The sequence below is a fragment of the Paenibacillus sp. NEAU-GSW1 genome (assembly GCF_009737085.1).
In the GTDB taxonomy this organism is placed as follows: domain Bacteria; phylum Bacillota; class Bacilli; order Paenibacillales; family Paenibacillaceae; genus Pristimantibacillus.
The window spans coordinates 1-115,343 of the sequence record NZ_WOVL01000010.1; the positions used below are offsets into that span (position 1 = coordinate 1).

Genomic DNA, 115,343 nt, shown 5'->3' on the forward strand with positions numbered 1-115,343 from the left:
GAACGCCGCTTTGTCGCCTTGGAAAGGCGCTTTTTGCGGGCCGCTCAGCACTTTGCTGGCTGCTACGCGCTCTTCCTTCATTGCGGAAAGGAAACGCGTGAATACCGATTCCGTAATGATGGAAAGCGGAACGCCCAGGTCGAGCGAGCTTTGGCTTGTCCATTTGCCAGTTCCTTTTTGGCCTGCGGAGTCAAGGATCACGTCTACCATAGCTTTGCCTGTTTCTTCGTCGTATTTCGAGAAGATGTCAGCAGTGATCTCGATCAGATAGCTGTCGAGCTCGCCTTTGTTCCACTCTGTGAAGATGCTGTGAAGCTCTTCCGTGCTAACGCCAAGCACGTTTTTCAGCAGGTCGTACGCTTCGCAGATAAGCTGCATGTCGCCGTACTCGATGCCGTTGTGGACCATTTTAACGTAGTGGCCTGCGCCGTCCGGTCCGATATATGTGCAGCAAGCGTCGTCGCCGACTTTTGCCGAAATTGCTGTCAGAATTGGCTCAACAAGCTTATAAGCGGATTCTTGGCCGCCAGGCATGATGGACGGTCCTTTCAACGCGCCTTCTTCGCCGCCGGATACGCCAGTGCCGATGAAGCGGATGCCTTGCTCTTCGAGCGCTTTGCTGCGGCGTTGCGTGTCAGGGAAATAAGCGTTGCCGCCGTCAATGATGATGTCGCCTTTGTCCAGGAATGGAACAAGGGAATCGATCGTTGCGTCCGTACCTGCGCCCGCTTGAACCATGATCAGAATTTTGCGAGGCGATTCGAGCGATTGCACGAACTCTTCAACTGTATAAGTTGGAACGAGATTTTTGCCTGCCGATTCCTTAATCAAGTCGTCCGTTTTTTCGCGCGAACGGTTGTAGACCGAAACGGTAAAACCTCTGCTTTCAATGTTAAGGGCCAAGTTTTTGCCCATTACTGCCAATCCAATAACGCCGATTTGCTGTTTAGACATCTGGTTTCTTCCATCCTTCTCTATAAAATTTGGTGATCGAAAGGCGACCAATAGCTATATATTACTCTTTTTGCTGCAAGATGAAAACTATTTACACGATTTTGTCGTACAAGTTTTGCTCAATTATGGAATTATCGGCTCCTAATTTCGATAATTATTCGCTTTTAGACCGAAATTCCGCCTCTTTGCATGCAAAAAAGGACGAAGGAGCGACCCCCCGTCCTCTAAATCCGTATAAGACAAGCTATGCTGATTAAAGCTCAAGCTGCAGCATTTCCGATCGCAACAACGCCAGCTTTTCCTTCGATTCGGCAATGACTTGCTCGTTGCCCTCCTGCAGCGCGTCGAACAGAACGGTCAGCTCGTAATCGAGCTCGAAACGAAGCACCGCTGCGCGTTCCTCCGCCCGTTTCGATTGAAAAGCTTTGATCATTTCCTCTATCGTGACAAAAGGCTTCTTCTGATAAACAATTCGATGTTCCATACCAGACACCTCCACAAGTCGTATAATCTCGCCGAACATAATGTTCTCAATGACGATTTGACGATCCTTGATCCGCTTGACTACCGCATGTCCCCGTGAGTCGTTAATCAGCTTTTCCAGCAGCTCCGACAGCTTTTCATCTTTAATAATGTAGTCCCCGACAATTTTGTATCGGCTCTTCATCCTTTGGAACCTTAACTTGACGAGCTTGCGACCGGTACGAATGGAAATGAGAAACTGCCCCTCCGTCTCGCTCCAATATAAGGAGTACCCTTCCTGTATGAGATCCCGGATGAGGTTTTGGATTTGCCGGCGGTCAAATCGCAGCTCCAAATTGCAATATTCGACTTCGTAGCTCTTATTCACGGCAATCCCTCCCTTGCTCAGTTGACGAAATAATCTGACAATTTGTTCTTATCCCTATCTTATACTCCATCTTATGTTATGGCAACTTGGATTATTGACTAATTTTCCGCTTTAAGCCGTCCGATATTGAAAAATGGGAAGGAGCCCGGTTTTGTGACTGGGCTCCTTCCCATTTGCGCAAACATTAACGCAGCATTCGTCTACTGCCTTTCTCCGATCGCCGCCGCCAGCGCTTCCTGAACAGTCGCGGTCCCCGTTTCGCCGGTCAACCTGCGCTTCCATTCCACGATGCCTTCCGAAGCGCCTTTTCCGATAACGATCCGTAGCGGAATTCCGATCAAGTCGGAATCTTTGAACTTAACGCCCGGTCTTTCATCCCGATCATCCATCAAGACGTCGATGCCAGCCTTAGTCAATTGTTCGTACAGCTTCTCCGCCAGCTCCATCTGCTGCGAATCTTTCACAGAGACCGGAATTATATGGACGCCAAACGGCGCAATCTCTAGCGGCCAGCAAATGCCGTTCTCGTCATTGTGCTGCTCCAGCACGGCCGACAGCAATCGCGATACGCCTATGCCATAGCAGCCCATAATAAAAGGCTTCTCTTTGCCGGACGCATCAATGAATGTGGCGGACAGCTTCTCGCTGTATTTGGTGCCCAGCTTGAATACATGGCCTACTTCGATGCCTCGATGGAACTGCAGCTTGCCCGCTTCGCAGCGCGGACAATCATCACCTTGCACGGCATTCCGGTAATCGCCTGACGCCGCAGCTATGAAGTGGATGCCTGGACGCACTTCGGCGAGATGAAAATCAGTTTCGTTTGCGCCGACGATGCCCTCCGTCATCGCCATGACCGCATGATCAGCCATTATGGAAACCGCACCCAGTTCGACAGGCCCTGCAAAGCCTGTCTCTGCTTTTGTCAGCCCTTCGACCGTTTCTTTGTCAGCCAGCGCAAGCGATGCAGCGCCAAGAGCGTTTTGCAGCTTGATCTCATTCACTTCATGGTCGCCTCTGACGAGCACGGCTATCGGTTTTCCGTCAGCTATATACAACAATGTTTTAATGAAACGGCTTGCATCAAGCCCAAGCGATTGAACAAGCTCGTCTATCGTCCGGGCGCCCGGCGTATGCAGCTTAATCGGCTCTTTTGCCGTTTGCGCAGCCTCCAGCCGTTGCTCATCTGCCACTGCCGCACCATATTCCGCCTTCTCCAAATTAGCGGCATAACCGCATTGGTCACAGGCGGCAATCGTATCCTCGCCTATATCGGCCAGCGCCATAAACTCATGGGTGCCGCCTTCCCCGCCGATTGACCCCGCATCTGCTTCTACTGCCCGGAAGTTCAAGCCAATCCGACTGAAAATCCGGTTATAAGCATCGAACATCCGCTTATAGCTGCGGTCCAATCCGTCCCAGTCGGCATCAAAGGAATACGCATCCTTCATTAAAAATTCGCGTCCGCGCAGCAAGCCGTAGCGCGGCCGTTTCTCATCCCGGAATTTCGTCTGGATTTGATACAGCGTTGCCGGAAGCTGGCGGTATGATCCAAGCTCGCTTCTGGCGATGCCGGTAATGACTTCTTCATGCGTAGGTCCAAGCGCAAACTCACGGTCATGCCGGTCTTTCAAACGAATGAGCTCAGGCCCGTATACCTTATAACGGCCCGACTCCTTCCAAAGCTCCGCCGGCTGCATGGCCGGCATAAGCAGCTCTTGCGCGCCCGCCGCATCCATTTCCTCGCGCACAATTTTTTCAACCTTTCGGAGCACCCGCCTGCCCGCAGGCAAATACGTATAGACGCCGGCTGCAAGCTGCCTTGCCAACCCGGCGCGCAGCAGCAATTTATGGCTTGCCGCTTCGGCATCTGAAGGCGCCTCGCGAAGCGTAGGCACTAAAAATTGCGATTGTCTCATTGACGATCATTCCTCCTGATCTCTTCTAAAAACAAAAAGAGCGCATTCGTAAGGGACGAATGCGCTCGTGGTACCACCCTCATTTTGCATCTGCAAACAGAAAATGCAACTCATTGGATAACGGAGCTGTTCGCTCCGGCAGCGAAGGTCGATTGGATCGGCCCAACGCGCGGCTCGCAAGGCAGGGAAACGTTCAACGCACATAGAAGCTTTCCAGCCTTGAGCTTCCTCTCTGTGACGGACGCGGATTGATCGTTATAACCTTGGTCAATGCTATTATGGTTATCAATGTTTGCGTTAAATGTACATCAACGGAATGGAAGCAGTCAAGCTGTACTCCGAATACGTTCGAAGAGCCGGCTTATTGAGCCGTCCGCATAGGCCTCAGCACCGCCGCGCCGAACGCGGTAAGCACTGCTGCAAGGAGCAGCAAGACGCCAAGCTGCATCGTAATATCGGCGATATGCTCGCCTGCGCTTAGACGGTCAATCGCTTGGATTGCCCATTTTTGCGGCGTAAAATTAGAAAGCTTCTGCATAAAATCGGGCATGATGGAAAACGGCCAGAAACATCCGCTGATCATACATGTAGGAATGATAAACAGAAAGTTGAGCGTGCCGAGCTGTTCGCTTCGTTTTACTAGACCGGCTACCAGCATCATCATGCCGACTGCAGCGAGCAAGAAGCATTCCATAACGAGCAGCAACGATCCGAAAGGGACGGACTCCATGAAGCCAAAGCCGAAATGGGTCACACTCAGAACAATTACGAGCTGCAGCGTACCGATAAGAATGCTGCCTGTAAAGTTGCCCCAAGCAATATCCGCAGCTCGCACCGGCGCGACGTACATCCTCGCCAGCGTCCGCTTTTCCCGATCTTCCAATATATAACCGATCGACTGGCTGGACAGCATCATAACGAACATCAGCATGATGCCGATGACCTCCGGACGGGAGATCACACTGCCAAGCTTCAGCTCCGTCTCACGAACCGAGGCGATTCCTTCATGCTGCTTGTCGAGCAGCGCGGCAAGCACGGCTTGATCGTCTGTTTTCCCGTCTATGAGACCGACAGCCGAAGCCAGTTTATCCGTCTCTCCGGCAAGCTCTGTCCCGAGCGAAGCGCTCCACAGATTCTCGCCTATTCGGTACATCGAAACTTGCTGCTGCCGGCCGGACATCAGCGATTCCGAGAAATCGGCAGGAATGTAGACCGAAGCATTCGCCTCATTATTTTCGACGCTGTCCTTCAATTGCGTTTCCGCAGCCGCCGTCTCCAGCTTAATTTCATAGTGATCGTTATTGCGAAGATAATCGACGATGTAGCTCCCCAGTATTCCATTGTCTTGATTGCTCACCGCGATAATCGGTTTATTATCGGTTTTGCCGGACAATACGCCGGCTATAGCAGACAGAACTAGTGACGGCAGCAGTAAATTCATAACTAAACCGCGCCGCGAACCGACAGTCCGTTTGAGAAGATGCATTGCGATAGCTGCTATTTTAGACACGGCTGTTCACCACCTTTGGAAGTCTTATCGCCCCAATAACGATCAAAGCGAAAGCGATTATAGACAAAATGCCGATAGAAGACCACACCTCGGACAATTGCTCCCCGTACATAATCGTGCGTATGGCTTCGTTCGCCCAATAATTAATAGTATAGGTGCCTGCATTCCCGACAAACTCCTCCACGCCGGCCATCATTCCGCCGCTTAAGAAGGTCATTCCGAACACGAACATCCCATAAACGGTTTGCATCGTCTTCTCAGACTTGCTGATTGAAGCGAGCGTAACCGCCAATCCAACGCTGGCAATCGAAGTCAGCAAGCAGGCGAGCGCCAGAATTCCGAAGTGACTGCCCCAATCCACGCCGTATACGAACGTCGTAAAACCGACAATTACGATTGACTGCAGGCTGGCTAAAGCGATGGCTCCCGACAAAATGCCGAGTACAGCGGGCCGAAAAGAGCCCGGGATGGCGTATATGCGAGACAACGTGCCCTGCTTTTTTTGTTTCAAAAGCGATAAAGTCGCCGACATGCCGCTGTACAATAGAAACATGATCAAATAGGCGGCAGCGTAATATTGGATGGCCGACACTGATTTGAACACATCGGCCTCTCCGCCGGATAAATTGCCAATTCGCAGCAATGATCCCGGTTCGTGCGCTTGATTGCCGGCGGCAGCCGTATCCGCGGAAGCTTGATCTTGTGCTTGATCTTGTGCTTGATCTCCGCCGAATGCTGCAACAGCAGCAGCCTGCAGGTTAGCTTCGCCCATATAACCGTTCAATACGGCGCGAACAGCAATATTGCGATCTTCATAACGTCCAGGATACGCGTTCCACTCCGCCGGCTGGCCAGACATGATTTTGGCAGAATAATCGGATGGCACCGCGACCCCGTAATCGGCCGTACCTTCGCGGACCATCTCCTTCACGTCCGATTCGGACGAAGCCTGAATGATCCGGATATACGGCTTCAGCGAATCCTCTTTCCAGAACGATTCGATCCCCTCGCTCAGTTCGCCTGCGTCTGCATTATACAACGCTACCTTAGCCGGTTTAATCGTCTGGTCAAACACGCTTCCGAGCAAGAAAATAAGCACGATTGGCATAACTAGAAGTATGATTAGAACGGGACGCATCCTGCTGAACTTTATAAACTCGTAGCAAACAGTCGTAAACCAAGTGCGCATGTTGTGCTCCTCCTATTCGTCACGCAACGAGCGTCCGGTCATTTGCAGAAACAGCGATTCGAGATTCGGCTCGATCCGCGTCAGCTTCTGCAATCCGATTCCGTGCTTTTGTAAAATAAACAGCAAATCCTGCAGCACATGGGTCGTATCCTTCACAGTAACTTCGACCGTCCGTCCGGCTTCTTTCAGCTCTGCTTGCTTCACGCCCGGATGCTCGGAAATTTCCGCAAAAGCATCAAGTCCGGACCGATCGATATCAAATACAAGGCTCTCTTCTTGCTCGGATTGCATTTTCAGCTGTTCCTTTGTGCCAAGCGCGATCAGCTTGCCTTGATCAACGATAGCAATTCTCGAGCAAAGCGCTTCAATTTCTTCCATATAATGACTTGTATAGATGACTGTAGAGCCTAACCGATTCAGTTCCCGCACCGATTCTAAAATATGATTGCGCGATTGCGGATCGATTCCGACGGTCGGCTCATCCATTATGATCAGCTTTGGACGGTGCATAATCGCGCACGCAATATTAAGCCTGCGCTTCATGCCGCCGGAGAAGGTGGAAGGCAAATCCTTCGCCCGCTCCAGCAATCCGACGAATCGAAGCGCTTCGTCAACTCTTTCTTTCAGCAGCTTGCCGGATAAGCCGTACAAACGTGCAAAAAAGGTAACATTCTCCCGTGCTGTCAAATTGTCGTAGATCGCAAGCTCTTGCGGCACGACGCCGATGCGTTTCTTAACTTCAAGCGGCTGCTTGCGCACCGAGTAACCGTCAACCGTAATGTCGCCCCCGCTCATTGCCAGCAGACCGGACAGCATGGAGATCGTCGTACTCTTGCCTGCTCCATTCGGTCCGAGCAGACCGAAAATTTCCCCTTTTTCAATATCGAAGTTCAAATGATTGACTGTTATCGTCGCATCATATTTTTTGACGACATCGCGCAATTGTACAAAACTCATGTTCTACTCATCCTCTCGTTTCGTTCGTTGTCTTTATTTTACATGCACGAGACCGGATCGACAGGTTTCGAAAGTCATCACATTCGAATGACAAAAGTCACCTCTCTTACTCTTTTAAGGCAGTAATGCTATAATGCTGTTCATAAAGCTAGGCAAAGGAGACCGCATGCGATGATCAAATGGCTCAATCAAATTCGGACGCTGCTCGTAGCGATTCCTTCGATCGCCACTTTGATGACCATTAATCTGGAAAATGATCTGGTATATTCGGCCACCATTATGCTTGCTCTGCTGTTCATTCGATTGCCTCTTTATATTCCGCGCTTCTCCATTGTCTTGCTGATAGCGGAGCTTATCGGGTTTGGGTGGCTGGCATATACGTACAAAGGGATTCTGTTCTTGCTTCCTTTCGCTACCCTCATTGGCGTATTTGCCTGGAGACCGACTCCGCAAATAAGCTTCGCATGGACGGGCGGCGGGGCAATTGTGCTGCTAACTGCGTTAGACGGACGAGAACCGGAAATTATTACTGCCGTTCTGTTGCTTTGGTGCATGACAGCAGGCATTATGCATGCGTTGAATCGGTTTGAGGCAAGACAGCAGCAAACGGAAAATTTGTACGACAAGCTGGCACGCAGCCACGAGGAACTTGAAGCAGCCCGAAGAAGAGTAATCGAGTATGCTTCCCAGATTGAGCGTTATGCCCAAACGGAGGAACGAAATCGGATCGCCAAAGATATACATGACGACTTAGGCCATCGGCTCATTCGAGTTAAAATGATGTCCGAAGCCGCGATCCAGCTCTTTGATTCCAATCCGTCCCGCTCTTTCGGTCTTCTCACCCAAATTCGAGATCAACTGCAAGAAAGTATGGAAAATATGCGCAGAACGGTACGCAGGCTTGCCGTTCCCGAACCTGACGAATCCAGGCGTTATGCGCTCGACCGGCTGGTCAACGAATCTGCCGCGGCAATCGGCATCGACGTTAGCTTCATTGTCAGCGGCAACGTTCAGCCGCTCTATCCGAGTGTTGAAATGATTCTATATATGAACGCTCAAGAAGCGATAACGAACGCAGTGCGGCATGGCGGCGCCACAGCCATCGACATCGTTCTCGATTTTAAGGTGGACATCGTATCGCTCGCTGTCTCGAACAACGGTTCGCTGCCGAAGGAGCCCGTTGCGCCTGGACTTGGCATGCGCGGCATGAAGGAAAGAATGGCGTTGGTAAAAGGAGAGCTGAGTTGGTCGGTCGCTGACCGCTTTGTTGTGACAACCGCAATTCCGCTCAAGAACGAGCGGGTGAAGGAACAAAAATTGGCCCCGACAGCCGTGCCGCAATCGACGGCCGATTCGGCGCCGGGAAGGAGATTGCCGCTATGATAAAAGTATTGGTCGTCGACGACGATCCTTTCATTCGCGAAAGCATGATGCTTATCCTCGATTTAGATCCCGAGCTGACCGTTGCGGGCTCCTGCGGCAACGGCCGGGAGGCCGCCCGTTTCGTCAGCGAGACAGACGTCGACGTCGTTCTTATGGATATCCGAATGCCTGAATGCGACGGCGTTGAGGGCACGAAGCTCATTCGCGCGCTGGAATCGCCGCCAGCAGTGCTCATTCTGACAACGTTTGACGACGATGAATATATTGTGCAAGCTATACAGAACGGCGCGGGCGGCTATTTGCTCAAAAACGTGCCGCCGAGCCGCATTATTGCCGGCATCAAAACCGTTCACGAGGGCTCCTTGCTCATTCATCCCGATATTGCGCGCAAGCTGGCCGGCATGCTGGAGCGGCCGTCTTCATCTCCAACCGGCACATCGTCAGCATCGTCCGTTCAACCGCCCTTATCCAAACGTCTAGAACCATTCAGATTGACGCCTATGGAGCAGCAGGTGGTCCGTCATATTGCCGACGGTTTATCGAACAAAGAAATTGCCGCCGCTTTATTTCTTAGCGAAGGTACGATTAAAAACTATATAACGGAAATACTGGATAAATTAGAGCTGCGCGACAGAACGCAGATTGCTATTTTTTATTTAAAGCTGCCAAATTAATTTACAGTGCTATAGATAAGGGGAATTTGTGATGACAACAACAGCAACAACTGCGACGAGCAACGCCGCCGGGGCGGCAGACACCGCTATTATCGGCTTTGAGCAAGCCGACTTTGACGTGTTTAAACTCGATGGGCTGGACGAAAGGATGGCTGCCATTCAAGAAAGAATCCAGCCGAAGTTTCGAGCAATCGGCGGGCATCTGGCGGGAGAGCTTGCTGTGCTTTCCGGCAATGAAATGCATTTGCATATCGCCAGACATGCGCGCCGCAAAGTCAATCCGCCGAAGGATACTTGGCTAGCCGTTTGCGATAACAAGCGCGGTTACAAGGCGCATCCGCATTTCCAGCTTGGCTTGTTCGACGATCACCTGTTTCTTTGGCTGGCGTTGATCTACGAGGTGCCTAACAAAAAGAACATCGCTTCCGCCTATTTGAAACGGATGGACGAAGTGATCGCGGCTGTCCCTGCGGGCTATGAAATGTCGCTCGATCATACGAAAAAGGAATCCATTGCAGTCAGCGGCATGTCAAAAAAGGACTGGAAAGAAGCGCTCGTCCGCTTCCGCGACGTGCAGAAGGCCGAATTGCTAATCGGTCGCCACGTGCCAGTCGGCGATCCGCTTCTGCGCGACGGAGAGGCGCTGTTGCGATTCGCCGCAGAAACGTACGAAACACTAATGCCGCTGTATCGCATGGCGCAAGTGTAACGAATGCGAAACTTCCGCTATCGCGGCTTGGCTCATGTTCATATGGACATAGCCGGCGCATAACGGAAGTTGCTTCCGTTATTTCTGTTCTTTGCGCGCCCTGCGGGTAGCTTCTACGCCTGAATAGCGGAACTTTCTTAACTTTCTTCCGCTATTCCGTCCAATCCGGCGCGATTTCCCAAATAACGGAAGTTTCTTCCGTTATTTGTTCCACTCACGTACAAATTAACGGTGCAATTCGAATCCGAAGGTTGCGTTAACCCAAATAAAAAGGGGCAGACCCAGCGTCATATTAATGACACATGGGGCTGCCCCTTATTACAATATCTTATTGCGCCGACTGCGCGATGAGCGCTTTCTCAGCGGCACGGCGTTGTTTCCGCGAAGCCCGGAAGAACAGCAGCTCGTAGATGCACGGCACGATGATGATCGTCAGCAAAGTAGCTGCCGTCAAGCCGCCGATTACAACAATTGCCAAGCTTTGCGAAACGATGCTGCCCGATTCATGGGAGCCAAACAACAGCGGAAGCATTGCGCAAATCGTTGCGACTGCGGTCATCACGATCGGCCGCATACGGGTAGCCGCAGCTTCGACCAGCGCTTCCCGGATCGACATCGAGGTTTCGTTCTGCTTCACGCGGTCAATAAGCACGATCGCATTCGTTACGACGATGCCAATGAGCATAAGTGCGCCGAACATGGCCGTAAAGTCAGGCGTAATGCCCGAAATAAGCAAGCCGATAACCGCGCCGATCGCAGCCAGCGGAAGCGAGAACATAATGGCAAGCGGTGCGCGAAGCGTCTTGAACGCAAGCACCATGATCAAATAAACAATTGCGATCGAGATTAGCGCCGTTAAGCCCAAATCGGCAAAATCGCTCGCTTGCTCCGACGATGCGCCGCCAACGGCAAGCTTCACGCCATCCGGCACTTTAAGCTCAGCCACTGCTTTGTTGATGTCGGCGCCAACAACGGAAAGCTTGCTTGGCTCCGCATCTGCGGATACTCGGATATACGTTTTTCCTTCTTTATGGTAATACAAGCTAGGCTCCTCTGTGCGCACAAGCTCGGCTACGGAGGATACCGGCTGAGGTCCGCTTTCAGTCATTACTGTAAGCTGCTTCAATGCCGACTCGGTGTTTGGATTGACTACCGGTTGCAGCATAACAGGAGTGTCAACGCCTTCGATAGCAATCGAACCAACCGGCAGCGGATTCAGCATGCTTTGCAGCTGCATTGCAACCTCTTGACCTTTTGCTTTAACCGGATCGACTTTGAAAGAATAAACCGGTTTTTTCTCTTCTTGATTGCTTTGCACTTTCGTAACGTCATCGATCTTCTTAATTGCAGCTATCAGCTGCGACGCTGCCTCCTCCAGCTTCGCTGGATCATCGCCTGTCACATCAACGGTAATGGTGGACGAGCCTCCGCCCATCATCAAATTGACTGCATTAACTGTTAAAGAAGCGTCTTTGAACTGTTCTTTCTGCGAATTCACATCTTCAATGAACTTTTCAGCGTCCACGCCTTCTTTCAAGTCGATCGTAAAAGCGACTTGCGTCGGCGACGATACCGCCCCGTACTGAGCCATATCCGCGCTGTTGCCCGATTGGAGTAACACCCACTCCACGGACTTATGGGACGAAATATAACTTTCGAGCTTCTTGCCCTGCTCTATTACCTCGCTGTGAGGCGTATCGCTTGGGAACACCAGTGTAGCCGATACATTCTCAGCGCTGGAAGAATCAAGAGCGCCTTTCGGCATAGCGACATAAGCGCCGATCGAGCCTGCGAACAACACGATTGCTATCGTAATCGGCACCGCTTTATGTTTTAAATTCCAACGAATAAACGAACTGATTCGAGCCGATGCCGCATGCGGCTTTTCTTTCGTATTTTTAAGCAGCACTGCGCTAAGCAAAGGCACAACCGTCAAAGCGACGAGCAATGACGCAAGCAGCGAATAGGCAACGGTCAATGCAAATGGCAGCAAGAACGCTTGCAGCGAGCCTCTAAGCAGACCCATCGGCAAAAATACAGCTACCGTAACGAGCGTTGAGGACGTAATTGCACCCGCTACTTCCTTTGTCGCATCCTTAATGACAGTTAGCGAAAAAGGTTCTTTCTGCAGGCGGCGGTAAATGTTCTCGATCACGACGATACTGTCGTCGACGAGCCGCCCGACCGCAACCGCCACGCCGCCCAGCGTAATAATGTTGAGCGAGACTCCCGAAATTTGCAGCAAATAGAGTGTAATGCCAAGCGACAGCGGAATCGATACGATCGTAACGATCGTCGCTTTAAAATTACGCATGAACAGCAAAATAACAATTGTCGCGAACAATGCGCCCAGCAACACTTCACGCAGCATGCTGTTTACCGATTTCACGACAGATTCGGACGTGCTCAATATAATCGAGGCATCAATTCCGTCCACGTCGGCATTCAAACGCTCGATCGTCTTTTCTACATTTTTGCCTGTGGAAACGGCATTGGCGTCCGCTGCTTTCGAAACGGTGAACATAATCGCATCTTTGCCGTTCATCCGGCTGACGCTTTCCAGTTCCTTCGCATAATCGACCGTCGCTACATCGCTCAGCCTCACGCCAGGGGCAACAGGCAATGAACGAAGCGTTTCCAGATCCGTTACTTCATCATAAACGTTCATATTGCCTGCGGCTCCGTCGATGATACGCTCGCCAATCGAGGCCGATACGCCGCGTCCTTGCAGTACGCCCATCAACGTCTGCAGCGGAATGCCCTTTGCGGCCAGCTGTTCGGTCAGCGGTGTCAAATGAATCGAAGGCGTCGATTTGCCCGCTACGTTAATGACCCCCGCTCCCTCTACTTTCTGAAGCTCCGTTTGGAACAGTTTAAGCTTCTCGTCCTTCTGCTGTTCGCTAAGAGCTTCATCGAATGTCAACGTAATCCAAGAAATCGGAATCATGGAGGTGTTGAACTGTACGACAAACGGAGGCATAACGCCCTCAGGCAGCGCCACCTGATCGACGATCCGCTCAACTTCAAGCTTTGCTTCCTTCATATCTGTCTTCGAATCGAAATTCAAATTTACTTGCGCATAACCGTTGCCCGAGGAAGAGAAAATATCCGTTTTCCCTTTCGTAAACATAAGCGCGTCTTCCAGCTTATTCGTAACTTGCTGCTCCATCGATTTGGCCTCATAGCCCGGGCCGATTGCAGTCACCATAATTTGCGGATTGTCAGCGGTCGGCAAAAACTCCATCGGCAGCTTCAAATAACTAACTACACCCATGGCTAGCGCCAAGACAACAATCAAGATGACCGCTGCCTTATTACGGAATGACCATTCCGTTAACTTATTCATTCTCCCCTACTCCTTCTCCGATACCGGATCTATGTTTTTGTCATTACTAAGCATAGTCGGAACAAAAGAATCGGAGAAACGTCTGAAGACGGTTTTTCACTCAAGTCTAAAGTCTGAGTCGCCCCCCGACTTAAGTCTGGGAAAAAGTGGTCTTCTTTCTTTTCACTGCATTTTGTATATTAAAGATAAGCACATTTTCGCGTTTATAAAAATGCAGGAGCGTGATTCGCATGCTTGAAAGCATTTCACATCCGATTGCCGTTGAGGCTGCGGGCATTGTCCGCAAATTCGGCAGCCAAACGATTCTCAATGACATCGCCTTAACGATTCCTCGCGGCGAGCTGTTTGGCCTGCTTGGCCCTTCGGGCTCAGGCAAAACGACGTTCATCAAGCTCATTACCGGTATCGATCAAGCGGATCGCGGCCGCATTACGGTGCTTGGCGAGGAAATGCCGCAGCTCCGGCTGCTGGCGAAAATCGGTTATATGGCACAGTCCGATGCGCTCTATAACGAGCTGACCGGCAAACAAAATCTGGAGTTTTTCGGGGCGCTTTACGGGCTCAAAGGACAGAAGCTAAAAACCCGAATACAAGCTGCGGCAGAGCTTGTCGATTTGCATCCTGACTTGAGCAAACAAACAGGAGCTTACTCCGGAGGAATGAAGAGAAGGCTTTCGCTAGCCATCGCGCTGCTTCATGAGCCTGAGCTTCTCGTGCTTGACGAACCGACCGTCGGGATCGATCCCGCTCTGCGCCAAACGATTTGGAGCGAGCTATCCCAATTAACAAGGAGCGGCGTTACCATTCTATTAACGACACACGTCATGGATGAAGCGAATAAATGCGACCGGCTCGGTTTGATACGCGGCGGCAAGCTAATCGCCGTCGGCGCTCCCCAATCTATAATCGATCAAACGGGCTGCAGCACGATTGAGGAAGCATTCATTGCGCTCGGCAAAGAAGGAGGCGATCCGCAATGAGAATACGCGCGTTAGCACTGCGCATCATTCGGCAATTCATTCGCGACAAAAGAACGCTTGCATTGCTTTTTGTAGCCCCGCTTCTCGTCCTTAGCTTAATGAAGCTCGTCTTCGACGGCCAAACTGTACAGCCGGATATCGGAATAATCGGCGCTCCTTCGGTTATTGCCGACCAACTGTCCAAGCAAGTCTCAAACGTATTCGAATACGAAGAAACCGCCGCCGCAGAGAAGGATTTGCAGGAAGGGAAACTGGACGCGCTCTTGTTCTGGAAAGACGGCATTCCGGCGCTAAAACTTGAAGGCAGCGATCCGGCCGCAAGCCGGGCAGTCATGCTGCTTATCCAAAACACATTGCAATCCGCCGGTTCTTCAGGACAATTATCGGATTCGCTTACCGTCGATTATTTGTACGGCGGACCCGAGATGGCGTCTTTCGATTCCACCGGCCCGGTGCTTATCGGCTTTTTTTCCTTCTTCTTTGTCTTCTTGCTGGCCGGCGTATCTTTCCTGCGGGAGAGGACGAGCGGAACATTAGAGCGGCTGCTGGCAACACCGATCCGGCGTTCAGAAATCGTCATCGGCTATTTGGCCGGTTTCGGCCTGTTTACGCTCGTGCAAGCCACACTCATCGCATGGTTTTCGGTCGAGGTTCTGGGACTATATATGGCCGGCAATCTCGTCTATATGCTGATCATTAATCTATTGCTGTCTTTGACGGCATTAACGCTCGGCACGCTTCTCTCCTCGTTCGCCGGCACTGAGTTTCAAATCATTCAATTCATTCCGATCGTAATCGTGCCTCAGGCGTTTTTCTCCGGCTTGTTCAATCTGGACGCGATGAACCCGATCTTGCAAAAGCTCAGCTACGCTATGCCGCTCTACTACGGAGCGGATGCGATGCGCGGCATTATGATCCGCGGGGAAAGCTTGGCTGATTTCCAACTCGATGTTTACGTGCTCGCCGGGTTCTCACTGCTGTTTGCCTTGTTAAACGTATTTGCGTTAAAGAAACAAAGAAAGCTTTAATTCATGCAAAAAAGGCTGTTCGACAACGGTTGCAGAATCTCCCAACCCAACCTGTCGAACAGCCTTTTCTTCCATGTCTCTTCAAATTACTCCGCTATCGTTGCGGTACTGCCGGTTCCAACGAGCTGACGGAAACGGACAAGCAGCAGCAAAGCAAGAATACATAATATGCCGCCCGAAACATAAGGCATGCCTTGCCCGAACGTAAACAAAAAAGTGCCGAACATCGGTCCGGCGATGCGGCCAAGACTGTCCATGGAGGAGCTGAGTCCGGACGCGACGCCTTGCCCGACCGTCGTTTTTTGCGTAATTAATGAAGTGACGCAAGGACGGATTAAAGCGTTGCCGATACCGAAGACGGCAAGCGATGTCGTCGCCCACCACAGCGAGTGCGCACCGAGCAGCATAAAAAAGCCTGCCGCCGAAATGATTAATCCGATCGCAATATACTTCGGCTCATCGCCCTTCTTAATGCGGCGGCGGACAAATCCGCCTTGTACGAGCGCCCCGACGAGTCCGCACACGAAAAACAGAATGCCTACCTCGAGCGGTGTAACGTCGAATCTCTCCATGCCGAAAATTTGCAGCGTCGCTTCGAGACCCGCCAGCGTGAACGTAACGAAAAACGCCAGCACGTACAAATATTTCAGCGGTCCGGTAAACGCGGTCCAGCGCGAAACGCGCGGTTCCGCAGCAGAGCGGCGCTGTTCCGGCGCAAGCGATTCCTTTAACTTGGCGAAAGCCAGCACGAACGTGATCGCCGCCAAGCCCGCCGCCACATAAAATGGCGTCTCAAGCGACGCAACGCTGAGCAAGCCTCCAAGCGCAGGTCCTAGCGTAAAGCCCATCCCGATCGACATGCCGACCGCCGCCATTCCTTTCGTCCTGTGCTCGTTAGGCGTAATGTCCGCCACATAGGCTACAATAACCGAAGTGACCGCTCCGGAGAACAAACCGCCGAGCACCCGCGATAAATACATAAGCGGCAAGCTGCCCGAGGATAGTCCAAACAACAGAAAACTGATTGAAAAGCCAACTACGCCTGTCAAAATGATCGGGCGTCTGCCGATACGGTCAGACAAGCCGCCCCAGATCGGGGATAATAGGAACGATACAAGTGAATATACCGTAAGCATGGCGCCGGTATGAAATTCAAAACCTTCTTCTCCCGTCGCTTTAATAATCTCGGGCATAACAGGAATGATGACTCCAAACCCGAGGAACGTTGTCATTAGTATAGCCATTACAATTAATAGTCGTTTATCTCGCATTTGCCGATTCGCCTCCATCCGTTATCGTACCATAACCGGCTGCGGCTTTGTTATGAACAAATGAAGAACAAATAGCAGAAACATGACGCCTCCGCTGAGCAAAAACGGCATATGCGGCCCAAAGCTATCCCACATCCGGCCAGACAATATCGATCCGAGCACGGAGCCGCATCCCTCAATCGTCAGAAAAAATCCCCATACCGCCCCTCTTTCCTTCTTCGGTATGGCTTCGGCAATAAATGCGTTCCAAGCCGGTATAATGCACGCATAGCCTATACCAACGAAAGCAACAATGGTCATCACAGCAGGCAGCCATCGGCTCATGCCAAGCAAAGGCAGCGATATGCCCGCCAGAACAAACCCGATATGAAGCGGCCATTTTGTACCGTAACGATCCACGAGCTTCCCCACCGGTATGAGGCCAAGAGCCGTTATCGCCCCTCCCGCGATCAGAAACAGGCTAAATTGCTTGGGCGATAAATCGAGCACGGTCCGCGCATACAGTGTCAGGATAGGCGTCAGCAGTCCAAGCGCGAGATTTTGAGCGAACATGGCTGGAAAAAGAAGCTTGCTCACATGCAGCGAATTTCTGAGCATGCCGATATAATCCGCGGCGCGGGCAAGCAGAGACCGTTTCTCGGATTGTCCCGATCCTTTCATGTCACTAGCGTCATGTCCGTCCTCGACCGGCTCCAGCGCCTTCGAGCCTGCTCTGCCCGGGAGCAGAAGCGTAATTGCGGCGGCAATCGTCATAGCGCCGATCAGAATATGAAACGCCGTTGTATAGCTGGATGAAATGAAAAAATTAATGACAATCGGTCCGCCTCCAATGCCTGTCAGCCACGCCATATAAACGACGCTCATAACCGTTCCGCCGGAGTCTTCGCCTGCCGCCCCTGTCGCGCCGGTAATTACGCAAGGCCAAAGGGGCGACGTGCCGATACCAAGCAGCAAGCAGGAAAAAACCAGCCATAGAGTCTGCTGCATAAATGCGGCGATCAACACCGATATGAATGTCAGAATGACGCCAAACAGCATCGTATATCGATAGCCGATGCGATCGACAACCCATCCGAGCGGACTGCGAAACGCATTGTCGCCGATATAGAGCAGCGCAAGCGACCAGCCAATTGCATAGGCGGAAAGACCAAGCACCGTCCCCATATATACGGGCAGAATGGATACGACAAGCGCTCCTTTCACAAACTCTACAATAAACATGATGGCAAGCAATTGAATAATAAACGGCGAACGCCAAATTTGACGGCTGCGTTGTGCCGACGCTGTAACCTGATTCATAGCTGAAGATCTCCCATCCCTTAAAAAAGTAGCTTGCATTCCGACTTGTTTTTGCTATACTCAACTTTGTTTGCAATATTTGACGAAATCTGAAATCCGAAAGGCAGGGATGAAAGCGATGGATCATAACCAAACCCCGCTCTTCAGCGCTCTCCGCCGCCATGCGGAGCAGCAACCGGTTCAATTTCATATTCCCGGACATAAGAAAGGCCTAGGCAGTGATGCGGAATTCCGCGAGTTTATCGGCGACAACGCTTTGTCGATCGATTTGATCAATATAGCTCCGCTTGATGATTTGCATCAACCGACCGGCGTTATTGAAGAAGCCCAGAAACTCGCCGCCGACGCTTTTGGCGCCGACTACACCTATTTTTCCGTGCAAGGCACGAGCGGCGCAATTATTACGATGATTATGACTGTCTGCGAGCCGGGCGACAAAATCATTGTGCCGCGCAACGTGCACAAATCGATTATGGCCGCAATTATTTTTGCTGGCGCCAGACCTGTATTCATTAGCCCTGCACGAGACGCGAATCTCGGTATTGATCACGGCATAACGACACGCTCGGTTAAACGTGCGCTTGATCGTCACCCTGACGCGAAAGCAGTGCTGGTCATTAACCCAACCTATTTTGGCATTTGCGCCAATCTAAAGGAAATCGTCGATCTGGTTCACAGCTATGACATTCCTGTTCTTGTTGATGAAGCACACGGCGTGCTGATTCATTTCCATGAGAAGCTTCCGATGTCTGCCATGCAGGCAGGCGCGGATATGGCCGCGACGAGCGTCCATAAGCTTGGCGGTTCAATGACGCAAAGCTCGGTGCTGAATGTCCGCAAAGGACGCGTCAATCCGCATCGAATTCAAACGATCATCAGCATGCTGACGACAACTTCAACCTCGTACATTTTACTCGCGTCGCTGGATACATCCCGCCGAAATTTGGCGATTAATGGCCATCAGTTGGCGGAACAGGCGATTGCGCTTGCTCAATATGCTCGTACAGAAATCAATCAAATTCCGGGTCTGGAATGTTTCGGCGAAGAAATTTTAGGCGGCGAGGCTACCTACGATTATGATCCAACGAAAGTATCGATCCACGTGCGCCATCTTGGCATTACCGGATACGAAACGGAAAATTGGCTTCGCGACCATTATAAGGTCGAAATCGAAATGAGCGACATGTATAACATTCTTTGCCTAGTTACGCCGGGAGATACGTCCGATTCGGTCAATAAATTGCTTGAAGCGCTGCGCGGCTTGTCCAATGCGTTCCATGAAGGCGCCGAAGCGCGGGAGCTTATCGTTAAAATTCCGGACATTCCGCAGCTGTCGCTGACTCCGCGCGATGCTTTTTATGGCGAGACGGAAGTTATTCCTTTCAAGGAATCGGCCGGTCGGATTATTGCCGAATTTATTTACGTCTATCCTCCGGGCATTCCGATTTTGCTGCCTGGCGAAGTCATTTCGCAAAACAATATCGATTATATTGTCGATCATGTTGAAGTTGGATTGCCGGTCAAAGGGCCGGAAGATCGCAGCATTCAATTCGTTAAAGTAATCGTGGAGGAAAACGCGATTTTCTAACAAACAAACGCCGGTTCATGCAGCCCGCTCAAGGCGCATTAACCGGCGTTTCTTTTTGGGCTGACGATGATGGCTACTCGTATTGATCGGTGATTTGAAGCGAGGGAATGCGTGCGGCGAGACAAAGAGAAAGCTCGGCGGCAGATTCGGGGTTGGCAATGCCGAATTTTAATTGCAAATAATCCGTGTTTGTTAAATCATGCGCATCCAGAAGCGCTGACCTGCCGGTCTGCATGCAAATGACAAGCGTTTTGCCGAAAAAATGATCGGTATAGACGATTGAAAAATCGTATCTTGCCTGATCGGTCGCATAGCCAATAAAATGAACGTGGGTCAGTTCTGACACATCATACAACGGTTCAAACATGCTCTCACCTCCGTTTGTTGTCAGAATATTAAAACTATTTTATCACGAGGACATGATGGCTCACAACGAGAAATTGCCTAAGCTCGTTCGTACCGCATATTGTTAATCAGAAGAGCCGCATGCTATGATTAAGGTGCGTACGCTTTCGAAGTAAGTTTTGCTCCGCAACACTTAAGCGAATGCTTCCGAGGCAAGTTTTGCTCCGCAAAACTTAAGCAAATGCTTCCGAGGCAAGTTTTGCTTCGCAACACTTAAGCGAATGCTTCCGAGGCAAGTTTTGCTCCGCAAAACTTTTAAGGAGTTGAAGACATGAGTCAAGTTCAAAGCGCCTACATAAAGCTAGTGCAAGGCTCTGCGGCAAGCAGCATTTCACTTGAAGAGCTGAAGGAAAAACTGCTTCAATATCGCAACAAGACCGCTTTAACCGGACAGCAGCTTGACTGGGACTATGCCGGCGCCGCCTTTCCTTATACAATCGAGACGAAACAAGACGACCGCTGGTTTTATTTAAAAGGCACTCATCCTTCTTATCGTTACATTATATTTGGAGTGAACGACTCTGGAGAGACCATTCAGGCAGTCCTCCCTGATCTTTCCACGCATGGGGATAAAGCAAAAGCAAACGAGCTTTGCAAATATTTAGCCAATCAATTGCAAGCCGAGCTGCTGTTATTTAACGGCAGAACGATTTATTACAACCCTCGCAAATGAACAAACGGGTCACCAAATAGCAAAAAAAGCACTTGCCTCCAGGCAGGTGCTTTTTTAAGCAGTACGGCTAATTATTCTTGGCCGTTCTCTACTTTTGCGATCTCTTCGTAAATAGCTGTTACGCGATCCCATTCCGCATCGTCTTCAATACCAACGAGGAATGTCTCTTCATTCTCTTCTTCAAAACGGAAAATGACGCCGTCCGCTTCCGGATCGTTGCGATCAAGCAGTACTGCGTACGCTTTGTCTTCCGATTCAAACGTATAGACCATAACCATTTCGCGTTCTTGGCCTTCGTCGTCCGTTACTATAAACACATGCTCTTCGTGATCATGATCGTGATCATGTCCACAGCCGCAGTTGTCTCCATGCTGATGTTCGCTCATTGCAGTTACCCCATTTCATTATATATGCATACTCTCGTATCGTACCATGAGACCGAATCGCGGTCAAACGCTTCAACTAAAAAACGCCCGCCCGCGTCAATGTGAACGAGGACGGACGTTTTCTATGCTACTGTGAAGAAATGAGTTTCTCGGATACGACAGTCCATTCATCTGAAGCGCTAGTCTTCATGTAGAAGCGGACGGCATACTTGCCGGAGAACTCAAAGTTATACTTAATATCCTCGGTCCGATACCAGAAGCTGTCTTTCGTAATGTTGACCGATTGCGATTGTATCACTTTTTCCGTTCCATACGGATCCGTAATCGATACTTTGACGGCGGAAACGTCCGTAGTCAAGTTATCAATTTGCGAAAGAACGTTAAACGTATAGCGGTTACCTTTGTCGACATTGCCGAAAACAACTTTGTCTTGGAACAAAATCATGTGCACGTTCGGCTTATATAAAGTCGCTTTTTTGCTCTGATTGTCCCAATTTACAATCGCATGCAGACTGCCTGCCAATTGTCGAAGCGGCAAATAGGCTTTACCGTCAATAATAACTCCGCTCTCGTCCTGCTCGCTGCCGTTCAGTATGACACGCACCTTTTGCGACGCCGCGTCCGCAAACAGAAATGTTCCTCCGCATAACGACAACACAATGAGAAGGATCGCTATTTTACTCCACTTCATTGATGTAAACCTCCATCCGGTTTGTCTGGATGAAAGGTTATACTCAGCAATGCTGTTAAAGTTGCGGAGCAGCATTAATAAATTTTAATCAAACAAAGATTCACGATATCTATCGAAAAAACACCGTTCATGCTGTCAAACGATGTAAAAAACCGCGCTTGCCTGGGAAATAAATAAGCTGCTTTCGAGCCATTATTACCCGTACGTCCGGGTTAAAACGCACGGCACTCCTTTGCCCAAAGCGCCCGGCTGCTGCATTTTTGCCCAATACTTCATTCCGCGCGCGCAAGGGGTCTTGCATACCGCACACGTACTGGATAACACCAGCTTATAATGAAACTGCTTTCTCTCGGAAGTTGCTTTTTTCTTGGCGACCTTGCCCTTTCCTTTTGACGCGCTCATTCCATTTCGCCTCCCGCCTATTTCACTCCTGCATTATATGTAGCAAAGGGCAAATGTGTATCTTTCGTTTGTCAGTTTCTTCAACTTTTGATACAGTGGTAAAAATAACGTGGACGTATCGTTTAGGAGGATCCGCAACATGAACATACAAATGCTTGGAACCGGAAGCGCATTCGCGAAAAAATACGACAACAACAATGCAATGCTTGAGTTTGACGGGTATCATTTGCTGATTGATTGCGGTATCACCTTGCCAATGGCGCTTCATAAAGCGGGATACAGCTTTAATCAATTGAATGCCGTTTTAATCAGCCACATGCATGCCGATCATGTCGGAGGTCTAGAGGAATATGCGTTTCAAATGATGTTTCTTTATGGCAGCAAACCGGTACTTTACATAGCCGAAGGGCTTGTGGAACCGTTATGGGAACAAACGCTTCGAGGCGGTCTAACTCAGGAGCCATTAAATTCACTTAACGATTTTTTTGACGTTCGGCCGTTAAAGGAAAATCTCGATTATGAGCTTTATCCGGGTCTAAAAGTAAAGCTGATTCGCACTGAGCATATTGAAGGGAAACTAAGCTATTCCTTTATCTTCAACGACAGTTTCTTTTACTCTGCAGATATGAAATTTGACGGCGAGCTGCTGGCGCGGCTTATAGATGAAGGCATACAAACGATTTACCATGACTGCCAGCTGCAAGCGCCTGGAGTCGTACACGCTTGTCTGGATGAACTGCTCACGCTTCCTGATGCAGTACAGGCTAAAGTGAAGCTGATGCATTACGGGGACAACATGGAGGATTATATCGGGCGTACGGGCCAGATGTCGTTTGTCCAGCAGCGGCAAATCGTTGCATTATAATCTGAATCGCTTTAACGAATAAAAAGGTGCCCTCGACCATTCCGTAAGGAGTGTTCGAGGGCACCTTTTGTCATCCGCTTAGCAGAAGCTTAGGGTAGACCAAATTTTCAAAAATAGGCCTATTAAAACTATCAAACTATTATCGATTTGCATTTAATATTACGACTCTATTTGAAAGAAGGCGATTACTATGACTCGTGTTTCGATTCCCGCGCAGCCAGATCTAGTGTTATTAACTTGGCAAAGAAATCCGCTTGACCCAGGCTCTGCTCGCAAAATTATTGAGTCCCGTATTATCGGGAGCGCAAGTCCGTGCGAAAAGAAACTAGCCCCTAATTCTCTACTTTTCGCAGCGCTTAAATGCCTTAAAAAGAATGGTTTTGTTGTTGTCGTGAGTAAGAAAACAACATCTGTTTCCGGCTATGTTCTGTTACAGCGCGGATAATGGATGCAAAGAGGCTTGATTGATTCCGCTCAAACATAGCCCCAATGAACAAAACAAAAAAGAGCCCTTATATCAAGGGCTCTTAGCATTTACATTATGGTGATCTGAACAGGGTTCGAACCTGTGACCCCCACCCTGTCAAGATGGTGCTCTCCCAGCTGAGCTATCAGATCACGTTAGCGACAAATATTAATATAGCAACATTCGGGAACGAAGTCAACCTCATTGGTGGATTTTTTTCAATCTTCGGTAATAGTTCTACTATCCGCCGCATAAATGTATAGCAATCGCATTTAGGCGAAATGTGTGCAGCAAGCAGAACCATACCGAAAAGGAGGGCGTTCGTTTGGCGGCGGAATATGCCCATTTGGCCATCTGGTTGATTGGCCTGTTTGGTATTGTATTTACTGTAAGCGCTTATGTTGCAAAGTTTGTGATGGAGGATTCGTTAAGCTACGATCAGCCGTTTGTTTGGAGGCGCAAGCTTCCAGAGGAATGTTTGAAAAATGATTAAATTAAAAAAGACCCAAATCGGGTCTTTTGTTTTGTCCATATTCCCTACTCGAACGTCGGCAAATTGTCGAGATTGTTATCCTTGCGTCCGTCCGGATTGGATCTGAGATGCTCGTCTCCGTCTCTTCCCCGGAAAACATTCAAGTTTTGAATTTCATTGTTTTTAACCATCGATTGCGCGGTCTTGTAATCCACAATTTTTCCGGAAGTCAGCTTCAAATCGACAATGTCGCCATCGCCATTTTTTCGCACTGCTACAACTTGTTCTTGTTGGCTGTTTTGTTGTTCCATCATTATCGCCTCCGGTTGTTAGGATGACCCGTTTAAAAAAAGAAATTCAACCATATTTTGAATTCATCTGCAAGGTGAGGAAGTATATAGGAGAACGACTGTTCAAACGACTGATGCCGCAAATAACCTTTTTTTGTTTACGATTCCGCTTTTCCACCTCTTGTCAAAAAGAACGATATGCTAGAATGAAATTGATCCTAAACAATAAGTCCTACTCCATTCCAAACAGACGATGCGCCCATTACGAATGAAATGAATGGAGGCGATTACAATCAGTAAAGTTTTCAAACGGTATACGCTCGACGAATTTATCGCCTATTTACAAACTTTCGTCGGACAAGTTCGCTTCAACGAAGTGCATGTTCATGGAACATGGAAGCCGACTATCGCAAATTTCCGTGAGCGCCCCGGCGATTATTACATGCATTCCATGTATCGAGCGCATTTGCAGCGCGGGTTCACGGATATTGCGCAGCATGCGACAATCGACCCTGACGGCTATATTTGGGACGGGCGCCCACTTTTAGTGCCTCCCGCTTCTGCGACCGGCTACAATGACAGCGATGATGACCGCGTTCATCCGTTTATGTTCGAGATGATCGGCAATTTTGACAAAGGCGTCGAGAAGCTGGATGGCGCGCAATTGGAAACCGCAGTCGGATTAACGAGAGCGATCGTCAGCCTGTTCGGCAGTCGAATTGTTTTTCATCGTGAAATGAACCCGTTAAAAACATGCCCAGGAAGCGGCGTGGACAAAGACACATTTGTCGCTTTAGTGAATGCGGCTATTAAGCCACCTGCAACGGCAAAACCTGTTATTAGCGCAGAGGATGCCAATAAAATCATCAAATTTCTAAGCGCCGGCTACAGCACGACTTCCGATGCGGAAGCGCGTGCTGAATTCAACCGACTGGCCAACGAGCTGAGAAAAGCAAGCGGTCAGAAGCTGCAATAAGGTTCGCGATTCATGTCGATAAATAATAATATGAATCGTTCAAATTATGACATTCATCGTGAAATCGATCTGTTACAATGATCTCCATGCTGCTTCAACAAAGTATAGGAGAGTGAAAATTTTGAAAGTAATAGAGAACGAACATTTTATGAACGAAACGATTTCATTTGACGGATTCCATTTTATCGGCTGCACATTTACCAATTGCGTCATTATCATTTCAAATTTAAATTTTGATTTCCATAGATGCTCGTTCTATGATTCCGCCCTGCATGTCAATCCAACATTGCCGATCTTCGAAATATCCCATCGCCTTTCGCAATCGTCCTACGACAACGAAACGACCTGCTATCGCGACGATTACAAATATCCGCGAACGACGGTTGAGCTTCCGTCAGCAACGTTGCACTAATCCGCCTGTCTATCATTCAAAACTGCCTTTGATCGTTCAAGATCAAAGGCTTTTTTTATATCAATCTATGATTTGGGATTATAGTATTCCAAATTGTCCAATCAACTCTACTAGATTCGAATACAATAGATTATCACAAGAAGAGGAGTGATTAGTATGGGATACGGTTTTGGCAAAAAGAAATTGCAAGTTATTATTCTCCGTCCAGGAGAAAAGCTGCTTGTCGTTGCGAAGAAAAAACATTGGAAAAAGCATTGCAAATAATAGGCTAATGGCTGGCTGAAGTTTGACTTAAAACTGGATAAGACAGCGCACACTAATGGGCAACCCGACCTTAACGGACTGGTTGCCTTTTTTTCTGGCTAGACTGCAACCATATGTCCTTTTATACCGTCATACATAGTACAATAACGGAAGCAAATCCACTAAGGAGTGATCTCGACTTGAGAAAAAAACCGTTTCTATTAACATTAATCGCGATGCTGTTCATCCTGACGTTTGGCCAAACCGTATGGGCATTTAGCGATACGAAGGACGATTCGAATGAGAGCAAGATCGAAGCGCTGCAAAAGCTCGGAGTCATAAACGGCGAAAGCGAAGGCAAGTTCAATCCGAAAGGAAAGCTTACCTATACGGCGGGCATCTCGATGATTGTAAAAGGGTTAGAGCTTAATATCGACCACATTCGCTTTGTTAAAGCGCCGAAAGTGACCGATCACTTTCCGAATTTAAAGGACGACGCCTGGTATTCAAGCGCCTTCATTATTGCGCAGTACAGCGGTCTCGATATTCCGGTCTCTGTAAAAGCGAATGACGAAATGACTCGCGAGCAATTTGCTCACCATTTATTCCAAGCGATCTCGCGAAAAGGCGATTTCGCGTATGCCGAAATGTACATGCTGATTAAGGACGAAGCAAAGGTTGATAAGGCATATATGGACAGCATTCAAAAGCTGCTAATCACGAAAATAGCTGCGCTAGACGCTCAGCAAAATTTCAATCCAAAAACGGTTATTACACGCAGCGATGCAGCCGCTTGGCTCTATGACAGCATTCAGTTTGTGAAAACGGCAACGCCTGTCGTTCAGCCGGACCCGGCGGTTGAGTACAAATTAACCGTTGAAGCCGTCAATAAAGAGGTCAACAAAGTAACAGTCAGCGCGCAAGTGCCTCATCCCGGATACGGCATTCGGATCGCCTCTATCACATTCCAAGACAATCAGGCCATACTCCAAATGGAGCTGACTCAGCCAGACCCGGATCGCATGTATCCACAAGTTATAACCGACGTTTCCGTAACCACCTATGTGGATGCCAGCCTTAAACCTGTCATTCCGTCGGGCGGCGCCGGAACTTCATCCTTTGACGGAAGCGATGCCGTAAGCGGCGCCGTTATCCGATAAAAAAAACCTCTCGTTCTCGTGAATTTCACCCTCTACCATCAGAGTGCGATTCGCCGCGGAACGAGAGGCTTTTTTATTAGGAAATCGGTTCTAATGCTGCAGCTTCAGATAGACGCCAATCGATTTCAGCACTGCCGATCCGTCGCAGAAGGTCATTCGCTTGTGAGAACGGCTTACTGCCGAAAAACCCCCTTCGAGCCGAGAGCGGGCTTGGATGCGCCGATACGATGATTGGATGCTTGCTCCCGTCAATTACGGCTGCTTTGTCCTCCGCATACTTGCCCCAAAGCACAAAAACAACCGGTCTCTCCCTATCGTTCAACAAGGCAATAATCCGGTCTGTAAACTGCTCCCAGCCCTTCCGTTTATGCGAGTTAGGCATTCCATCTTCAACGGACAGAACCGCATTCAACAGCAAAACGCCTTGCTTGGCCCATTCAACGAGGGAACCATGCTCAGGGATCGGGCATCCGATATCATCCTGAAGCTCTTTATAAATATTGCGAAGGGAAGGCGGGATAGCGACCCCGGGCTTAACAGAGAAGCTCAGCCCTTGCGCTTGACCCTCCCCATGATAAGGATCTTGCCCCAAAATAACAATTTTCGTATCGGCATAGGAAGTTAGCTGAAGCGCGGCAAACAGCTCGCTTCGCTTCGGATATACGTTAGCCGCCGCATATCTTTCGTCCAGAAACGACTCCAGCTGCTTGAAATAAGGCTTGTCCTTTTCCGATCCCAATAGCACATCCCAATCATTATGAAGCTCCACGACAGTCTCCCCCTACTTTCGGCCGAAATCGGCTCTAATCTCGCCCCATTCTTCCGTATTCCACTTTGCGATTTGATTCTCGTACTTGTTCGTGCGGAGCCAATCGAGCGCCCAATCGGCGAGCGCCCAAATCTTCTTCGTCGACTCGTCCCGCTTCAAGGTGGAGGCGATTTTCAGGTTGCGAATCCAGGCCAGCGCCGTTCTCGAGTCGCTATAAATCGTTTTGCTGCTGCCCTGCTTTTTCAAGTAATCCAGCGCATGAACAACGGCTATAAACTCGCCCAAATTGTTTGTCCCATTCGGTATCGGTCCAACATAGAACAATATATCTCCCGTTTGCGTATCAACGCCTTTATATTCAACAGGCCCTGGATTGCCATGCGTGCCAACGTCTACCGATATGCTGTCGTAATCGATTTCCAGAGCTGCGCGCGGCACGCTTGCCGCCGATGCCTTGCGTTGCGGTGATGTTGAGCGCGCAGAGGCTCCCGCTGCGGCGAATTTCGTTTTTGCGCTGCTGCCGGCGCTTGCGTTGCCTTTTCCCCAATGCTTTTGCCAGCCGTCTTTGAACGCCGTCTCCGCCTGTGACTTCGATTCATATGATTTATATTTAGCGTCCGGAAATCCGTTTACTTGCTCTTGGCATTCCTTCCAAGTGGCGAATATGCCGCTTTTCTTGCCTACCCATACAACATAGTATTTGCTTGCCGCCATACCGATTTCATTCTCCCTTCGTGACACAAACTGATTCAACCATTCGACGAATCTTGACTCCACTACAAATATTTTATACGATTTGGTGAGATTATCAATCTTTAAGAAGGAGGCTTCTTCTCCACTGAATACGACGTATCAAGACAAACTCATCAAACAAGCCTATACCGTAACCAGCATCAGACAAAACATTATCAATACAGGACAGATCAGCCTTTATTGCGATTACGCGGGTTTCGCTTCGCTTAATAAATACGGCGTCGCTTGCTGCCTCGTCCATAACCGCAGCATCAGCGTGACTGCCAAGCAGCTTCATAACACGGAGGACTTTGGCTCCATATACGGCGAGCTGCAAGCGATCGCCTTCAGCCTTGAGCTGCTCGCGCAGGCACTTCAGCAACAGCAGCCGAAGATTGCTGTCATTTATACCGATTGCAGCACTATTGATCTTATTCTGGCCAAGGATTATTTCGCCGATCTCCGTTGCCAAACGTTGCGGGACGAGATTCAGCAGACGATCCAAGAGTTGAAGCTCAGCCGACCAGAGGTAACTGTCATTATACGATACATTAGCCGGCATAAAAAGAACAATGCGCTGCATCAAATGGCTCATCATGCGGCTAGAGCATCCATTCGTTAATACAAAGAAACAAATACGGGCTGCTATGCGCTTTGCCGGAATTCATCTTCCGTAGCGAACGCATAGCAGCCCGTTTTCTTATTAATTGGCGCTTGGAGCAGCATCATCCTCGTCACCGTCGATCTGCTTATCAACCTCATCGATTTCAATTCGATTGATCGAGCCAGAGCCAAAGAAATCTTCAAGCTTCGCTTTTGCCTTTTGCTTAACGACTGCGTCAATACTGAGAGCTACACGCGCTGCTGCGAACAGCAGAACGCCAAGATCATCGGAGTATCCTGCCACTGGGATCGGATCAGGAAGCGCATCGACAGGAAGGATCAGATAGCCGAGTCCTCCGTAAATAATGGCTTTATCTTTTAGCGAGGTGTTTGGACTTTCAAGCGCATAGTATAAGGTCAGTCCGCTATAAACAACCTTTTGTCCCGCAGATATGGCGTGCTTCTTAAGCTTTGTCCAAAACCCATCCTCCGAATAGTGCTTATCATACTTGGACTCTTCACTCATGTTTATCCCATCCTCATTAAGATTATCATTTGCTCATAAATATAGTTGTATAATGATACTCCAAAAATTCCTTTTTCAACTTTCGGCTATATGCAAGATTTTTAGAATGATAAGGATTGTTCGTATCCCAATGAACAATAATTTGACGCAGAGGCTCAATTGCTATTACGCCAAGATCAAATTCTTGGTGGTGGTTAGGACATAGTATAATTATATTGCCTTCCTCATCTGGACCTTCGTGATCGTTGCCTAAAGGCTGTATATGATGCCCTTCAGAATAATACCCATCGCCTTTCGTTTTAATCTGCAAACCGCAGATCTGACATTTATGATCCACTGCATCTTTAATTCGGGAAACCATTTGAGAATCACGTACGAAACGCATGCCTTCAAACAGTTTTCTTTCTGGTATGCGATCCTGCTGTATTACTGCTTCTTCCCCCAGAATAATTGACCTAAGCTCTATCCACTCTTCTTCCGTGACACGAAAATTTGTTCCTCGAACAATTCTTTGCGATAATTCGTTTAATTGTGGATGAACCGCCAGCGTTGATTTTAGAATCGGATTTGTAAGCAGAAAAAAATACTCTAATTTCACACGATATTTAGCGTATTTATCTGATAAGGGCGCTGGAAAAGGCTCGCCCATCAGGCGGGCCAAGCCATAGATACCAGCTTCCCCAGCTTGTTCTTCCGTACCGCTGCCTGCCTTCCACAGCAAGGCAATATCTCCTGCTTTCATTTTGCTAAAATGCTGATTGGCTCTCCACAGCTCCGTCTTCTTGCCCATTTTAAAATCATCGAAAGTATTATAATCTGCGGGTACCCACTGGAAAATCCAAGCTATATTGGACTTTGAAATGTGACCAATCATCGAATCATTATTTTGCATGAGTTCACCTATTCGAGAGATTTAGTCTATTTCATTTGCGATACTGTATATTTTCGCGAATAAATGACATATCTCCTGCATTTTGGATAGGCAGGCTGAAAAAATTACTGTATTATATAGGACATAATAACCAAATTCACTCGATGTCGAAAGGAATTTGCCCTCATGAATTCATTAATTACCATTCCTGAAATTGAGAGAAGAATCATCCACATAGGCAGATTCGATAACATTAACGCTATCACAAAAAATAACACGATTAAGGATTCAATGAATGATTGGCATAACGAGCGTTCAAAGAAGCCAATTACGAGCATGATGCCGCTGGGCATTGGACCTGTTTTATTGGATAGTGTAGCTGGCGCTATCAAAACTATCTCCAAAAAATGGGCTGCTTTCGACTACTTGGAGGTGCCGCACGCGATCGCAAGTTCTGAACTCGAGTGGAAAGGCACAGTCAAACCGGAGCTCGATAAATTCTATATCCTTAGCCCGCATAATAATCGAGCTTACTTCCCTTTCGAAAAATATCATACATTAGCTTTCGAAGAGAAAGTAAATGAAGCTATCAAAATATTAATGCACCTCAAACCGAGAGAACTGCTCGTTGTTCACGAAGAAGGTTATGAACTTGACGTCAACACTAACGCTGAAGTCAAAGCGAAAGCCAAGTTGGTCAAAGGCAGCGGAGAGATGCAAATGGAGAAGAAATCCGAAAAGAAGGTTATGTTCAAGGCCTCTTTTCAAAAGCCGGGGCTATTCAATAATTTCAAAACCGTTCAGCTGCCGAACGACTTAATATGGTATCCTTCAGAAGAAAAATGGAGAAGCATTGTCGACGGAGTTTTACATCATGGATTAAAAGAAGTTGATATGGGAATCCATTATTTCGAAGACTTCGGAATCAATTCGAAGCTCCAAGCGGATATTATGAAACAAGCCAACATCAAGATCGGCTCAGAGGTCACGCAGTTTAAGAAAACGAGCTGGAAGGTCATTGCATCGTTTTGGTGAGTGGAATATACGATAAGAGCACCTCTCCTGTGATGGAGAAGGTGCTCTTTTTCAACCATAGTCCAAAACAAAAAATCCTTTTTCGCGTTTATCTGTAGTTGAAGTACAGATAGTACGAAAAAGGATTTCACGTATGAAGGATTGTGCGTCCAGCAGTATCACTTGCGGGTACGCAAAACTCTTCACTTTTTGATTTTTTACGAAATTACTGATAAGAGCTAAACCCTTATGTAAGTAATGGTGCCGAGGACGGGAATCGAACCCGTACGGTGGTCACCCACCGCAGGATTTTAAGTCCTGTGCGTCTGCCAGTTCCGCCACCCCGGCATGTGGGATGTTTCAAATGGTGGGCCCTGAGGGACTCGAACCCCCGACCAATCGGTTATGAGCCGACCGCTCTAACCAACTGAGCTAAGGGCCCTCACGATACGTCGGTTGACGCTTAATCGAAAGGTTGGTTGCGGGGGTAGGATTTGAACCTACGGCCTTCGGGTTATGAGCCCGACGAGCTACCGAGCTGCTCCACCCCGCGAAATTTCCATTTGTGCAAACATCTTTAATGGCGACATCAATTAATATACAACATCCGTTAGATCTAAGTCAAGCATTTTATTCTCTGCATAGGAAAAAATATGAACAACACTTATTCGCATATACTTTTATTAGGGAAGAAAGCGGACACCATAGCGGCCTTTGCGCGAGCGGAACACTTCGACCTCCCGGGGACAATCGTAACCGTACACCCACCAGTCATTCTCCATGCGCCGCACAAGGCAGCCTGCTTGAAACTTGGTTTCGTAAAGTCTAACCCAATAGATCCATTTCATACAGGGCCCTCCTTAAAAAGTTTTGCTTTGTCCAATTGCTTGTCGTTAGAGTACCCAAAATTAACACAAATTAAAAAAGCTGTTCCTAATTGGCCGTCGGTTCGCTCGTGCCGATCGTGTAAGTATGCCGATATCACCACTTGAACAAAATGTAATCAAAAAGGAGCTGAACGCTATGCAATTCGGTATTGCCGCATTCCCGTCTAAAGAGGTACAGGATTTCGCGAACGGCTGGCGCATCCGGCACGATCCCCGCTACTCGGCGATTCCGCCGCATTTAACTGTCCGCGACAAAAGCGAGCTGTCGGAGGAGCAATTGCAGGAAACCGTTGCGCATCTCGACAAGGTGACAGCCACTCTGACGCCATTTACGATCCGCTTCAATCGGGTATCTACCTTCTATCCCGTTAATAATGTGCTTTACTTAGCGCTCGAAGATCCTCTTCCGTTCAAGCATCTGCATCAACTCATTTGCAACGGACCGCTCGCGATCCAGAAACAAAACTACGTTTACACGCCGCATGTGACGATCGGACAACAAATGAATGCCGACGAGCTTCATGATCTATATGGCAACCTGCGAATGTCTAAAGTGGATCTGACGACTAAGATTGATCGGATTCATTTGCTGCACGCTACCGAGAACGGTTTCTGGACCGCCTACCAGTCGTTTTTGTTTCGCGCATAAGCACTGCCCCCCAAACTATTCAACAATAAAACACCCCGTACAGCGGCGTTAAAACGCCTTATACGGGGTGTTCATTCATTCATCAGCCTTCAGGAACGGCTTCCGCTTCGGCCGAGCTATCAAGCGGCTTCACATCGATTGTGCCGCCGCCATCCTTTCCATCCGGACTCGTATTAATCCGCTGCAATACGGCGTTGCCCTTCGTTTCCCACTCTTGAAGCGCCTCTTTCACCGTCTTATCGCCTTTTATAACTTGCTGGAACAATTCATATCCAGGCTGCTGCGCTTCCCAGATGCCTGGTTTTTCACGCATGAGCTTTTCCGAATCCGTTGTTGCCGGGGGTACCGGCAACAGCGTTGTGAACGCATCAATGTTGTAGCTTGCTCCGTTTTTAGGCTTCAAGTATTCTTTGCGGGCTACAAGCTCATACGTGCTGCGGGATTTCAGCTCCGCCCATTCCTTGCTGTTTGTAAACTGGATGAAATCCCATGCATCTTCCGCGTTCGCAGCCTTCTGATTAATGCCCATCAATTGGCTGAAGAAAATGTTGCCGCCGATATTCGGCTTGGAAGAATGCGTTGGCGGTGTTACGACATCCCATTCGAACGGTTCGAAATTTTTAATTTTTGAAGCATTGTTCATGGTGTTCGTAATTTCGTTAATATAGCCGTAATCTGCGATCGTCATAGCCACTTTGCCGCTCAAGAACAGATCGCCGGTAATTGGACTGTAATAGCCGCTATCGTCAGCCAGCTTTTGTTGTGCTTCGTAAATCTTATTCATATCTTCCTGAGAAGGAGAAAGCTTTTCTTTATAAAGATTAGAGACCGTCGTCCAAACCGACTCCCAATCGCTAGTGTTGACCAGCATCTTCTCGCCTTTATCATCCCACATTTTCAGTTGGAGCGCGGCGCCGTAATTTTGTGCGTCATTGAAGGGATCGCCGGAATAACGGTTGATCGACAGTCCGAACTTGCGATCCTCTCCTTCACCGCTCGATACGCGGCGAGCCAGATTAATAATATCGTCCCAAGTCATATTGTCCGTTGGCGGTTCAACGCCCGCATCCGCGAACATTTTCTTATTATAGTAAAGTGCTGAAGCGGAAAAAGTAGGAGTCAACGCGTATATATTGTTGTCTCCAGCCGCTTTAATGCCATCGATAACCGTTGGAACGTAATCGGCCAAATCAAATTTCGATTGCTGAATGAGCGGATCGAGCTGCTGCAACAAATTGTCTTGCGTCATCCGGCGAAGCATATTGTAGTCGATTACGACAACGTCCACCGGATTTTGACCGGTCAGCATCTCTTTCATTTTCTCGTAAGGATCAGGCTGCGTTGTCGTCCCGTCCGGGTTTGGCGTCTCAAAGCGCTGTTGGCTGTAATCGATGGCGCCTACAATTTCAAACTTGATGTTCTTGTGCATCATCTCATACATATCGGTGTATTGCTGGCGGAAATAAGGCTCGTTGTCGGCGCCGCCGTAAAGGACGCCAACGCGCAAGACTCGTGTTTTCGCTTCGTTATCCGAGTTGCCGCCGCTGCACGCTGATAAAAGTGCAACTACCATCATGACTGTCATTAGCAGAAAACCCCATTTTTTAACTCCTGCACGATTACTCATGTTATCCCCCCAATGATTTCGGCGGCGTAATAATAATACGTTCGCCGTCAAATTCCATCGTTGCCTTGTCTTTAATCGCCAACGCGGTCAAATATTCTTTCGGCACTTGCAATCGGCCGACACGATCGACAACGACATACGCTTCATGAACCTCTTGAAGTCCTTTTCCCTTGCCTGATAACCCCTGATTCTGGCTATTGTCCAGCGCTTCCCCCCCATCCGAAATCATATTCGGATTCCGTTTAATGAATTCCGTACTCGTTAAGCCGTCACGAATGGCGACAACGCGGTCGACTTTGCCGGCTAGCGTCAAATCATGGGTAACAATGACGATCGTAATGCCGATTTCTTGATTCAGTTTACGAAAAATGCCCATGATCTTATCGGACGTTGCCGTGTCGACCGAGCCGGTAGGCTCGTCGGCCAACAGCAGTTTAGGCCGGTTGGACAATGAAATGGCAATCGCGACGCGCTGCTGCTCGCCGCCGGAGAGCTGATGCAGCTTGTTGTGCATCCGCTCCTTCAAGCCAACCCAATCGAGCAATTGCTTGGCGTACTCGCGATCCACTTTGCCGGACAGCATCATCGGCATTTCCACGTTTTCCAGCGCCGTTAAATACGGCAACAGATTGCGGGCGTTATTTTGCCAAATGAAGCCAACCGTCTCCCGTTTGTATTGCACCAGCTCATCATCATTAATTTTCAGCAGATCCCAAGGACCCACCTGAACGGAGCCGGCGGAAGGATGATCCAATCCGCCGAGAATGTTAAGAAGCGTCGATTTGCCGCTTCCGCTGTTGCCGATAATGGCCATCAGCTCTCCGTCTTCAACTTTTAAATTAAGCCCTTGCAGGGCGACAACCTCAAGATCGTCTGATTTATAAATTTTGACGAGACCTTCGCATTCGATCATATCAAGCTACCGCTCCTCTCCCATTTTGACCGCATGATGCACTCGCAGCCTGCGAATATGCAGGAAGAGCAGCATTGCTCCCGTTATCATCATGAAGCCAACGACCGCATAAAGCTGTGTCGTATCTTTCGAATCGAATACAACCCGGAACGGAGGCACGGTCTCGGCAATATTTTCCGCCGTCTGCAGAAAAGGCAGGAACAGCAAACTCGTTACTTTGCCTATTAGAACGCCAAGCCCGATAGACAGCCCGGCAGTAAACAATTGTTCCAGCAGCAGCATCCCTGTCAATTGCTTGCGCGACAGCCCCATTGCACGGAGAACGCCGAATTGAACGACACGGCCTGAAAGATTGAAAAACCAGTAGAGCACATAGCCGGTCAACGTTACGATTACCGAGACTAAGAAGCCAAGCGACAAGATGCCGAATACGCCGCCTCTCGTCGGATGCTTCGATTGCGTAAGGAGCTCGGTTCGCACATCTTTAACCGATGCAAGCTCGATGCCCTGCTTCTGCAGAGCTTCCATTAGCGGGCCGACTTTGGCATCCGGCTTCATTTTGAGCCATACTTCATACGGAGTAACCGGCAATTGGTCATAAATAAAGTCGAGATTCGTAATGACAAATGGCGATTCATCCGGGTATTGACTCGGCCAATACGGCATAATGCCGACAACAACGAAATCGAGCTTTCCTTCCGCGAAGCTGACAGAGATGCTGTCTCCCGGTTTAAGCTGATACTTTTCCGCTACTTTCGACGGGATAAGGGCCGCATTCTCATACATGCCTAAATAGTTCAAGTAATGATACGGATGAATCGGGAACAAGTCATTTCTGAACCATGCCGCTTTAGAGAAATCGACATTGTCGATGCCCATGACCGTACCTTGGCCGATCGATTTGCCCGAAACGAGCACGTTGCCTTTCGTCTGGAGAACCCGGGCCGCCGCTTCGACGCCTTCCAGCTTGCGGAACAGTTCGAATGGCGGTTCGCTGTAGATGATGCGCGTTGGCGTTGTTTGACCGCCGCCGTTGCCGCCGCCGCCATTTCCGCCGTTGCCTCCACCAGGGCCGCCGCCGTTGCCGCCTCCAGTGCCGCCATTCCCGCCGCCTCCAGAGCCACCGCCGTTGCCACCTCCAGTGCCGCCATTTCCGCCGTTCTGCTGCAATTCGGCTTCACCGTACCAGACCGTTTTCACAATAACGTCTGAACCGTATTTGTAAAGCGTCCGCTCCGTCGAGTTCAAATCAATCGTACGCGCGGCGGACGCGTTGTATACGCCCAAACCAAGCGTCAAAATGAGCAGAATCATAAGCGGATAATAGCCTTTGGATGAACGCGACAGCTGCGCCAGCGTCAAGTAAAGCGGAACCGGCAAAAACTTCCGGCCCAGCCAATTGAATAGCTTGAGCAGCCACGGAAACAGCCGTAAGCAAAATAACCCAATTGAAAATATCGCAAGCGCCGGAACAAAAAACAGAAACGGCTGCACATTAAGCTGATCCGTCGTCATTCCAGTCTTGAACGTCAGCATTTGTCGTTCGTTGAACATGTACCAGCCGTAGCCGGCTGCGCCAAGCAGCAGCACATCAATGAACCAGCGCTGCCAGAACGGACTGCGGTCCGAACGGGCCAAATCCCGCTTGTAGCTCACAATTGACGAGCGAGCGTAAATGACGGCCGGTATAACTGTCGACAGCACCGCGAGAAGCACAGCAGCGCAGCCTGCAATGATCGCTTCCGTCGAGAAGCCGACGGGGATCGACTTGCGGTTGACAAAGGACAAAAATCCGTTGGCCGAACCGATGCTCTTCGCCATATACCAGCCGAGCATCGGTCCGCCGACGAGAGCAACGCCCCCGAGCAGAAGACCCTCAAGCGTATAGATGCCTATAATTTGGCGTGTGCCCGCTCCGCGGCTTCGCAGCACCGCGATGTCGCTTCGCTGCTTATCGAGCGATTGCCGAGCGTTCATCGCAATGAAATAGAATACCATCGCGATCATCGGAGCGGCGAGCGTGAACAGCAGCGTCTGCAGCTGCAAGCTTTGCTTTTTAAATTCCGAAAGCGTATCGGCGAACGAAATTTCCACTCTCGTCTCTTTTAATCGCTGATAAAGATCAACATTAAGCCGTTCAAGCGTTCGACCCAGCGGAGACAATTGGCTCGTCTTCACTTCTGCCAAATCGAAAGCGTAGTACCAGCTCGCATTATGGAGCGGAATGCCCGATTTCTCGAGCAGCGTCTTCGTGAACGCCTGTTCGCTGATCTGGAAAGTGTTCATCAAGCTCTCGATTCCTTGATACCAGAAAGGATCGGTATCGTTCAGCGGTTTGATCGCGCCGACGATTTTAACCCGGAGCGTCAGATCCAATCCGCCATATATCGGATATTCGAGAATATCGCCGATATGCAGATCGTTACGATACATCGCCTCCTCAAGCATAACCGTCTCAATCAGCTCGCCGTCTCCCGGCGCATCGACAAACCAGCGGCCTTGCGTCAGCTCTGATTTATCCATCAATCCGGAAATCGACATGATCGTAAGCTGCCTGCTGCGGCTGGCGTCTACTTTCTCCGAGTCCTCTGGAACGACGTCAGCACTGCGGATCGAATAGCTTCGAACTGCGGTCGTATATGGAAAACCGATTTTTTCAGGCACATCTTCCTTAATAAATTGGGCAACGTTAGTTAAAGAAGGCAGATCAGTCTTGCCGCCTGGCGACTGGTATCGCATCAGCAGCGAGCCTGCCGGCAGCCCTGTACTCTTCTGCTGCAGCGACTCGGCAACGACCCGCTTTAAGGCGCCGTCCGCATACATCGGAATGCTCGTTGCAAAAGCGACTGCAAGCATAAGCCCTGCCAGCGTGCTGAGCGTCAGCCAGCGCGTATTCCACATCTTACGAAACAGAAACCGGAATAAAGGTATTCCCATAAGCTATCGACCTACGACTTTCTGTCCCGGTTCCAGCCCTGAAATAATCTCAACTTGCGTAGCCGTCTGCTGCCCGACCTCAACGTCAACTTCGCGTTTTCCGTCCGCATCGACAACTTGAACATAAGTGCGGGAACCTAAATTGCGAAGCGCAGATGGCGGTATAACGACAACGTTTTCCTTCCTTTTCGTAATAACGTTAATCGAAAGCGGCGTTCCTCGGTTTATCCCTTTAGGCAAATCTTTAATATCGACCAGCATGAAATCTTCCGGCCGCTCCTGCTCAGGCTCGCCGTTCGTTCCTCCGCCGCCGTTCTGCTGATCATTGCTTGGCAGCGGCAGCACTTTTACCGTCCCCTTGAATTGGCCGGCACTGTTAATGTCCACCACGACCGGCATCCCTACGGCGATTTTGGCCAAATCATCCTTCGAGAGCTTGGCGGCTGGCGTCATCTTGCTCGTATCTGCGATGACGACAATCGGATCATAGGCTTTAATCAAGTCGCCCTTCTTCACATTCAGCTGAACGACAGTGCCGCCAAACGGAGCGACGAGCGTCGCCTTGCCGATCTCTGCCTCCAAATCGGCCAGTTCCTGCTGTTTCTGTTCGAAATTAATCGTTTTCTCCTCAAACTCAATCGGATCCATCTCGTCCTTCATCCGGAGCGCGTCTTTCATTGTCCGCTCTTCGCGTTTGAACGCAAGACGCTTATTTCGCAAATCCCGTTCAAGCAGATCGACGTCGAGCTCCCCGATGACCTGACCGGCTTCTACCTTATCGCCGGCTTTCACATTTAATTCTTTCAAATGCTTATCGCCTAGCGTAAAGTACAGCGTCTCCTCCTGCATCGAGATCAGCTTGCCAACCACTTGCACCTTCGTTTCCAGCGTCGCCGTCGTCACTTCGTATTCCGGTTTTTTCGCGATTTGCGGCGGCGCGATTGAAGGCAGCACCTCCTCTTCCTTCTCGTCCGGCAAGAGCGAGCAACCGCTCGTCAGGGCAATCGAAGCCGTGAGCATCACGACCGCCGTCCGTTTATATAAATTTCCCGTCCACCATTTCATAGACATGATCAGCAACCTCCAAAATTGTAGGATCGTGTGTAGTCATACAAATAGAAACTTGTTCAGTGCGAATAATATTTTGAAAGACTGCCATAATTTGCGCCGACATATTGGAGTCGAGCTCGGCCGTAGGTTCGTCCGCAAGCAGCAAAATCGGCTGATGAGCAATCGCCTTCGCGATCGCGACCCGCTGCTGCTCCCCCCCTGAAAGCTCAAAGGGGCGATGGTGCATCCGTTTCTCCAATCCTACTAGCTCCAAACAATGCGCAACGCGCTCCTTCCACAATGAACGAGATGTTCCGGCCATCCGCAGCGATAGCTCAACATTCTCCCAAGCCGACAGCAGCGGCATTAACGCAAACGCCTGAAAAATAAAGCCCATTTCCTTGCGCCTGACCAGCGTTCGCTTATCGTCGCTCATTTCGTCGAATCGCCTGCCGCCAAACCATATTTCCCCTCGCGTCGGCGTATCCAGCCCTCCCAAGCAGTTCAGCAGCGTCGTTTTGCCTGAGCCGGATCGGCCTTTCAGCATGACAAGCTGCTTCGGTTTCAGCTCCATATTCAAGCCCTTCAACACTTTGAGGGACGAGCCTCCAACTTGAAACTCGCGTTCAACATTTATGACCGAGAGCAGCTTGCCGTTATGTAGCGGCTCAGCGTCGTGCTCAGCAATTTGTTCTTTGTTTCGACCTAAAAATGCCATCGACCGTATTTCTCCCCCCTTGCGCCTTTTCATAATTCTCATCTAAATCGATAGACGCTTCTATCGTTGAAAAGGTTACACCTTTTTGCAATTTCTTCTTCATTCCGATTTTAAAAAACGAAAAAGACCCGGTCCGTTATCAATCCCAAATGATGGATAACAAAACCGAGTCTTTTCTCGTCTTATTTCTTTAACTTAAAATAGTTGACCGCGCGGTTCAAATCGCCAACGACGCCGTCCAATTGGCTTGCAGCAGAAGCGATGCTGTCCATAAGCGCCAGCTGCTCCTCCGTCGCGGCAGCTACGCTTTCCGTACGTTCAAGATTAGCGGCAGCAGAGGAAGCCGATTGCTCCATCGACGCGTTAACCTGTTCCGAACTAGCCGACATTTGCTCTGTAATTGCCGAGTTTTCCTGCAGCTGATCCGTCATGCTGTCAATTGCCGCTACGATAACAGACAGGCTTTGCTGCAGCTCTTCCACCCGGTTGTAGCCTTCGTGAACTTCTTCCAGCGTCCGTGCCATGAAGCCCGATGCGCCTGAAATTTCACTCCTCGTCTCAGCGACCAGCTGATGAATGCCGTCTGCCGATTCAAGCGAGCTAGCTGCCAATTTGCGGATTTCTCCAGCGACGACAGCAAAGCCGCGGCCTTGCTCTCCTGCTCTGGCCGCTTCGATCGAAGCGTTCAATGACAAAATATTCGTCTGGTTCGCAAAAGCAGTAATGTTCTCCGCAATCGAACCGATTTGCTGCGAGCGTTTCTCCAACGTTTCAATGACCGAAGAAAGCTCTCCGATAACTTCCTTCACTTGGTTCATCTGACCGACAAGCCGCTCAAGCGCTTGCTGGCCTTGTCCCGCTTCTTCCGAAGTCGATAACGATTGCTCCGCCGAGGCCGTCGTATTTTCCGCAAGGCGCTGTATGCCGATCGTCATCTCTTCAATGGCTTTGGCCGTCTCTTCCGCGCTTCGCGCTTGCACTTCCGTTCCGTTCGTTACTTCCTGGATATTCGTAGCGACATGCTGCGACGCAGCGGAAGATTCTTGCGAAATGATGTTAAGCTGCGAAGTCGAGTTCCCGACATTTTTCGCGTTTAATGCAATCGAAGAGATCAATCGCTTCAATACATCCATCATATCGTCGACCGAGCGTAAAATATCGCCAAGCTCATCGTTGCCGTACTTCATGCTGCGCTCAGCAGTCAAGTCGCCATCCGCCACCTTTTTCATCTTGACCATAACCGCTCTAACTGTTCTCATAATGGATCGAATCGAGAAATAAATAAGCGCAATTAACAGCAAGATGACTAAAGCCATGCCGAGCATATTGCTGAATTTCGTGATCTCGAACTTATCGCTGCTCGTTTCAATTTGTTGATCGGCATAAACGTCGAGAGTATTGCCAATGACGTCAAGGTAGCCTCGAACATGATTGAACTGTTCGCTGATTTCCGTATCCTTCGATGCCGCTTGTCCGGATTGAACCGCATCAATTACCGTTTGCGACCATGCGCTGAACTCTTTGTTAAAGGCATCCGACAGCTGTGCAACCGTCTGTCCGTTCTCATCGGTCAGCTCGAGCAGCTCATTCTGCTCTAGAATTGCAATCGTTTCCTGAACGCGCCTTGCAGAATCCTTCAAATTCTCATCAAGCGATTTGCTCCATTTCCCTTTTCCTTCATCATCGAGCTTGCCAAGCGCCAAATATTGATAGGCTGAGAACGCTTGATACAAGTCTCGATCCGCATTCAATATAAGTGAAATCGATCGAGTGGATACGCCGTATACTTCGTCCTGCATCGTATCATTCGTATTCTTTAATTCCGTCAGCAAATAAGAACCGGAAAAAATATAGAAGAAAAGCGGCAGCACCCCGATTAATGCCAATCTCCATCTTAAGTTAAATCTCATCTGTCATACGCCCCTTTGTTCATCTCGGTATAAAACAACAACTATACTTACTACCATATCGGCATATTAACCCGAATTTGACACAAAGGTTGTATACAATTTGAATAAAATAGTGTCGAATCCTGTTGCATAACATAATAAAAAGCAAGTCATCATGAACCGATGACTTGCTTCGAGGATAGATGCCACTATCTTATTTGCCAAACGATTGCGGGTCTTGGCGCCACGATTGCAGCAGTTCTACGTCGCCTTGTTCCACTTTTCCGGCCTTCAACGCTTCTTCGATCAGCGCGCTGTAATTGGACAGTGTCTCAAGCGGCATGTTCTCCGCTGCAAAAGCAGCCGCTGCCGATTCGAACTGATATGTGAAGATCGCGAGCACAGCCAGCACCTCCGCACCGGCTTCGCGTACGGCAAGTCCAGCCTTCAGCGAGCTGCCGCCTGTCGAGATCAAGTCCTCGATGACGACAACCTTTTGACCAGGAGCAATTCGGCCTTCGATTTGGTTTTGCTTGCCGTGGCCTTTCGCTTTATCGCGGATGTAAACCATCGGCAGATTCAGCTTTTGCGATACCCATGCAGCATGAGGAATGCCCGCAGTCGAAGTTCCGGCAATGACTTCCGCATCCGGATAGCGTTCGCGAATAACAGTTGCAAAGCCTTCTGCAACGAGGTCGCGGATTGCCGGGTAAGACATCGTCAGTCGATTGTCGCAATAGATCGGCGATTTAATGCCTGACGTCCAAGTGAACGGATCGTTCGGACGAAGCGCCACCGCTTCGATTTCCAGCAATTTTGCCGCGATTTGCGCAGGCAGGTTAGTCAATGTCACTTCACTCATCTTATACCAGCTCCTTAAGTATATTTTCCAGCGCTTCGCGCGGATTGGCAGCTGCCGTAATCGGACGGCCGATAACCATATAGTCGGTGCCTTGACGCAATGCCTCTCCCGGCGTCATAATACGCGATTGGTCGTTTAAAGCGGCGCCTGCAGGGCGAATTCCCGGCGTTACCGTCTGGAACTCCGCGCCGCAAGCAGCTTTAATCGATCCAACCTCCATCGGGGATGCAACGACGCCGTCCAAACCTGCTCCCTTAGCCAGGCGGGCGTAGCGGATAACCGCCTCTTCCACTGTACCTGCTATACCGATCTCGTCGTTTAACGTCGCTTGGCTCGTGCTCGTCAATTGTGTTACGGCGATTACAGTCGGCTTGGACTGTCCAGCGGACAATGCAGCATCGACGCCTTCCAGAGCCGCCTCCATCATCGCAGCTCCTCCGGCAGCATGAACGTTGAACATGTCAACGCCAAGCTTGGTTACACTGTTCGAACCGCCTTTAACCGTGTTCGGAATGTCATGCATTTTAACATCGAGAAACACTTTGTAGCCTTTGGATTTGAGCAGCTCGACAAATGCCGGACCCGCCGCATAAAACAACTGCATGCCTACTTTCATGTAGCAAGGAATCCCTTGCAGCTCTTCGAGCAGCCGCTGCGCACTTGCCGCATCGGCGTAATCGAGCGCAACCATCACTTTGCCTGCCGCTTGCTCACGCGTCAAAACCATTCATTTCTCCTGCCCTTCTGTTTTTTTTACTCATTTTGCCCGAAATAAACGGCCATCCGCCGGCCTCGCGGTCCGGAGCTTGTCTGCCCCAGACCGCGAAGCGCTGGCGCTGGCCGTGCTTTCGCTTGCTATTATTTTGGTTGCAGTACTGGCATTGGACGGGAGGAGAAGTTAATCGTCTCAAGCATCCGAAGCAGAGCGCGAACCGTATCCAGAGAGGTCATACATACGACGCCGTTCTCTACCGCTTCGCGGCGAATACGGAAGCCGTCGCGCTCAGGCGTTTTGCCTTTCGTCAGCGTGTTGACTACGAAATGCGCTTCGCCTTCGCGAATTAGGTCGAGAATGTTAGGCGTGCCTTCGCTCAGCTTGTTCACGCGGCGTACGCGCAGTCCAGCAGCTTCAAGCGTGTCGGCAGTGCCGCCAGTCGCGATGATTTTGTAGCCCAGATCATAGAAGCCGCGAAGCAGTTCAGTCGCTTCTTCTTTATCTTTATCCGCTACAGTTGCGATAATCGCGCCCGTCATCGGAATTTTCATGCCTGCGCCGATGAGACCTTTGTACAGCGCTTTTGCGTATTGCTCGTCGCGGCCCATAACCTCGCCGGTCGATTTCATTTCCGGCGTCAGCGTCGGGTCGACGCGGCGCAGCTTAGCGAAGGAGAATACCGGCACTTTAACCGATACATAGCTGTCTTCCGGCCACAAGCCGTCCACATAGCCGAGATCGGCAAGCTTCGTGCCAAGGATCGATTTCGTCGCCAGGTTCGCCATCGGCAGGTTCGTTACTTTGCTCAAGAACGGTACCGTACGGGACGAACGCGGGTTAACTTCGATTACATATACTTGTTCGTTATGGATAACGAATTGGATGTTAACCAGGCCGATTACTTTCAATTCTTTCGCAATTTTCACCGTAATGTCGATGATTTGCGATTTGATATCATCGGAGAGCGATTGCGGCGGATATACCGCGATCGAGTCGCCGGAGTGAACGCCTGCGCGCTCGATATGTTCCATAATGCCCGGAATCAATACCGTTTCGCCGTCGCAGATTGCGTCCACTTCAGCTTCTTTGCCGAGCATGTAACGGTCGATCAGAACCGGATGCTCCGGATTGATTTTAACCGCGACTTCCATGTAGCTCAGAAGCTCTTCATCGGAGTAGACGATTTCCATCGCGCGTCCGCCAAGGACGTACGAAGGACGAACCAGTACCGGGTAGCCGAGTTTTTGCGCTGTTTCTACCGCTTGGTCAACCGAAGTTACCGTGCTGCCTTCAGGCTGCGCGATGTTCAGCTTGCGAAGCAAAGCTTCGAATTTTTTGCGGTCTTCCGCTGTGTCGATCGACTCCAGATCGGAACCGAGGATGCGAATGCCCGCTTTCGTCAATGGCGCAGCAAGGTTGATTGCCGTTTGACCGCCGAATTGAACGATAACGCCGATTGGCTTCTCTTGCTCGATTACGTTCATAACGTCTTCGAAGAAGAGCGGCTCGAAGTACAGACGGTCGGATGTGCTGAAGTCCGTCGATACGGTTTCCGGGTTATTGTTAATGATAACCGCTTCATAGCCGGCGTTTTGGATCGCCCAAACCGCATGGACAGTGGAGTAGTCGAACTCGATGCCTTGGCCGATACGGATCGGACCGGAACCAAGCACAAGCACTTTCTCTTTGCTCGATTCCGTTACTTCGTTTTCAACCTCATATGTCGAGTAGTAGTACGGCGTAGTCGCTTCGAACTCGGCTGCGCAAGTATCTACCATTTTGTATACAGGTGTAATGCTAAGCTCTTTACGGAACGCGCGAATGTCATGCTCGTTCGTGTGGCTGCCGTTCGGGAACCCTTCGCTGCGGATTTCCGCAATCGAACGGTCGGAGAAGCCTTTGCGTTTCGCTTCATAAAGCGTTTCGCGCGACAACGCGACTTCGCGGCGAATACGGTCTTCGAATTGAACGATCGATTCGATGCGGTCAAGGAACCACCAGTCGATCTTCGTAATGTCTTGAATTTCTTGCAGCTTGTAGCCGCGGCGGAACGCTTCCGCTACGAGGAACATCCGCTCGTCGTCCGGCTTCGCAAGGCGAGTGCGCAGCACTTCATCCTCAAGGCCTGCCGCATCTTTCAAGTGCAGGCGGTGCGTGCCGATCTCAAGCGAACGAACCGCTTTGTGAATCGACTCTTCGAACGTGCGTCCGATTGCCATTACTTCGCCTGTCGCTTTCATCTGCGTGCCGAGCTTGCGGTTCGCGTTAACGAACTTGTCGAACGGCCAGCGCGGAATTTTCGATACGATGTAGTCAAGCGTTGGCTCGAACATCGCGTAGGTTTGGCCTGTAACCGGGTTAACGATTTCGTCAAGCGTGTATCCGATCGCGATTTTTGCAGCCATTTTAGCAATCGGGTAACCCGTTGCTTTGGAAGCCAGCGCCGACGAACGGCTTACGCGCGGGTTAACCTCGATAACATAGTATTGGAAGCTGTGCGGATCCAGCGCGAACTGTACGTTACAGCCGCCTTCGATGTTCAAGGCGCGAATGATTTTAAGCGATGCGGAACGAAGCATTTGATACTCGCGGTCCGACAGCGTTTGGGATGGCGCTACAACGATACTGTCGCCAGTGTGGACGCCAACCGGGTCGAAGTTTTCCATGTTGCAGACAACGATACAGTTGTCGTTCGCATCACGCATAACTTCATACTCGACTTCTTTCATGCCTGCGATCGATTTCTCGATCAAGCATTGGCTGATTGGGCTGTAACGAATACCCGATGCTACGATTTCGCGAAGCTCTTCTTCGCTTCCGCAAATGCCGCCGCCTGTGCCGCCAAGCGTGTACGCAGGGCGAACGATGATCGGGTAGCCGATTTCGTTAGCAAAGTCTACCGCTTCTTCAACCGTTGTAACGATAACGCTCTCCGGTACCGGCTGCTCAAGCTCGCGCATCAGATCGCGGAACAAGTCGCGGTCTTCCGCTTTTTCAATCGCTGTCAGCTGAGTGCCAAGCAGCTTTACATTCTCAGCTTCAAGCACGCCTGCGCGCGCCAGCTCTACGGCCATGTTCAAGCCAGTTTGGCCGCCGAGCGTCGGCAGCAAGCCGTCTGGACGCTCTTGGCGAATGATTTGCGATACGAAATCAAGCGTAATCGGCTCGATGTATACTTTGTCCGCCATATTCGTGTCGGTCATAATCGTTGCCGGGTTGCTGTTGATGAGGATAACCTCATAGCCTTCTTCCTTCAACGCTTGGCAAGCTTGTGTGCCGGCGTAATCGAATTCCGCCGCTTGTCCGATGACGATCGGGCCGGAGCCGATTACGAGAATTTTTTTGAGTTCATTATTTTTGGGCATACTGAAGCTCTCCTTTCAACGTTGCCGCAAGCACAGCTTGGCGAGGTTTCTGCGGGTTGTTCTTTTTATGCGTACGGATCATTTCAAGGAACTCATCGAACAAGTAGCTGGAGTCAAATGGACCAGGAGCCGCTTCCGGATGGTATTGAACCGTAAACGCCGGATACTTGTTATGCTTAAGACCTTCGATCGTTTTATCATTGTTGTTGATATGCGTAACGGACAGTTCCGTATTTTTAATCGAATCTTCAAGTACGGTGTAGCCGTGGTTTTGCGAAGTAATGTAGCATTTGTTCGTCGCCAGCTCTTTAACCGGGTGGTTGCCGCCGCGATGGCCGAATTTCAGGCGAGTCGTGTCAGCGCCGCAAGCAAGAGCAAACAGCTGGTGTCCAAGGCAGATACCGAAGATCGGATATTCGCCAAGCAATTCTTTAATCATTTTGACCGCGTAAGGAACGTCTTTCGGGTCCCCAGGGCCGTTGGACAATTGAATGCCGTCCGGAGCAAGCTTGCGGATTTCGTCAGCTGTTGTGTCATGAGGCACAACAACGACGTCGCAGCCGCGTTGCGTAAGCTCGCGCAGAATGCCGCTTTTCGCGCCGAAGTCAACAAGGACGATGCGTTCGCCGTTGCCAGGGCTCGAGAAAATGTCTTTAGTCGATGTACGCGCTACTTGATCCGTGAACAACGGCGTCGAGCCAAGACGCTCTGTCAGCTCTTCAATACGCTCGTTGCCAGTTGTCAGAATGCCCTTCATCGTGCCATGCTGGCGCAGAATGCGAGTCAGCATGCGAGTGTCGATATCGCTAATGCCTGGAATATTGTATTCCTTGAGCAGCTGGCCCAGTGAATATTGAGCGCGCCAGTTGCTTGGCACCGGCTCGTGGCGGCGTACGACAAAACCGTGAATGTTCGGGCGAACCGATTCGAAATCGTCGCGGGAAATGCCGTAGTTGCCTACCAGCGGATACGTCATTGTAACGATTTGTCCGCAGTAGGACGGGTCGGAAATAACCTCTTGATAGCCTGTAATACCGGTATTAAAAACGACCTCACCCAACGTTTGCGTTTCCGCGCCGAAGGAAAGTCCCGTAAACAACGTTCCGTCTTCCAACAATAATCTTGCTTGCATCCGTATCACTCCTCAGGTCCTCGTTTGTTCTTCTATTAATTAGCGGCTTCGTTATAAACAACTTTGCCGTTAACGATCGTAGCTACCGGCCAGCCTTGCAGCTTCCAGCCGCCGAATGGCGTATTGTTGCTTCTCGATGCGAACGTCGACGGATCAACCGCGCGCTCGCAGTCCAGATCGATAATCGTCAGATCGGCAGGCGCGCCTTCTTCCAAGCGGCCCGTAGGCAGACGGAATACGCGAGCCGGGTCAGCCGTCATGCGCTTCAGCAGGAAGCCCAGCGTCCATTTGCCGGTCAGTACGAATTTCGTGTAGAGCAGCGGGAATGCCGTTTCAAAGCCGACGATTCCGAATGGCGCAAGCTGCATGCCGCGCGCTTTCTCTTCTGCGCTATGCGGCGCATGATCGGTTACGACCATGTCGATCGTGCCGTCTTCAAGCGCTTCGATAACCGATTGCACATCACGCGGCGTGCGAAGCGGCGGGTTCATTTTCCAGTTTGCGTCCATACCCGGAATATCCTCGTCCGACAGCACCAGATGATGCGGGCAAACTTCAGCCGTAATCTTAACGCCGATCGACTTCGCAAGGCGAATGAGTCGAACCGATTGTTCTGTGCTGACATGGCACACATGGTAATGTACGCCTGTCGCTTCAGCCAGCAGCGCGTCGCGGCCGACATGAATCGCTTCGGATTCGTTCGGGATGCCTTTCAAGCCATTTTTACGGGCGAATTCGCCTTCGCTTACGAACAATCCCTCAACGAGCGTATTGTCTTCGCAGTGCGCGATGATCGGCATATCCATCGATTGCGCCAGCGTCATCGCGTCTTTCATCATTTGCGCGCTTTGTACGCCAACGCCATCATCCGTAAAGCCGATCGCTCCCGCTTCCTTCAAAGCGGCGAAGTCGGTCAGCTCGCGGCCAAGCTGGTTTTTAGTAATCGCTGCGTACGGCAATACGCGAACGACACCCTCGTTTTCATTTTTGTCCAAAATATATTTAACCGTCTCCGGCGTATCTACTGCAGGTCTTGTGTTCGGCATGCAGGCGATTGTCGTAAAGCCGCCTTTCGCCGCGGAACGCGTCCCTGTTGCGATATCCTCTTTATATTCAAAGCCCGGGTCGCGCAAATGGACGTGCATATCGATAAAGCCTGCGGACAACAGCTTGCCGGCCGCATTAATGACCTCTGCGCTGCCGGTTTCCGGCGTTTGCTCACCAGCTGCTATTTCAGCGATTTTGCCGTCTTCCAGTCGAACATTCACTTTGCGAAGTCCGCCAGAGGCTTCGTCCCATACGCTACCGTTAATAATCCATAATGACATTGTTTGTTCCCCCTCCGGAATTATTCGTATTAGCTTAGTGCCCGTTCTACAACGGCCATCCGAATCGGTACGCCATTTTCCATTTGCGGGAAGATGCGTGATTGCGGATGCTCGACAATCTCATCGTCGATTTCGACTCCGCGGTTAATTGGCGCCGGGTGCATGATAATCGCATGGCTAGCAATTTGCGCAGCGCGCTCTGCCGTCAAGCCGAACTGTTCCCGGTAGCTCTCCGCCGAGTTCAGCTTGCCGCTTTCATGGCGCTCAAGCTGTACGCGGAGCATCATAACCACATCTGCTTTGATCGCTTCCTCAATCGAGATGTAAGGCACGTCCAGCTCAGGCGCCTTCATATTGTCCGGCGAGCAGAAGCTTACGTTCGCGCCGAATTTACGGAGCGCATACAGATTCGAACGCGCCACGCGGCTGTGCTGTACGTCGCCGATAATGGAGACGTTCAAGCCGTTTAAGCTTCCGAATTGCTTGCGCATCGTGTACAGATCAAGCAGCGCTTGCGTCGGATGCTCGTTATTGCCGTCGCCGGCATTAATGAGCGGCACTTTGATTTTCGTGGCAAGATCCGCCAGTACGCCGATCGGTTTCAGCCGGATAATGCCGACGTCAATCCCCATCGATTCGAGCGTACGAACCGTATCGTAAATCGATTCGCCCTTTTGCACGCTGGATACAGCGGCCGAGAAGTTCAGCACCTCAGCGCCGAGCCGCTTTTCCGCTACTTCGAACGAGAACCGCGTTCTCGTACTGTTCTCAAAAAACATATTGGCTGCGAATTTGCCTTGCATGACGGAGTGCACTTTATTCGGGTGCTGCTCCCAGTAAGCCGCGCGGTCCAAAATCGCTTCGATTTCATCTTTCCCAAGATCCTTCAAACCGAGCAAACTCCGTTGTTTCAATTGTGTCAGCGTCATCCGGCTTGCCCCCTTTGATTAATTATTGTTACTTGATCTTGGCTGTCGATTTCCTTAAGTGATACTGCAATCTGCTCCTGCTTGGATGTCGGAACGTTCTTGCCGACAAAGTCGGGTCGGATCGGCAATTCCCGATGGCCTCTGTCGACCAGAACAGCCAGCTGAATCGACTGCGGCCTGCCGCAATCCATAAGCGCGTCCATCGCGGCGCGTATCGTTCGACCGGTGTAGAGCACATCGTCGAACAAGATCACTTTCTTATCCTGCACGCTGAACCCAACGCCGTCGCCCAAATCGCCAAATGCTGCCGATAGTTCGACATCCGTACTGACTGCAACCGCTTTGCGATCGTCCCGATAGGAGGTTATGTCCAAATCCCGGACCTCAACCGGCTTGCCTTCAATGTCTCGAATACGGTCGGCAATTCGTCTTGCGAAATAAATGCCTCTTGTCCGAATGCCGATCAGAACGCAATTGTCTATCCCTTTGTTCTTCTCGACAATCTCGTGGGCTATGCGCGTCAGCGCTCTGCGGATTGCCGTTTCATCCATAATGACCAGATGCTCTTCTTCCATTGTTCAAGCGGCCTCCCATCTGTTCGATCGTTTCGTTATCAGATGCGTTGCGCAAGGCGGGCATAAAAAAACTCCTTGCGTGTACGCAAGGAGAGTGAGACCAGATAACTATAGAGAGCCGACTTTGCCTCTGCGTCCCAGCAGGACACAGTTCGACAAAAAGCTCGATTCCATAGTTGTTTGATCTGTTATTCACGCTACCTTGCCAGCCTCACGGGGCTGATTTAAAGGTACTGCTTTTATCAAAGAGAATTATCCCACGTTCGACAAAAGAAGTCAAGTCATCCGAGTAACAAAAAACGTTCCGGCACGGCGTTAGCCTAACCGGAACGTTGCTTTTATTACAGGGACAGGTTGCGAATCCGTTCAACCGCTTTTTCCGTATTTTCGCGGCTGCCGAATGCGGTCAGACGGAAGTAGCCTTGGCCGCTTTGGCCGAAGCCGACGCCTGGCGTGCCGACAATGTTCGCTTCCGACAGAAGCTTGTCGAAGAATGCCCACGAATCAAGGCCGTTCGGCGTTTTCAACCAAATGTACGGAGCATTTACGCCGCCGAACACTTCAAGGCCGATCGAAGCGAGGCCTTCGCGGATGATGCGAGCATTTGTCATGTAGTAGTCAACCAACGCTGCGATTTGCTCTTTGCCCTCTGGGGAGTAGATAGCAGCTGCGCCGCGTTGCGTTACATACGATACGCCGTTGAATTTCGTTGTATGGCGGCGATTCCACAGATCGTTGATGATGACTTCATTACCGTTCGCATCCAAGCCTTTCAGATCGCGAGGAACGACAGTGTATGCGCAGCGAACGCCGGTAAAGCCCGCTGTTTTGGAGAAGCTGCGGAATTCGATCGCGACTTCGCGAGCGCCTTCAATCTCATAGATCGAATGCGGAACGTCCTCTTCTTGAATGAACGCTTCATATGCCGAATCATACAGGATGATGCAGTTGTTCTCTTTCGCGTAGTCGACCCATTTCTTCAGCTCTTCTTTCGACAGCGTCATACCCGTCGGGTTGTTCGGGTAGCAAAGATAAATGATGTCGACTTTGCGGTCTGGAAGGCTTGGTTTGAAGTCGTTCTCTGCCGTGCACTCCAGGTAAGCAATATTTTCATAACGGTTCGTTTCTTTATTGAACTTGCCGGAACGGCCCGCCATAACGTTCGTGTCCACATAAACCGGATATACAGGGTCTTGCACGGCAACGATGCTGTTCTCGCTGAAAATTTCTTGAATGTTGCCGACGTCGCATTTGGAACCGTCGCTCACGAACACTTCATTCATTTGAATGTCAATGCCGCGCGCTTTATAGTCGTTCTCGATAATAGCCGAAATCAGAAAGTCATAGCCTTGCTCCGGGCCATAACCGCGGAAGGAACCTGGTACAGCCAGCTCGTCCACTGCCGCGTGCATCGCTTTCGTGACCGCTTCAGGCAAGCCGCGCGTTACGTCGCCAATGCCGAGGCTAATAATTTCCGCATTCGGGTTTTCTTGAATAAATTTGTTGCGGCGTTTTGCAATTTCGGAGAACAAGTAGCTGCCTTGCAGCTCCAAATAATTATGATTGATATTGGTCATGAGAGGTTCACCTATCCTTATCTATTGTTATTTCCTTTTGCAACAGCTTTTAGCTTTAGAATAGTACACTTTGCAGGTCGAAATAATGAATAATATAACGAAATGTTTGCATTATTACGCAAAACCCGCAAGCCAAGCTGAATGAGGTCAGCCCGGTGCGGGTTTTTGCTTAGCGCAAACGAAGTGAATTGAGCACATGCTCCATATCAGCCGGAATTGGCGCTTCGAATTGCATATATTCGTTTGTACGCGGATGGGTGAAGCCAAGAAGCGCGGCGTGCAGCGCTTGTCCGTTCAGGGCAACCGTCTTGCTCCTGCCGTAAACCGGATCGCCGGCAAGCGGATGTCCGATATATTTCATATGAACGCGAATTTGATGTGTTCTGCCTGTCTCGAGCTGAAGCTCAACCAGAGTATAATCTCCGCCTAATCGTTCAAGAACGACAAAATGCGTGACCGCATGCTTGCTGTTGCGGTCTGTAACAGTGAACATTTTGCGATCATTCAAATCTCTGCCGATTGGAGCGTCAATCGTCCCTTGATCATGCTGCAAATTGCCGTGTACGAGCGCAATATATTTTCGAGTTACCGTATGCGCCTTTAACTGCTCGGCAAGAGACAGATGCGCAAGATCGTTTTTAGCCGCCATGAGCAGGCCTGACGTATCTTTGTCGATACGATGCACGATGCCCGGACGCAGCATGCCGTTTATGCCGGAGAGATCGTTGCAATGATGCATTAAAGCGTTTACGACCGTTCCGGAATAATGGCCCGGCGCCGGATGAACAACCATGCCGCGCGGCTTATTGATGACGATAACATCGCTGTCTTCGTATGCAATATCGAGCGGAATCGGCTCCGCAGTGATCGCCGCATCGGCCGGCTCCGGCACACGGACGACTACCTTATCGCCAGCGGACAGTTTATAATTCGATTTTACAGCTGCGTCATTGACCGTAACAGCCCCCGACTTAATCCATTCCTGCACCTGAGTACGGGAAACAGCCGCATCGTTAACGCTGTCCGTCACATATTTATCAATCCGCTCCCCGGATTGTTCCGGCAGTGCGATAAGTTCGATTAATTCTTCTTGTTCCAATTCATTATCATTATACTGGTTGCTGCTCATGCCCGTTATGTTCCTTGTCCTCTCCTTGACTTGCCTTGTTGTTTTGTTCTTCCTTCGCCGACAGCAATGTATCGATCAGAATAAGCGCGACACCGACACAAATGGCCGAATCCGCCACATTAAAAATCGGGAACGTATAGCTGCCGAAATTAAACATTAAGAAATCGACAACCTCGCCATACAGCGCGCGGTCAAGAAAATTGCCGAAGGCTCCGCCCAATACAAGCCCGAGTCCGGTTAACAGCCATCCTTTGCCCGAATTGCGGTTCGCATGGGTATACCAGATGATGGCGGCGACAATGACCGTTGTGATGATAATAAAAAAGACTCGCTGCTCTTGCAAAATACCGAAAGCAGCTCCGCGGTTCCGATGCGAAGTAATAAGAAAGAAATTGCCGATCACGCTAATTAATTCATTCAGTTCAAGCTGGGTCGCGATAATCTTCTTCGTTATGTAGTCGATCACAAACACGATTACTGCAATCCAATAGTAGTAAAAACGCATCGTATCCCTCCTAGTTTGTCCCAAGCTATTGTAGCATAACAGCTTTGGGCGAGCCAGTCTCCCCTATATTCCCCATTGACTTCTTTTGCGAGAAAACCGCTGCAGAAGCCTGCAAATAAGCCGCTCGAAAACGGATAAATTGTTATGCGGTTAAAATCACGCCTTCGGCGAAAACTACATTACAGTCATTGAGAAAGGAAGGTGTATCGTAATGACGATTTCCAAAGAGCGGCAAGAGCAGCTTCGTCTTCAACTGGAAACCGAAAAACAAGACATCGAAAACCGCATTCGGCAAAATGATCATGACGGACTCGGTTCAAATCTGCGCGACGGCACCGGCGAGCTGTCGTCGATCGACAATCATCCTGCCGACGTCGGCACTGAACTGTTCGAGCGAGGCAAAGATATTGCACTGCTGGAACAGGAAGAAATGCATTTGTCTCGCATCGACGCGGCGCTTCAAGCAATGAATAACGGCACATACGGCCAATGCCGCATTTGCGGCGACGATATTCCGGAAGAAAGGCTTGAAGCTTTGCCCGACAGTCTGTATTGCCTTCAGCATTCGCCTCGCCAGAACATTTCAACCGACCGTCCGGTAGAAGAAGCTTTGCTCGCTCCTCCGTTCGGCAGAACGAATTTGGATGAGCATGATTCCTACAACGGATTTGACGGCGAAGACGCCTGGCAGATTGTCGAGCAATGGGGCAACGCAGATTCGCCTGCCATGTCCGAAAACCCTGACGCGGACGACTATAAGCATATCGGAACAGAAGCAGAAGAAAACGACGGATTCGTCGAATCACTTGAAAGCTTCCTGGCAACGGACATTACCGGCCGCCATGTACAGGTCGTTCGCAACCGCCAATACCGCAATTATTTGGAAAATGGCGAAGGCGATCATTGGCTCGAAGAAGAAGAGAACGAACCTTATTAAAGGAATAAAGCGACGCGAACAACTATGATGTTCGCGTCGTTTTTAATAGGTTTTGCCTTCGAGCTGAATTTGCACGATACGCACAATATCCGCAATGTAATCCCCGATAATCGGCAGGTTGAGCGCGCCTAATATTTGCAGCACATAAAGGATGGTCGCTGCAAAAAACGTAAAGCCGATTGCGATTCCAACGCCTCTTGCCGTTCCCGCTAATACATTCCGCCAAATAAGCTTAAACGGATGATGGACAAGATCGACATAATCGGCGATTTGCGATTTTTCCATGTCGATGGCTATTTTATTGAGCAGCTCTTGCACTTTATTGAGCTCTTTTTCAATATTCACATGCTCTTTATGATCTTTATGTTCCTTCATGCGGCAACCTCCTTAAGCATATAGAAAGGAAAAACGAGGCCTTGCTTAGAAGGCGCTCGTTTATTGTTTTCCTTATACTATTACCTCAATTGCCGCTTCAATATGCCTAGTCCCGAATAAGAATTCCAATTTCTTTCTCGCCCAGCTGCACGCGCTCCATGCCTGCCGCCGCTTCATATGCGACGCTGTTAAGCAGTACGTTATCTTGGAGCACTTCACCGAAAGCGGCAAGCGCAGCTTTCAGCTCGCTGTCGACATCCAGAACGAGATCGACGCGTTTCTCAATCGGCAGGTCAAGCTTCTTGCGCGTATCCTGAACCGCGCGAATGACTTCGCGAACCCAGCCCTCTTGCTCCAGCTCAGGCGTAATATCGGTGTTCAACGCAACCGTTACGCCGTTCGCGGATGCCGATGCAAAGCCCGATTTCGCTTGCTTTTCAACGAGCAGCTCATCGACCGTAATCGCAATAGCTTCACCCTCAGCCGTTGTGAAAACAAGGCTGCCGCCGTTAACCGCTTCGCGCGTTTGCTCCGACGTCATCGATTTCAGGTAGCCTTGGATCGGTCCGACGTTTTTGCCGTACTTTTTGCCCGCTACCTTCAGGTTCAGCTTCAACGTAAAGTCAACGAATCCGCTGTCGCTGTTCTGCACAACGATCGTCTTCACATTGATTTCGTCCTTGATAATGTCTTCATAATCGCTCAAGCCGAATTCACGATCCAGCGATACGATGAGCTCCGATAGCGGCTGACGCGTCTTGATGCTCGTTTCGTTGCGCACGTTGCGCGCAAGCTCAACGATTTGCTTCGCGCTTTCCATATCGCGCTCCAGCGTCTCGTCAATCGCCGATTCGTCGGCTGCTGGGTAATCCGCAAGATGCACGCTTCCGTCTCCGCCCAAATTGCCGTACACATCTTCAGCCAGCAGCGGCGCATATGGCGCGATCACGCGCGAGAGCGTCAGCAGCACATGGCGAAGCGTTTGGTAAGCGGCGATTTTGTCCTCTGTAAGTCCGCTGCCCCAGAAACGGTCGCGCGAACGGCGGATGTACCAGTTGCTCAGCTCATCAACAAATGTTTCAATTGCTTTCGCCGGATTAAGGAAGTCGTTTACTTCCAACCCTTTAATGACCGTTTTGATCAAGCTGTTTAAGCGGGATACGATCCAGCGGTCCAACTTGTTGTCAGAACGCTTCTCCGCATGCTCTTCGTGATTGAAGCCGTCGATTGTCGCATACAACGCGTAGAATGCGTGCGTATTGACGATCGTGTCGATGACCTTTGATTTCGCCTCGCCGACGATACCGCGCGAGAACCGCTTGCTGTTCCAAGGCGCGCTGTCCGCAAGAAGCGCCCAGCGGAAAGCGTCAGTGCCGTACTCGTTAATGATTTCCCAAGGGTCGATAACGTTGCCCTTCGACTTGGACATTTTTTGACCGTTCTCATCAAGAATATGGCCGGTCGAAATAACTGCTTTATATGGCGCTTTGCCATTGTACAGCGTCGAAACCGCGAGCAAGCTGAAGAACCAGCCGCGAGTTTGGTCAATCCCTTCACAGATCATGTCCGCCGGATATTGCTCGGCAAATTCTTCTTCGTTCTCGAACGGATGATGCTGCTGCGCAAACGGCATCGAGCCGCTGTCAAACCACACGTCGATTACTTCCGATGTACGTGTCATTACCGCGCCTTCGGCGAACGGCGATTTGAGCTTGATTTCATCAACATACGGCTTGTGCAGCTCGATATCAGCCGGCACATCGCCTACCGCCCGTTCGCGAAGATCCGCGATGCTGCTAGGCGCATATTCTTTTCCTGTCGCTTCGCACACCCACACGTTAAGCGGCGTTCCCCAATAACGGTTGCGGCTAATGTTCCAATCGACCAGGTCCTCAAGGAATTTGCCGAAGCGGCCTTCACGGATATGTCCCGGATACCAGTCTACACCGGCATTGTTGGCGATCAGCTGATCCTTCACCTTCGTCGTTTCGATGAACCAGCTTTCCGTCGCGTAATAGAGCAGCGGCGATTTGCAGCGCCAGCAGAACGGATAACTATGCTCATAACGCTCTTTCGAGTATAGAAGCCCGCGTTCGCTCAGCATTTTCACAATATCAACGTCACAGTCTTTAACGAAGCGACCGGCCAAATCGGTTACATCATCGATGTAACGGCCTGCGTTATTGACTACGCTCAGCATGCTGATGCCGTTCTGACGCGCTACTTTATAGTCATCCTCGCCGTGCGCAGGCGCAATGTGGACGATACCGGTACCGCTCGTATCGCTTACGAAATCGCCCGGGATAACGACATGGCCTTTCTCGATCGGCACATAACGGAATGGCGGCTCGTAGCTAAGACCGACGAGCTCGGAGCCTTTCACAGTCGACAGCGTTTCATAGCCTTCCTTCAGAACGCTCTCCGCCAAATTTTTCGCAACGATGTAGACTTCGCCGTCTTTTACAGCACGAATGTATTCAAGCTCCGGATTAACCGCGAGCGCTACGTTAGCTGGAAGCGTCCAAGGCGTCGTCGTCCAAGCGAGGATGAACTCGCCGGAATCGTTCAGCTTGAATTTCGCCGTTGCGCTCAAGTCCTTCACGTCTTCATAGCCTTGAGCAACCTCATGCGAGCTCAGCGTCGTCTGGCAGCAAGGGCAATACGGGCTAACGCGGTGTCCGCGGTAGAGCAAGCCTTTGCTATGAATCGTCGACAAAATGTGCCAGACGCTTTCGATGTATTCGTTTTTAAGCGTAATGTACGGATTGTCCAGATCGGTCCAGTAGGCGATCGCTTCGGTCAATTCGCGCCATTGCTTTTCGTATACAAAAACGCTGTCTTTGCACTTTTTAATAAAAGCTTCTACGCCGTACTTCTCGATTTCTTGCTTGCCGGAAATGCCAAGCTGTTTCTCCACGCCAAGCTCGACCGGAAGGCCGTGCGTATCCCAGCCCGCTTTACGCACAACGCGGTAGCCGGACATCGTTTTGTAGCGGCCGATAAAGTCTTTAATGACGCGGCCGAGGACGTGACCGATATGCGGAGCGCCGTTCGCTGTCGGCGGCCCTTCATAAAAAACATAATTCGGTTTGCCTTTACGATTTTCGATTGATTGTTTGAATGTGTCGTTCTGCTCCCACTGCTTCAAGATGCGGAGCTCGCGCGCTCTTGCTTTTTCCTTGACGTCAACGCGTTGCATCGTTCATACCTCCTGAAAAATAAATAAAGTCCCGTCCCTGTAAAAGGGACGAGACTGTTCTCGCGTTACCACCCTTGTTCCGCATGACGGCAGATTTAGACCTGCTGCAGGCGGCACCTTTGGCGCGAATCGCTTTCGATCCGCGGTCCCTATAACGGGGGACAGTCCGTCAGCCCTTACTCCTTGCCGCAATTCGGGCAAGTTTCTGCGCTGCTTCTCGGAGATGATATTCCGCTTCGGTTCGAACGCCGTCTTTCAGCAATCAACGGCTCTCTGGGGGACGAACGGAAAAGCGTACTCGTTCTCGTCAACAAAGTTTAGATGTAATTCAAAATGTCTGAAAACCAGCCCTTTTTGAATCCTTATATTTATCATTTATATCTGATCGCTCGATCATTGTCAAATCCAATTACAACAATGGGCTTCCGCTTAACCGGGCATTAGCCTCTTTGCAGCTGCTCGAGCGTAGAAGATGCGGAAGGCTGCTGGCTCTCCAGCGTATCCCAGCCGTCTTGGCTAAGCAGCTCAAGCTGGGCCTCGACGAGCGTACGAAAACGAGCGCGGTAGATCGACGCTTGCTTCTTCAGCTCTTCAACCTCCAACGACACTTTGCGCGACTTGGCAAGCGATTCGTTAATAATACGATCAGCGTTTTTCTCCGACTCTTTAATAATAAGCTGCGCTTCTTTCTTCGCGTTGTTTCGGACTTCATCCGCCGCTTCCTGTGCGACAATAATCGTCTTGCTCAACGTCTCCTCAATATTAGCGAAGTGGTTGAGTTTCTCTTGCAAATTGAGAATCTGATTCTGCAGCTCTTTATTCTCTCGAATAATCGCTTCATAGTCTTTAATGACTTGATCAAGGAACTCGTTTACCTCGTCTTCATCATAACCGCGCAATCTCCGTCCAAATTCCTTGTTATGTATGTCCAATGGCGTCAACGGCATTGGCGCACCTCCTAAACGTATTAGCCGCCAAAGTCGGCTTCACTTCGGATACACTCTATTTGTGCAAAGGATTCGACAGATGTTTCCAAAATCCTGCATCGCTTTTAAATAAATTTGCCTATGCGTACGCGGATTCTTCCTTTTTTCGTCACGCCGTCCTCTTCCAAAACTTTGAAGCGTCCAAGTCCTTTAATGGAAATTACGTCGCCGGTCTTGAGCTGCACAGCCGGATTCTCCTCCGTCTTCCAATTGACGCGGCAACGGCCTGCGCGAATCGGATCAACGATTTTTGTCCGGCTAATGCGATGAACATCGCTGGCGATTCCGTCCAAGCGCATGGATGCAACGGTAAACGTCATTTCTTGTAGTTCTGGAACGACCGGCTGAAGCTGCTGCAACGGAATAATATCGGTTAACACGCTAGCCCGATGCACTTGTCTAAGGTGTATATTTAAGTAATCGGCAATTTCATCGAGAATGATGATATGGCAAAACGATTCATTTACATGAATATCGCCAATCCGATCGCGTTTTATCCCAAGACCTAACAGCGCACCCAAATAATCGCCATGATCGAGATCTGACAAGGCTCCTGCGCTAGCTCCCTGAACTTCAAGCACCGACAATCCCGACGGTTCGCCTTCCAAATACAAATAATCCGGGCCGATTAGCGCGCGGCAGCGTTCTGCGTCCGGATAGCCTCCTTCGAAGCGAACTTGCACGTCAGCATCTCGATTAGCCAGCATTTCTACAATTTGCAATTGTCTTGGATCTAAAAAATCGGTCCGCTTCAGCTCATGCTGCTGGGCGGACCGCTCTATCCATTCCCAAGCACGGTCGACAAAAGGCTTCTCGTCCGGGTGGAAATGTTCATATACAGTTGGTTTCATTACTCGCTCATCCCTTGGTTATACGAATAGATTTGCGATAAACTCAAGCACTGCGACAATGCCGAGAGCCACATACCGCAATGCAATCAGCGCCAGTATTGGAGATATGTCCAGCATTCCGCCGATTGGCGGAATAAACCTGCGGAATATGCTTAAGTACGGTTCCACCACTTTGCCAAGCATTTCGCCGATAAAGCTGTTCCGGGCGTTGGGGAGCCAAGACATCAAAATATAAGCGACGATTAAAAAATAGTACACATTCTGCAAATTCATGACGATGCCGCTAATGCTCCAATCATTCAATTCAAGGTCACCTCATTTTATTGTAATCGTTATCCTCCGCAAGCATTTCCGTTATTGTCCCTTGAATTTCAACCGAATCCGGGGTGCATAGGAAAATATTCGGGCCCAGCTTCGAAATATTGCCGTTCAACGCGTAGACGGTGCCGCTTAAAAAGTCGACGATCCGTACGGCAAGATCGGTACGAACGCGCTGCAAGTTGACTATTACCGCGCGGCGCGACCGCAAATGGTCGGCAATATCTTGCGCTTCGTCGTACGAGCGAGGCTCGTTCAATACGACGCGAACATTTTTCTGCGAATGGATGCTTACAATGTTGTTTGTGTTCTTCGTATTTTTACGTGAATCTAAGACCGGGGTTTCAATCTCTTGCTCTTCGGTTTGCGTGACACGCTCGCGTTCAATAATTTCCTCTTCATCCTGCAGGCCAAGGTAATTCATAAACCGATTAATTACACTCATCTTATTATCCCTCTTTTCCGACTAGAATGGTTCCAAGCCTAACCCATGTTGCCCCCTCTTCAATAGCTACCTCGAAGTCGCCCGACATGCCCATAGACAACTCTGTCAGCGGCGGGTCAAAAGCTTTCGCCAAGTTCAACTGATCGCGAAGCTCTCGCAATGCCCTAAAAACAGGCCTTGCCGCTTCCGGCTCCGAATCATAGGGAGCCATCGTCATTAAGCCGATTGGCAGCAGATTCGGATATTGGCGCAGCTCTTCCGCAAATTGCGTTACCGCCTCCGGCGGCATGCCATGCTTCGAATCCTCGCCCGAAATGTTGACCTGAATGAAGCACGGCACCTTTATGGCTAGCTGGGACGCTCGTTTATCGATCGCCTGTGCGAGCGAGATGCGATCTAACGAGTGAATGTATGTAAATTTGCCGATGACGTCCTTCACTTTGTTCGTTTGCAGCGAGCCGATGAAATGCCATACCGCTTGTCCTTCCGCGTCTTCACTGTCATTCCCCGATCCGCTGATCGCTTCCCATTTCTGCTGCGCATCCTGCCAGCGATTCTCGCCAAGATGCTGCAAGCCTAGCCGATGGGCTTCGATTGCCGTCTCGAGCGAGACGTATTTCGTGACCGCGATTACATTTACATCTTCACGGCTGCGGCCGCTGCGCTCACAGGCGGCGGCAATTCGACTGTCTACTTCTTGTATTCTGTCCTTAAAAGTCGTCAATTCCATTCACCTCTCCCGGATACCGATCCAGCTGGCCATCCGGCCGGTACGGCCGCCTTCCTTGCGATGAGAAAAGAAAAGTTCCCTATTGCAGCCAGTGCACCAATTTGACAATTCGATATGAATCGGCAAAATTCCTGCTTTTATCATAATCTGTCGATTAATTTGTTTCAAGTTTACCATAGCTTTTCCATTTCCAAGCTCTTTCATCATGGGAGCCGAATCATTCTGATCATGACCGCTGCCCTTTTCAAATGAAGCAAGCAATGGCCTCAGCTTACCTATAACATGCTCGTCGACCTCATAGCAGCAATCGCCTATCGAAGGCCCAATCGCTGCAAGCAGCTTTTCAGGCTTGGAGCCGTACTGTTCCTTCATGCGCTCCGCCGTTCTAGCCGCAATTTCCAGCACGGTGCCTTTCCATCCCGCATGCGCAAGCGCAATCGCTTCATGCTCCGGGTCATAGAAATATAACGGCACGCAGTCGGCATAAAAGGACGTCAGCATGACGCCAGGCACATCGGTCATAATAGCGTCTGTATCCTGAATCGCCGATTGCCGCGTCAGCCGGCCGCTGCCGCGCTCTTCTCTAGTAATGTGGCGAACCTCGCAGCCATGCACCTGCTCCGCCGATGTCCACGCCTCGAAGGGCCAATTCAACGCTTCAGCGAGCAACTCGCGGCTGCGAATAACATCCTCGTCCCGATCTCCGACATGCAGCGCCAGGTTAAGCGACGCCCATTGCGACTCGCTTGCTCCGCCGCTTCTTCCGGTAAAGCCTGCGGTTAGCCGGTTATTCTGTTCCATCCAAGAAGACAACAAAAAAAGCGAAGGTCCCTTCGCCGATTGCATTGCATGAAAAGCTTCCATCTGGCATTCACCTCTGTAAGCAGTTTAACGCGTTAAGAGCGGGCGTGCAAATCCTCCTCTTCGATTCTCGGCTTCGTTTCGTCCATTCGGACCAGGACGACGTCCGCGCCGATTTTGACAATATTGCGCCAAGGGATTACGATTTCCGTTCCCCCGCTTCCGAACATGCCAAGAAAGCGCGTAAACTGAGGTATCACAATCGAGTCGATTCGCCCCTGACGCAAATCAAGCTCCAAATCGCTAATTTGCCCAAGCTTTTTGCCGTCGACAATATTAATAACGTCCTTCGTCTGAAAATCGGAAATTTTCATTTTCGGATCACCACTTTCCCGGCGCGATGGGGCAAGCAGAAACGGCCTCGCCCTCCTTCGAAGGCGGAGCTTCGTTTCGTGTTGAAATATAGGCGTTTGCCGCATTCTACCCTATGTATATGTTGGATTTGCCTAAAATGTCCGCTTTAGAGAAAAAAACAAGACCCTCCTGGGAAGGAGAGTCTTGTTAGAATCGCTCGCTGTTCGTCGTTCGATAGGATATCTAATAGGCAGCCCATGGCTTTTTCTGTGTCTTCGCTTTAACCAAATCGATTTGCAAATCGTTCATAATGATATCGAATTGATAGCCTGTGCTCGCTTGCTGCCCAGCGTATTTCGTGTCCTGAGATAGACTCCAAATAAATGCGCAATCGTCAACCACTGATACGAGTAACGTGACCCAATGTTCATTGCCGTTATAACGCTCTCTCATTTTGACGGCAGTATTGCCTTGGAAGGTAGTGTAAAACCGTTCTTCCAGGTTAGCTCCATTTAGGTTAAAATATTCGAACTGAACCTTATCAACAATGTCCTTTAGCTCTTGACCGTTTTCCAGTTGAACAACCTTTAGACTGAACGTCCCCGTGTAGAGATCAGCCGCATCAAAATGCGGATTGCTGAAATCCGGATTTTGCTTCCAACCCTTTGGAAGTTGGATGTTCAAACCGTATTTTTCATTCTTCAACGTCGTGTATTGGTCCTTCGATTTTCTTGCGTAATCAAGTTGATGTACATCCTTTATATCTATTGTCGGCTTGAACGATTTCAACAGCGCTTGAGCGATACGGTCTCTTTCTTCCTCGTACGTAACGTCCGAGAAGGAAAGCACAACCCAATACGTATTGCCGTTCGCTTGCATTCCCCAATATTGCGTATATAAATTTGAGAAATCTTGATTTTGCTTCGTTTCGATAAAAGCGTATTCCATCGGTAACGAGAAGGTATAGACATCACGTATGACTGCTTCCGATGGATGGAGCACCTTTAATTTGTCCTCCCTTACCGTTGCAATCTCCGAACTTTTTGTTCCCTTCGTTACTTGGACATTAAAGCCGAAGTTGTTTCCTGACTTGCCGCTAAACGAAATCGAATCTCCTGTTTCGGATTGATCGATCATTCGCATAAAAGACGGCGCGCCGATCGACCAACCGAAGGTGCTGTCGCCTACACGCAGCTTCTTATCAATAACCGGTTCAGCAGCAACCGTCATTCGAACCTCTTTTGTTTTTGCGTTATACGTTATTTTTCCGCCGAAAGCTTCCGTAATCGCTCGAAAAGGAACCATGACGGAGCCGTTTTTCATTTCAGCCGGCGTACTTAGCTTTTTAGATTGTCCGTCGAGCGTCATCGCTGTTTGTCCAATTCCGATCCACACATTGTGCGGTTTATACGTTTTGTTCCAAAGCGTTAAATTGCTTCCTTCAAGTTTAAACTGTAAATTTAAAGTCCGAATGATGACATTCAAAGGTCCAAGCGTAGTCCCGTTCTTTTCATAAATGGGCTGAATCGTCATTTTCTTTCCGTTCACAGTAGCTGTTGTACTGCCTAACGGAATAACAGCCTCAGAGCGCAATTCCCCCTTTGCTGCAGAACTCACTTCGGTTAATGACGCTGCAGACAGCGCTGCCGGAAACATTAAGCATAGGCATAATATAACAGAAATCATTTTTTGGGCTGTGGAAGTTCTATTTCCTCTCATCCATTTCATTTACTTTTTCTCCTCTCCTATGTATAAATTACCAGTAGTTAGACGTACACCTTTTAAAAAAGGTTTCGCATTTTTTAAAGAAAGTACAAAATTAAAAACGACGCCTTTCGGCGCCGTTACGTTTTGACATGCTTTTGCATTTGTTGAATCGCTGATTTTTCCAGCCTGGATACTTGCGCTTGCGAGATGCCGATTTCGTCGGCGACTTCCATTTGCGTCTTGCCCTCGAAGAAGCGCATCGACAAAATCATTTTCTCGCGGTCGTTCAGCTTATGCATCGCTTCCCGCAGCGCAATTTCCTCGATCCATGATACGTCTTTGTTCTTATCATCGCTAATTTGATCCAACACGTAGATTGGATCCCCGCCGTCATGGTAGATCGGCTCAAACAACGACACAGGGTCTTGTATCGCGTCAAGCGCGAAGACGACATCTTCCTTCGGCACATTTAGCGCCTCCGAAATTTCGAATATGGTCGGTTCGCGGGAATTTTGATTGGTCAGGCTGTCCCGTACCTGCAGTGCTTTGTACGCAATATCCCGCAAGCTTCGCGATACGCGAATCGGGTTATTGTCTCGCAAGTAACGGCGTATTTCTCCGATGATCATCGGGACGGCATAGGTGGAGAATTTTACGTTTTGGCTAAGGTCGAAATTATCGATCGCCTTCATAAGTCCGATGCAGCCGACTTGAAATAAATCGTCTACAAATTCTCCCCTGTTGTTAAAGCGCTGAATAACACTAAGCACAAGCCTCAAGTTGCCGTTAACCAATTTCTCTCTTGCTGCCCACTCGTTTCGGGTTTGCAATGCGGTGAACAGCTCCCGCATTTCGGCGTTGGTCAGAACAGGCAGTTTCGAAGTATCCACTCCACAGATCTCGACTTTATTTCGGGTCAACGTGATTACCTCCCAAGGAGAAACATTAATGTTCATTATCTCCTTGGTCCCCTTTTTTATTCCTCCGGGGAGAGTCGTTGACAAAGCGCCGTACGTCCGGCTTTTAGACCATTTTGTTAAATTCCTTGCGCAAACGTTTAATAATCCGCTTCTCCAAGCGTGAAATATAAGACTGAGAAATGCCGAGCAAATCCGCAACATCCTTCTGCGTTTTCTCTTCTCCGTCCGCTAATCCGAAGCGCAATTCCATAATAATCCGTTCTCTTTCGGACAGCTTGTCGAGCGCTTTATGCAGCAGTTTGCGGTCAACCTGTTCCTCGATATTGCGGTAGATCGTATCATTTTCCGTTCCCAATACATCGGACAAAAGCAGCTCATTGCCATCCCAATCAATATTGAGCGGTTCGTCAAACGAAACCTCTGTCCTGGTTTTGCTGTTGCGGCGCAAATACATCAAAATTTCGTTCTCGATGCAGCGCGAGGCATATGTCGCAAGCTTTATTTTTTTCTCCGGATCAAACGTATTGACCGCTTTAATGAGTCCAATCGCGCCGATAGAGACGAGGTCCTCAATATGGATGCCTGTGTTTTCGAATTTACGGGCAATGTATACGACGAGGCGCAAATTGCGCTCGATCAGCATCGCCCGAATCGCCGAATCGCCGGAAGGCAGCTTGTCGAGCAGGTACTCTTCTTCTTCGCGGGTTAAGGGTGGCGGGAGCGCCTCGCTGCCGCCGATATAATAAATTTGTTCGCCTTTTAATCCGAATAAAATTAAAACTCTATAATAGTATAACTGCAGGACTAATTTCCATTTGACGAGCATCCGGCCCATCCCTCCCCGTGTAATTGTGAGATGCGATAAGATTGCTTCATTCGACCTTTGCTTGTTCGGAAACGAGATTCGGATGGATAATCGCTTGATAAGCGCTGTCTGCCGTAAGTCTGCCGCCGTCAAGACCGACGAGCACTTTCTTGTTGACAAACACCTGTCCTTCCCGCTCGATTCGAACGAAATCCGGCTTCAAAGCGAGCATAAATTGCGATCCGCGGTTAACGCCCCGATAAGGGACAAGACGAAGTCTTTCCTGCCAGGCAAAATGGCCCTCTCCTCCCAGCCCGGCGACAAGTCGATCCACCTGCTCCTCGCGAATACTCTTTAGCCAAGCGGGCGGCAGCTCTTTTTCCCAGAGAGCCGCTTCAACGACCATAACCGGCGTTCGAGTCAACGGATCATAAAGTTGATTGCCGGTGTCGATTAACCCGACGCATCGCTGCTCTTGATCGTCAATCGAAATAATAACTTCGGCGAGATGAGTTTGCACCAGCTCCCTTTCTCGTCGCTGCGTTAACACGGTGCGGTATATATACAGACCGATACAAAACGCTGCTATAAAATAAATCAAACCCATTTTCAACTCTGCTTGCATGCCGCCTTTAATGAAATTGACCGTCCTCCACATTTCACCCGACCCTTGCATAAGCAAGTAATGAATGCCGAGTATGGCTCCCGCTGCTACGAAATTGACCGCATAGAAAGCTGCTATATTCCGTGCAAACTGTTGCAGCGATACGAATCCGAATGCCACCCACAGCATTAAAAAAGATACGGAAATTTTTACGAGCAGCGTAAAAAGAATCGAAAGCTGCGGATAGAACATAAGCACAACATAGCATGCGCCTATTGCCGATGCAGCGAGAATTCGCCAGGCGTTAGCTTTCTTATGACGAACCCATGCTGTTGTAAGAAGCAAGCTGCCATCAACGAGCAGCTCTCGCAAAAACATCACATCGACATAAACAGCCACGGCGTCACCTTCCTGGGATTCCGGACCTTGGCCGTTGGCCGACGCCCCGGAGAGAACGATTGACACCAGTATATTCAAATCCTATTTCAAAGTCTGTCTAATCATGACGGTATGATAGATCTTTTTTTGTCGAGCATGCATATAAAAAACGGCATAGAATAACAGGGCAAAATGATTCTCAGCTACTATTGCCTTGCCCATAATTTGATGGCTTTGACAAAGGGGACTTGTTAACACTTGATCATTTATGGTAAATTATTGCTGGAATTAATAGTTGCGGATTGCGAAGCACGTACCGCGTCAAAGGATCGAATATTCGATACCTTTGGCGCGTTTTTTTATTACGAGGAGAGTGTTCGATGGTTGATTTCCAACAAAGCTATGACCGCTGGTATATTGCTCATGTACGAAAAAGAAAAGGCGAAGCTGCTCGCCGACTAGTGGATGCCTTAGGGCATGCCGAGAAGCTATTTGTCGAAAATGTATGGTTCCCTGCTTTCGAAGAGCTGAATGATTTGCATCCCGAGTATGAGGTTTCCGATTTCAAAGACGGTACCCGATTCATTGATTTTGCTTATATAAAAAATGGCATCCGGTTGGCAATTGAGATCGATGGCTTCAAAAGCCACGCTGCCGATCTAAATCGCTGGCAATTCTCCGATTCTCGCATGCGCCAAAACCACCTAATTCTCGACGGCTGGTCTATACTGCGGTTCAGCTACGATGATATGAAGGACAAGCCGATGACCTGTATCCAACTACTTCGGCAGTTTATGGGAAGCCGCCGACTGTTACCGGATTATGGTGATGGCAATTCTAATAGGTTGCTTGAACGAGAAGTCCTTCGGTTAGCCCTTCATCTTGGCAGGCCTATAAAACCTATCGATATTCAAACTAGTCTTCAGATCGGAAGACGTAAAACAGAATCCGTTTTGTCCCGGCTTCAAGCTGGCGGATACTTATCGCCTCTCGGGGATGGTCCGCGGAATTGTTTGTATGAGTTAAACCGGCAGCAGCTGCGACATATGCTATGACGTTAATTGTGAATCATTTAGCACGAACATCTGAAACCGAGCTCTAAGGTACTTTTGTACATTGGAGCTGCGGAGTATCGTCTTTGTGGAAGCACTAGTGTACTTTTGTACCTTAGATGGGCGCTCAAGCTGTCTGTGGGGCGATTCACAATCAAGCTAAGGTACTTTTGTACATTAGCGCTGTGAGCGATCGTCTTTGTGGATGCTTTAAGGTACTTTTGTACCTTAGATGGGCGCTTGAGCGATCTGTGGGGCGATTATCTAACGAGCTAAGGTACTTTTGTACCTTAGAGCTGCGGAGTATCGTCTTTGTGGATGCTTTAAGGTACTTTTGTACCTTAGATGGGCGCTTGAGCGGTCTGTGGGGCGATTATCTAGCGAGCTAAGGTACTTTTGTACATTGGAGCTGTGGGCTATCGTCTTTGTGGAAGCTTTAAGGTACTTTTGTACTTTAAATGGGCGATATGACGATATGGACGGCGGTGAGAATACTGGCATGACCGAAAACACTACAACAAAAAAGCCCGTCAACCAAATGGTTGACGAGCTTCAAACAACGATTAGCGATCGCTGCGCGGGCGATTGCGCAAAAATGCTGGAATTTCGAGCTGGTCGCTCGAAGTACTTGTGCCAAACGGTTTTACACTGCTTGACGAAGCAGATGAAGCGGATTGCGAGCTTGTTGAACGCGCTTCTGGCTCAGCTTGAGGCGCTGCTGCGCGGCGGACCGACGCCGAAGGCTTGTGCTCAAAGCCGGTTGCGATAACCGTTACTTTGATCTCGTCTTTCAAATCTTCGTCAATAATCGCACCAAAGATCATATTAACTTCCGGATCGGAAGCCGAGATGACGATTTCAGCTGCTTCATTGACTTCATACAGCGACAGGTTGCTGCCGCCAGTAATATTCATAATTACTCCGCGTGCGCCGTCGATCGACGTCTCGAGCAGCGGGCTCATGATTGCTTTCTTTGCCGCTTCTGCCGCACGATTCTCGCCAGTCGCGATGCCAATGCCCATAAGAGCCGAGCCGCGCTCAGTCATAATAGTCTTAACGTCAGCAAAGTCGAGGTTGATCAAGCCAGGAACGGCGATCAAGTCCGAAATGCCTTGTACCGCTTGACGCAATACGTTATCCGCTTCGCGGAACGCTTCAAGCATAGGCGTCTTCTTGTCAACGATCTCAAGCAATCGGTCATTTGGAATGACGATAAGCGTATCAACCTTTTCTTTCAACGCCTCGATGCCAAGCTCTGCTTGAGCGGAACGTTTGCGGCCTTCAAATGTGAATGGACGTGTTACGACGCCCACAGTCAGCGCGCCGCATTCGCGGGCAATTTCTGCGATGACTGGTGCGGCGCCTGTTCCCGTGCCGCCGCCCATACCGGCAGTAACGAACACCATGTCCGAGCCTTTCAACTGATTGATAACAAGCTCGCGGGATTCTTCAGCCGCTTTCTTGCCTACTTCCGGATTGGCACCTGCGCCCAAGCCGCGTGTCAGCTTGTCGCCGATTTGCAATTTATGCTCCGACTTTGCAAGATGAAGAGCTTGCGCGTCTGTATTTACTGTAATAAACTCGACGTTCTTGACGCCGTTCTCGATCATTCGGTTAACGGCATTGCTTCCGCCGCCGCCTACACCAATTACTTTTATTTGAGCGAGTTGCTCCAAATCCATATCGAACTCCAACATCATCTTATCCCCCGATCAAATAAATTCGTTAAACATGCTTTTTAAACGTTCGAACATACCGGGTTTGGATGAAGCGGTGGAACCCGTCTTGCGGTTTGTCGTTTTCTTCACTGCACTTGTTCCGCGTGACCCCATATATTTCGAGACGTATTGAATCATGCCGACTCCGCTGCTGAAAGCGGGATCGCGTACGCCGATATAATCCGGCAGCGCGATACGCACAGACGATTCCAGCTCAGCCTGCGCCAATGCAAGCGTGCCAGGCATAGTCACCGACCCACCGGTCAATACGTATCCATTTACTTTATCGCCATAGCCGAGACGACGAACTTCCTGACGCACAAGCTGAAAAATTTCCTGCATCCTCGGTTCAACAATGCTCGCAAGGTCAACCTGGGAAAATTCCTTTTCCAAGTTGCTGCCCATGCGAGTCACTTTGAATTTTACTTCTTCCGCAGCATCGCTGACAAAAGCGCAGCCGTACTTCAGCTTGATTTTCTCCGCTTGCTCGCTTTGCGTCCGAAGACCGTAAGCAATATCATTTGTCACATACTCGCCGCCGATTGGCAGCGTAGACGTAGCCGCAATACTGCCTTGCTCATAAATGGTAACCGTAGTCGAACCTGCTCCGATGTCCGTCAGCACGGTTCCGATCGTCTTCTCGTCTTTCGTCAATGACATAACGCCCGACGCGAGCGACATTAATATGACGCTCTTAATTCGAAGACCAGCTTTCTCTACGCAACGCATTAAATTATGTATAGCTGTCTTTGCCCCTGTTACAATCGTCGCTTCCACCTCAAGGCGAACGCCGATCATACCGCGCGGATCCGAAATGCCCTCAAGCCCGTCCACTAAAAACTGCTTAGGAACCAAATTAATAATTTCACGCTCAGGCGGCAACGCCACTACTTTCGCAGCCTGAATAACGCGTTCGATATCTTCTTCGCCTATTTCACGATCCTCGTTGGATACGGCAACTACGCCACGATTCGTCTGCAATGCAATATGGTTCCCTTGAATGCCGACATAGACGTCTGATATTTGAATGCCCACCATTCGCTCCGCATGCTCCACCGCATTGCGAATTGATTGAACGGTTTGGTCAATATCTACAATTGCACCTTTGCGAATACCCTCCGAGTCGGCAGATCCAACTCCAATAATATTAATGGCTCCGTTATTGATTTCGCCAATAATAGCACGAACTTTGGATGTACCGATGTCCAAACTGACGATGATGTCGTTGCTGCTCAACCCGCGGCACCTCCGTTTCAACTAATAATATTTAGCGCTTCGAAATGTATTCAGGACTAAAAAAATGAAAAACGTCTTTCTACATATTCAACGCAGTTGATATTTTCCCTCTTTTTTCTACAAAATTTTCAGCACTCTATTTTTAGATACGAAGTGCGCTGGGACCGCGCTAATCGTTTCGATTGTGTCATGGCAATCAAAGCTAAAGATATAATTAAAATTCTACCATTCTTTCTACCTATTGAGTAGTCTATTTTTAGTCAGTTTCCATATTTTCAGTAGAATTTCCATCAAACGGAACATACGTGTCGGCTAAAAGCATCGTAATCTTGCCTGGCTCCTGCGATTCGATTACCGCATTAAGCGCTTCAATCTTTTCTGAAAGCAGCGAGACTGATGTAATAACCTCAAATTTCGTTCTCGTATACATTTTGATCCGATCCGGATATGCCTTGGAAGGATACGGAATGATTTCCGACAGATCGGAAAGCTGTTTCGCTGAGATCGTCCCAAGCTGCTTCGTCAATTCCGCCTTATTCGGGTCATCTGCCTTCCAGCCGGAAAGTACCGGCTTGTCCAGCAGCGCCTCTCCGCTTGCAGCCAATACGCTGGTCGCATTGGACATAATGGCCGTCATTTGGCCGTCCGGTCCAATTTCAAACGCAACAACAGGATATTCCTTGACCGAAATGGTAATCGAGCCCGGAAATTGTTTGACAACCGTCGCTTCCTGCACAGCCTTTACCTTCAAAACACGCTTTTCCAGCGTCTCTTTGGCAACTCCAAAAAAAGCGTCTCCTATTGCAATATCCGCCGCGCCGACGATTTCCGCTTTCGTTGCGTTAACGGAACCCGTAACGTCGATGACTGAAATTTTACTGATGGAAGAATTGAAAAAAAGCACGGCAAGAAGTACCGCAAATAGCAAAAAGAGAATTGACAGCAGCTTGCGGCTGCCTTTTCTTCGGCGTTCCGGTTGTTTCAGCACAGGCATCTGCGCGCTCATCGCTTGTCCCTTCCTTCGGCAAAAGCATCCGGTCCCGCAAGTTTAGCGGGATCCGGTTATTGAATGTAACGATTCAAGGTATTAGTTCGTTAGGTTGTTCGGTACCGGAGACTGACGCGTAATGCGCGCGCCGAGCCGGGTAAGCATCGAATCGATTCGATCGTAGCCGCGGTCGATATGATGAATTTGCTCTACGACCGTTTTCCCTTGGGCCGCAAGGCCGGCAATAACAAGAGCCGCTCCTGCTCGAAGATCGGTCGCTTCAACCGTCGCACCGTAAAGTCTTGGAACGCCGCGAATGATGGCCGCATTCATATCGACTCGAATATCCGCGCCCATACGCGACAATTCATCGACATGCTTCAGACGGCTTTCAAAAATCGTCTCTTTCATAATGCTGACTCCGTCTGCAAGCGTCAGAAGCACCATGACCTGAGATTGCAAATCGGTCGGAAACGCCGGATAAGGAGCTGTGACAATCCGCTCTACCGATTTGGCTCTAGCAGCGCTGCCGACTTTAATTATATCACCGTCTACGGCGATTTGAACACCAGCCCGGCGCAGCACATGTATTAATGAAGTCAAATGCGCTGGATTTGTATTTTGCAGCGTAACCTGGCCTCTCGTGGCAGCAGCGGCGACCATTATCGTGCCGGCTACAATTCGATCGGGAATAACCTTATACCGGCACGGCGTAAGCGACTGTACCCCCTCGATCGTAATCGTATCCGTGCCTGCGCCAATAATTTTCGCGCCCATTGCGTTGAGGAACCGCTGCAGATCCTGAATTTCCGGTTCCCTAGCCGCATTGCTGATCGTCGTTCGGCCTTCCGCCAGAACAGCGGCCATCATAATATTTTCCGTCGCGCCGACGCTTGGGAACGCCAAATGAATATCAGCCCCGAATAGCTTACCGGCGCGGCAAATAATACGATTCCCGGCTTCCTCTATTTCCGCGCCAAGCGCTTCAAGCCCTTGCAAATGAAGATCGATCTTTCGCTCACCGATCGCGCAGCCTCCCGGCTGATAGACTTGTGCTTCTCCAAACCTCGCAAGCAATGGACCCATTAAAAATATAGACGATCGCATTTGCCCCATCAACGACTCCGGCACACGAGAGGTATGAGCGGTATCCGTATCTATGACGACCGTATTCCCATTATGCTCGGCGCGGCATCCTAATTCGCGTAAAATGTTAAGCATGACCTCGATATCGAGCAGCTTCGGCACATGATCAATCGTCGTAGTGCCTTCTGCGAGCAAGCTTGCTGCCAATATCGGCAAAGCGGCATTTTTCGCTCCTTGGATAACAATGGATCCTGAGAGAGGTTTCCCGCCTTCAATCACCAATTTGTCCAATGTATCACCTCCGAATTACCGCTCACCCACCACCAATACTTCCGGCACAAGCGCAATGCCGTACCGATCTTGAATCGTTGCTTGGATATGTGATATGAGGGTGAGAACATCTTCAGCTGTCGCTTGCCCTGTGTTAATGATGAAATTGGAATGAAGCTCGGAAACTTCCGCGCCACCAAAGCGCGCGCCCTTCAAGCCTGCCTCTTCGATTAGCCGAGCGGCATGATCGCCCGTCGGATTGCGAAATACGCTGCCGCAGCTTGCCAATTGCAAAGGCTGCGTGCGAAGCCGTCTCTCTTTATGCGCGTTCATAGCAGTTGTAATTTCCTTACGGTCTCCTTCGGTTAGCTCGAAGGTCGCTTCCAGAACGAGCCCCTTCTTCTCGTGAAGAATGGAATGGCGATACGAAAACTGCATATCCTCCCGTTCAAAACGAACCACTTCACCTGTCTCCAGCACAATGTCAGCTGATCTAAAAATACGTGACACATCCGATCCATGCGCGCCCGCGTTCATGTAGACGGCTCCGCCTACCGCTCCGGGAATGCCCCCTGCAAATTCCAGTCCGGAAAGCCCATTCTTGCCCGTCATAACAGCAAGTTTAATAAAGGAATAGCCTGCTCCGGCATGAACGAGATTGTCTTCAAAACGCACATAATCCAGCCCGTCACGCGGTTTAATAACAACGCCTCGAATGCCTTTGTCTCTCACCAGCATGTTGGAGCCGCGACCGAGCGAGGTCCATGAAATACTATGCTTATGAAGGATGCGGATCGCCGACACGAGTTCGTCTTTGCCTTTTGGAATAAGAAGAAGATCGGCGGGACCGCCAATTTTCCACGTTGTATGATTGGCCATTGGTTCATTGAACAGCAGCTCGCCAATGTTCGCTTGCTCCAGTTCGGAGATAAATGGTTTCATTTGGTCGTACCTCCTTGTGCTTCCTTGGTGAAGAACGGATTCGCTGTCTCACTGGCGCCGTATGGCGCCGGGATTCGCTGCGCTGGCATTAACCGGCCCGACAGGGTGACGGTCACGATTTATAGAGTATCTTATGCCCTGCGTGCTCCGAGTGTGACAGCAGCCCATTTCTTGAAGCTTCTTTCAATCTATATTCTAGCATGGATAAGGCCTATTGCCCTCTATATCTTTCAGCGGCCTCGGGGGCCGCGATCATTCATGCCCTGACTTTGCGACTGACAACTAATAAACATCTAATAAGCTTTCACAAACACAAAATGGACGTCATGAGCCGCCGTCAAATGGGGCTCATGTCGACCATTGCAACAAACCGTATGCGGCTTTGCGGTATGCGCGTTACCTCGAATAGCGAGAAATGTTTAGCAAAATGCCGAGAGCCGTCAGCAGCAGCGTCAATGACGACCCGCCGTAGCTCACAAGCGGAAGCGTAATACCCGTAACCGGCATCGCCCCAATGACAACGCCGATATTAATCAGCACCTGTACGCCGACGATGCCTGTAATGCCTACCGCGAGCAGCGTGCCAAACGTATCGGGAGCCGATATCGCGGCACGGATGCCGCGCCATACGAGGATGGCAAACAGTGTAATTAATGCAGCTCCACCGATAAACCCGAGCTCCTCCGAAACAATCGAGAAAATAAAATCGGTTTGCGGCTCAGGCAAATAACTGAACTTTTGCCTGCTCATGCCGAGTCCAAGACCAACCAGCCCGCCCGGTCCAATCGCATACAGCGACTGGATAATCTGATAGCCGTTACCGAGAGGGTCTGCCCATGGATCTAGAAAGCCGGTTATACGGTTTAGACGGTATGGCTCCGCAATAATAAGCCCGATCATTCCTACTGCGCCGACAGCGGCAAGAGATGCCAAATGGCTAATTCTTGCGCCTGACGTAAAAATAAGCAGCATCGAGGCGCCGACCATTACCGCGCCGGAACCAAGGTCAGGCTGCAGCATGATTAAGCCGAAAGCTAGTCCGACCAGGCCAAGCGGCGGCAACAGCCCTTTCGTAAATAAAGTAATCGTCTGCTGCTTTTCCGACAGCCATTTGGACAAAAACAAAATCATCGCCAGCTTCATAAATTCCGAAGGCTGAATGCCGAACGAACTGATGCCCAGCCAGCTTCGGGCTCCGCCGCGCACGACGCCGACACCGGGAACAAGGACGATGACAAGCAGGACGAAGCAGATGATGAGCGCAATTCTCGCCCATTTTTTCCAGATCAAATAGTTGGCGTTCATCGTAAAAATCAGCGCCCCGATGCCGAGCAAGGCGAAGATGAACTGACGTTTGACATAATAGAACTTGTCACCGAACTCATGAAAGGCGAGAACGGCGCTCGCACTGTATACCATTACCAATCCGATGGCAAGAATGAGCGCAATCGAGACGATCATCCAAACGTCCGGGGCGGACCTGCCTTTGGCCATAGCGAACACACCTCTTAGCAAGCGGAAGTAGGGACGAGCCCCCTACTTACAAGGTATGCGCCGAATTTTTAAAAATGCGCCCGCGTTGCTCATAAGACTCAAACATGTCCCAGCTCGCGCATGCGGGCGACAGCAGCACGATATCGCCCGGCTCAGCAAGCGTTGCCGCCTGCCGGACTGCTTCGCGCAATGTCGATTCAGCGTCTTCTACAGGTTCGACCAATCGAACATTCGCTAAACCCGCGAGCTCAGCTACAGCAGCCAGCTTTCCTCTCGTTTCTCCCAGCGCGACAAGGCCCTTGAGACGGTCGCGGAACAGCGGAAGCAGCTCCATATAATCGGAGCCTCTGTCCAAACCGCCCGCAATCAATACAATTGGCGCGCTCAGCGAGCCAACGGACATCGTCGTTGCGGTCGGATTCGTCGCCTTGGAGTCGTTGTAGTACTTAACGCCGTTCACTTCAGCGGCATATTCAAGACGGTGCTCTACGCCGCGGAAGCTGCGAAGCGCCGATACAAACGCATTCGGATCGGCTCCTGCACTAAGGCAGGCTGCGATTGCAGCAAGCGCATTTGCCGCATTATGGCGGCCCGGAATGCCGAGCTCGCCAACCGGAACGATTACCGTCTCGGAACCGTCCTCGCGGCGCCATACGATATTTCGGGCTGCTGCACTTGCGCCATCGCTATCGCTCTCTCCGCGAACGAAAGGCGGTTCGATGCAGACGCCTTTCTCGAGACTTTCGTACAACGAAAAAGGTAAAACACGAGCCGCCGCTGCCGCCGCTGCTTCCCGGCAAATAGGGTCGTCCCAATTCAACACGGCAACGTCTTCTGCTGTCTGATTCGCGAACAGCTTGGCTTTGGAAGCAATATAATCTTCCATGCCGCCGTGATAGTCCAAATGTGTCTCAACGACGTTCAACAGCATGCCGACACGCGGCCGGAAAGCTGCTGTACCCTTCAACTGAAAGCTGCTAAGCTCGGCAACAATCCAATTGTTCTCCGAAGCGGCAACAGCCGCCTCGCAAAGAGGCGTGCCGATGTTGCCTGCTACGATTGGATGTAGGCCAGCAGCCTTGAGCAGCTCGCCGATCCAAGTCGTTGTCGTCGTTTTGCCATTCGATCCGGTAATGCCGATAATCGGAGCTGGCGAAAGCCAGTACGCAACCTCTACCTCCGTTACGACCTCAACGCAAAGCTCTTCGGCGCGGCGCACCGGATCCGCCGTATAAGGGATGCCCGGATTTTTAACTAACAGCGCCGTTTCTTTCGTTACTAGATCTTCCGGATGATAACCGCATAGCACAGAAATGCCCAAAGCAGTCAATTCGTCCGCTTCGGGGCACAATTCTCGTTCTTTTTTATCATTTACAATGACGTCCGCACCTAGAGAGTGGAACACTTTCGCAACGCTAACGCCGCTTCTCGCGAGGCCCAGCACGACGACCCGGCGGCCGCGATATGTTTCAGGATGGTTCATAAGTCAGCAGCTCCTTTATCTATGTAGAACGCAGCAATAACGATAAACAGCAACTTCGCCGGCCCATGGCGGCGGCGAAGTTGCCCAAATATTAGAATACGCGAGCGAGCGCCAGGCCAAGCACGGCCAGCAACAGGCCAACCGACCAGAAGACCGTAACGACGCGCCATTCCGACCAGCCCACAAGCTCGAAGTGGTGATGGATCGGACTCATTTTGAAAATGCGCTTGCCTCGCAGCTTAAACGATGTCACCTGCAAAATAACGGACAGCATTTCCAAGACGAACACGCCGCCAATGATGACAAGCAGCAGCTCCGACTTGGTCAAAATCGCGACGGCAGCTATGCCGCCCCCAATGCCGAGCGAGCCTGTATCGCCCATAAACACTTTCGCAGGATGCGCGTTGTATATGAGAAAACCGAGCACAGCTCCAATCATTGCCGCAGAGAAAATGGCCGATTCATGCGCGGAAGCTTGCAGCGCGATAATCGTAAATGCGCCGAAGGCAATTGCGCTCGTTCCGGACAGCAAGCCGTCCAGGCCGTCCGTAAAGTTGACGGCGTTGCTCGAACCAAACAAGATGATGACGACAAAAGGATAATAAAACCAGCCAAGGTCAAGGCCCCAATCGGTTAACGGAACCGAAACGACGGTACTGTGATTCATATTGTACAGCTGGGCGCATACGATGATGGAGAACAGCAGCTGACCGAACAGCTTCTGCCGCGCGGTCAAGCCGAGCGACCGTTTGAATACGATTTTAATATAATCATCAAGAAAACCGACAAGTCCAAAACCGAGCGAAGCGGTCAGCAGCACCCAAAATTCCGCTGTCTTATCGGAAAATTTCAAGAATGCAATTAGCAGCGCCAGCATGATGATAATGCCGCCCATCGTTGGCGTCCCGCTTTTTTTCAAATGGCTTTGCGGGCCGTCCGTTCGAATCTGTTGTCCGAACTTCATCCGTCTAAGCAGAGGAATGAACAATGGTCCCAGCAGTACCGCTAGCAGGAATGAAGCTCCTAATGAAAATAAGATGACCATCATGTCCATTTCCTCACCTCGCTTCCAAAGTTTGGACAATCTGTTCCATACGCATACCTCGCGAGCCTTTTACGAGAACGAGATCATCAGCTTGAATTTGTTCCTTCAGCCAAGCCGAAAGTTTTTCTTTATCGTCAAAATGGATGACTGCATCTGCTGGAAAATGCGTTTTTGCGCCTTCTGCTGTCTTCGCCGTCAGGCTGCCCAGCGTCAGCACAGCGTCGGCTTTCGCCGGCGTCATATAAGCGCCAGTCTCAAAATGAAGCGCTTCTTCATCCGGGCCAAGCTCCAGCATATCGCCGAGCACGATCCATTTTTTGCGGAAGCCAGAAAGCTGCGCAACAAGATCGATCGCCGCGCGAACGGCGGTCGGATTGGCGTTGTATGCATCGTTAAGCAGCATCGCCCCATTATACGCTTGAACCGGTTGAATGCGCATCCCGGTCAGCTCCAGCCCGGAAAGCCCTTCGCGCAGCTGCTCGCTCGAAATGCCAAGCCTGCGTCCGATCGCAATCGCCGCCAGCGCATTGCTGACGTTGTGCTGCCCCGGAACCGGAATCGTAAACGGCTCAGCCGCGTCGCTAATTGTCTCGCCTTTGCGCACAACGTTAAAGGAGGAAGATACGGCCCCAACTTCAATATGAGATGCGGACCAGTCATTGTCGCTGTGCAAACCGAAAGTTTGCAGCTGAACGCCTTCCGGCAGCGCCATATTGGCAAGCTCCGCCGCCAATAGAGGCTCATCGCCGTTGTAAAGCAAAATGCCGCGCGGCTGCAAGCCTTGGGCAATCTCAAGCTTCGCTTTGGCAATGCCTTCGCGCGAGCCGAGCTGCAGTAAATGCGCGTCTCCGATATTTGTAATGACTGCAATATCCGGCCGCGCGATGTTTGTGAGCAGCTCGATTTCTCCAAATCCGCTCATCCCCATCTCCAGCACGGCGCAATCGGTTTCTTCGTCCAATTGCAGCACAGTCAGAGGCAGTCCGATGTGATTGTTCAAATTGCCCGCCGTTTTATGAACGCGGTAGGAAGTTCCGAGAGCTGCGGCGACCATATCTTTGGTCGTCGTTTTCCCATTGCTTCCGGTAATGCCGATTACGCGCACATACAGCTCTTCCCTATAGGAAGAAGCCAGCTGCTGCAACGCCTTAAGCGGATCTTTGACGAGCAGCAAGGGCGCTTCAGCCAATGACTCCGGCACTTCAATTCCCTTCTGCCACATCGCCGCAGCTGCACCGTCTTTCAAAGCTTGCTCAACGTAATGATGACCGTCGAACTGCTCGCCGACAAGCGGCACGAATAGCTGCCCCGCTTGAACGCGGCGCGAATCGGTACTTACGCCCTCGATTCGGACGGCAGCGTCACGGTTATTGTATTTGGCTCCGCACATGGCGGCAACTTGCTCCAAATTTCGTTTAATCAATGTAATAATCCCCTTATCGCTTCTTTCGCCACTAGACGATCGTCGAAGGAATGTGTTACGCCTCCAATAATCTGATACGTTTCATGACCTTTCCCCGCAATCAATACTACATCGCCGGGGCTGGCCATTTCAACCGCTTTTTCAATAGCGGCGCGGCGGTCGGCAAGCAGCTCGTAGCGTTCTTTCGCCACTTTGTCAGCCGTTAAGCCCGCCTCGATGTCCTCTAATATGAGCTGCGGATCCTCCGAACGAGGATTATCTGATGTAACGATTACATAGTCCGCATAACGGGCTGCAATCGAGCCCATAATCGGACGTTTCGTCCGGTCGCGGTCGCCGCCGCAGCCGAAGACGCATATAATGCGCGGCGGAGCAAGCTCTTTAACGGCGCGCAGCACGTTCTCGAGCCCGTCGGGAGTATGTGCGTAATCGACAACGACAGCAAATTCCTGTCCCGCTTGCACGGACTCTACCCGGCCCGGCACTCCAGGAAGCGCTTCAAGGCTTGCTTTAATTCGATCCAGACTAATCCCTTCGATTAAAGCAGCGGTTATCGCAGCCAGCGCATTATAAACATTGAATTTACCGACCATTTGCAAAGTAATGTCCGCTTCGCCGCGGAACGTGCGGACGTGGAACGAAGTTCCCTTTGCGGTAATCGTTACTTGCGACGCAAGCACATCAGCATCATTGTCGATGCCATAAGTAAGAGTTTCCGCCGAAGTCAGTTTCACATAGGCAGCCGAAGCATCGTCATCAGCGTTCAAAACCGCATAAGAGCGTTGCGTCGCATCGGCCGGATATACGTTGCCGAGACGGGAGAAGAACAGCCCTTTCGCCGCGGCATATTTTTCCATCGTTCCGTGATAATCCAGATGGTCCTGGGTCAAGTTCGTAAACACTGCTGTGCGGAATCGGCAGCCCTTTACCCGTCCTTGCTCCAGCGCATGCGACGATACCTCCATCGCGCAGTGCGTTACGCCGGCATCGCGCATATTGCCCAAATAGCGCTGCAGCTGCAGCGCTTCCGGCGTCGTTCCCGACATCGGCTGGGACTTGCCGGCATAGCGCATTTCAACCGTGCCGATTACTCCGCAGCTATGCCCGCTGTCGTTCAATATTTGTTCGATCAAATAGGTTGTCGTCGTCTTGCCGTTCGTGCCCGTCACGCCAATCAAGCCTAACGCAGCGCTCGGATGCCCGTAATAATGATCGGCCAGCACCGCCATTGCAACCCGGCAATCTTTAACAAGCAGCTGCGGAACAGCGACATCAAGCTTCCGTTCCGCTACGATCGCTGCCGCGCCGTTGTCCGCTGCAAGAGCGGCATAATCATGTCCGTCTACCGTATGACCCGGCAGGCATATAAACAGATCGCCAGCCTCCACGCGCCGCGAATCGGTCTCGATGCCTGTAATCGTTGTATCGCCGCCCCCGTCCAGCCGAGCGGTGATAAGAAGTTCCGCCAATTCACTTAATCGCATGATAGATGCCTCCTAGTCTTTATGCTTCAACTACCATTATAGTCAATGGGGGTCGGATATATCATCCTCGTCTCCCAAATATATTCGAATCGTCGATCCTCGATCCACGCGCGCGCCGGCCGCCGGCGCTTGCCGGATCACCGTATTGCCCGACCCTGCGGACGATAGATTGAAGTTCATATTCATATCCTCGTAAATATCGGACACCGTTTTCCCTACTAAGTTCGGCACCGTAACGATTGGCGTCTCGCCGTAAGCATATTCACGCGCAATTTGCTTTTCGCGCGCAGGCACCTGCAGTATCGTCAGCGCGTCTTCCATAATGCTGCGCACGATCGGAGCCGCGACAACGCCGCCGAACTGGATGCCTTGCGGATTGTCGACCGCTACATAAATAACGATTTGCGGGTCGTCCGCCGGAGCAAATCCGACAAACGATACGATATGCTCATTAGGAGAATAGCGTCCGTTAATGACTTTTTGCGCCGTACCGGTCTTGCCGCCGACGCGATAGCCGTCGATGAACGCGTTTTTACCTGTTCCTTGCGCGACAACGCTCTCGAGCGCCTCGCGGACCTGCTTGGAGGTCGCTTCAGATATGACCGTTCGCACCGCTTCCGGCTCCGTCTGCTGCACAACGGCTCCTGTCTCGGGGTTAATCCATCCCTTCGTGACGTGAGGTTTATACAGCGTACCGCCGTTGACGGCGGCTGATACGGCCGCAATCTGCTGAATCGGCGTTACCGAAACGCCTTGGCCGAATGCTGTAGTCGCAAGCTCGACCGGGCCGACTTGATTCATTTTAAACATAATGCCGTTTTCTTCACCGTTAATATCAATGCCTGTCTTCGTCCCGAAGCCGAAATTTTTAATATAACTGAACAGCTTTTCTTTGCCAAGTCTTTGGCCGAGCGTTACGAAGCCGGGGTTGCAGGAATTTTCGACGACTTCCAGAAACGTTTGGCTGCCGTGTCCGCCCTTTTTCCAACAGCGGAGTCTTGCGCCGCCAACCTCGATAGCTCCCGGATCGAAAAAACGTTCGTTTTTCAAATCGACCTTTTTTTCCTCGATCGCTGCAGCCAGCGTGATAATCTTAAACGTCGAACCGGGCTCGTACGTCATCCAGATCGGCAAGTTGCGATTGTAAACCTCGCTAGGCACTTCCTTATATTTATCCGGCTCGTAGGTTGGCCTGCTCGCCATGCCAAGTATTTCGCCGTTGTTCGGATCCATGGCAATGGCAATAATGCCGTCCGGCTGAAGCGCCGTCATTGCTTGATCGAGTTCACGCTCCATTACCGCTTGAATTTGCTTGTCGATCGTAAGCTGCATCGTCAAACCTTGCTTTGGAGCGACATATGTATCCGACGAATTCGGCATCTGCCTGCCTCTGGCATCCGAGAGAAACGATACGTTCCCTTTAATGCCTGTCAGCTTGTCGTTATATTTCAATTCAACGCCAGTAAGGCCTTGATTGTCAATACCGGTAAACCCGAGCAAATGCGCAGCCAGATTGCCAAAAGGGTAAAAACGTTTGCTGTCCTCAGCTACGACAATGCCCGGAAGCGCCAATTCACGTATTTGCTGCGACTTCTCCAGCGTCATTTTTTTACCGCCCGGCTTTAGATCGACCAGCATCGTTTTTTTCTTGCTAAGCAGCTTCATAATCGCTTCTTCTGTCATATCGAGAAGCGGAGCCAGCGTCTTGGCCGTAGCCGGCTTGTCTTTCACTTGGGCGAGAACAGCCCATACGGTAGGCGAACTGACGTTATAGGCAAGCTTGACGCCGTTGCGGTCCCATATTTCTCCGCGCTTCGCCATGTACGGAATATCGCGCCGCCATGAATTTTCCGCCTTTTCCGTAAGCTGTTCCCCTTGCCAAAGCTGTACATATGCCAACCGCAGCACAAGCGCCGCGAAAGCAACCACTCCAACGATCAATATGGCAAAAAGCCGCCGGCGCATCGTTACATTCGACACCTTCATCGCTTTTGTCTCCCCCCGATCTTAGTTCAAGAGGCCGCATAGCGGCGCTCATTCCCAAACTATTCGGGACAAGGAGCCAATAGAACAAGCTTTGAAGGAAATGCCGATCGCCGGCTTTAGCCGTTTCCGGCAGCTTCGCCTTCCGCTCCGTTTTCAGCTGCTGCAGAGCTGTCTTCTTTTGCCTCGCTGGAAGCGTCCGCTCCCTCATCTTCTGCAGCACCGCTCTCAAGGGCCGCATCCGAACCGAGCGGCGGCTCAAGCTTCAGGCGAATATAACGCGATCCGTCTTTCTGCTCTTCCTTCTGTGAGACGACGTATCCCTCGCCTTCGACGATTAGCCGTACGTCCAGAACGGATGAGATTTCCATCGCATCCCGCAGCGAGAGGCCGGTCATATCCGGTATTTTCAGTTTATCCTTCTGCTCCGTTATGAGGTAAATCCGCTGTGACGGATGAATCGCCGTTCCGCTCGCCGGAATTTGTTTAAGCACCGAAGTGCCATTTCCAACGATTTCAAAGGACAGCTTTTTCTCGGTCAATTCCGCTTTGGCTTGCGACACCTTTATATTTGTCATATCCGGAACGGTAACCGAAGCTTCTTTCTTGCTAGCCGCATCCTTATTCGGATCGCTGCTTGGAGCGATACCGTAATGGCGAAGCGCCTTTGAGACAATTTCTTTAAAAGCTGGTGCCGCAACCTTGCCGCCGCCCGCGAGGGAGTCATTTGGCTCGTCAACAACGATGTACAGCACAATTTTCGGATTTTCCACCGGCGCATAGCCGATAAAGGATACGACGAATTTTGTTTTCGAATATTCTCCGTTAATGACTTTCTGGGCTGTACCTGTTTTGCCGGCAACGCGATAGCCTTCGATATACGCGTTTTTACCGGTGCCGATTTCCTGATCGGATACGACCTGCTCCAAATATTCGCCGACTTTGCGTGACGTTTCCTCAGAGATGACTTGGCGGACGAGCTGAGGTTTGAACGTTTGCGTCGTCTTCGTCATCGGATCATAAATCTGCTTGACGATTTGCGGCTGCAGCAGCTTGCCTCCGTTGGCAACAGCTGCAACAGCTGCAACCTGCTGAATCGCCGTCACCTGTACCGGACCTTGCCCGAAGGAAACACGGGCGATGTCACTCGGAATCGACAGGTTGACATTGATTTTACCGGCGGATTCTCCGCCCAGCTGAATGCCCGTTTTCTGTCCGAAGCCGAAACGGTTAATGTAATCGAGCAGCTTTGGTCCGCCCAGCTGTTCCCAGCCAAGCTTAACGAAAGCAACATTACTGGAATGCTTTAAACCGGCGAGGTAACTGATCGTCCCCCAACCTACTTTGTTAATATCATTAACCGGTCTGCCCGGAACGTTTATTCGTCCCGACTTGTACTCCGCGTTCGGATTAAAGATGCCTTCCTCTACCGCAGCCGCAAGCGTAACGATCTTAAACGTCGAGCCCGGTTCGTAAAGCGATTTGATCGAATGATTGTATGCATTCTCATAATCGCTTTGCCAATACGTATTCGGATTGTACGTCGGCATATGGGCCATCGCCAAAATTTCCATCGTATTCGGATCTGCCGCAATAGCCGTCACCGTCTTCGGATTGTACTCCTTCACGATTTCTTTCAGCGCTTCCTCGACATAATTCTGCACTTGCATATCAATCGTCAGCGTAATGTCCTGCCCGTCTTTTGCCGGCGTATAGTTTACCTCGCCTTTGGACAACTGCACCCGTTTCCCGTCTTTTTCGTAGATGATTTCACCGTTCTCGCCTCTCAGCTTGTCGTCAAAAAACGATTCAATGCCCGTCATCGCCTTACCTTCCTTGGTCACGTAGCCAAGCAGCTGCGAGGCCATCGTTCCGCGAGGATAGTAGCGCTTCTGATCGTCAATGAGATAGATCCCGGCATCCTTAACATCGTGTTTCTTCTCCAGCTCGTCGCGGAAAGCTTTTATTTTATCAGCGAGCTCCTTGTCAATTTTCCAGCCTTCTCTTTGGATTTCACGCTGCTGAAAAAACTCTCCCGTCTCTTCTTTTTTTGCCGTCACTAGCTTGCGAACCTCATCCTCAGGCTTGCCTAGCAATTCATGCAGCCCTTCAGTTACTTCATCCGCAATGCCAAGTCCGTCTATCATCTTGGGATTCACCGCTACTGTATAAGCCAATGAATCCATGGCCAGCACATTGCCGTCCCGATCCGTAATTGTCCCCCGCTTTGCGATTAATGTTTCTTCCGCCGACCATCTCGTTTTGGCCAAACCATACCAATAGTCGCCTTTCACAATTTGCACCCAATAGATTCTGCCGAATAGAACAAGAAAAAGGAGGGTCATGATCCCTCCTAAGAGCAGCGTGCGCAGTCTGATTCGTTTAATCATAGCGACACCTATTCGCGCATAGCGGATTCGGTTTCATCCGCGCCTGTATTTACGATAATGGGTTCATTCGACTCCACCATGCCTTGCTTCTTAGCCAAATCGCTGACTCTTTCCGGATCAGACAGCATTTCAACCTGCTTCTTCAGCTCTTTCATCTCGACATTCATGCTTTCATATTCATTCGTCATTTGTTTAATTTGAACGCTCATCCCGTAGATTTGCGTTTGCCGTACTAGGATCGCTCCGAGCACGAGCACAACCGCGATGACCGAAAACAAATAAAGCAGCTTTTCTTGCGTCGGCAGCGTTTTTCGTTTCACTAAGACCCGCTTCGTTTCGCGCACGACCGTTTTTTGATCCGGTTTGCGCTTTGGCTGCATCGCCAAGTTGCCGTTAATGTAAGACAAGGAAAGACCCCCTTAAAGTCACAATTTTTCTGCGACACGCAGCTTGGCCGAACGAGCGCGAGGGTTGGACTCCAACTCCTGCTCGCTTGGAACAATCGGCTTACGGTTAACTAACCGCAGCGTTCCTGTGCCGCCGCATACACACATCGGAAAATCCGGCGGACAAGTGCATTTTTCAACAAATTTCGCAAATAATTGCTTGCAAATCCGGTCTTCCAGCGAATGGAACGTAATGACCGATGCACGGCCTCCCGGCGCTAAACAACGCACCGTCTGCTCCAAAGCTTCTTCCTCGGCTCCAAGCTCATCGTTTACAGCAATACGGAGCGCTTGAAACGAACGCTTGGCAGGATGCCCGCCTGTCCGTCTCGCCGCTGCCGGAATGCCCGACTTTACTAGCTCAGCCAATTCGCCTGTTGTCTCAATCGGCGCATTTTCTCTCGCTTGTACAATTTTGCGAGCGATCGATCTTGCAAACTTCTCTTCTCCGTAATTGTTCAGAATGCGGGAAATTTCCCGTTCCTCCCAGCTGTTGACGATATCGTAGGCCGTCAGCGCGCCTCCTTGATCCATCCGCATATCGAGCGGCGCATCATGATTATAGCTGAAACCGCGCTCCGCTTCGTCCAGCTGCGGACTGGATACGCCGAGATCGAACAGAATGCCGTCGACTTGCGGGACGCCGTCTTTCAGCGGCACGCCGCATTCGAGCAGCTTCTCTTCCAAATAACGAAAATTGCTTTTAACCAGCGTTACTTTATCCAAATAGGGAGCCAGTTTTACTTTTGCGTTATTCAGCGCCGCGTCATCCTGGTCAAATGCGATCAACCGGCCTCCGTCGCCGAGGCGTGAAGCGATTAGGCTGCTATGTCCCGCGCCCCCCAGCGTGCAATCGACGTATATGCCGTCCGGCTTTATATTCAAGCCCTCAACCGCTTCTTCCAAAAGTACTGTAACATGCTGAAACACGCGATTGTCCTCCCATCTTGTTGTTTTCACTAGAAGTTAAAATCGAAATCAACGAGCTTTTCGGCGATTTCGTTAAAGGTTTGCTCGGACTGCTCGTAGTAGCCATCCCATGTTTCCTTGCTCCAAATTTCCACTCGGCCGGAAACGCCAAGAACCATGCATTCCTTATCCAGCTTCGCATATTCTCGCAAATGAGACGGTAAGTTTACCCTTCCCTGTTTGTCGAGCTCGCATTCCGTCGCTCCCGAAAAGAAGAAACGGGTAAACGCGCGAGCGTCCGACTTCATTAACGGCAGCGATTTAAGCTTCTGCTCCAAAACGCTCCATTCGCTCATCGGATAGACGAACAAGCAGTTGTCGAGTCCGCGGGTTGCGATGAAAGAGGCGCCAAGCGATTCGCGGAATTTGGACGGAATAATGATACGGCCCTTTTCATCGATGCTATGTTGATATTCACCCATAAACATGAGACCGCCTCCACCCTCTTCCCCATATCCTCCACTTTGCCCCACTTTTCCCCACTAAGATAGTCTATTTCGCCACCTAAAATAAAAATCCTGCTCCGAGAGCAGGATTTTCTAAAAATATTTCATGCGATTAAATGCTGTCAATTGTCGTCGTTATCCTCATTTGGATCGGTTTTTTTGCCGGGATCGCTCGCACTTTGCGCTTTTGGGGAGCGTCTCTTGAGAAGGAAGTAAACCGGAATGCCGATGATAGCCAGCACGGCCAGAACAGGAAGGGCGCCAACCACAAACACCAAGATCGCTTGCAGAGCGACAGATACCGCATCCATACTGCCGCTCAGCGCCAATGCCATCCGCTCGCCAAGATTTTTATCCTGCTCGTCATGCGCGGTTGTTTCCGATGGCTGGTAAATACGCAGCTCAATTGTCGAATAGGCTACGTTGCGATCCAAATAACGGATACGTCCCTTTAGTTGTTCAATCTCTTCTTGAACCTCGGCCAGCTGCTGGGAAAACTTCACGAGATCGTCAGCCCGCTCCGCTTTGTCCATAAAACCGAGCAGCCGCTCTTCAACGACCTGCTTCGCTTTCAATCTCGATTCCAAATCGACGTATTCCTCTGTCACATCCGTTGCGCCAAGCTGTCTTTCAAAACGTGTATGCTCGATGCCGTCAATCCGGTCGATAAAGGACATAAAGGAAGCGGACGGCACTTTTATCGTATACGTCGCGCCTTTTTCATTCTCGTATTGTCCGTCCTGAAATTGCAAAATATAGCCGCCGCTTTGATGTATGGCATTGCGCAGCTCCGATACGGACTTCTCGTATTGGCTGACCTCCATCGTAAGGTTAGCCTTATAGATCAGCTTCTGGTTAAAAGCGCCTTGCGCAGATGACAGCGCGATGTCCGCCATATCCCCGCCGGATGACCCTGCCGTTGCAACGCCGATTTCTGCAACTTCTCCGCTTGAGGTAGATTGAACGCCCAACGTCTCCCCTTCCATTGGCGGTGCTTGATCTTCATCATATCGGAGCGCATTTTCCGATTTCGAGTCACTCGACGAGACTTGCTCGCTTGCCATCGTCCCGTTGCCTTTATTGCTGTTCCCGCCAGATGCGCAGCCTGCTGCGAAAGCCGCCATGGCCGCAATCGAAATGAGAATGAACAACGTCCGCATTTTTCTATTTGTATATGACACGCCAATCCCCCCTTATAGGTTTATCTACAAGACGAGATTGGGTTTCAAATGTTGCACGGTACATTGCTATTTTTTCCGCGCCGCCAACAGCTCTCCAATTAGTGAAATCATCAGCTTGGCTGTGCGGTTTCCTTGATCGAGCAACGGATTCAGCTCTACAAAATCAGCGGATGCAAGCAAGGGCGACTCACCGAAAGCGCGAAGCGCAATACGCGCTTCCGCGCTGCTAATGCCGCCCGTTACAGGCGTACCCGTTCCCGGCGCTTCCGTCGGATCGATGCTGTCAATATCGAAGCTGAGATGAATCGCGTCCGCCCCGTCCCCGCCGGCAATGTGCAGCGCTCGCTTCGCCACCTCTTCCATTCCTAAGGCGCGAATAGCCGCCATATCGAAATAGGCGACTCCTGAATGTCTCATCCATTGAAGCTCGGCTGGGTCCAGATCCCGTGCGCCAATCAACACGACCCGCTGCAGATCCACCGGCTTTGCCGCCGGATGCAGACTGTCGAATGGCAAATCAGTAGTGCCCAGAGCAACGGCTAACGCAATTCCGTGCATATTGCCGCTTAAGCTTGTCGCTTCTGTATTTAAATCCGCATGCGCATCAAACCAAATAATGCCGGGACGTTCATAATGCGCTGACAGTCCTGCCATCGTTCCAATTGCAATGCTATGATCGCCGCCAACAACGACAGGAAACGTGCTTGCGGCAATGGCAGCACTGGCTTGATTAGCGCAAGCGATGCCAATGCCCATCACTTCCGCAGCATGTTTCATCGCCGGCACCCTTCCCGCATAGGCTGCGGTCAATTGCCATGCTGGCGAGTTCGATGCTGCAGGCAACGTCGCCTCCGCTTCACTCGCAACACGAATGCCCCGCTTTGCAAGCTCGCTTAGCAAACCTAACCGCCTGAGCGCGTCCGGTCCATGCTCGCTACCTCTGCAGCCCGCGCCTAATCCAAACGGCACCGATACTAACGCTACATCCTTCATGATTGAAACACTTCCTCGATTCGTTCAAGCCCCCAGTCCAGCTCATCCTGCGTTATCGTCAGCGGGGGAGCAAAGCGGATCGTTGTATGATGCGTCTCTTTGCACAATACGCCAATCCGGAACAACGCTTCACAATACGCTCTTGCCTGCGCCGACAGCTCCATCCCGAGGAGCAGCCCTTTGCCGCGCACCTCTATTACATCGCTATGCTGCAGCCGCTCCAGCCTTTGCTTAAAGTAAGCGCCCAGCTGCTCGGCGCGAACGGCAAGCTGCTCCTCCTCCAATACATTCAAAGCGGCAATAGCGACCGCGCAAGCTAGCGGATTGCCGCCAAAGGTCGAGCCGTGAGAGCCCGGCTCAAACACGCCAAGCAGCTCCTCGCCGGCAGCGATAGCGGAAATCGGCACAACGCCGCCGCCTAAAGCTTTGCCGACGATGTAAGCATCAGGCACAACCCCTTCCCAATCGCACGCAAAACGTTTACCGGTACGGCCAAAGCCGGTCTGTATTTCATCGGCTATAAACAATACGCGCTGGCTTGCGCAAATCGCATAAGCTTCTTTCAAATAGCCGTCTGGCGGAATTACGACACCCGCTTCACCCTGTATCGGTTCGACCAGAAAAGCGGCAGTTCGAGGCGTGATCGCTTTTCGGAGCGCTTCCGCATCCCCGTAAGGAACGACTTTAAAGCCAGGCGTAAAAGGCCCGAAATCATTCCGATACTGCTCCTCCGTCGAAAAAGAAGTAATCGTTATCGTTCGTCCGTGAAAATTGCCTTCGCAAACAATAATTTCTGCGCCGTCAGCAGGTACGCCTTTTACCCGATAAGCCCAGCGCCGCGCCGCTTTTAACGCCGTTTCGACCGCTTCGGCGCCCGTGTTCATCGCTAATATTTTCGTCTTTCCCGTATAGGCAGCCAACTTCTTATACAGCTGACCCAGCTGTTCGCTGTGAAAAGCTCTGGAGGTGAGCGTCACTTTATCGGCTTGTTCCTTTAACGCTTGGATGATGGCGGGATGGCGATGACCATGATTCAGGGCGGAATATGCGCTCAGCATATCGAGATAGCGCCGCCCTTCCGGGTCTTCCACCCATACCCCTTCGGCGCGCGCAACAACAACCGGAAGCGGACTGTAATTTCGGGCGCCGAACTTTTCCATCAGCCGCATCGTTTCAACAGAGCTCTTCATTGGCAAATCCCTCCTTACATCATCCTTATTACTCATTGTACGACCGCTATCGCGCGTCCAATAACCGCCTTTAAACGCAAAAAAAAGAACGCGCCTGCATCAGCGCGTTCTTGCATTTCTTTCTAATCTTCTTTCCAGCTGTCCAAATAAGCGATTTGCTCATCTGTCAGCTTGTCGATCTTGATTCCAAGCGAATCCAGCTTATAGCGGGCAACTTGGTCGTCAATCTCATACGGCACATTAACGACTTGCTTGCCGATCGCTGCATAATTTTCGTTCACATAACGAAGGCCAAGCGCCTGTAGCGCGAAAGTCGTATCCATAATTTCCGCCGGATGGCCGTCGCCGGCAGCCAGGTTGACCAGACGTCCTTCCGCAAGCACGTAAATGCTGCGGCCGTCTTTTAATTTATATTCCTCAATGTTCTTGCGTACGGTACGAATGCTCGAGGACAACGCCGCCAGCTCAGGCTTGTTGAATTCAACGTCGAAATGTCCCGCATTCGACAAAATCGCGCCATCCTTCATCACTTCGTAATGCTCGCCGCGAATACAATCGCGATTGCCTGTCACCGTAATGAAAAACTCGCCGACTTTCGCCGCTTCGAGCATCGGCATGACGTGGAAGCCGTCCATGTAAGCCTCTACCGCTTTAATCGCGTCAACCTCGGTTACGATTACATTCGCTCCGAGACCTTTAGCGCGCATCGCTACCCCTTTGCCGCACCAGCCGTAACCGACAACAACGACCGTTTTGCCTGCTACGACAAGGTTGGTTGTCCGGTTAATGCCGTCGAATACCGATTGGCCCGTGCCATAGCGGTTGTCGAACAAATATTTGCAGAACGCATCGTTAACGGCAACCATCGGAAATTGAAGCGTTCCATCTTTTTCCATCGCTTTCAGGCGGATGATGCCTGTCGTCGTTTCTTCCGCGCCCCCGCGAAGATTCTCGCGCAAGTCCGGACGGTCGTTATGAAGAATCGTAGCGAGATCGCCGCCGTCGTCTATAACGAGATCCGGCTTCGACTCCAGCGCTTTAATATTCAGCTCTTTAAATTCTTGCGGTTCCGGATTGTACTTCGCGAATACCGTAATTCCGTCCTCGACAAGCGCCGCGCAAACATCGTCCTGCGTGGACAGCGGGTTGCTGCCGGTAATCGTCACATCAGCGCCGCCGGCTTTAATAACTTTCGCCAAATAAGCTGTTTTTGCTTCTAAATGCAGCGAGATCGTCACCTTCAAGCCTTTAAAAGGAAGTTCCTTCTCAAATTGCTCGCGAATCCGGTTCAGCACCGGCATGTGCGCGCTCGCCCAGTCGATTTTCAAATGCCCCTCCGGCGCCAGCGCGATATCGTTTATAATGCTTTTTTCCAATGCGGTCATTATACGGCCTCCTGCTCCAAATGTAATGCTTTTTTCTTATAGATATACGATGCGGTGTCCGCCCGTGCGGTCAAACGGCGCCTCCAGCAGCCTCTCCAGCCAAGTAAAACCGTAGCGGTTCCAGTAAGCTGTCATATTCAGCACACGCTCCTGCGGCTTGCCTGCAGGCCACAATGAGGACGCGATTCGATCCAGCTGGCGTGTTGACGCTTCATATTGCTTATTATGCGCATCCTTTGTTTTCGTTTCTAAATATTCGATCTGCTCAACAATTTTGCGGTGATTGGTTTCACCGAGCGGCGCAAGGCCGGCTTGAACCGAAGCGGCAAGCGCCAGTATTGGCCCGTACAAATCGTTGAACGACTGTTTGACTGCGGCGAACCGCTCGTCAATGGCATGCTTATCCTGCTCCATGAGCCAGCGCTGTTTACGCTCTTCGAAACGAAGTCTAACATCCTCGAAGGTCAGATCGTATTTGGCCATATGTTTCGCTATTGTGCCTTCTACTAACGTGAACGACATACGAGGCACGACGATTGGCATTTCCATGTCCAAACGCCGGAACGCTTCCCCTGTAAGAGACCAATACGCGATCTCGCCCGGACCAAGAACGGTGCCAAGAACCGGCAGCAAATAATCCTGCATCAGCGGTCTCGTCAACACATTGTTGCTTAACTGCCAAGGCTCATGGTCGGCCAGATGCAGCAACTCATCCATTGTCCATACCGACGTCCCTTTGCGATCCCGAAATTTCCCTTCCAGTTTATGCAACAGCGTCCGCTCGTTCCCTTTCGCAGCTTGAAAAACGAATAAATTGGCGCTTGCCGGGACGACATCCGCTTGAGGTTCATAGCCGAAAGACTTAACCCGTTCAGCTGTCGAAATATAGGCCTGTTCCAAATCATCGTTATGTTCAATTAAGCGACGGAACATCGGCGACTCCAGCTTTCGAACAGACGGCTCATCCGCATCGAGGAGAACCAAGCCTTCCTTGCCGAATAGCAGGGTCAAAATGGCTGCGAAAAGCTCCGACAACGTGCTTGCCCGTTCAGCAGCGGCAGTAAGCTGCTCCATCATCGCCGGTTTGAATTCGGCATGCGGCAGCGCTTGATCCAGCTCTGCAAGCAGCGAGCGCCACGTTTCCTCGTCAATCGTTGTGCGGCTTACGGAAGTTCTCGCCCCCTCCGGCCGCTGAACGCCCAGCTTCCGGAGTTCATGGTTGCCCGACATGACATACGTATGGTTGGCTTCGTCCCAATCATGGTCTTCTCCAGCGATCCAGAAAACGGGAACGACGGTTCTTCCGAGCAGCTCGGAAGCCCATTTCGCCGCACCGATGATAGAAACTGCTTTATGTACGACCATAATCGGTCCGGACCACAGCCCCGCTTGCTGACCGCCAACAATTACCGGCGCTCCCTCAGCGATTGCGCCAATTGAAGCGATCATCTCCGGCGACGCACCGAATCGCGTATTGTATGCGCGCAGTGTTTCCGCCAGCGCAACCGCATCGGCTCGGCTGGCCGCCGTATGCTCGAGACGCTTCATGCGTCTGATCCAATCCTGTTCTTGCTCCGAATGATAGCCGAATAACGACTCGACCCTTTCATCCGTTCGATGTATATACGCCTCTGTTAACGGCTGAGCGCTTGATAAAGGATATTGCTCGATAAACATAGCTCGGCCAGTACCTCCCAAATGCTTCATAATTTAAAATAAGCAAATTACTTTTATAAATTGATTGTACACAAACGATAAGGGATGCGTCAAAGCAAAGTAGAAAAAGAAAAACAGCTTTTCGATTGAAAAGCTGTCGCGAACGCTTATTTATGAATGACATTTGGATGCCCATTCGCTATGCGGCTAATATCGATTGTCCGATCGCAATAAACATCAGCAGCAAATAAAGCATGCTCATTGTAAAAAAACCGAGACGCCAGATCGCGCGAAACACTCGCTTCACGTTGACGCTGCCGCGCTTCCGAAACTGCGCGTTGCCGAGCAGCCCGCCGCCAATAAGCAAAAAGAGCAAAATGCCGTACAGCCCAAAATGGCTGTTGAATAAGTTGTCGAACAAAACGGCGACACAGCCGATCAGCAGCGCAGTTGTAATGTCCATCGCCAGCCGGAACGCTTTTTTCCGATCGCCGCTAAAAGCCGAATAGCCTAAATAAACGAGGAAGAACGGAATGACCGGAATGACGGCCAAATACGCATATAAATATTTAAAGCTGTCATAGATCCAAGACATTCTCATTCACCCCAGTCATCAGGAATTATAGTAATCATCGTTATGGTAGTCTCCGTCACTCTGCCGCTTTAATCCGCCGATCATAGCGCAAACCGCATCGTTAAGAGGGGACGCCAGTCCGACCGACCTTGCAATTGCACATACGCCGCCGTTAATCCACTCAATCTCTGTTACTCTTCCAGCGCGCACATCCGCCAGCATAGACGAAACGTTTCCTTCCGTTGCGCTGCATACGTCAAGCACCCTCTGCCAGCCATCCGTTACTGGCGGCATACCGTCAGCTTGAAGTATGGCTGCCGTTTCCTTATAGAGCGCTGCCATTAACTGTTTGCGAGTAAGGTCATGCGGAAGCTGGCCATTCGTCACGCCAAATAATGCTGTAAGCGGATTAATAACCGCGTTAACCAGCAGTTTTTGGTAAATGCGATTCTTCATGTCTTTCGACAAAAGGCTGTGAAATCCTGCCGCTTCTAGCGCTTCCGACAATAATTTTTGGGAAAATAGTTCTATTTCGTTGTTCGAATCGTCAATTGCCGTCATCGGCCCCCAAAAAAGCTGTCCTTGGCCGGTATGGTCGATCGAAGCCGCATCTATTCGTTTTGCTCCTTCGGTTGTTACGCCAGCATAGATTACGCTGCGAGGCAATGCCTGGGCGAGCTTGTCCAGATGACCGACCCCGTTCTGCATGCAGAGCAGCCGGCCTCCATCCCCCGCCAGCAACGAAATGCCCTGCAACAGCCTGTCGTCGATGTCGCTTTGCTTCACTGTGAGCAGCATCCATTGCGTTCCCTTCCCGCTCTGCGGCTCCCGCAACGAATGCAACGGTGCGCTTTGCACTTTTGCAACATTTGCCGCATGATGTTCATCCCGAATGGCAATGCCGCATTTATTCAACGCCTTTGCCTGGCTTTCCGTTCTTGTCCATACGGTAACTTCCGATCCGGCCATGGCGAGCTTTGCCGCATGAAGCAGACCGATCGCTCCTCCGCCTATTACGTCGATCTTCAATTGCGTGTCCTCCCAAAGTGATGCGAACGTTATAAACTTTCTATTACTAGCATAACTCATCGAACGTATTGCGCAACCCGGAAAGACAAAGAACCGGCAGGAGTATCCGGCCGGTTCTTGCACGTTTAAAGCATTTCACTGTTATTCGATGCGTTCTAAATTGCCGTTCGCATCCATCTTAAATCTAGGCTTTGCTTCCTCTTCATGATTCAGAACGGTAAGTCTGCGAGCCCGATCCATAATCTGGATTAACGTTTTATAATCGTCATTTACAGTACGGTAATCGGTCTGCGCGCTGTTTACTTCCCTCGACAGCTTCGCATTTTCTTCACGCAGCCGATACAGCTCGTCATCCTTTTCTTTCAGTTCTTTCTCAAACGCTTTAATTTGACGATTCACATCTTGATAAGTCGATTTAAATTGGCGAAGGAATCGAATAACCGAATCCACCGACAGTCCTTCCTCCGATGCGAGCGAATCTGCGCGATCAGATTCAAATACGGCAATCGAAGATACGTGCGGAGCAGCGACAATCGCTTGCTTTTTCAAATAGTTGCGTTTTTGGCGTTGCTGTTTGGCAATTTGAATCGCTTCTTCATACCGTTTGCGGACACAGCTGTTCCAACGGAATCCGCATGCCGCGGAAGTCCGTCCGATTCGCTCGCCGACTTCCTCAAATGCTGCTAGCTGGGTACTGCCTTCGCGAATATGGCGTAGTGTAACTTCGGCGAGAATAAGATCATCGTCCGGACTCCACGCGTCCTGTCTGACTGCTGTCATGCGACCAAAACCTCCTAACGTAAAGGCGCTTACTTTATCTCTATGCCCTTGGTAGAGTTCATAGAATCTATTGGATACTATTTTGTATAACCAAATTTTTATGCTCCCATACCTTCTTTCATGATATAAAATGCCGATATAAAAATATGGACATACATAATCCGTTTGTTTTTCGAACAAACTATTGGCAAAAGAGCATGATACAGGCACAAAAATTTAACAATTGATCGTCATTGCTTGTTTACACTCCAAAGCACAAACGTTATAATGTACAATAGAAATTCGAGGCTCATGTAAGGGGGGATATTTTCATGGCACGCATGTATCGGGTTCTCGGCTTTTGGACTCTTGTGATCGGATTGATGGCTTTCGCAGGCCACATGACCGAATTCGCGCTTCTATTCTTCGCCCAAGCGGTCGCTTTCGTATTTTTGGGTTATTTGAAGTTTACGGAGAGAACGTACATAATCATGTTCTGGGGATATATGATCATTTCGTTCGTAGGCTTTACCTATTGGACCGTTTTCAAAATGGGACTTCCTTTCTAATCAAACAGAAACTAAAGGCGCCGCTCTTCGATAAGAGCAGCGCCTTTTTTCATGGATTGTCATGTTTAGCAAGGACAAGCACTTTAAAGCTTTCGCTCATTCCATCGCTTAACAGCAGCTGACGCACCGCGCGATTCCGCTTTGCTGTTTCGCTGAACGGATTGAACGAATCGTCGTTTTGCAGCAGCTCGAGCGCCCCGTTGTCGATGAGAAATTGCTTTTGCGTATCGTAGTATACCGTTTCCCAACCCGACTCCTCCGCTGCTCTGCGCAAAGCGGTAAACGGCACATGCGCCGTAAGATCCTGGCTGCCCGGCCGCTCGAAGGGCGAATCTGAAGCCATATGACCGGAATAACATAACAGCGTGCCGTTCATTCGATGCGGCGACGCATATTCATCAGCTTCATGACCGTAGTCGATTAATATCAGCCGGCAGTGCCCGGCAATCCTTTTCCCTAGTTCTTCCAGCCAATCCACAGCGGCCAAGGCGATTTCCGTCACCTGTCCTTCGAGCAAGCAAGTGCCGTCCAGCTCAAGCGTCATTGCAAGCCGATCGTCAGAAGGTTTCATATAAACATACCGAAAGCCTGCTTCTGCGTTCCCGGCCACGCCTAGCTCGACGATGGTATCGTTCAAACGCATCACGCGATGCACTGGCATTGCATCAACCAGTTCATTGGCGATAATAAATAGCGGCTCTTCCGCCGCGAGCCCAAATCGCTCCTTCATGTTGCCTTCCATCGCCTCATCCGAACGAAGCAGCTGAAGCGGCTTTCTAAGAACAGCTTCCGCTGCTAATGCACAAGCGGACCTTATCTCCTCCCGATGTCTGGGATGATCCTCGATGATCGTCAGTTCGGTCGGACGGGCATCCGCAGGTCGATTGGACCAAACATCAAGCAGTTGCCGCGACAGTCTTCCTGTGCCCGCTCCCCACTCCGCAACGGCAGGCGTCCGGCCCAGCTCTCCCGAATGCTTGTCAATAGCCGACGCCAAACAATGGGCCATCACAGAACCGATATAAGCGCTTGTATAAAAATCGCCGCCGCGTCCAACGCGTACGTCCCCAGAACGATAGTAGCCGCAATTCTCATCGTAAAGGCACATCTCCATATATTTTGCGAAGCTGATGCAGCGCACTTCATCCCTTATCCCGTCTTCCATGTTATCGCTCCAGCCCCAACTGCCCTGCTCGGCAATAAGAGAGGAAATACGCGCTTCCAACGTATCTTTATCTATCATAAGAGACCGCTCCCCTTGTTCTTTTGCTTAAACTTTCCAGCCGCATAAGATATAATAGATTGAACTGCCGCATAAAATGATTGCTGTATAGGCCAAGCCGATGCATAGGTCAGAGAGGAGGCGGGAAGTGGCTTTATTTCGCGGCAAAATCGCCCTCATCCTTGTCGTTATCATTTCGCTTATGACGATCCAATTACCCGTAATGGCCGAGCCCGAACCGTCTGAAGCAGCGGCGCCGCTCCCGGCCGACGACGAGCAAGCCATGCAATTGCTGGAGAAAAGCTTATCAATCGTAGAAATCGATAAAGAAATCGCGCGTATACAAGAAAACAAGCAAGCGCTTAAAACCGATATGGACCGGACGAACAGCCAGCTTGAGCAACAAGAATTGCTCATAATAGACAAGCGAGAAGCGGCCGGAAACGTATTGCGCGCTTACTATATGGGTGAACGCGATTTTATGTATAGCGCGCTCTTCTCGTTTCGGCAATCGCTCTCCAGTTGGTTTGCTGTGCTTGATTATATTGAAATCATTATGTCATCCGATCGCGACGCGATCAATCAATATGTGGATGGCTATCGCTCGCTTCAAAACAATTACGACAAACTGAATGCGAAAAAAGACGAGCTGGAAGCCGTTGAACAGCGACTGCATGAGCAACGTGAGCGCGTCTTGGCACTTGAGAATCAAATCGACGACGAGCTCGCCGGCCGATCCGATGCAGAGAAGCTCCGGCTTATGATGTCGGAGTTGACCGAATATTGGGAAACTGTCGGCATCGAAGAAGTAGAGAACTACTTCCGCGCGCTGGCAGCCGCCATGGAAGAACTGCCAGGATGGATTCAAGACAATAAAAACTATTTAGACATCGACGGATTAAACTATACGCTTCATATCCCGCAAGATGCGTTGAACGCTTTTCTTCGCGAGCAGGATAAACGCTTTGAGCAATTTTCCTTCGTATTCAACGATGGCAAGGTGACTGCCCAAGGAAAAACCGCCAACATGGAGATTAGCGTTACTGGCCATTATACGGTTGAGAATGAACCGAAAAACGGCATCCTCTTTCATGTAGACGAACTGCTTTTTAACGGCTTCGCTCTGCCGGATACAACCAGACAATCGCTTGAGCAGCAATTCGACCTTGGCTTCTATCCCGGCAAGATCGTCTCGTTCCTTAAAGCCGATTCTGTTGAAATTACCGATGGCGAACTGACCGTAAAGCTGAAAGTAAAGCTATAACGGCTGCTGCACCCGCTCGATAAAGCTTTCCATATCAATCGCGCCTATTTCGTACTGCCGCCAAAGCTCCTCCCAATTTTTACGCCGCTCATGCCAATTTGGATCGGGCGGCGTATTCAGCGGTTCGTCGTTCATCAACGGAAGCCACCAAGATGGAGGCTTTACGCTGCTCGAGAGCGACAAGCTGCCGGCGGAATCGTAAAGCGAATTGTCGGCAGGCAGTCTGCCGAACAGCTGATAGCCTTGCTGCTGCTCATTAGCGCTCGTCATTTCGTTAATCCATGCAAATGCTTGTTCTGCGCTCTGTGTGCTTGAAGCGACAACATAGCTGCGGCTGTTCAGCCAAATATGGCGAGGCTCGCTTTTTTCGATGAGCAGCTTATTTTGCTCCTCCTTTGGCAGCGCGTTATAGTCTGACCATCGGACAACGGCACATAATAAATGATGCTTTTCCAGTTCTGAGCCGAGCGAAACCCGGTTGGACAACCGGAAAATGTTCCTTTGACTATCAATCGAGTTCAGCCAACGCAGTCTTTCATTGCGAGACTTATCGCCTGCTGCCGGCAAATACGCGGCATCCGCATTGCTCGCTGCAGTCCAAGCGTCTAACCAGACCAGCAGCTGATCCACCTCGCCAGGGTATAAGGACACTGCGCTCGTCCCGGCATCGCTCTGTTTTAAATGCTCCACAAGCGCAATGTAGCTCTCCCAATCGTTCGGCGGAACATCTATGCCTGCGCTCGCCAGCATCGCTTTATTCCATACGAGCATCGAAGGATCTGCGTCCGTCGGAACTCCCCATAAATAACTGTTCCAGAGCAGCGAAGCTCTTAGCTTTGCTGAATGATCGGAAATCCCTTCTGCTTTCCCCAGACTGTCGATCGGCATCAGAAACCCGCCCACCGCGAATTCCGCCACCCAGCCGCTGTCCATTAGCACGACATCCGGCGCTTCTCCAACCTGGAATTGTTCTTTCCATACCGCATATGCAATCTCTGTATTATCAATATTCGAGAGCTTCACTCTTACATTTGGAAACTTCGCCATAAAACGATCATTCGCTGCCAGCAGCCGCTCAAATTGCTCAGCGTCCATGGAAACGTTTACATTAATGTTGCTTGATTGCTCTTCCGCAAGTACTCTGATGTATGGCTGCTGCTCCGCGTTCCCGCTTACCTCATTCGAGGATGATGGCGTCGTTCGGTTAACATCTGGCACAAAAAGAATGACGGATAATAAAGCCGCTCCAACAATGACGAGCAAATATTTCCTTGTAGACACAGAATTCTCCCTTTCCGGATCACAAGTTACAGATAATACAATAATAGCAAGTTTCTCGGTAGCTGTCCAAGGCTAGCTGCGCGTTTCGGACCAGTCTGCCGTTCGGACAGCTCACTGCGCGTTTCGGACCAGTCTGCCGTTCGGACAGCTCGCTGCGCGTTTCGGACCAGTCTGCCGTTCTTGATTCCATTGCATTGTCGCCCCGCTCCTATGATGGATAGAATCTGCAAAAAGTCATCCTGGTCTCGAAACGCTGCGCTCACCTAATAGTGTAAAAAATAGGCGGCGCTCATTCATCGCGCCGCTGCTATTGCTGAGTATATTCAAGCGAAGCAGTAGCTCTTTGCCCCCACACGCTGATAAGGTACAAATGTACTTTGGAGCACTCTGTCGCAGCCTACACATGAGGCTCTAAGGTACTTTTGTACCTTAGATCGGTGATCGAACGCGGGGAGCGGCGGTTTTTCATTGTGCTAACGTACATTTGTACCTTAAAGCACCTTGCAGCAGTATCTCCGAAGGCTCTAAAGTACTTTTGTACCTTAGAGCGGTGATCGAACGCGGGGAGCGGCGGATTTTCATTGTGCTAACGTACATTTGTACCTTAAAGCACCTTGCAGCAGTATCTCCGAAGGCTCTAAGGTACTTTTGTACCTTAGATCGGTGATCGAACGCGGGGAGCGGCGGTTTTTCATTGTGCTAACGTACATTTGTACCTTAAAGCACCTTGCAGCAGTATCTCCGAAGGCTCTAAGGTACTTTTGTACCTTAGATCGGGGATCGAACGCGGGGAGCGGCGGTTTTTCATTGCGCTAACGTACATTTGTACCTTAAGGCACCCTTCAGCAGTCTATCCGAAGGCTCTAAGGTACTTTTGTACCTTAGATCGGTGATCGAACGCGGGGAGCGGCGGTTTTTCATTGAGCTAACGTACATTTGTACCTTACAGTACCTTGCAGCAGTCTATCCACGAGGCTCTTAGGTACTTTTGTACCTTAGATCGGGGATCGAACGTTAGGAACGGCGGATTTTCATTGAGCTAACGTACATTTGTACCTTAAAGCACCTTGCAGCAGTTTATCCGAAGGCTCTAAGGTACTTTTGTACCTTAGAGAGCGGCGGTCCAGCGTGTTATCGGCGAGTTGCTTGAGCTTGAGCTGATTCTGCAGTCCCTCCAAACAAACAAAAGCGGCGCAAAAATCGCGCCGCTTTTTGAATCCACAATCTAGAGCAAATCTGCCGCGAGCTGCGCCAGCTTGGAGCGCTCGCCTTTTTCAAGCGTCATATGGCCGCTGAGACCTTCAGCTTTGAAATGTTCCACAATATGCGTTAAGCCATTGCTGATGGAGTCCAGATACGGATGGTCGATTTGCTCCGGATCGCCCATCAAAACGATTTTACTGCCTTCGCCGACGCGCGAGACTATTGTTTTCACTTCATGCTTCGTTAAGTTTTGCGCCTCGTCAATGATAATGAATTGCCCCGGAATGGATCTGCCGCGAATGTACGTGAGCGCTTCAACTTGAATGCTGCCAAGTCCCATCAATATTTTATCGATGTCGCCCGCCTTTTTCGTATCGAACAAATATTCCAGGTTGTCGTAAATCGGCTGCATCCACGGACGAAGCTTCTCTTCCTTCTCGCCCGGCAAATATCCGATATCCTTGCCCATCGGAACGACAGGACGGGCAATGAGCAGCTTTTTGTATTTATGCTCGTCTTCCACTTTCAACAGTCCGGCGGCGAGCGCAAGGAGCGTTTTGCCGGTGCCGGCTTTGCCTGTCAGGGTGACTAGCGGAATGTCATCGTTAAGCAACAGCTCGAGAGCCATGCGCTGCTGCGCGTTTCGGGCCGTAATGCCCCATACGGGGTCGTTGCTCAAGAATAGAGGCTCAAGCTTGACTCCATCTTGACTAACTTTAAGAAGCGCGGATTTGGATGTTCCCATTTCATCGCGCAATATAATGAATTCATTCGGATTGAGCTTCATTTTGAGCTGCAAATTTTTGACCGTCAGAAAACGATAGCTATAAAATTCATCAATGACGGACGGATGCACAAAGAGCGTTAAGTAGCCGGCATAAAAATCGCTCGTTGAAACGGTCCGGTCCGACAAATAATCCTGAGCCATTAAACCGAGCACATCGGCTTTAATACGGACGAGAACATCTTTGCTGACAAGCACGACACTCGTCGTCTCCTGCCGCTCCAGCTGCTCGTTATGATAATTTAGCGCAACGGCCAAAATACGATTGTCATTGGACATTTCGCCGAACATTTCTTGCACGCGCACAAAACTGCGGTGATTCAACTCCACTTTCAACACGCCGCCGCCCGGCAGCTTAATTCCTTCGTGCAAATGACCGACTTCTCTCATTTTATCCAACAACCTGGAAATCGTGCGCGCATTGCGCCCCAGCTCGTCGGCAAGCCTCTTTTTCGAATCGATTTCCTCCAGCACGACCGCGGGAATGATGACTTCGTTATCATCAAAGGCGTAGATTGCTTGCGGATCATGAAGCAGAACATTTGTATCGAGCACGAATATTTTTTTCATGAAAACCCTCCCGGCGTCGGTCATTCGATTTATACATAGCCCAAACAGGCTACGGGTACACTACGACTGGACAACGATCTGCAACAGGAAAGACGAGGTGGAGTAACATGTTGAAACGGATTGTCACTATTGGCGCGATTATCGCTATAACGGCAGGCTGCAGCACCGTTGCACGAAACGAAACATCACCCTCTCCGCAAAATAATAACGGGGTTCGAGCGCAGCAAACTCATCCTCAAAAAAAGGAAATAAAAAATTCCGGGGAAGTCGCGCTTCATCTTGAGCAACTCGCAAAGGGTGTAAAAGGCGTTGAAAACGCGCATTGCGTCGTCTTCGGCAATACCGCTGTCGTTGGCATCGACGTTGACAGCAAGCTGGACCGTTCCCGCGTCGGAACGATTAAATATTCCGTAGCGGAAGCTTTCCACAAAGATCCTTACGGCATTGACGCCATTGTGTCTGCCGACATCGATGTTTACCAAAGGCTGAACGAAATCGGCGCAGACATTCGCCGGGGCAAGCCAATTACCGGCTTCGCTGAGGAGATGGCCGATATTATCGGCCGTATCGTACCTCAATTGCCTCGTGAGGTCATGCCGCAAGAACCGGAGAAGCAAGAAGCGCCTCAATTGAACAAGCGGCTGTGAGAACAACTAGAACAACCTATGCGCTTCGATGCCGTAAAAGACATAAAAAGCCTAGTGAACGTATCACTAGGCTTTTTTTCATGGCAGCACAACCTTGTCCTTTACGGGAGCCGGCTGCCTTGTTCTTATTCTTTTGTTCACGCGCGGATCGAAGTGATAATGGCATACGATTGCCGTCTGGCGAAAATCTCATACAAGCCTCAATTGTTAGTTCGTATACTGCGGCTTTCGGATCGGTCATCCGCATGACCTCCTTCTGACGGGAATCGATTCGGTATCCGTATTCCTATTATATCCATTATCGCCCCGACAGTCTACGGTTATTCAGCCATTTTCGCTTGCAGCGCCGCACGCGCCGCTTCAAGCTTCGCTTCGTCCAAATAGACATAAGGGCTTTTCCACGATCCCTCAAGCGGAATAAATTGGACATCGCCGCTGCCAATTCCGAAATAAGCAGCCATCATGTTGCGAATTTCAGACGACGGCATGTTCGTTTCCATGTTATCGCCAACCGCGTCTATGACGTTGCCCAGCTTTGGAATGCCGTCAAGCGATTTCATTTTGTCTACAATTTTTGCGATGACTTGGCTTTCGCGTTTGTTGCGGTCAAAATCGCTGGACATATTTTTGCCGTCCTTTGATTTACGGTATCGAACAAAATCGAGCGCTTGATCGCCGTCCAGCAGCTGATAGCCCTTTTTCAAATCGATATCCGTACCATCAATCGAATCCGACCATTTCATATCCATGTCGACATCCACTTCAATACCGCCAAGCGCGTCGACAACATCAATAAAGCCTTGGAAATTGATGACGGCCGTATATTTCGCGTCGATGCCGAAATATTGGCTCATCATTTCGCCAATAGCTCTTTTTGCATCGGCTTCTGCAGGCTCTCTTGCTTCTTTTGCCGACAAACCTTTATCGATTTCTTTCTCCAAAGCCTGTCGATAGAATGCATTATAATGACCGTTTGCTTTGCGTTCCGCGTAGCCGTCCAATCGCAGCAACGAATCGCGCGGGATCGAGACGACGACTGCCGACTTCGTATTCGGATTAAAAGCTGCAACCATCATAACGTCGGTATTCATGCCATTTGCTTTCGCCCTCGTATCCAAGCCAAGCAGCACCATGCCCACCGATTTTTTCTTAACGGATTCTGCAGCCGGGATCGGCGTTCCTTTTGGATCCTCAATACCGATTTGACCGATCGCTTCATTCGCCTTTAAACCTAGATAAACCAGATAACCGCCTGCCAAAATAACGACAGCCAGCACTAGCAGAAGTATGGTGCGCAGCACCGAACGCTTCTTCTTCGGTTTCTTCGGCGCCTTGACAGGCGACGAGCTCGAAGAAGCGGCAGATCTGCGCGACGCGCCTCTTGGAGGCAGCGGATTTGAACCTTGCGACATTGCGTTCACCTTCAACTCAATTGTATTTCGGATTGGATCGAATATCGGAGAGCAGCTGTTCCGCCGCTTCGCGCGGGAAAAGCTGCAGCTTCGATCGGCCATTCAGTTCATATCTGACATGTACCATCGTCTCGTCCGACTTCTCAATGCGCAGCACGGAAACGCCGTGATCCTCCGTCAATATTTGCACGAAGAAATCACGCGTTTCCGCCGCCGCGTTATCGTCCGGCCTTGCGTCCGAAACGATTTGAATTTGCAACCAATTGAACAAAGCGTCATCGAACGTCATTTGCTCGGATCAGCATCCTTTACGACGCCGCCTTGCCGCGATTTCCATTTATCATAGAGCTGTCGGCCGCGCAGCATAAGCATCATAATTACGGCGATGCTCATACATTGAATAATCGGAAGCTTGTCGATCTGCAAAATCATAAGCACGAACGATCCGATCACCATCAGCACATATACTAATATTTCTTTCAGTATCGGCAGCTTGGCGTTGTTCGCGCGAAACACTTTATTGAAAATGTAAATCGTAAAGCCGAGAATGAGAAAATACGAAATAACTGGATGCTCGCTCAACCACTGCTGCATGCCATTAACCTCCTAAGCGAAGCCTATACGCCGGATTGCGCCATTTTGCGGTGCTTCTCGGCGCGCTCGCGCTCGCTCTTGTTCAAAATTTTCTTGCGAAGACGGATCGATTTCGGCGTAATTTCGCAATACTCATCGTCGTTCAAATATTCCAGCGCTTGTTCAAGCGAGAACAGGCGAGGCGTTTTCAGCTTAACCGTGTCATCTTTACCAGCGGAACGAATGTTGTTCAGCTGTTTCTCTTTACAAATATTTACGATGATGTCGTTATCGCGCGTATGCTCGCCCACGATCATGCCTTCGTAAATTTCCGTGCCAGGCTCAACGAACTGAATGCCGCGATCCTCTACGCCCATCATGCCGTAGAACGTCGAAGTGCCGTTCTCGCTCGCTACAAGCACGCCTTGATGACGGCCGCCTACGCCAGTGCCGGCCAAAGGACCGTAGCTGTCAAAAGCGCTGTTCATAATGCCATACCCGCGTGTCATCGTCAGGAAATTCGTACGGTATCCGATCAGGCCGCGCGCAGGAATAATGAACTCAAGCCGAACTTGACCGGTGCCGTTGTTGATCATGTTGACCATCTCGGCTTTGCGAGTGCCAAGGCTCTCCATTACCGCGCCCATGCTGTCTTCCGGCACGTCGATCATCAAGCGTTCATAAGGCTCGCATTTGGATCCGTCGATTTCTTTAATAATAACTTCAGGCTTCGATACTTGAAGCTCAAAACCTTCGCGGCGCATATTCTCGATCAGAATGCCAAGATGAAGCTCACCGCGTCCCGACACGATAAACGCGTCCGGGCTGTCTGTTTCTTCTACGCGCAATGCCACGTCAGTTTCCAGCTCTTTGAACAGACGCTCGCGCAATTTGCGGGATGTTACCCATTTGCCTTCGCGTCCTGCGAACGGGCTGTTATTGACAAGGAACGTCATTTGCAGCGTCGGCTCGTCAATTTTCAATACAGGAAGCGCTTCTGGGTTAGCTGCGTCGGCAATCGTTTCGCCGATATTAATCTCGCGAACACCTGCGATTGCAACGATATCGCCTGCGCCCGCTTCTTCGATTTCGATTTTTTTCAGCCCTTGGAACCCGAACAGCTTCTCGATGCGGGCTTGCTTCGTTTTGCCTTCGCGGTCAATGACAGCAACCGTTTGGCCCTGCTTCACAACGCCGCGGTTAATCCGGCCGACTGCGATCCGGCCCATATATTCGTTGTAATCAAGCAACGTAACCAGATATTGAAAAGGCGCATTAACATCTTCAGTAGGATGCGGAATGTGGTTCACAATCGTTTCGTACATCGCTTGCATGTTTTCATCTTGTTTTTCCGGATCAAGGCTGGAAGTACCCATCAATGCCGAAGCGTAAACGACCGGGAATTCCAATTGGTCGTCGTTAGCGCCCAGCTCGATAAACAGATCAAGCACTTCATCGATAACTTCGCTAGGACGCGCGTTCGGACGGTCAATTTTATTAACGACAACAATCGGCGTAAGGTTGCTCTCGAGCGCTTTGCGCAAAACGAATTTCGTTTGCGGCATGCAACCCTCGAAGGCGTCAACGACGAGCAAAACGCCGTCAACCATTTTCATAATCCGTTCCACTTCGCCGCCGAAGTCGGCGTGTCCAGGCGTATCCACGATATTGATCAAGTAATCTCTGTACGTAATCGCCGTATTTTTAGCCAAAATCGTAATGCCGCGTTCGCGTTCCAAATCATTCGAGTCCATCGCGCGCTCTTGCACTGTCTCGTGGTCTCTGAATGTGCCCGATTGTTGAAGCAGCTTATCGACAAGCGTCGTTTTACCATGGTCAACGTGGGCAATGATTGCGATATTCCGTAAATTTTCTCTAGCGTGCATAACTACTAATCCACTCCATTTTGTCTAAGTTTTGTTGTTTCTACTTGCCTTTACTACCAGCGAGCTCTTCTGCCGAACATCATCCACACGCCCGCGCCGATCATCACGATCGCAATGGCATATATTCCCCAGCTCCAAAGCAGCACAAGCATGAGGAAGATAGCGGAGAAAGCAGCTAACACTAGCGACGCTGTAAGCACAACACGTTCCCGGGAATTGCCGAACAAATAATATTCGTAAAGACCGACGGCAATGCCGAAAATAAACAGCGGCCACAAATATTTAATGGTATCCCATCCAAAAATGTTGCAAACCATAAACAGCAACGCATATACCGTTAAAATTCCGCCCGGTACAAGTACGGCTGCCGGAAATAATCTGCCGAAATAAAACACATGCAGAAGAATTCCGGGAATAAGGACGAGCAGCGGCCAAAAAATTGCCCCCAAAAAGCTGAATACACCAAGCTTGCCCAGTAAAATAACGACCCCTGCCAGCAATACAATAATTCCAGCGGAATATTTGTTATTAGGCATTCGCTTTCCGCTCCTTACCTACGTCTGCCGCGTCAACGACGAAAGACGACAGTTTTTATCTTTTTTAATCTTTTCTATTCTAAAGGAAGTGAGATGAAAATACCAGCGGGAACCGCAGGAACCGCGCAAAAAAAATCCCGTTCACAATATGCTTGTGAACGGGATGTGAAATTTTTTCATGCGCGCCTTCTCCACAAAATGCCAGCGATAATGACAAGCGGGACGCAAAAGAGCGGGATCGCTTGAACCAACGTATCGTGACCGTGAAACAATAGCGATTGCGCGCCGGGATCATGGACGAGCATCTCTCCTGACGCGAAACCAAGCAGTCCCGCTCCGATATACACAAGCGCAGGAAATTTGCTTAGCAAAACCGTGAGTAAATGGCTGCCCCAAATAATCATGGGTATGCTCAGGCCGATGCCAAGCAAAATAAGTATAGGCTCGCCTTCCGCTACTGCCGCTATGGCAAGCACATTATCCAGACTCATAATAAAGTCGGCTGCGACAATGGTTCGGACAGCATGGCTTAAAGACTTTGCTTTCTTGACCGTATGAATTTCGCCTCCGCCGCCTGCATCGACAAGCAGCTTTACAGCGATATACAGCAGCAAGACCGCGCCGACAGCTTGCACATAAGGCGTTTGCAGCAGCGAAATGGCGGCAAGCGTCAACAAACAGCGGAGCCCGACTGCTGCAAGCGCTCCCCACCAAACCGCTTTCTTCCGCTGATGCGGCGGCAAATGCTGGCTGGCCATAGCGATGACAACGGCGTTGTCTCCGCTGAGCAGCAAATTAATTAAAACAATTTCCGTAAACGTGATTATAGCGTCCAATCGTCGTTCGCCTCCTCCTCTACAACCTGTATGTCCAAGAGAGGAGGAATATGTCCTAATAAATTAAAACCAACGATCTTCTTCCGTTGTCTCCGCTGCCGGAGCATCCGGCGTGAGCGAGAGCATCTCCGTGCCTTCGACTGCTTCATCGATCATCCGATTCAGCTCTTCAATCGAAGCTTCCGTATACTCGACAACCTTTAAATTCGGGTTCGTGGCCGGCGACTTCGGCAAGAACAGCGTACAGCAGTCCTCATAAGGCAAAATCGACGTTTCAAACGTTCCGATGCGAACCGCTTCATTAATAATTTCCTGCTTGTCCATCATAATGAGCGGCTTAATTAACGGCTGCTGCGTCGCCCGGCCGATGACGTTCATGCTTCCGAGCGTTTGGCTCGCCACTTGCCCCATGCTTTCGCCGGTAACGATACCGATCGCGCCGCGCTTCTCCGCCAGTTGCTCCGTGATGCGCAGCATCGCTCTTCTCATGAGCGTAATGATTAGGTTATCCTGCTTCGCTTGCGCCAGCCTTGTCTGAATTTCTGTAAATGGCACAAGATGAAGCTTAAGCGGAACGCCTGCATAGTAGCTAAGCCGTTTGGCAAGCGTTATGACCTTCTCTTTCGCCTTGTCGCTCGTAAACGGATAACTGTGAAAGTGAACCGCCTCCAGCTCCAAGCCTTTGCGCATTGCCATCCATCCCGCTACAGGGCTGTCTATGCCGCCAGACAGCAGCAGCATCGACTTTCCGTTTGAGCCAAACGGAAAGCCGCCCGCGGCCGATTCCATTTTGACAAACAGATAGACGGCTTCCTGCTGCACGTCAACCCGCAATTCGACTTCGGGATTGTGCACGTCTACTTTCAATTCCGGAGTTGCCCGCAGCACATGCGAGCCGACCAGATGATTCAATTCGTTCGACTGATGCGGGAAAGCTTTCCAAGCCCGTTTGGAGCTTACTTTAAACGTTTTGGGCTGCTGCTCAAGCGAGCGAATAAGCTCAAGTGCGGCCTCCTGTATTCGTTCCAGCTGAAGTTCAACCGAGACAACAGGGCTAAAAGACGCGATTCCGAAAACATCCTTCAAACGTTCGGCGACCGGCTCGTAGCTTTCCCCGTTGAGATGGATCATTAGACGTCCGTAAGTCTTAACATAGCTTAATTGTTTAAAAGAACGCAGCGCTCCTTTAATTTGCCGCAACAATGTATTTTCGAACTGGGACCGGTTCCGGCCCTTCATAAACAGGTCGCCGTATCGGACATAAATTTTATCATAAATCATTATTAGGTTGCGCTCCTTTCAAGCGGTCTCAGCTTGTTCACCATTTGATGAAGCGCTGTAATCAATGCAGAAACATCCTGCTCCGTATGTTCATCGCCAAAGCTGATTCTAACGCCTCCAGACGCCCGTGCGATATCCGCTCCCATTGCGAGCAGAACGCGGCTCGGCTTGCTGTCCTTGGACGAGCAGGCCGATTTGGTCGACGCAATAACCCCATTCTCTTCCAGCATATGCACGATAACTTCCGGCTTCATGCCGGGATAGGAAAAATGGACAATATGCGGCGCCATCGATTCAGCATCTTCCGAGCCATTCAAAAGCAATTCCGGCATTGCGCGAATAGCCTCCACAAGCCGGCTGCGCAGCATGTCCATTTGCCGGCGTCTATCGCCCATCGCCTGCATGGACATCCGCATCGCTTTAGCCGATGCAACGATTCCCGGTACATTTTGCGTGCCGGCCCTCAGTCCCCGTTCTTGCGAGCCGCCGGACAACAGCTGATGCAGTTGAACTCCCTCTCGAACGTACAAGAAGCCGACGCCTTTCGGACCGCGAAGCTTATGCGCCGAACCGCTTAGCAAATCAACACCCCAGCGTTTCGGCTCTACTGGAAGCTTGCCGATGCTTTGTACCGCATCGACATGAAACAAGATGCGCGGATTGTTCGCTTTCAGCATCCTGCCGATCTCGGCGATCGGCTGAATGGAGCCGACTTCATTGTTGACATGCATGACGCTTACCAATATGGTGTCCTCGGTCAATGCAGCTTGCAGCCTGTCAACTTCAACATGTCCGCTGCTGTTTACCGGCAAGTAAGTGACTCGAAAGCCATCCCGCTCCAGCTGTGCAAAAGCGTCGTAAACCGATGCATGCTCGATTTGCGTCGTAATAATATGATTGCCCCGGCTGCGGTATTGCAAAGCAGCGCCTTTTATCGCTAAATTATTGCTCTCTGTCCCGCCTGATGTAAAAATCCATTCCTCCGGTTTGACGCCCAACAGGTCGCCCAGAAGCGCCCGCGATCTGCCGAGCAGCTTATCCGCATCGGCGCCTGCGCGATGAATGGAGGAAGGATTGGCATAATGCAGGCTCATCACTTCCGACAGCGTCTGAATGACTTCAGGATATGCGGGAGTCGAGGCGCAATGGTCAAAATATAACATGCTCACAACATCTTCTTTCTATAACGTCGTTAAAACAAAAAGATCAACGACGGCTTCCGCAGCAAGCGGCTTGCTATCGTGATCTTCAAGCGTAAGATTAATATCTGGCTTGCAGCACTTTCGTTATATAGCGCTGGGTTTCTTCCGGCAGCGTATGCAATTTGGCGGCAAGGTCGCCGTCCGTTGAAATTCCCAAACGATCCACACGGCCCGGGCCGGCATTGTATGCGGCTAACGCCACCTGCACATTGCCCTCATATTTCCGAAGCAGATAGGCTAAATACTTCGTGCCGCCATCGATATTTTGCGCAGGGTCCAAAGAATTCGTCACGCCAAGCGACTTAGCCGTCGCATCCATTAATTGCATCAAGCCTTTGGCTCCAGCTGATGATACCGCTCCCGGATTGAATCCGGACTCGGTGCGAATTACGCCTCGAATGAGAGCAGGATCGACGCCGTATTTGGCGGCTGCCGATGCAATCAGCGATTCATAGTTGCCGAATGCATCGGACTCGGTTCCAGCAGAATCCAAACTGTATACAGGCGGCAAGCCCGATAACGGTCCAAGCAGTTCAGAAGGCAAAGTCGCAAGACCTGCTGATCCCGAACCGTCCAAAGACCCGTTCTGATATTGGTTTAGCAGCATTTCGAACAAGGAGGAATCTCCGTTGCCGTTCGTTGAGGAAAGCGAGCTCTCGACCATCTGCGGATCAAGGCTTGGTCTAATTTGATATTGTAAAATCTGTGTCATCGTACGCGGATCGATGCTCATATTTACCTCCTGGCCAACTATTCACGTTACTCAATCAGGTTATAAATATTGTATCGGTTTTTATTGTACATGTTTTTACTCCCTTCGGCTAGTCCGGCTCAGAAGAACGCTATTCATATGCAGAACATTTAGGTTATTCGCAAACTGCCCGTTTAAATGGCTCGTTTGACTTCGACCAAACCTCTAAAAACAGCCCGGACGTTCTGTAACGGGTTCCGTTTTGGGGTGCAAAGCATCAAATTGACACAAGAAATGACGCTCAAACCGACAACAGTTTGGAGCGTCATTTTTCTTTATATATCAATGGGGTTGTTGATTTAGCAAAGTTGCGTATTTAAAAAAAAGCAGTTGGAAAACCAAAAGTTTCATCATCCATTGCCTACTATTGACCAAGGCTGGTATCAAGTAAGTGCGACTACCGATTTATCATCTTATGAACCTAAAGACATTGCTAAAATGGTTTTGAAAGTTAATGACAAGTCAAATAACGCATTCATGCAACAAATTCGTAGGCGTATCAATAGTCCATGTGTCCAAATTTTCCAGAAAATGATTCCTAAATCGGAACAAATGTTCTATACTTACCTTGATATCCCATCTTAATGTTGAGGTGAAAATATGGATAAGACTTTTGTTATTGATTTTTTGATTAAAGCAAAAAATGCAACTTATGCAGGGAAAGGTCCTGAGAATCCCCCCTCTCGTCCAGCTTCCCATGATTTATCCTTTGAAAAGGACAATCTTAAGTATATCGACACCTATCTAGGTTCAAAAAGCTTTGCTGGTGAAGAAGCTCTATGGGAAAACAATAATCCGTTTTGGGCGATGAATTATGTTGGACGAGTTATTGCCGATAGTTTTAACGGCGATTTCTTGAAAGAAGCTTTGCAGCATGTGCCAGAAGACTTGCCATTTAGAGGTCCACAATTGTATACGCGGGATAATTTCTCTTATAAATGCACAGTTCATGGAAATTTCGAGTGGTTCCATGGACGTGAAGAAATTTTCAACGGAGACACTCTAGTGTACGAGTGCATCTTTCACGGTGGTAACATTTCATAATTTCTCATACGGCTACATAACAGTTTAAATGCGAAGTAAATAAGATAAGGGTGGCATTTGCCACCCTTTTTTGATTCAAAATCCACCCTGGGACAATACAGAAAATAGACAAGCGAAAAGAACCTAAAAACGGCAAATAGAATGCTTCTTGGAAATTATAGAAAACCAATCAATTGACTTAACACGCGCAAAAAAACTGTTCCAGCCTTTGGTTTAAAATCAACAAAAAGACGTGCCAGTTGGCACGTCAATTTGCATGTCATTTACAACTTTCGCACCTTAAAACGGAACCCGTTACGTTCCCTGCCCGAAGCTGCCTTTTTACATCAATTATTTATATACCTTAACCCGTTCTTCGATTGGTGCAAACTGCTTTTCGCCCGGCTTTGAAGTCGGCTTGCCGAACGGCATTTGCGCGATCAGCTGCCAAGAATCAGGCACGCCCCACGTTTTTTTCACCTCGGCATCAATCAACGGATTGTAGTGCTGCAGCGATGCGCCGTAGCCTTCACTCTCTAGCAGCGTCCAGACCACATACTGAACCATGCCGGATGATTGCAGCGACCACTTCGGAAAATTGTCCGCGTAGGAGGCGAATTGTTTCTGCAGCCCTTCAACAACGGCGTTGTCTTCGAAAAAAAGAACGGTGCCTGAGCCGCTTTTAAACGCCGCCATCTTCTCAGCAGTAGGACCGAACTGATCGGCGGGAACAATAGCGCGCAATGTTTCCTTCGTCAAATCCCAAAACTTATCATGGCTGCCGCTAAGCAATACGAGCGCACGGGCGCTTTGCGAGTTAAAAGCGGACGGCGTATATTGGACAGCGTCCTTTATTAGAGAAACGAGTTGTTCTTCAGATAATATTTGTTCTTTGCTAATACCGTAATAAGAACGTCTGGCCTTTACCGCTTCCAGCATAGCACTTGCACCCGATACTGCAGTCGACAAGTTGAATCATCCTCCCGCAATGGATTTATGCGACTGAGCGCATTTCGCAGTTAGAATCTCCATTTGTGCCCGCCTGTATGAATGCTGAAATTAGGAAATAAACCTGTTACAGTCGGGTCTGATCTTGGTGTTGTGCCTGCTCTTTATTAGGTAAAGCGCTCCATCTCCCGTTAATCCACGTAATCGTAAAAGAGATTGCGCCTAACAGAAGCAACGCCATTACTTTGTACAAGCTTTCTTGGCCGCTCAAATCCATAAATATCGCTTTTATTGCGACGAACACGAGCACGACGGAACCAAAC

Annotated in this window: 108 protein-coding genes, 4 tRNA genes and 1 other annotated feature (1 of these 113 running past the window's edge); of the genes, 22 read left to right on the forward strand and 90 right to left on the reverse strand. The window is 50.1% G+C overall.

The window, feature by feature from the left end; translation table 11 throughout:
* The 3 genes from gndA to GOM71_RS09315 all read right to left on the reverse strand — a co-directional run.
* A partial coding sequence (gene gndA, locus GOM71_RS09305; protein ID WP_156280228.1) for an NADP-dependent phosphogluconate dehydrogenase occupies nucleotides 1-954 on the reverse strand: 954 nt, incomplete at its 3' end.
* A 253-nt stretch (nucleotides 955-1,207) separates the two neighbouring features.
* Nucleotides 1,208-1,804: a hypothetical protein gene (locus GOM71_RS09310; RefSeq protein ID WP_367649528.1), complete on the reverse strand. Its 597-nt coding sequence runs from the start codon at nucleotides 1,802-1,804 to the stop codon at nucleotides 1,208-1,210.
* A gap of 200 nt (nucleotides 1,805-2,004) precedes the next feature.
* Nucleotides 2,005-3,723, reverse strand: coding sequence for a proline--tRNA ligase (locus GOM71_RS09315; protein WP_156280232.1), 1,719 nt, complete (start codon nucleotides 3,721-3,723; stop codon nucleotides 2,005-2,007).
* Between the two features lie 84 nt (nucleotides 3,724-3,807).
* On the opposite strand from GOM71_RS09315, the gene GOM71_RS23855 reads away from it, so the two are divergent.
* On the forward strand, nucleotides 3,808-3,975 hold the full coding sequence (locus tag GOM71_RS23855; RefSeq protein ID WP_173275443.1) for a hypothetical protein: 168 nt from the start codon (nucleotides 3,808-3,810) through the stop codon (nucleotides 3,973-3,975).
* A gap of 109 nt (nucleotides 3,976-4,084) precedes the next feature.
* Here the strand turns inward: GOM71_RS23855 and GOM71_RS09320 are convergent, their stop codons facing one another.
* Genes GOM71_RS09320 through GOM71_RS09330 form a run of 3 tightly spaced genes read right to left on the reverse strand, consistent with a single transcriptional unit; the run spans nucleotide 4,085 to nucleotide 7,379 of the window.
* Complete coding sequence (locus GOM71_RS09320) at nucleotides 4,085-5,233, reverse strand: ABC transporter permease (RefSeq protein WP_156280234.1); 1,149 nt, start codon at nucleotides 5,231-5,233, stop codon at nucleotides 4,085-4,087.
* Nucleotides 5,226-6,422 carry an ABC transporter permease gene (locus GOM71_RS09325; RefSeq protein WP_156280236.1) on the reverse strand — a complete coding sequence of 399 codons (1,197 nt, stop codon included), beginning with the start codon at nucleotides 6,420-6,422 and terminating at the stop codon, nucleotides 5,226-5,228. The genes GOM71_RS09320 and GOM71_RS09325 overlap by 8 nt, the downstream gene beginning before the upstream one ends.
* A gap of 12 nt (nucleotides 6,423-6,434) precedes the next feature.
* Complete coding sequence (locus GOM71_RS09330; RefSeq protein WP_156280239.1) at nucleotides 6,435-7,379, reverse strand: ABC transporter ATP-binding protein; 945 nt, start codon at nucleotides 7,377-7,379, stop codon at nucleotides 6,435-6,437.
* Between the two features lie 171 nt (nucleotides 7,380-7,550).
* Here GOM71_RS09330 and GOM71_RS09335 point away from each other — a divergent pair, with 171 nt between their 5' ends.
* The 3 genes from GOM71_RS09335 to GOM71_RS09345 are packed head-to-tail and all read left to right on the forward strand — an operon-like array spanning nucleotide 7,551 to nucleotide 10,145.
* Nucleotides 7,551-8,762: a sensor histidine kinase gene (locus GOM71_RS09335; RefSeq protein ID WP_156280241.1), complete on the forward strand. Its 1,212-nt coding sequence runs from the start codon at nucleotides 7,551-7,553 to the stop codon at nucleotides 8,760-8,762.
* Entirely contained in the window at nucleotides 8,759-9,436 is a 678-nt protein-coding gene (locus tag GOM71_RS09340; RefSeq protein WP_156280243.1) for a response regulator transcription factor, read from the forward strand. Before GOM71_RS09335 ends, GOM71_RS09340 begins: the two co-directional genes overlap by 4 nt.
* Nucleotides 9,437-9,467: 31 nt before the next feature.
* The gene (locus GOM71_RS09345; RefSeq protein ID WP_156280245.1) at nucleotides 9,468-10,145 is read left to right on the forward strand and encodes a DUF1054 domain-containing protein; all 678 of its coding nucleotides are present in this window, start codon (nucleotides 9,468-9,470) and stop codon (nucleotides 10,143-10,145) included.
* A gap of 328 nt (nucleotides 10,146-10,473) precedes the next feature.
* Here the strand turns inward: GOM71_RS09345 and GOM71_RS09350 are convergent, their stop codons facing one another.
* Nucleotides 10,474-13,491 carry an efflux RND transporter permease subunit gene (locus GOM71_RS09350; RefSeq protein ID WP_156280247.1) on the reverse strand — a complete coding sequence of 1,006 codons (3,018 nt, stop codon included), beginning with the start codon at nucleotides 13,489-13,491 and terminating at the stop codon, nucleotides 10,474-10,476.
* A 230-nt stretch (nucleotides 13,492-13,721) separates the two neighbouring features.
* Here GOM71_RS09350 and GOM71_RS09355 point away from each other — a divergent pair, with 230 nt between their 5' ends.
* Together GOM71_RS09355 and GOM71_RS09360 are read left to right on the forward strand one after the other, a co-directional pair.
* Nucleotides 13,722-14,471, forward strand: coding sequence for an ABC transporter ATP-binding protein (locus tag GOM71_RS09355; RefSeq protein WP_156280253.1), 750 nt, complete (start codon nucleotides 13,722-13,724; stop codon nucleotides 14,469-14,471).
* Complete coding sequence (locus GOM71_RS09360; protein WP_156280255.1) at nucleotides 14,468-15,499, forward strand: ABC transporter permease; 1,032 nt, start codon at nucleotides 14,468-14,470, stop codon at nucleotides 15,497-15,499. Before GOM71_RS09355 ends, GOM71_RS09360 begins: the two co-directional genes overlap by 4 nt.
* Before the next feature lie 86 nt (nucleotides 15,500-15,585).
* On the opposite strand, the gene GOM71_RS09365 is transcribed toward GOM71_RS09360, so the two are convergent.
* Both GOM71_RS09365 and GOM71_RS09370 read right to left on the reverse strand, forming a co-directional pair.
* Complete coding sequence (locus GOM71_RS09365) at nucleotides 15,586-16,770, reverse strand: MFS transporter (RefSeq protein WP_156280257.1); 1,185 nt, start codon at nucleotides 16,768-16,770, stop codon at nucleotides 15,586-15,588.
* A gap of 21 nt (nucleotides 16,771-16,791) precedes the next feature.
* Nucleotides 16,792-18,069, reverse strand: coding sequence for an MFS transporter (locus GOM71_RS09370; RefSeq protein ID WP_156280259.1), 1,278 nt, complete (start codon nucleotides 18,067-18,069; stop codon nucleotides 16,792-16,794).
* Nucleotides 18,070-18,187: 118 nt separating this feature from the next.
* On the opposite strand from GOM71_RS09370, the gene GOM71_RS09375 reads away from it, so the two are divergent.
* Nucleotides 18,188-19,657 (forward strand): aminotransferase class I/II-fold pyridoxal phosphate-dependent enzyme, encoded by a 1,470-nt coding sequence (locus tag GOM71_RS09375; RefSeq protein ID WP_156280261.1) that lies wholly within the window; start codon nucleotides 18,188-18,190, stop codon nucleotides 19,655-19,657.
* A 73-nt stretch (nucleotides 19,658-19,730) separates the two neighbouring features.
* On the opposite strand, the gene GOM71_RS09380 is transcribed toward GOM71_RS09375, so the two are convergent.
* Entirely contained in the window at nucleotides 19,731-20,024 is a 294-nt protein-coding gene (locus GOM71_RS09380) for a DUF3055 domain-containing protein (protein WP_156280263.1), read from the reverse strand.
* Between the two features lie 309 nt (nucleotides 20,025-20,333).
* On the opposite strand from GOM71_RS09380, the gene GOM71_RS09385 reads away from it, so the two are divergent.
* Nucleotides 20,334-20,735 (forward strand): DUF1885 family protein, encoded by a 402-nt coding sequence (locus GOM71_RS09385; protein ID WP_156280265.1) that lies wholly within the window; start codon nucleotides 20,334-20,336, stop codon nucleotides 20,733-20,735.
* Nucleotides 20,736-20,806: 71 nt separating this feature from the next.
* Here GOM71_RS09385 and GOM71_RS09390 read toward each other — a convergent pair whose 3' ends face one another.
* The 3 genes from GOM71_RS09390 to GOM71_RS09400 all read right to left on the reverse strand — a co-directional run bounded on the left by GOM71_RS09390 (nucleotide 20,807) and on the right by GOM71_RS09400 (nucleotide 22,214).
* Entirely contained in the window at nucleotides 20,807-21,121 is a 315-nt protein-coding gene (locus GOM71_RS09390) for a DUF1292 domain-containing protein (protein ID WP_156280267.1), read from the reverse strand.
* Between the two features lie 127 nt (nucleotides 21,122-21,248).
* On the reverse strand, nucleotides 21,249-21,812 hold the full coding sequence (locus GOM71_RS09395; RefSeq protein ID WP_156280269.1) for a stalk domain-containing protein: 564 nt from the start codon (nucleotides 21,810-21,812) through the stop codon (nucleotides 21,249-21,251).
* Between the two features lie 195 nt (nucleotides 21,813-22,007).
* Nucleotides 22,008-22,214 (reverse strand): hypothetical protein, encoded by a 207-nt coding sequence (locus GOM71_RS09400; protein ID WP_156280271.1) that lies wholly within the window; start codon nucleotides 22,212-22,214, stop codon nucleotides 22,008-22,010.
* A 139-nt stretch (nucleotides 22,215-22,353) separates the two neighbouring features.
* Here GOM71_RS09400 and GOM71_RS09405 point away from each other — a divergent pair, with 139 nt between their 5' ends.
* The gene (locus GOM71_RS09405; RefSeq protein ID WP_156280273.1) at nucleotides 22,354-23,079 is read left to right on the forward strand and encodes an MBL fold metallo-hydrolase; all 726 of its coding nucleotides are present in this window, start codon (nucleotides 22,354-22,356) and stop codon (nucleotides 23,077-23,079) included.
* 542 nt (nucleotides 23,080-23,621) lie between these two features.
* On the opposite strand, the gene GOM71_RS09410 is transcribed toward GOM71_RS09405, so the two are convergent.
* Nucleotides 23,622-23,697, reverse strand: a tRNA-Val gene (locus GOM71_RS09410).
* A gap of 173 nt (nucleotides 23,698-23,870) precedes the next feature.
* On the opposite strand from GOM71_RS09410, the gene GOM71_RS23860 reads away from it, so the two are divergent.
* Entirely contained in the window at nucleotides 23,871-24,038 is a 168-nt protein-coding gene (locus GOM71_RS23860) for a hypothetical protein (RefSeq protein WP_173275446.1), read from the forward strand.
* 44 nt (nucleotides 24,039-24,082) lie between these two features.
* Here GOM71_RS23860 and GOM71_RS09415 read toward each other — a convergent pair whose 3' ends face one another.
* The gene (locus GOM71_RS09415; protein WP_253944777.1) at nucleotides 24,083-24,331 is read right to left on the reverse strand and encodes a DUF3892 domain-containing protein; all 249 of its coding nucleotides are present in this window, start codon (nucleotides 24,329-24,331) and stop codon (nucleotides 24,083-24,085) included.
* Between the two features lie 253 nt (nucleotides 24,332-24,584).
* Between GOM71_RS09415 and GOM71_RS24090 the strand changes: the two genes are divergently transcribed.
* From GOM71_RS24090 to GOM71_RS09430, 3 genes are all read left to right on the forward strand, one after another.
* On the forward strand, nucleotides 24,585-25,283 hold the full coding sequence (locus GOM71_RS24090; RefSeq protein WP_216651742.1) for a peptidoglycan recognition protein family protein: 699 nt from the start codon (nucleotides 24,585-24,587) through the stop codon (nucleotides 25,281-25,283).
* A 121-nt stretch (nucleotides 25,284-25,404) separates the two neighbouring features.
* Nucleotides 25,405-25,695 (forward strand): hypothetical protein, encoded by a 291-nt coding sequence (locus GOM71_RS09425; protein ID WP_156280275.1) that lies wholly within the window; start codon nucleotides 25,405-25,407, stop codon nucleotides 25,693-25,695.
* Nucleotides 25,696-26,138: 443 nt separating this feature from the next.
* Complete coding sequence (locus GOM71_RS09430; RefSeq protein WP_253944778.1) at nucleotides 26,139-27,098, forward strand: S-layer homology domain-containing protein; 960 nt, start codon at nucleotides 26,139-26,141, stop codon at nucleotides 27,096-27,098.
* A gap of 76 nt (nucleotides 27,099-27,174) precedes the next feature.
* Here the strand turns inward: GOM71_RS09430 and GOM71_RS09435 are convergent, their stop codons facing one another.
* On the reverse strand, nucleotides 27,175-27,867 hold the full coding sequence (locus GOM71_RS09435) for a uracil-DNA glycosylase (RefSeq protein WP_367649529.1): 693 nt from the start codon (nucleotides 27,865-27,867) through the stop codon (nucleotides 27,175-27,177).
* A gap of 12 nt (nucleotides 27,868-27,879) precedes the next feature.
* Nucleotides 27,880-28,581, reverse strand: coding sequence for a ribonuclease H (gene rnhA, locus GOM71_RS09440; protein WP_156280279.1), 702 nt, complete (start codon nucleotides 28,579-28,581; stop codon nucleotides 27,880-27,882).
* A gap of 85 nt (nucleotides 28,582-28,666) precedes the next feature.
* Between rnhA and GOM71_RS09445 the strand changes: the two genes are divergently transcribed.
* A complete protein-coding gene (locus tag GOM71_RS09445; protein ID WP_367649530.1) occupies nucleotides 28,667-29,221 on the forward strand; it encodes a hypothetical protein in 555 nt (184 codons plus the stop codon).
* An 81-nt stretch (nucleotides 29,222-29,302) separates the two neighbouring features.
* Here GOM71_RS09445 and GOM71_RS09450 read toward each other — a convergent pair whose 3' ends face one another.
* Entirely contained in the window at nucleotides 29,303-29,728 is a 426-nt protein-coding gene (locus GOM71_RS09450) for a YkvA family protein (RefSeq protein ID WP_156280281.1), read from the reverse strand.
* Nucleotides 29,729-29,753: 25 nt separating this feature from the next.
* The gene (locus GOM71_RS09455) at nucleotides 29,754-30,620 is read right to left on the reverse strand and encodes an HNH endonuclease (protein WP_156280288.1); all 867 of its coding nucleotides are present in this window, start codon (nucleotides 30,618-30,620) and stop codon (nucleotides 29,754-29,756) included.
* A 165-nt stretch (nucleotides 30,621-30,785) separates the two neighbouring features.
* On the opposite strand from GOM71_RS09455, the gene GOM71_RS09460 reads away from it, so the two are divergent.
* Nucleotides 30,786-31,634, forward strand: coding sequence for a hypothetical protein (locus GOM71_RS09460; RefSeq protein ID WP_156280290.1), 849 nt, complete (start codon nucleotides 30,786-30,788; stop codon nucleotides 31,632-31,634).
* Between the two features lie 238 nt (nucleotides 31,635-31,872).
* Here the strand turns inward: GOM71_RS09460 and GOM71_RS09465 are convergent.
* The 4 genes from GOM71_RS09465 to GOM71_RS23865 all read right to left on the reverse strand — a co-directional run bounded on the left by GOM71_RS09465 (nucleotide 31,873) and on the right by GOM71_RS23865 (nucleotide 32,461).
* Nucleotides 31,873-31,961 (reverse strand) — tRNA-Leu (locus tag GOM71_RS09465).
* Nucleotides 31,962-31,978: 17 nt separating this feature from the next.
* Nucleotides 31,979-32,055 (reverse strand) — tRNA-Ile (locus GOM71_RS09470).
* Between the two features lie 34 nt (nucleotides 32,056-32,089).
* A tRNA-Met gene (locus GOM71_RS09475) sits at nucleotides 32,090-32,166 on the reverse strand.
* Between the two features lie 130 nt (nucleotides 32,167-32,296).
* Complete coding sequence (locus GOM71_RS23865) at nucleotides 32,297-32,461, reverse strand: hypothetical protein (protein WP_173275449.1); 165 nt, start codon at nucleotides 32,459-32,461, stop codon at nucleotides 32,297-32,299.
* 175 nt (nucleotides 32,462-32,636) lie between these two features.
* Here GOM71_RS23865 and GOM71_RS09480 point away from each other — a divergent pair, with 175 nt between their 5' ends.
* Nucleotides 32,637-33,149: a 2'-5' RNA ligase family protein gene (locus GOM71_RS09480; protein ID WP_156280292.1), complete on the forward strand. Its 513-nt coding sequence runs from the start codon at nucleotides 32,637-32,639 to the stop codon at nucleotides 33,147-33,149.
* 82 nt (nucleotides 33,150-33,231) lie between these two features.
* On the opposite strand, the gene GOM71_RS09485 is transcribed toward GOM71_RS09480, so the two are convergent.
* From GOM71_RS09485 to lspA, 16 genes are all read right to left on the reverse strand, one after another.
* Nucleotides 33,232-34,776 (reverse strand): ABC transporter substrate-binding protein, encoded by a 1,545-nt coding sequence (locus tag GOM71_RS09485; protein ID WP_156280296.1) that lies wholly within the window; start codon nucleotides 34,774-34,776, stop codon nucleotides 33,232-33,234.
* A gap of 1 nt (nucleotide 34,777) precedes the next feature.
* Entirely contained in the window at nucleotides 34,778-35,689 is a 912-nt protein-coding gene (locus GOM71_RS09490; RefSeq protein ID WP_156280301.1) for an ABC transporter ATP-binding protein, read from the reverse strand.
* A gap of 6 nt (nucleotides 35,690-35,695) precedes the next feature.
* Nucleotides 35,696-38,626 (reverse strand): ABC transporter permease, encoded by a 2,931-nt coding sequence (locus GOM71_RS09495; RefSeq protein ID WP_156280303.1) that lies wholly within the window; start codon nucleotides 38,624-38,626, stop codon nucleotides 35,696-35,698.
* Between the two features lie 3 nt (nucleotides 38,627-38,629).
* Nucleotides 38,630-39,697 carry an efflux RND transporter periplasmic adaptor subunit gene (locus tag GOM71_RS09500; RefSeq protein ID WP_156280305.1) on the reverse strand — a complete coding sequence of 356 codons (1,068 nt, stop codon included), beginning with the start codon at nucleotides 39,695-39,697 and terminating at the stop codon, nucleotides 38,630-38,632.
* Complete coding sequence (locus GOM71_RS09505) at nucleotides 39,663-40,394, reverse strand: ABC transporter ATP-binding protein (RefSeq protein ID WP_156280310.1); 732 nt, start codon at nucleotides 40,392-40,394, stop codon at nucleotides 39,663-39,665. The genes GOM71_RS09500 and GOM71_RS09505 overlap by 35 nt, the downstream gene beginning before the upstream one ends.
* 182 nt (nucleotides 40,395-40,576) lie before the next feature.
* Nucleotides 40,577-42,304, reverse strand: a complete 1,728-nt coding sequence (locus tag GOM71_RS09510) for a methyl-accepting chemotaxis protein (protein WP_156280312.1) — start codon at nucleotides 42,302-42,304, stop codon at nucleotides 40,577-40,579.
* Nucleotides 42,305-42,497: 193 nt separating this feature from the next.
* A complete protein-coding gene (gene pyrE / locus GOM71_RS09515) occupies nucleotides 42,498-43,145 on the reverse strand; it encodes an orotate phosphoribosyltransferase (RefSeq protein ID WP_156280314.1) in 648 nt (215 codons plus the stop codon).
* 1 nt (nucleotide 43,146) lies between these two features.
* Nucleotides 43,147-43,872 (reverse strand): orotidine-5'-phosphate decarboxylase, encoded by a 726-nt coding sequence (pyrF, locus tag GOM71_RS09520; protein WP_156280316.1) that lies wholly within the window; start codon nucleotides 43,870-43,872, stop codon nucleotides 43,147-43,149.
* A 131-nt stretch (nucleotides 43,873-44,003) separates the two neighbouring features.
* Nucleotides 44,004-47,225, reverse strand: a complete 3,222-nt coding sequence (gene carB / locus GOM71_RS09525; RefSeq protein WP_156280319.1) for a carbamoyl-phosphate synthase large subunit — start codon at nucleotides 47,223-47,225, stop codon at nucleotides 44,004-44,006.
* Nucleotides 47,212-48,357: a carbamoyl phosphate synthase small subunit gene (locus GOM71_RS09530; protein WP_156280322.1), complete on the reverse strand. Its 1,146-nt coding sequence runs from the start codon at nucleotides 48,355-48,357 to the stop codon at nucleotides 47,212-47,214. The genes carB and GOM71_RS09530 overlap by 14 nt, the downstream gene beginning before the upstream one ends.
* 35 nt (nucleotides 48,358-48,392) lie before the next feature.
* Nucleotides 48,393-49,685: a dihydroorotase gene (locus GOM71_RS09535; protein ID WP_156280324.1), complete on the reverse strand. Its 1,293-nt coding sequence runs from the start codon at nucleotides 49,683-49,685 to the stop codon at nucleotides 48,393-48,395.
* Between the two features lie 29 nt (nucleotides 49,686-49,714).
* The gene (locus tag GOM71_RS09540) at nucleotides 49,715-50,614 is read right to left on the reverse strand and encodes an aspartate carbamoyltransferase catalytic subunit (RefSeq protein WP_156280326.1); all 900 of its coding nucleotides are present in this window, start codon (nucleotides 50,612-50,614) and stop codon (nucleotides 49,715-49,717) included.
* The gene (gene pyrR / locus GOM71_RS09545) at nucleotides 50,611-51,189 is read right to left on the reverse strand and encodes a bifunctional pyr operon transcriptional regulator/uracil phosphoribosyltransferase PyrR (protein WP_156280328.1); all 579 of its coding nucleotides are present in this window, start codon (nucleotides 51,187-51,189) and stop codon (nucleotides 50,611-50,613) included. The genes GOM71_RS09540 and pyrR overlap by 4 nt, the downstream gene beginning before the upstream one ends.
* Nucleotides 51,190-51,530: 341 nt before the next feature.
* Nucleotides 51,531-52,766, reverse strand: coding sequence for an LL-diaminopimelate aminotransferase (locus GOM71_RS09550; protein ID WP_156280330.1), 1,236 nt, complete (start codon nucleotides 52,764-52,766; stop codon nucleotides 51,531-51,533).
* 169 nt (nucleotides 52,767-52,935) lie between these two features.
* Nucleotides 52,936-53,895, reverse strand: coding sequence for an RluA family pseudouridine synthase (locus GOM71_RS09555; protein WP_156280332.1), 960 nt, complete (start codon nucleotides 53,893-53,895; stop codon nucleotides 52,936-52,938).
* A complete protein-coding gene (lspA, locus tag GOM71_RS09560) occupies nucleotides 53,876-54,400 on the reverse strand; it encodes a signal peptidase II (protein ID WP_156280334.1) in 525 nt (174 codons plus the stop codon). The genes GOM71_RS09555 and lspA overlap by 20 nt, the downstream gene beginning before the upstream one ends.
* Nucleotides 54,401-54,611: 211 nt before the next feature.
* Here lspA and GOM71_RS09565 point away from each other — a divergent pair, with 211 nt between their 5' ends.
* A complete protein-coding gene (locus GOM71_RS09565; protein WP_156280336.1) occupies nucleotides 54,612-55,337 on the forward strand; it encodes a TraR/DksA C4-type zinc finger protein in 726 nt (241 codons plus the stop codon).
* 42 nt (nucleotides 55,338-55,379) lie between these two features.
* On the opposite strand, the gene GOM71_RS09570 is transcribed toward GOM71_RS09565, so the two are convergent.
* The 13 genes from GOM71_RS09570 to spoIIGA all read right to left on the reverse strand — a co-directional run bounded on the left by GOM71_RS09570 (nucleotide 55,380) and on the right by spoIIGA (nucleotide 67,897).
* Nucleotides 55,380-55,712 (reverse strand): DUF5665 domain-containing protein, encoded by a 333-nt coding sequence (locus tag GOM71_RS09570; protein ID WP_156280338.1) that lies wholly within the window; start codon nucleotides 55,710-55,712, stop codon nucleotides 55,380-55,382.
* Nucleotides 55,713-55,818: 106 nt separating this feature from the next.
* Nucleotides 55,819-58,911: an isoleucine--tRNA ligase gene (gene ileS, locus GOM71_RS09575; protein ID WP_156280342.1), complete on the reverse strand. Its 3,093-nt coding sequence runs from the start codon at nucleotides 58,909-58,911 to the stop codon at nucleotides 55,819-55,821.
* Nucleotides 58,912-58,952: 41 nt separating this feature from the next.
* Nucleotides 58,953-59,231 (reverse strand) — a binding site (T-box leader).
* Between the two features lie 120 nt (nucleotides 59,232-59,351).
* Nucleotides 59,352-59,858, reverse strand: coding sequence for a DivIVA domain-containing protein (locus GOM71_RS09580; RefSeq protein ID WP_156280344.1), 507 nt, complete (start codon nucleotides 59,856-59,858; stop codon nucleotides 59,352-59,354).
* 104 nt (nucleotides 59,859-59,962) lie between these two features.
* Entirely contained in the window at nucleotides 59,963-60,748 is a 786-nt protein-coding gene (locus tag GOM71_RS09585; protein WP_156280346.1) for a YlmH family RNA-binding protein, read from the reverse strand.
* Between the two features lie 18 nt (nucleotides 60,749-60,766).
* The gene (locus GOM71_RS09590; protein WP_156280569.1) at nucleotides 60,767-61,021 is read right to left on the reverse strand and encodes a YggT family protein; all 255 of its coding nucleotides are present in this window, start codon (nucleotides 61,019-61,021) and stop codon (nucleotides 60,767-60,769) included.
* A gap of 37 nt (nucleotides 61,022-61,058) precedes the next feature.
* Nucleotides 61,059-61,511 (reverse strand): cell division protein SepF, encoded by a 453-nt coding sequence (locus GOM71_RS09595; RefSeq protein WP_156280348.1) that lies wholly within the window; start codon nucleotides 61,509-61,511, stop codon nucleotides 61,059-61,061.
* Between the two features lie 4 nt (nucleotides 61,512-61,515).
* Nucleotides 61,516-62,241: a YggS family pyridoxal phosphate-dependent enzyme gene (locus tag GOM71_RS09600; RefSeq protein ID WP_156280350.1), complete on the reverse strand. Its 726-nt coding sequence runs from the start codon at nucleotides 62,239-62,241 to the stop codon at nucleotides 61,516-61,518.
* On the reverse strand, nucleotides 62,242-63,105 hold the full coding sequence (pgeF, locus tag GOM71_RS09605; protein ID WP_156280352.1) for a peptidoglycan editing factor PgeF: 864 nt from the start codon (nucleotides 63,103-63,105) through the stop codon (nucleotides 62,242-62,244). It abuts the gene before it with no gap.
* A 32-nt stretch (nucleotides 63,106-63,137) separates the two neighbouring features.
* On the reverse strand, nucleotides 63,138-63,416 hold the full coding sequence (locus GOM71_RS09610; protein ID WP_156280354.1) for a YlmC/YmxH family sporulation protein: 279 nt from the start codon (nucleotides 63,414-63,416) through the stop codon (nucleotides 63,138-63,140).
* Nucleotides 63,417-63,639: 223 nt separating this feature from the next.
* Nucleotides 63,640-65,052: a copper amine oxidase N-terminal domain-containing protein gene (locus GOM71_RS09615; protein ID WP_173275454.1), complete on the reverse strand. Its 1,413-nt coding sequence runs from the start codon at nucleotides 65,050-65,052 to the stop codon at nucleotides 63,640-63,642.
* A gap of 188 nt (nucleotides 65,053-65,240) precedes the next feature.
* Nucleotides 65,241-66,023, reverse strand: coding sequence for an RNA polymerase sporulation sigma factor SigG (gene sigG / locus GOM71_RS09620; protein WP_156280358.1), 783 nt, complete (start codon nucleotides 66,021-66,023; stop codon nucleotides 65,241-65,243).
* A gap of 103 nt (nucleotides 66,024-66,126) precedes the next feature.
* On the reverse strand, nucleotides 66,127-66,849 hold the full coding sequence (sigE, locus tag GOM71_RS09625; RefSeq protein ID WP_042159826.1) for an RNA polymerase sporulation sigma factor SigE: 723 nt from the start codon (nucleotides 66,847-66,849) through the stop codon (nucleotides 66,127-66,129).
* Between the two features lie 46 nt (nucleotides 66,850-66,895).
* On the reverse strand, nucleotides 66,896-67,897 hold the full coding sequence (spoIIGA, locus tag GOM71_RS09630) for a sigma-E processing peptidase SpoIIGA (protein ID WP_367649531.1): 1,002 nt from the start codon (nucleotides 67,895-67,897) through the stop codon (nucleotides 66,896-66,898).
* 293 nt (nucleotides 67,898-68,190) lie between these two features.
* On the opposite strand from spoIIGA, the gene GOM71_RS09635 reads away from it, so the two are divergent.
* The gene (locus GOM71_RS09635) at nucleotides 68,191-68,865 is read left to right on the forward strand and encodes a DNA-binding response regulator (RefSeq protein WP_156280360.1); all 675 of its coding nucleotides are present in this window, start codon (nucleotides 68,191-68,193) and stop codon (nucleotides 68,863-68,865) included.
* Between the two features lie 560 nt (nucleotides 68,866-69,425).
* On the opposite strand, the gene ftsZ is transcribed toward GOM71_RS09635, so the two are convergent.
* The 23 genes from ftsZ to GOM71_RS09750 form a co-directional block, all read right to left on the reverse strand.
* On the reverse strand, nucleotides 69,426-70,559 hold the full coding sequence (gene ftsZ / locus GOM71_RS09640; RefSeq protein ID WP_156280573.1) for a cell division protein FtsZ: 1,134 nt from the start codon (nucleotides 70,557-70,559) through the stop codon (nucleotides 69,426-69,428).
* A gap of 15 nt (nucleotides 70,560-70,574) precedes the next feature.
* A complete protein-coding gene (gene ftsA / locus GOM71_RS09645; RefSeq protein ID WP_156280362.1) occupies nucleotides 70,575-71,816 on the reverse strand; it encodes a cell division protein FtsA in 1,242 nt (413 codons plus the stop codon).
* 256 nt (nucleotides 71,817-72,072) lie between these two features.
* Nucleotides 72,073-72,822 (reverse strand): cell division protein FtsQ/DivIB, encoded by a 750-nt coding sequence (locus GOM71_RS09650; protein ID WP_156280364.1) that lies wholly within the window; start codon nucleotides 72,820-72,822, stop codon nucleotides 72,073-72,075.
* 81 nt (nucleotides 72,823-72,903) lie between these two features.
* A complete protein-coding gene (gene murA / locus GOM71_RS09655; RefSeq protein WP_156280366.1) occupies nucleotides 72,904-74,181 on the reverse strand; it encodes a UDP-N-acetylglucosamine 1-carboxyvinyltransferase in 1,278 nt (425 codons plus the stop codon).
* Between the two features lie 15 nt (nucleotides 74,182-74,196).
* Nucleotides 74,197-75,102, reverse strand: a complete 906-nt coding sequence (gene murB, locus GOM71_RS09660; RefSeq protein WP_156280368.1) for a UDP-N-acetylmuramate dehydrogenase — start codon at nucleotides 75,100-75,102, stop codon at nucleotides 74,197-74,199.
* A gap of 396 nt (nucleotides 75,103-75,498) precedes the next feature.
* A complete protein-coding gene (spoVE, locus tag GOM71_RS09665) occupies nucleotides 75,499-76,596 on the reverse strand; it encodes a stage V sporulation protein E (RefSeq protein WP_156280370.1) in 1,098 nt (365 codons plus the stop codon).
* A 46-nt stretch (nucleotides 76,597-76,642) separates the two neighbouring features.
* Entirely contained in the window at nucleotides 76,643-78,079 is a 1,437-nt protein-coding gene (gene murD, locus GOM71_RS09670; RefSeq protein ID WP_156280372.1) for a UDP-N-acetylmuramoyl-L-alanine--D-glutamate ligase, read from the reverse strand.
* A gap of 91 nt (nucleotides 78,080-78,170) precedes the next feature.
* On the reverse strand, nucleotides 78,171-79,133 hold the full coding sequence (gene mraY / locus GOM71_RS09675) for a phospho-N-acetylmuramoyl-pentapeptide-transferase (RefSeq protein WP_156280374.1): 963 nt from the start codon (nucleotides 79,131-79,133) through the stop codon (nucleotides 78,171-78,173).
* Nucleotides 79,134-79,137: 4 nt separating this feature from the next.
* A complete protein-coding gene (locus GOM71_RS09680) occupies nucleotides 79,138-80,547 on the reverse strand; it encodes a UDP-N-acetylmuramoyl-tripeptide--D-alanyl-D-alanine ligase (RefSeq protein WP_156280376.1) in 1,410 nt (469 codons plus the stop codon).
* Entirely contained in the window at nucleotides 80,544-82,031 is a 1,488-nt protein-coding gene (locus GOM71_RS09685) for a UDP-N-acetylmuramoyl-L-alanyl-D-glutamate--2,6-diaminopimelate ligase (protein WP_156280378.1), read from the reverse strand. The genes GOM71_RS09680 and GOM71_RS09685 overlap by 4 nt, the downstream gene beginning before the upstream one ends.
* 42 nt (nucleotides 82,032-82,073) lie before the next feature.
* Complete coding sequence (locus GOM71_RS09690) at nucleotides 82,074-84,017, reverse strand: stage V sporulation protein D (RefSeq protein WP_156280380.1); 1,944 nt, start codon at nucleotides 84,015-84,017, stop codon at nucleotides 82,074-82,076.
* Between the two features lie 116 nt (nucleotides 84,018-84,133).
* Entirely contained in the window at nucleotides 84,134-86,404 is a 2,271-nt protein-coding gene (locus GOM71_RS09695; protein WP_156280382.1) for a penicillin-binding transpeptidase domain-containing protein, read from the reverse strand.
* 8 nt (nucleotides 86,405-86,412) lie between these two features.
* Nucleotides 86,413-86,811, reverse strand: coding sequence for an FtsL-like putative cell division protein (locus tag GOM71_RS09700; RefSeq protein WP_156280384.1), 399 nt, complete (start codon nucleotides 86,809-86,811; stop codon nucleotides 86,413-86,415).
* Nucleotides 86,812-86,829: 18 nt separating this feature from the next.
* Entirely contained in the window at nucleotides 86,830-87,780 is a 951-nt protein-coding gene (gene rsmH / locus GOM71_RS09705; protein ID WP_367649532.1) for a 16S rRNA (cytosine(1402)-N(4))-methyltransferase RsmH, read from the reverse strand.
* 29 nt (nucleotides 87,781-87,809) lie between these two features.
* Nucleotides 87,810-88,247: a division/cell wall cluster transcriptional repressor MraZ gene (gene mraZ / locus GOM71_RS09710; RefSeq protein WP_156280386.1), complete on the reverse strand. Its 438-nt coding sequence runs from the start codon at nucleotides 88,245-88,247 to the stop codon at nucleotides 87,810-87,812.
* A gap of 140 nt (nucleotides 88,248-88,387) precedes the next feature.
* The gene (locus GOM71_RS09715) at nucleotides 88,388-89,446 is read right to left on the reverse strand and encodes a DUF4349 domain-containing protein (protein ID WP_156280388.1); all 1,059 of its coding nucleotides are present in this window, start codon (nucleotides 89,444-89,446) and stop codon (nucleotides 88,388-88,390) included.
* A gap of 66 nt (nucleotides 89,447-89,512) precedes the next feature.
* Entirely contained in the window at nucleotides 89,513-90,439 is a 927-nt protein-coding gene (locus GOM71_RS09720; RefSeq protein ID WP_156280390.1) for an arginase, read from the reverse strand.
* A complete protein-coding gene (locus GOM71_RS09725) occupies nucleotides 90,436-91,629 on the reverse strand; it encodes an ornithine--oxo-acid transaminase (RefSeq protein ID WP_156280392.1) in 1,194 nt (397 codons plus the stop codon). Before GOM71_RS09725 ends, GOM71_RS09720 begins: the two co-directional genes overlap by 4 nt.
* Nucleotides 91,630-91,751: 122 nt before the next feature.
* The gene (locus GOM71_RS09730; RefSeq protein WP_156280394.1) at nucleotides 91,752-93,014 is read right to left on the reverse strand and encodes an adenosylhomocysteinase; all 1,263 of its coding nucleotides are present in this window, start codon (nucleotides 93,012-93,014) and stop codon (nucleotides 91,752-91,754) included.
* A gap of 36 nt (nucleotides 93,015-93,050) precedes the next feature.
* Nucleotides 93,051-94,691: a bacillithiol biosynthesis cysteine-adding enzyme BshC gene (gene bshC / locus GOM71_RS09735; RefSeq protein ID WP_156280396.1), complete on the reverse strand. Its 1,641-nt coding sequence runs from the start codon at nucleotides 94,689-94,691 to the stop codon at nucleotides 93,051-93,053.
* Nucleotides 94,692-94,869: 178 nt separating this feature from the next.
* Complete coding sequence (locus GOM71_RS09740; RefSeq protein ID WP_156280398.1) at nucleotides 94,870-95,265, reverse strand: DUF3397 domain-containing protein; 396 nt, start codon at nucleotides 95,263-95,265, stop codon at nucleotides 94,870-94,872.
* Between the two features lie 18 nt (nucleotides 95,266-95,283).
* On the reverse strand, nucleotides 95,284-96,273 hold the full coding sequence (locus tag GOM71_RS09745; RefSeq protein WP_173275457.1) for a ketopantoate reductase family protein: 990 nt from the start codon (nucleotides 96,271-96,273) through the stop codon (nucleotides 95,284-95,286).
* Nucleotides 96,274-96,414: 141 nt separating this feature from the next.
* Nucleotides 96,415-97,053, reverse strand: coding sequence for an RsfA family transcriptional regulator (locus tag GOM71_RS09750; protein WP_156280402.1), 639 nt, complete (start codon nucleotides 97,051-97,053; stop codon nucleotides 96,415-96,417).
* A gap of 311 nt (nucleotides 97,054-97,364) precedes the next feature.
* Here GOM71_RS09750 and GOM71_RS09755 point away from each other — a divergent pair, with 311 nt between their 5' ends.
* A complete protein-coding gene (locus GOM71_RS09755; protein WP_156280404.1) occupies nucleotides 97,365-97,601 on the forward strand; it encodes a DUF2626 domain-containing protein in 237 nt (78 codons plus the stop codon).
* 49 nt (nucleotides 97,602-97,650) lie between these two features.
* Here the strand turns inward: GOM71_RS09755 and GOM71_RS09760 are convergent, their stop codons facing one another.
* Entirely contained in the window at nucleotides 97,651-98,844 is a 1,194-nt protein-coding gene (locus GOM71_RS09760; protein ID WP_156280406.1) for a class I SAM-dependent methyltransferase, read from the reverse strand.
* 127 nt (nucleotides 98,845-98,971) lie between these two features.
* Here GOM71_RS09760 and GOM71_RS09765 point away from each other — a divergent pair, with 127 nt between their 5' ends.
* Nucleotides 98,972-100,087: a coiled-coil domain-containing protein gene (locus tag GOM71_RS09765; RefSeq protein WP_156280408.1), complete on the forward strand. Its 1,116-nt coding sequence runs from the start codon at nucleotides 98,972-98,974 to the stop codon at nucleotides 100,085-100,087.
* Here GOM71_RS09765 and GOM71_RS09770 read toward each other — a convergent pair.
* On the reverse strand, nucleotides 100,082-101,368 hold the full coding sequence (locus GOM71_RS09770) for an ABC transporter substrate-binding protein (RefSeq protein ID WP_156280411.1): 1,287 nt from the start codon (nucleotides 101,366-101,368) through the stop codon (nucleotides 100,082-100,084). The genes GOM71_RS09765 and GOM71_RS09770 overlap by 6 nt on opposite strands.
* A gap of 1,225 nt (nucleotides 101,369-102,593) precedes the next feature.
* Nucleotides 102,594-103,925, reverse strand: a complete 1,332-nt coding sequence (locus GOM71_RS09775; protein WP_156280413.1) for a PhoH family protein — start codon at nucleotides 103,923-103,925, stop codon at nucleotides 102,594-102,596.
* A gap of 107 nt (nucleotides 103,926-104,032) precedes the next feature.
* Here GOM71_RS09775 and GOM71_RS09780 point away from each other — a divergent pair, with 107 nt between their 5' ends.
* The gene (locus GOM71_RS09780; protein ID WP_156280415.1) at nucleotides 104,033-104,572 is read left to right on the forward strand and encodes a YhcN/YlaJ family sporulation lipoprotein; all 540 of its coding nucleotides are present in this window, start codon (nucleotides 104,033-104,035) and stop codon (nucleotides 104,570-104,572) included.
* Nucleotides 104,573-104,588: 16 nt separating this feature from the next.
* Here GOM71_RS09780 and GOM71_RS09785 read toward each other — a convergent pair whose 3' ends face one another.
* From GOM71_RS09785 to GOM71_RS09830, 10 genes are all read right to left on the reverse strand, one after another.
* Nucleotides 104,589-104,813 carry a hypothetical protein gene (locus GOM71_RS09785; RefSeq protein ID WP_156280417.1) on the reverse strand — a complete coding sequence of 75 codons (225 nt, stop codon included), beginning with the start codon at nucleotides 104,811-104,813 and terminating at the stop codon, nucleotides 104,589-104,591.
* 79 nt (nucleotides 104,814-104,892) lie between these two features.
* Nucleotides 104,893-105,984, reverse strand: coding sequence for an LCP family protein (locus tag GOM71_RS09790; RefSeq protein ID WP_156280419.1), 1,092 nt, complete (start codon nucleotides 105,982-105,984; stop codon nucleotides 104,893-104,895).
* 16 nt (nucleotides 105,985-106,000) lie between these two features.
* Entirely contained in the window at nucleotides 106,001-106,273 is a 273-nt protein-coding gene (locus GOM71_RS09795) for a hypothetical protein (RefSeq protein ID WP_156280421.1), read from the reverse strand.
* Nucleotides 106,270-106,578 carry a YlaH-like family protein gene (locus tag GOM71_RS09800; RefSeq protein WP_156280423.1) on the reverse strand — a complete coding sequence of 103 codons (309 nt, stop codon included), beginning with the start codon at nucleotides 106,576-106,578 and terminating at the stop codon, nucleotides 106,270-106,272. Before GOM71_RS09800 ends, GOM71_RS09795 begins: the two co-directional genes overlap by 4 nt.
* Before the next feature lie 23 nt (nucleotides 106,579-106,601).
* Nucleotides 106,602-108,443, reverse strand: a complete 1,842-nt coding sequence (gene typA, locus GOM71_RS09805; RefSeq protein WP_156280426.1) for a translational GTPase TypA — start codon at nucleotides 108,441-108,443, stop codon at nucleotides 106,602-106,604.
* Between the two features lie 53 nt (nucleotides 108,444-108,496).
* Nucleotides 108,497-108,979 carry a hypothetical protein gene (locus GOM71_RS09810; RefSeq protein ID WP_156280428.1) on the reverse strand — a complete coding sequence of 161 codons (483 nt, stop codon included), beginning with the start codon at nucleotides 108,977-108,979 and terminating at the stop codon, nucleotides 108,497-108,499.
* A gap of 176 nt (nucleotides 108,980-109,155) precedes the next feature.
* On the reverse strand, nucleotides 109,156-109,815 hold the full coding sequence (locus GOM71_RS09815; RefSeq protein ID WP_156280430.1) for a TerC family protein: 660 nt from the start codon (nucleotides 109,813-109,815) through the stop codon (nucleotides 109,156-109,158).
* 63 nt (nucleotides 109,816-109,878) lie between these two features.
* Nucleotides 109,879-111,096, reverse strand: coding sequence for a tRNA uracil 4-sulfurtransferase ThiI (gene thiI / locus GOM71_RS09820; RefSeq protein ID WP_156280432.1), 1,218 nt, complete (start codon nucleotides 111,094-111,096; stop codon nucleotides 109,879-109,881).
* Nucleotides 111,097-111,098: 2 nt separating this feature from the next.
* Nucleotides 111,099-112,259 carry a cysteine desulfurase family protein gene (locus tag GOM71_RS09825; protein ID WP_156280577.1) on the reverse strand — a complete coding sequence of 387 codons (1,161 nt, stop codon included), beginning with the start codon at nucleotides 112,257-112,259 and terminating at the stop codon, nucleotides 111,099-111,101.
* 97 nt (nucleotides 112,260-112,356) lie between these two features.
* Entirely contained in the window at nucleotides 112,357-113,031 is a 675-nt protein-coding gene (locus tag GOM71_RS09830; RefSeq protein ID WP_156280434.1) for a lytic transglycosylase domain-containing protein, read from the reverse strand.
* 618 nt (nucleotides 113,032-113,649) lie between these two features.
* On the opposite strand from GOM71_RS09830, the gene GOM71_RS09835 reads away from it, so the two are divergent.
* Nucleotides 113,650-114,093, forward strand: coding sequence for a DUF5680 domain-containing protein (locus tag GOM71_RS09835; RefSeq protein ID WP_156280436.1), 444 nt, complete (start codon nucleotides 113,650-113,652; stop codon nucleotides 114,091-114,093).
* A 330-nt stretch (nucleotides 114,094-114,423) separates the two neighbouring features.
* Here the strand turns inward: GOM71_RS09835 and GOM71_RS09840 are convergent, their stop codons facing one another.
* Nucleotides 114,424-115,011, reverse strand: coding sequence for a nitroreductase family protein (locus GOM71_RS09840; RefSeq protein ID WP_156280579.1), 588 nt, complete (start codon nucleotides 115,009-115,011; stop codon nucleotides 114,424-114,426).
* A gap of 136 nt (nucleotides 115,012-115,147) precedes the next feature.
* Nucleotides 115,148-115,343, reverse strand: the final stretch of a protein-coding gene (locus GOM71_RS09845) for a DUF2339 domain-containing protein (RefSeq protein WP_173275463.1). Its footprint extends 1,412 nt past the window's final position; 196 of the gene's 1,608 nt are visible here — the last part of the coding sequence; its start codon lies off the right edge, out of view; it ends in the stop codon at nucleotides 115,148-115,150.

Excerpts from the sequence above, each read along its gene's own strand:
- GOM71_RS09315 (WP_156280232.1), bottom strand. The coding sequence starts at position 3,723 with ATGAGACAATCGCAATTTTTAGTGCCTACGCTTCGCGAGGCGCCTTCA.
- GOM71_RS09325 (WP_156280236.1), bottom strand. The coding sequence starts at position 6,422 with ATGCGCACTTGGTTTACGACTGTTTGCTACGAGTTTATAAAGTTCAGC.
- GOM71_RS09330 (WP_156280239.1), bottom strand. The coding sequence starts at position 7,379 with ATGAGTTTTGTACAATTGCGCGATGTCGTCAAAAAATATGATGCGACG.
- GOM71_RS09335 (WP_156280241.1), top strand. The coding sequence starts at position 7,551 with ATGATCAAATGGCTCAATCAAATTCGGACGCTGCTCGTAGCGATTCCT.
- GOM71_RS09340 (WP_156280243.1), top strand. The coding sequence starts at position 8,759 with ATGATAAAAGTATTGGTCGTCGACGACGATCCTTTCATTCGCGAAAGC.
- GOM71_RS09345 (WP_156280245.1), top strand. The coding sequence starts at position 9,468 with ATGACAACAACAGCAACAACTGCGACGAGCAACGCCGCCGGGGCGGCA.
- GOM71_RS09350 (WP_156280247.1), bottom strand. The coding sequence starts at position 13,491 with ATGAATAAGTTAACGGAATGGTCATTCCGTAATAAGGCAGCGGTCATC.
- GOM71_RS09355 (WP_156280253.1), top strand. The coding sequence starts at position 13,722 with ATGCTTGAAAGCATTTCACATCCGATTGCCGTTGAGGCTGCGGGCATT.
- GOM71_RS09360 (WP_156280255.1), top strand. The coding sequence starts at position 14,468 with ATGAGAATACGCGCGTTAGCACTGCGCATCATTCGGCAATTCATTCGC.
- GOM71_RS09365 (WP_156280257.1), bottom strand. The coding sequence starts at position 16,770 with ATGCGAGATAAACGACTATTAATTGTAATGGCTATACTAATGACAACG.
- GOM71_RS09370 (WP_156280259.1), bottom strand. The coding sequence starts at position 18,069 with ATGAATCAGGTTACAGCGTCGGCACAACGCAGCCGTCAAATTTGGCGT.
- GOM71_RS09375 (WP_156280261.1), top strand. The coding sequence starts at position 18,188 with ATGGATCATAACCAAACCCCGCTCTTCAGCGCTCTCCGCCGCCATGCG.
- GOM71_RS09380 (WP_156280263.1), bottom strand. The coding sequence starts at position 20,024 with ATGTTTGAACCGTTGTATGATGTGTCAGAACTGACCCACGTTCATTTT.
- GOM71_RS09385 (WP_156280265.1), top strand. The coding sequence starts at position 20,334 with ATGAGTCAAGTTCAAAGCGCCTACATAAAGCTAGTGCAAGGCTCTGCG.
- GOM71_RS09390 (WP_156280267.1), bottom strand. The coding sequence starts at position 21,121 with ATGAGCGAACATCAGCATGGAGACAACTGCGGCTGTGGACATGATCAC.
- GOM71_RS09395 (WP_156280269.1), bottom strand. The coding sequence starts at position 21,812 with ATGAAGTGGAGTAAAATAGCGATCCTTCTCATTGTGTTGTCGTTATGC.
- GOM71_RS09400 (WP_156280271.1), bottom strand. The coding sequence starts at position 22,214 with ATGAGCGCGTCAAAAGGAAAGGGCAAGGTCGCCAAGAAAAAAGCAACT.
- GOM71_RS09405 (WP_156280273.1), top strand. The coding sequence starts at position 22,354 with ATGAACATACAAATGCTTGGAACCGGAAGCGCATTCGCGAAAAAATAC.
- GOM71_RS09415 (WP_253944777.1), bottom strand. The coding sequence starts at position 24,331 with ATGATGGAACAACAAAACAGCCAACAAGAACAAGTTGTAGCAGTGCGA.
- GOM71_RS24090 (WP_216651742.1), top strand. The coding sequence starts at position 24,585 with ATGGAGGCGATTACAATCAGTAAAGTTTTCAAACGGTATACGCTCGAC.
- rnhA (WP_156280279.1), bottom strand. The coding sequence starts at position 28,581 with ATGGCGGCAAGCAAATACTATGTTGTATGGGTAGGCAAGAAAAGCGGC.
- GOM71_RS09450 (WP_156280281.1), bottom strand. The coding sequence starts at position 29,728 with ATGAGTGAAGAGTCCAAGTATGATAAGCACTATTCGGAGGATGGGTTT.
- GOM71_RS09455 (WP_156280288.1), bottom strand. The coding sequence starts at position 30,620 with ATGCAAAATAATGATTCGATGATTGGTCACATTTCAAAGTCCAATATA.
- GOM71_RS09460 (WP_156280290.1), top strand. The coding sequence starts at position 30,786 with ATGAATTCATTAATTACCATTCCTGAAATTGAGAGAAGAATCATCCAC.
- GOM71_RS23865 (WP_173275449.1), bottom strand. The coding sequence starts at position 32,461 with ATGAAATGGATCTATTGGGTTAGACTTTACGAAACCAAGTTTCAAGCA.
- GOM71_RS09480 (WP_156280292.1), top strand. The coding sequence starts at position 32,637 with ATGCAATTCGGTATTGCCGCATTCCCGTCTAAAGAGGTACAGGATTTC.
- GOM71_RS09485 (WP_156280296.1), bottom strand. The coding sequence starts at position 34,776 with ATGAGTAATCGTGCAGGAGTTAAAAAATGGGGTTTTCTGCTAATGACA.
- GOM71_RS09490 (WP_156280301.1), bottom strand. The coding sequence starts at position 35,689 with ATGATCGAATGCGAAGGTCTCGTCAAAATTTATAAATCAGACGATCTT.
- GOM71_RS09495 (WP_156280303.1), bottom strand. The coding sequence starts at position 38,626 with ATGGGAATACCTTTATTCCGGTTTCTGTTTCGTAAGATGTGGAATACG.
- GOM71_RS09500 (WP_156280305.1), bottom strand. The coding sequence starts at position 39,697 with ATGTCTATGAAATGGTGGACGGGAAATTTATATAAACGGACGGCGGTC.
- GOM71_RS09505 (WP_156280310.1), bottom strand. The coding sequence starts at position 40,394 with ATGGCATTTTTAGGTCGAAACAAAGAACAAATTGCTGAGCACGACGCT.
- GOM71_RS09510 (WP_156280312.1), bottom strand. The coding sequence starts at position 42,304 with ATGAGATTTAACTTAAGATGGAGATTGGCATTAATCGGGGTGCTGCCG.
- pyrE (WP_156280314.1), bottom strand. The coding sequence starts at position 43,145 with ATGAGTGAAGTGACATTGACTAACCTGCCTGCGCAAATCGCGGCAAAA.
- pyrF (WP_156280316.1), bottom strand. The coding sequence starts at position 43,872 with ATGGTTTTGACGCGTGAGCAAGCGGCAGGCAAAGTGATGGTTGCGCTC.
- carB (WP_156280319.1), bottom strand. The coding sequence starts at position 47,225 with ATGCCCAAAAATAATGAACTCAAAAAAATTCTCGTAATCGGCTCCGGC.
- GOM71_RS09530 (WP_156280322.1), bottom strand. The coding sequence starts at position 48,357 with ATGCAAGCAAGATTATTGTTGGAAGACGGAACGTTGTTTACGGGACTT.
- GOM71_RS09535 (WP_156280324.1), bottom strand. The coding sequence starts at position 49,685 with ATGTCATTATGGATTATTAACGGTAGCGTATGGGACGAAGCCTCTGGC.
- GOM71_RS09540 (WP_156280326.1), bottom strand. The coding sequence starts at position 50,614 with ATGACGCTGACACAATTGAAACAACGGAGTTTGCTCGGTTTGAAGGAT.
- pyrR (WP_156280328.1), bottom strand. The coding sequence starts at position 51,189 with ATGGAAGAAGAGCATCTGGTCATTATGGATGAAACGGCAATCCGCAGA.
- GOM71_RS09550 (WP_156280330.1), bottom strand. The coding sequence starts at position 52,766 with ATGACCAATATCAATCATAATTATTTGGAGCTGCAAGGCAGCTACTTG.
- GOM71_RS09555 (WP_156280332.1), bottom strand. The coding sequence starts at position 53,895 with ATGAGCAGCAACCAGTATAATGATAATGAATTGGAACAAGAAGAATTA.
- lspA (WP_156280334.1), bottom strand. The coding sequence starts at position 54,400 with ATGCGTTTTTACTACTATTGGATTGCAGTAATCGTGTTTGTGATCGAC.
- GOM71_RS09565 (WP_156280336.1), top strand. The coding sequence starts at position 54,612 with ATGACGATTTCCAAAGAGCGGCAAGAGCAGCTTCGTCTTCAACTGGAA.
- GOM71_RS09570 (WP_156280338.1), bottom strand. The coding sequence starts at position 55,712 with ATGAAGGAACATAAAGATCATAAAGAGCATGTGAATATTGAAAAAGAG.
- ileS (WP_156280342.1), bottom strand. The coding sequence starts at position 58,911 with ATGCAACGCGTTGACGTCAAGGAAAAAGCAAGAGCGCGCGAGCTCCGC.
- GOM71_RS09580 (WP_156280344.1), bottom strand. The coding sequence starts at position 59,858 with ATGCCGTTGACGCCATTGGACATACATAACAAGGAATTTGGACGGAGA.
- GOM71_RS09585 (WP_156280346.1), bottom strand. The coding sequence starts at position 60,748 with ATGAAACCAACTGTATATGAACATTTCCACCCGGACGAGAAGCCTTTT.
- GOM71_RS09590 (WP_156280569.1), bottom strand. The coding sequence starts at position 61,021 with ATGAATTTGCAGAATGTGTACTATTTTTTAATCGTCGCTTATATTTTG.
- GOM71_RS09595 (WP_156280348.1), bottom strand. The coding sequence starts at position 61,511 with ATGAGTGTAATTAATCGGTTTATGAATTACCTTGGCCTGCAGGATGAA.
- GOM71_RS09600 (WP_156280350.1), bottom strand. The coding sequence starts at position 62,241 with ATGGAATTGACGACTTTTAAGGACAGAATACAAGAAGTAGACAGTCGA.
- pgeF (WP_156280352.1), bottom strand. The coding sequence starts at position 63,105 with ATGGAAGCTTTTCATGCAATGCAATCGGCGAAGGGACCTTCGCTTTTT.
- GOM71_RS09610 (WP_156280354.1), bottom strand. The coding sequence starts at position 63,416 with ATGAAAATTTCCGATTTTCAGACGAAGGACGTTATTAATATTGTCGAC.
- GOM71_RS09615 (WP_173275454.1), bottom strand. The coding sequence starts at position 65,052 with ATGTTTCCGGCAGCGCTGTCTGCAGCGTCATTAACCGAAGTGAGTTCT.
- sigE (WP_042159826.1), bottom strand. The coding sequence starts at position 66,849 with ATGCTCGTCAAATGGAAATTAGTCCTGCAGTTATACTATTATAGAGTT.
- GOM71_RS09635 (WP_156280360.1), top strand. The coding sequence starts at position 68,191 with ATGGTTGATTTCCAACAAAGCTATGACCGCTGGTATATTGCTCATGTA.
- ftsZ (WP_156280573.1), bottom strand. The coding sequence starts at position 70,559 with ATGTTGGAGTTCGATATGGATTTGGAGCAACTCGCTCAAATAAAAGTA.
- GOM71_RS09650 (WP_156280364.1), bottom strand. The coding sequence starts at position 72,822 with ATGAGCGCGCAGATGCCTGTGCTGAAACAACCGGAACGCCGAAGAAAA.
- murB (WP_156280368.1), bottom strand. The coding sequence starts at position 75,102 with ATGAAACCATTTATCTCCGAACTGGAGCAAGCGAACATTGGCGAGCTG.
- spoVE (WP_156280370.1), bottom strand. The coding sequence starts at position 76,596 with ATGGCCAAAGGCAGGTCCGCCCCGGACGTTTGGATGATCGTCTCGATT.
- murD (WP_156280372.1), bottom strand. The coding sequence starts at position 78,079 with ATGAACCATCCTGAAACATATCGCGGCCGCCGGGTCGTCGTGCTGGGC.
- mraY (WP_156280374.1), bottom strand. The coding sequence starts at position 79,133 with ATGGACATGATGGTCATCTTATTTTCATTAGGAGCTTCATTCCTGCTA.
- GOM71_RS09685 (WP_156280378.1), bottom strand. The coding sequence starts at position 82,031 with ATGCGATTAAGTGAATTGGCGGAACTTCTTATCACCGCTCGGCTGGAC.
- GOM71_RS09690 (WP_156280380.1), bottom strand. The coding sequence starts at position 84,017 with ATGAAGGTGTCGAATGTAACGATGCGCCGGCGGCTTTTTGCCATATTG.
- GOM71_RS09695 (WP_156280382.1), bottom strand. The coding sequence starts at position 86,404 with ATGATTAAACGAATCAGACTGCGCACGCTGCTCTTAGGAGGGATCATG.
- mraZ (WP_156280386.1), bottom strand. The coding sequence starts at position 88,247 with ATGTTTATGGGTGAATATCAACATAGCATCGATGAAAAGGGCCGTATC.
- GOM71_RS09720 (WP_156280390.1), bottom strand. The coding sequence starts at position 90,439 with ATGAAGGATGTAGCGTTAGTATCGGTGCCGTTTGGATTAGGCGCGGGC.
- GOM71_RS09725 (WP_156280392.1), bottom strand. The coding sequence starts at position 91,629 with ATGAAGAGCTCTGTTGAAACGATGCGGCTGATGGAAAAGTTCGGCGCC.
- GOM71_RS09730 (WP_156280394.1), bottom strand. The coding sequence starts at position 93,014 with ATGACCGCATTGGAAAAAAGCATTATAAACGATATCGCGCTGGCGCCG.
- bshC (WP_156280396.1), bottom strand. The coding sequence starts at position 94,691 with ATGTTTATCGAGCAATATCCTTTATCAAGCGCTCAGCCGTTAACAGAG.
- GOM71_RS09740 (WP_156280398.1), bottom strand. The coding sequence starts at position 95,265 with ATGTCTTGGATCTATGACAGCTTTAAATATTTATATGCGTATTTGGCC.
- GOM71_RS09750 (WP_156280402.1), bottom strand. The coding sequence starts at position 97,053 with ATGACAGCAGTCAGACAGGACGCGTGGAGTCCGGACGATGATCTTATT.
- GOM71_RS09755 (WP_156280404.1), top strand. The coding sequence starts at position 97,365 with ATGGCACGCATGTATCGGGTTCTCGGCTTTTGGACTCTTGTGATCGGA.
- GOM71_RS09760 (WP_156280406.1), bottom strand. The coding sequence starts at position 98,844 with ATGATAGATAAAGATACGTTGGAAGCGCGTATTTCCTCTCTTATTGCC.
- GOM71_RS09775 (WP_156280413.1), bottom strand. The coding sequence starts at position 103,925 with ATGAAAAAAATATTCGTGCTCGATACAAATGTTCTGCTTCATGATCCG.
- GOM71_RS09780 (WP_156280415.1), top strand. The coding sequence starts at position 104,033 with ATGTTGAAACGGATTGTCACTATTGGCGCGATTATCGCTATAACGGCA.
- GOM71_RS09785 (WP_156280417.1), bottom strand. The coding sequence starts at position 104,813 with ATGACCGATCCGAAAGCCGCAGTATACGAACTAACAATTGAGGCTTGT.
- GOM71_RS09790 (WP_156280419.1), bottom strand. The coding sequence starts at position 105,984 with ATGTCGCAAGGTTCAAATCCGCTGCCTCCAAGAGGCGCGTCGCGCAGA.
- GOM71_RS09795 (WP_156280421.1), bottom strand. The coding sequence starts at position 106,273 with ATGACGTTCGATGACGCTTTGTTCAATTGGTTGCAAATTCAAATCGTT.
- GOM71_RS09800 (WP_156280423.1), bottom strand. The coding sequence starts at position 106,578 with ATGCAGCAGTGGTTGAGCGAGCATCCAGTTATTTCGTATTTTCTCATT.
- typA (WP_156280426.1), bottom strand. The coding sequence starts at position 108,443 with ATGCACGCTAGAGAAAATTTACGGAATATCGCAATCATTGCCCACGTT.
- GOM71_RS09810 (WP_156280428.1), bottom strand. The coding sequence starts at position 108,979 with ATGCCTAATAACAAATATTCCGCTGGAATTATTGTATTGCTGGCAGGG.
- thiI (WP_156280432.1), bottom strand. The coding sequence starts at position 111,096 with ATGATTTATGATAAAATTTATGTCCGATACGGCGACCTGTTTATGAAG.
- GOM71_RS09825 (WP_156280577.1), bottom strand. The coding sequence starts at position 112,259 with ATGTTATATTTTGACCATTGCGCCTCGACTCCCGCATATCCTGAAGTC.
- GOM71_RS09830 (WP_156280434.1), bottom strand. The coding sequence starts at position 113,031 with ATGAGCATCGATCCGCGTACGATGACACAGATTTTACAATATCAAATT.
- GOM71_RS09835 (WP_156280436.1), top strand. The coding sequence starts at position 113,650 with ATGGATAAGACTTTTGTTATTGATTTTTTGATTAAAGCAAAAAATGCA.
- GOM71_RS09840 (WP_156280579.1), bottom strand. The coding sequence starts at position 115,011 with ATGCTGGAAGCGGTAAAGGCCAGACGTTCTTATTACGGTATTAGCAAA.